Source organism: Bradyrhizobium cytisi, from assembly GCF_008123515.1.
GTDB classification, from domain to species: Bacteria; Pseudomonadota; Alphaproteobacteria; order Rhizobiales; family Xanthobacteraceae; genus Bradyrhizobium; species Bradyrhizobium cytisi.
In genome coordinates this window covers 1-86,995 of sequence record NZ_VSSR01000081.1, presented here as the reverse complement: position 1 = coordinate 86,995, position 86,995 = coordinate 1, and the positions used below count along the sequence as shown (strand labels likewise).

Annotated in this window: 82 protein-coding genes and 1 tRNA gene; 45 read left to right on the top strand and 38 right to left on the bottom strand. The window is 64.0% G+C overall.

What is annotated here, in order from left to right; translation table 11 throughout:
• Positions 1-37: 37 nt before the first annotated feature.
• Together FXB38_RS37980 and FXB38_RS37975 are read right to left on the bottom strand one after the other, a co-directional pair.
• Positions 38-595, bottom strand: coding sequence for a PQQ-dependent catabolism-associated CXXCW motif protein (locus tag FXB38_RS37980; RefSeq protein WP_148756047.1), 558 nt, complete (start codon positions 593-595; stop codon positions 38-40).
• The gene (locus FXB38_RS37975) at positions 592-1,470 is read right to left on the bottom strand and encodes a substrate-binding domain-containing protein (RefSeq protein ID WP_148756046.1); all 879 of its coding nucleotides are present in this window, start codon (positions 1,468-1,470) and stop codon (positions 592-594) included. Before FXB38_RS37975 ends, FXB38_RS37980 begins: the two co-directional genes overlap by 4 nt.
• Before the next feature lie 125 nt (positions 1,471-1,595).
• Between FXB38_RS37975 and FXB38_RS37970 the strand changes: the two genes are divergently transcribed.
• A complete protein-coding gene (locus FXB38_RS37970; protein WP_148756045.1) occupies positions 1,596-2,522 on the top strand; it encodes a quinoprotein relay system zinc metallohydrolase 2 in 927 nt (308 codons plus the stop codon).
• A 97-nt stretch (positions 2,523-2,619) separates the two neighbouring features.
• Positions 2,620-3,435 carry a quinoprotein dehydrogenase-associated SoxYZ-like carrier gene (locus FXB38_RS37965; RefSeq protein WP_148756044.1) on the top strand — a complete coding sequence of 272 codons (816 nt, stop codon included), beginning with the start codon at positions 2,620-2,622 and terminating at the stop codon, positions 3,433-3,435.
• Positions 3,436-3,449: 14 nt separating this feature from the next.
• Here the strand turns inward: FXB38_RS37965 and FXB38_RS37960 are convergent, their stop codons facing one another.
• Positions 3,450-3,809 carry a hypothetical protein gene (locus FXB38_RS37960; protein ID WP_187435430.1) on the bottom strand — a complete coding sequence of 120 codons (360 nt, stop codon included), beginning with the start codon at positions 3,807-3,809 and terminating at the stop codon, positions 3,450-3,452.
• Between the two features lie 120 nt (positions 3,810-3,929).
• Here FXB38_RS37960 and FXB38_RS37955 point away from each other — a divergent pair, with 120 nt between their 5' ends.
• The 5 genes from FXB38_RS37955 to FXB38_RS37935 are packed head-to-tail and all read left to right on the top strand — an operon-like array spanning position 3,930 to position 7,563.
• Positions 3,930-4,877 carry an ABC transporter substrate-binding protein gene (locus tag FXB38_RS37955; RefSeq protein WP_187435431.1) on the top strand — a complete coding sequence of 316 codons (948 nt, stop codon included), beginning with the start codon at positions 3,930-3,932 and terminating at the stop codon, positions 4,875-4,877.
• A gap of 1 nt (position 4,878) precedes the next feature.
• Positions 4,879-5,616, top strand: a complete 738-nt coding sequence (locus FXB38_RS37950; RefSeq protein WP_148756041.1) for an ABC transporter permease — start codon at positions 4,879-4,881, stop codon at positions 5,614-5,616.
• Positions 5,606-6,346 (top strand): ABC transporter ATP-binding protein, encoded by a 741-nt coding sequence (locus FXB38_RS37945; RefSeq protein ID WP_148756040.1) that lies wholly within the window; start codon positions 5,606-5,608, stop codon positions 6,344-6,346. Before FXB38_RS37950 ends, FXB38_RS37945 begins: the two co-directional genes overlap by 11 nt.
• A gap of 48 nt (positions 6,347-6,394) precedes the next feature.
• A complete protein-coding gene (locus FXB38_RS37940) occupies positions 6,395-7,189 on the top strand; it encodes a pentapeptide repeat-containing protein (RefSeq protein ID WP_148756039.1) in 795 nt (264 codons plus the stop codon).
• 26 nt (positions 7,190-7,215) lie between these two features.
• Positions 7,216-7,563, top strand: a complete 348-nt coding sequence (locus FXB38_RS37935; protein WP_148756038.1) for a hypothetical protein — start codon at positions 7,216-7,218, stop codon at positions 7,561-7,563.
• A gap of 9 nt (positions 7,564-7,572) precedes the next feature.
• On the opposite strand, the gene FXB38_RS37930 is transcribed toward FXB38_RS37935, so the two are convergent.
• The 4 genes from FXB38_RS37930 to lanM all read right to left on the bottom strand — a co-directional run bounded on the left by FXB38_RS37930 (position 7,573) and on the right by lanM (position 9,459).
• Positions 7,573-7,782 carry a hypothetical protein gene (locus FXB38_RS37930; protein ID WP_148756037.1) on the bottom strand — a complete coding sequence of 70 codons (210 nt, stop codon included), beginning with the start codon at positions 7,780-7,782 and terminating at the stop codon, positions 7,573-7,575.
• A 103-nt stretch (positions 7,783-7,885) separates the two neighbouring features.
• Positions 7,886-8,791, bottom strand: a complete 906-nt coding sequence (locus FXB38_RS37925) for a DUF6662 family protein (protein WP_148756036.1) — start codon at positions 8,789-8,791, stop codon at positions 7,886-7,888.
• A gap of 24 nt (positions 8,792-8,815) precedes the next feature.
• On the bottom strand, positions 8,816-8,896 hold the full coding sequence (pqqA, locus tag FXB38_RS37920; protein WP_012029362.1) for a pyrroloquinoline quinone precursor peptide PqqA: 81 nt from the start codon (positions 8,894-8,896) through the stop codon (positions 8,816-8,818).
• Between the two features lie 170 nt (positions 8,897-9,066).
• Positions 9,067-9,459: a lanmodulin LanM gene (gene lanM / locus FXB38_RS37915; protein ID WP_148756035.1), complete on the bottom strand. Its 393-nt coding sequence runs from the start codon at positions 9,457-9,459 to the stop codon at positions 9,067-9,069.
• A gap of 334 nt (positions 9,460-9,793) precedes the next feature.
• Between lanM and FXB38_RS37910 the strand changes: the two genes are divergently transcribed.
• The 4 genes from FXB38_RS37910 to FXB38_RS37895 all read left to right on the top strand — a co-directional run bounded on the left by FXB38_RS37910 (position 9,794) and on the right by FXB38_RS37895 (position 13,289).
• Positions 9,794-11,458, top strand: coding sequence for a methanol/ethanol family PQQ-dependent dehydrogenase (locus tag FXB38_RS37910; protein WP_148756034.1), 1,665 nt, complete (start codon positions 9,794-9,796; stop codon positions 11,456-11,458).
• A gap of 38 nt (positions 11,459-11,496) precedes the next feature.
• Complete coding sequence (locus FXB38_RS37905) at positions 11,497-11,841, top strand: c-type cytochrome (protein WP_148756033.1); 345 nt, start codon at positions 11,497-11,499, stop codon at positions 11,839-11,841.
• Positions 11,838-12,761 (top strand): substrate-binding periplasmic protein, encoded by a 924-nt coding sequence (locus FXB38_RS37900; RefSeq protein WP_148756032.1) that lies wholly within the window; start codon positions 11,838-11,840, stop codon positions 12,759-12,761. The genes FXB38_RS37905 and FXB38_RS37900 overlap by 4 nt, the downstream gene beginning before the upstream one ends.
• Before the next feature lie 102 nt (positions 12,762-12,863).
• On the top strand, positions 12,864-13,289 hold the full coding sequence (locus FXB38_RS37895) for a hypothetical protein (RefSeq protein ID WP_148756031.1): 426 nt from the start codon (positions 12,864-12,866) through the stop codon (positions 13,287-13,289).
• A 48-nt stretch (positions 13,290-13,337) separates the two neighbouring features.
• On the opposite strand, the gene FXB38_RS37890 is transcribed toward FXB38_RS37895, so the two are convergent.
• Complete coding sequence (locus FXB38_RS37890) at positions 13,338-14,306, bottom strand: helix-turn-helix domain-containing protein (RefSeq protein ID WP_148756030.1); 969 nt, start codon at positions 14,304-14,306, stop codon at positions 13,338-13,340.
• Between the two features lie 516 nt (positions 14,307-14,822).
• On the opposite strand from FXB38_RS37890, the gene xoxF5 reads away from it, so the two are divergent.
• The 7 genes from xoxF5 (at position 14,823) to FXB38_RS37855 (ending at position 22,684) form a co-directional block, all read left to right on the top strand.
• Positions 14,823-16,628 carry a lanthanide-dependent methanol dehydrogenase XoxF5 gene (xoxF5, locus tag FXB38_RS37885; protein ID WP_148756029.1) on the top strand — a complete coding sequence of 602 codons (1,806 nt, stop codon included), beginning with the start codon at positions 14,823-14,825 and terminating at the stop codon, positions 16,626-16,628.
• Positions 16,629-16,739: 111 nt separating this feature from the next.
• Positions 16,740-17,228, top strand: coding sequence for a c-type cytochrome, methanol metabolism-related (locus FXB38_RS37880; RefSeq protein WP_148756052.1), 489 nt, complete (start codon positions 16,740-16,742; stop codon positions 17,226-17,228).
• Positions 17,229-17,289: 61 nt separating this feature from the next.
• Positions 17,290-18,399, top strand: coding sequence for an S-(hydroxymethyl)glutathione dehydrogenase/class III alcohol dehydrogenase (locus FXB38_RS37875; RefSeq protein ID WP_148756028.1), 1,110 nt, complete (start codon positions 17,290-17,292; stop codon positions 18,397-18,399).
• 33 nt (positions 18,400-18,432) lie between these two features.
• Entirely contained in the window at positions 18,433-18,993 is a 561-nt protein-coding gene (gfa, locus tag FXB38_RS37870) for an S-(hydroxymethyl)glutathione synthase (RefSeq protein ID WP_148756027.1), read from the top strand.
• Between the two features lie 611 nt (positions 18,994-19,604).
• A complete protein-coding gene (locus FXB38_RS37865; RefSeq protein ID WP_148756026.1) occupies positions 19,605-20,057 on the top strand; it encodes a (2Fe-2S)-binding protein in 453 nt (150 codons plus the stop codon).
• A 1-nt stretch (position 20,058) separates the two neighbouring features.
• On the top strand, positions 20,059-22,371 hold the full coding sequence (locus tag FXB38_RS37860) for a xanthine dehydrogenase family protein molybdopterin-binding subunit (RefSeq protein ID WP_148756025.1): 2,313 nt from the start codon (positions 20,059-20,061) through the stop codon (positions 22,369-22,371).
• A gap of 52 nt (positions 22,372-22,423) precedes the next feature.
• Positions 22,424-22,684 (top strand): hypothetical protein, encoded by a 261-nt coding sequence (locus tag FXB38_RS37855; RefSeq protein ID WP_148756024.1) that lies wholly within the window; start codon positions 22,424-22,426, stop codon positions 22,682-22,684.
• 89 nt (positions 22,685-22,773) lie between these two features.
• Here the strand turns inward: FXB38_RS37855 and FXB38_RS37850 are convergent, their stop codons facing one another.
• From FXB38_RS37850 to FXB38_RS37835, 4 genes are all read right to left on the bottom strand, one after another.
• Positions 22,774-24,498 carry a methanol/ethanol family PQQ-dependent dehydrogenase gene (locus tag FXB38_RS37850; protein ID WP_148756023.1) on the bottom strand — a complete coding sequence of 575 codons (1,725 nt, stop codon included), beginning with the start codon at positions 24,496-24,498 and terminating at the stop codon, positions 22,774-22,776.
• Positions 24,499-24,638: 140 nt separating this feature from the next.
• Positions 24,639-25,292, bottom strand: a complete 654-nt coding sequence (locus FXB38_RS37845) for a QcrA and Rieske domain-containing protein (RefSeq protein WP_148756022.1) — start codon at positions 25,290-25,292, stop codon at positions 24,639-24,641.
• 228 nt (positions 25,293-25,520) lie between these two features.
• Positions 25,521-25,985: a group III truncated hemoglobin gene (locus tag FXB38_RS37840; protein WP_148756021.1), complete on the bottom strand. Its 465-nt coding sequence runs from the start codon at positions 25,983-25,985 to the stop codon at positions 25,521-25,523.
• Positions 25,986-26,121: 136 nt separating this feature from the next.
• Positions 26,122-26,973 carry a 3-hydroxybutyryl-CoA dehydrogenase gene (locus FXB38_RS37835; RefSeq protein WP_148756020.1) on the bottom strand — a complete coding sequence of 284 codons (852 nt, stop codon included), beginning with the start codon at positions 26,971-26,973 and terminating at the stop codon, positions 26,122-26,124.
• A gap of 895 nt (positions 26,974-27,868) precedes the next feature.
• On the opposite strand from FXB38_RS37835, the gene FXB38_RS37825 reads away from it, so the two are divergent.
• Positions 27,869-28,567: an ABC transporter permease gene (locus tag FXB38_RS37825; RefSeq protein ID WP_148756019.1), complete on the top strand. Its 699-nt coding sequence runs from the start codon at positions 27,869-27,871 to the stop codon at positions 28,565-28,567.
• Here FXB38_RS37825 and FXB38_RS37820 read toward each other — a convergent pair.
• Positions 28,541-29,350: an ABC transporter substrate-binding protein gene (locus FXB38_RS37820; RefSeq protein WP_148756018.1), complete on the bottom strand. Its 810-nt coding sequence runs from the start codon at positions 29,348-29,350 to the stop codon at positions 28,541-28,543. The genes FXB38_RS37825 and FXB38_RS37820 overlap by 27 nt on opposite strands.
• Positions 29,351-29,578: 228 nt before the next feature.
• On the opposite strand from FXB38_RS37820, the gene FXB38_RS37815 reads away from it, so the two are divergent.
• Together FXB38_RS37815 and FXB38_RS37810 are read left to right on the top strand one after the other, a co-directional pair.
• A complete protein-coding gene (locus FXB38_RS37815) occupies positions 29,579-29,863 on the top strand; it encodes a hypothetical protein (RefSeq protein WP_187435429.1) in 285 nt (94 codons plus the stop codon).
• Between the two features lie 163 nt (positions 29,864-30,026).
• The gene (locus FXB38_RS37810; protein WP_148756016.1) at positions 30,027-30,881 is read left to right on the top strand and encodes a hypothetical protein; all 855 of its coding nucleotides are present in this window, start codon (positions 30,027-30,029) and stop codon (positions 30,879-30,881) included.
• A 15-nt stretch (positions 30,882-30,896) separates the two neighbouring features.
• On the opposite strand, the gene FXB38_RS37805 is transcribed toward FXB38_RS37810, so the two are convergent.
• Positions 30,897-32,213 carry an alpha/beta hydrolase gene (locus FXB38_RS37805; protein WP_148756015.1) on the bottom strand — a complete coding sequence of 439 codons (1,317 nt, stop codon included), beginning with the start codon at positions 32,211-32,213 and terminating at the stop codon, positions 30,897-30,899.
• Between the two features lie 50 nt (positions 32,214-32,263).
• Here FXB38_RS37805 and FXB38_RS43275 point away from each other — a divergent pair, with 50 nt between their 5' ends.
• On the top strand, positions 32,264-32,410 hold the full coding sequence (locus FXB38_RS43275; protein WP_187435428.1) for a hypothetical protein: 147 nt from the start codon (positions 32,264-32,266) through the stop codon (positions 32,408-32,410).
• Between the two features lie 68 nt (positions 32,411-32,478).
• Positions 32,479-33,369: a BJP family subclass B3 metallo-beta-lactamase gene (gene blaBJP / locus FXB38_RS37800; protein ID WP_148756014.1), complete on the top strand. Its 891-nt coding sequence runs from the start codon at positions 32,479-32,481 to the stop codon at positions 33,367-33,369.
• 9 nt (positions 33,370-33,378) lie between these two features.
• Here the strand turns inward: blaBJP and hutU are convergent, their stop codons facing one another.
• From hutU to hutI, 3 genes are read right to left on the bottom strand one after another with little or no spacing between them, the layout of a single operon-like run.
• Positions 33,379-35,049 (bottom strand): urocanate hydratase, encoded by a 1,671-nt coding sequence (gene hutU, locus FXB38_RS37795; RefSeq protein WP_148756013.1) that lies wholly within the window; start codon positions 35,047-35,049, stop codon positions 33,379-33,381.
• Between the two features lie 25 nt (positions 35,050-35,074).
• Entirely contained in the window at positions 35,075-36,634 is a 1,560-nt protein-coding gene (hutH, locus tag FXB38_RS37790; RefSeq protein WP_148756012.1) for a histidine ammonia-lyase, read from the bottom strand.
• Complete coding sequence (hutI, locus tag FXB38_RS37785; protein WP_148756011.1) at positions 36,631-37,845, bottom strand: imidazolonepropionase; 1,215 nt, start codon at positions 37,843-37,845, stop codon at positions 36,631-36,633. Before hutI ends, hutH begins: the two co-directional genes overlap by 4 nt.
• A 98-nt stretch (positions 37,846-37,943) precedes the next feature.
• Between hutI and FXB38_RS37780 the strand changes: the two genes are divergently transcribed.
• The 6 genes from FXB38_RS37780 (at position 37,944) to FXB38_RS37755 (ending at position 43,929) form a co-directional block, all read left to right on the top strand.
• A complete protein-coding gene (locus FXB38_RS37780) occupies positions 37,944-39,302 on the top strand; it encodes a formimidoylglutamate deiminase (RefSeq protein WP_148756010.1) in 1,359 nt (452 codons plus the stop codon).
• Positions 39,299-40,027, top strand: a complete 729-nt coding sequence (gene hutC / locus FXB38_RS37775; RefSeq protein ID WP_148756009.1) for a histidine utilization transcriptional repressor HutC — start codon at positions 39,299-39,301, stop codon at positions 40,025-40,027. Before FXB38_RS37780 ends, hutC begins: the two co-directional genes overlap by 4 nt.
• A gap of 106 nt (positions 40,028-40,133) precedes the next feature.
• Entirely contained in the window at positions 40,134-41,078 is a 945-nt protein-coding gene (locus tag FXB38_RS37770) for an ABC transporter substrate-binding protein (RefSeq protein WP_148756008.1), read from the top strand.
• Between the two features lie 70 nt (positions 41,079-41,148).
• Positions 41,149-41,922 (top strand): ABC transporter permease, encoded by a 774-nt coding sequence (locus FXB38_RS37765; protein WP_148756051.1) that lies wholly within the window; start codon positions 41,149-41,151, stop codon positions 41,920-41,922.
• Positions 41,919-42,704: an ABC transporter ATP-binding protein gene (locus FXB38_RS37760; RefSeq protein ID WP_187435427.1), complete on the top strand. Its 786-nt coding sequence runs from the start codon at positions 41,919-41,921 to the stop codon at positions 42,702-42,704. The genes FXB38_RS37765 and FXB38_RS37760 overlap by 4 nt, the downstream gene beginning before the upstream one ends.
• Entirely contained in the window at positions 42,697-43,929 is a 1,233-nt protein-coding gene (locus tag FXB38_RS37755; protein ID WP_148756006.1) for a Zn-dependent hydrolase, read from the top strand. The genes FXB38_RS37760 and FXB38_RS37755 overlap by 8 nt, the downstream gene beginning before the upstream one ends.
• On the opposite strand, the gene bamA is transcribed toward FXB38_RS37755, so the two are convergent.
• The 6 genes from bamA to FXB38_RS37725 form a co-directional block, all read right to left on the bottom strand.
• A complete protein-coding gene (gene bamA, locus FXB38_RS37750; RefSeq protein ID WP_148756005.1) occupies positions 43,926-46,442 on the bottom strand; it encodes an outer membrane protein assembly factor BamA in 2,517 nt (838 codons plus the stop codon). The two genes, FXB38_RS37755 and bamA, sit on opposite strands and share 4 nt — an antisense overlap.
• Positions 46,443-46,558: 116 nt before the next feature.
• Positions 46,559-48,127, bottom strand: coding sequence for a GMC family oxidoreductase (locus FXB38_RS37745; protein ID WP_148756004.1), 1,569 nt, complete (start codon positions 48,125-48,127; stop codon positions 46,559-46,561).
• Between the two features lie 40 nt (positions 48,128-48,167).
• Positions 48,168-49,025, bottom strand: coding sequence for a carbohydrate ABC transporter permease (locus FXB38_RS37740; protein WP_246230439.1), 858 nt, complete (start codon positions 49,023-49,025; stop codon positions 48,168-48,170).
• Positions 49,022-49,909 (bottom strand): carbohydrate ABC transporter permease, encoded by an 888-nt coding sequence (locus FXB38_RS37735; RefSeq protein WP_148756003.1) that lies wholly within the window; start codon positions 49,907-49,909, stop codon positions 49,022-49,024. The genes FXB38_RS37740 and FXB38_RS37735 overlap by 4 nt, the downstream gene beginning before the upstream one ends.
• 65 nt (positions 49,910-49,974) lie before the next feature.
• The gene (locus tag FXB38_RS37730) at positions 49,975-51,210 is read right to left on the bottom strand and encodes an extracellular solute-binding protein (protein WP_246230437.1); all 1,236 of its coding nucleotides are present in this window, start codon (positions 51,208-51,210) and stop codon (positions 49,975-49,977) included.
• 201 nt (positions 51,211-51,411) lie between these two features.
• A complete protein-coding gene (locus FXB38_RS37725) occupies positions 51,412-52,446 on the bottom strand; it encodes a LacI family DNA-binding transcriptional regulator (RefSeq protein WP_148756001.1) in 1,035 nt (344 codons plus the stop codon).
• 131 nt (positions 52,447-52,577) lie between these two features.
• Between FXB38_RS37725 and FXB38_RS37720 the strand changes: the two genes are divergently transcribed.
• The 4 genes from FXB38_RS37720 (at position 52,578) to FXB38_RS37705 (ending at position 56,564) form a co-directional block, all read left to right on the top strand.
• Positions 52,578-53,360: a glucosamine-6-phosphate deaminase gene (locus tag FXB38_RS37720; protein ID WP_246230435.1), complete on the top strand. Its 783-nt coding sequence runs from the start codon at positions 52,578-52,580 to the stop codon at positions 53,358-53,360.
• A 65-nt stretch (positions 53,361-53,425) separates the two neighbouring features.
• Positions 53,426-54,505, top strand: coding sequence for an N-acetylglucosamine-6-phosphate deacetylase (locus FXB38_RS37715; RefSeq protein ID WP_347340262.1), 1,080 nt, complete (start codon positions 53,426-53,428; stop codon positions 54,503-54,505).
• 9 nt (positions 54,506-54,514) lie between these two features.
• Positions 54,515-55,564: a Gfo/Idh/MocA family protein gene (locus FXB38_RS37710; RefSeq protein WP_148755999.1), complete on the top strand. Its 1,050-nt coding sequence runs from the start codon at positions 54,515-54,517 to the stop codon at positions 55,562-55,564.
• A 10-nt stretch (positions 55,565-55,574) separates the two neighbouring features.
• The gene (locus FXB38_RS37705) at positions 55,575-56,564 is read left to right on the top strand and encodes a Gfo/Idh/MocA family protein (RefSeq protein ID WP_246230433.1); all 990 of its coding nucleotides are present in this window, start codon (positions 55,575-55,577) and stop codon (positions 56,562-56,564) included.
• Between the two features lie 37 nt (positions 56,565-56,601).
• On the opposite strand, the gene FXB38_RS37700 is transcribed toward FXB38_RS37705, so the two are convergent.
• From FXB38_RS37700 to FXB38_RS37675, 6 genes are read right to left on the bottom strand one after another with little or no spacing between them, the layout of a single operon-like run.
• On the bottom strand, positions 56,602-57,651 hold the full coding sequence (locus FXB38_RS37700) for a LacI family DNA-binding transcriptional regulator (RefSeq protein WP_148755997.1): 1,050 nt from the start codon (positions 57,649-57,651) through the stop codon (positions 56,602-56,604).
• Positions 57,648-58,292: a ThuA domain-containing protein gene (locus FXB38_RS37695; RefSeq protein ID WP_148755996.1), complete on the bottom strand. Its 645-nt coding sequence runs from the start codon at positions 58,290-58,292 to the stop codon at positions 57,648-57,650. Before FXB38_RS37695 ends, FXB38_RS37700 begins: the two co-directional genes overlap by 4 nt.
• Before the next feature lie 10 nt (positions 58,293-58,302).
• Positions 58,303-59,400, bottom strand: a complete 1,098-nt coding sequence (locus tag FXB38_RS37690; RefSeq protein ID WP_148755995.1) for a Gfo/Idh/MocA family protein — start codon at positions 59,398-59,400, stop codon at positions 58,303-58,305.
• Between the two features lie 22 nt (positions 59,401-59,422).
• Positions 59,423-60,271, bottom strand: a complete 849-nt coding sequence (locus FXB38_RS37685) for a carbohydrate ABC transporter permease (protein WP_148755994.1) — start codon at positions 60,269-60,271, stop codon at positions 59,423-59,425.
• The gene (locus FXB38_RS37680) at positions 60,264-61,205 is read right to left on the bottom strand and encodes a carbohydrate ABC transporter permease (RefSeq protein ID WP_148755993.1); all 942 of its coding nucleotides are present in this window, start codon (positions 61,203-61,205) and stop codon (positions 60,264-60,266) included. The genes FXB38_RS37685 and FXB38_RS37680 overlap by 8 nt, the downstream gene beginning before the upstream one ends.
• 2 nt (positions 61,206-61,207) lie before the next feature.
• Entirely contained in the window at positions 61,208-62,467 is a 1,260-nt protein-coding gene (locus FXB38_RS37675; protein ID WP_148755992.1) for an ABC transporter substrate-binding protein, read from the bottom strand.
• 165 nt (positions 62,468-62,632) lie between these two features.
• Between FXB38_RS37675 and FXB38_RS37670 the strand changes: the two genes are divergently transcribed.
• Positions 62,633-63,391 (top strand): SDR family NAD(P)-dependent oxidoreductase, encoded by a 759-nt coding sequence (locus FXB38_RS37670; RefSeq protein WP_148755991.1) that lies wholly within the window; start codon positions 62,633-62,635, stop codon positions 63,389-63,391.
• A gap of 207 nt (positions 63,392-63,598) precedes the next feature.
• Here FXB38_RS37670 and FXB38_RS37665 read toward each other — a convergent pair.
• The 5 genes from FXB38_RS37665 to FXB38_RS37645 all read right to left on the bottom strand — a co-directional run bounded on the left by FXB38_RS37665 (position 63,599) and on the right by FXB38_RS37645 (position 68,480).
• A tRNA-Lys gene (locus FXB38_RS37665) sits at positions 63,599-63,674 on the bottom strand.
• A gap of 167 nt (positions 63,675-63,841) precedes the next feature.
• A complete protein-coding gene (locus tag FXB38_RS37660; protein ID WP_148755990.1) occupies positions 63,842-64,438 on the bottom strand; it encodes a Spy/CpxP family protein refolding chaperone in 597 nt (198 codons plus the stop codon).
• 227 nt (positions 64,439-64,665) lie between these two features.
• Positions 64,666-65,667: a TRAP transporter substrate-binding protein gene (locus FXB38_RS37655; RefSeq protein ID WP_148755989.1), complete on the bottom strand. Its 1,002-nt coding sequence runs from the start codon at positions 65,665-65,667 to the stop codon at positions 64,666-64,668.
• Between the two features lie 283 nt (positions 65,668-65,950).
• Entirely contained in the window at positions 65,951-67,513 is a 1,563-nt protein-coding gene (locus FXB38_RS37650) for a 2-isopropylmalate synthase (protein WP_148755988.1), read from the bottom strand.
• A gap of 721 nt (positions 67,514-68,234) precedes the next feature.
• Positions 68,235-68,480, bottom strand: coding sequence for a hypothetical protein (locus FXB38_RS37645; RefSeq protein WP_148756048.1), 246 nt, complete (start codon positions 68,478-68,480; stop codon positions 68,235-68,237).
• Positions 68,481-68,724: 244 nt separating this feature from the next.
• Here FXB38_RS37645 and FXB38_RS37640 point away from each other — a divergent pair, with 244 nt between their 5' ends.
• From FXB38_RS37640 to FXB38_RS37595, 10 genes are all read left to right on the top strand, one after another.
• On the top strand, positions 68,725-69,948 hold the full coding sequence (locus tag FXB38_RS37640) for an SMP-30/gluconolactonase/LRE family protein (protein WP_148755987.1): 1,224 nt from the start codon (positions 68,725-68,727) through the stop codon (positions 69,946-69,948).
• 86 nt (positions 69,949-70,034) lie between these two features.
• Positions 70,035-70,778 carry a 3-deoxy-manno-octulosonate cytidylyltransferase gene (locus FXB38_RS37635; protein WP_148755986.1) on the top strand — a complete coding sequence of 248 codons (744 nt, stop codon included), beginning with the start codon at positions 70,035-70,037 and terminating at the stop codon, positions 70,776-70,778.
• Between the two features lie 50 nt (positions 70,779-70,828).
• On the top strand, positions 70,829-71,947 hold the full coding sequence (locus tag FXB38_RS37630) for a D-alanine--D-alanine ligase family protein (RefSeq protein ID WP_148755985.1): 1,119 nt from the start codon (positions 70,829-70,831) through the stop codon (positions 71,945-71,947).
• A 41-nt stretch (positions 71,948-71,988) separates the two neighbouring features.
• On the top strand, positions 71,989-73,092 hold the full coding sequence (locus FXB38_RS37625) for an NAD(P)/FAD-dependent oxidoreductase (protein ID WP_148755984.1): 1,104 nt from the start codon (positions 71,989-71,991) through the stop codon (positions 73,090-73,092).
• 228 nt (positions 73,093-73,320) lie between these two features.
• Positions 73,321-74,565, top strand: coding sequence for an ABC transporter substrate-binding protein (locus tag FXB38_RS37620; protein WP_148755983.1), 1,245 nt, complete (start codon positions 73,321-73,323; stop codon positions 74,563-74,565).
• A 92-nt stretch (positions 74,566-74,657) separates the two neighbouring features.
• A complete protein-coding gene (locus FXB38_RS37615; RefSeq protein ID WP_148755982.1) occupies positions 74,658-75,533 on the top strand; it encodes a branched-chain amino acid ABC transporter permease in 876 nt (291 codons plus the stop codon).
• Position 75,534: 1 nt separating this feature from the next.
• Positions 75,535-76,461 (top strand): branched-chain amino acid ABC transporter permease, encoded by a 927-nt coding sequence (locus FXB38_RS37610; RefSeq protein ID WP_148755981.1) that lies wholly within the window; start codon positions 75,535-75,537, stop codon positions 76,459-76,461.
• Positions 76,461-77,942, top strand: a complete 1,482-nt coding sequence (locus FXB38_RS37605; RefSeq protein ID WP_148755980.1) for an ATP-binding cassette domain-containing protein — start codon at positions 76,461-76,463, stop codon at positions 77,940-77,942. Before FXB38_RS37610 ends, FXB38_RS37605 begins: the two co-directional genes overlap by 1 nt.
• A 42-nt stretch (positions 77,943-77,984) precedes the next feature.
• Positions 77,985-79,223 carry an ABC transporter substrate-binding protein gene (locus tag FXB38_RS37600; protein ID WP_148755979.1) on the top strand — a complete coding sequence of 413 codons (1,239 nt, stop codon included), beginning with the start codon at positions 77,985-77,987 and terminating at the stop codon, positions 79,221-79,223.
• Between the two features lie 192 nt (positions 79,224-79,415).
• Positions 79,416-80,315, top strand: coding sequence for an SMP-30/gluconolactonase/LRE family protein (locus tag FXB38_RS37595; protein ID WP_148755978.1), 900 nt, complete (start codon positions 79,416-79,418; stop codon positions 80,313-80,315).
• A 33-nt stretch (positions 80,316-80,348) separates the two neighbouring features.
• Here FXB38_RS37595 and FXB38_RS37590 read toward each other — a convergent pair whose 3' ends face one another.
• From FXB38_RS37590 to FXB38_RS37575, 4 genes are all read right to left on the bottom strand, one after another.
• On the bottom strand, positions 80,349-81,308 hold the full coding sequence (locus FXB38_RS37590) for an ABC transporter permease (RefSeq protein ID WP_148755977.1): 960 nt from the start codon (positions 81,306-81,308) through the stop codon (positions 80,349-80,351).
• Entirely contained in the window at positions 81,305-82,417 is a 1,113-nt protein-coding gene (locus tag FXB38_RS37585) for an ABC transporter permease (protein WP_148755976.1), read from the bottom strand. Before FXB38_RS37585 ends, FXB38_RS37590 begins: the two co-directional genes overlap by 4 nt.
• The gene (locus FXB38_RS37580; protein WP_148755975.1) at positions 82,410-83,957 is read right to left on the bottom strand and encodes a sugar ABC transporter ATP-binding protein; all 1,548 of its coding nucleotides are present in this window, start codon (positions 83,955-83,957) and stop codon (positions 82,410-82,412) included. Before FXB38_RS37580 ends, FXB38_RS37585 begins: the two co-directional genes overlap by 8 nt.
• 63 nt (positions 83,958-84,020) lie before the next feature.
• Complete coding sequence (locus FXB38_RS37575) at positions 84,021-85,151, bottom strand: sugar ABC transporter substrate-binding protein (protein WP_148755974.1); 1,131 nt, start codon at positions 85,149-85,151, stop codon at positions 84,021-84,023.
• A 469-nt stretch (positions 85,152-85,620) separates the two neighbouring features.
• Here FXB38_RS37575 and FXB38_RS37570 point away from each other — a divergent pair, with 469 nt between their 5' ends.
• Positions 85,621-86,931, top strand: coding sequence for an ABC transporter substrate-binding protein (locus tag FXB38_RS37570; RefSeq protein WP_148755973.1), 1,311 nt, complete (start codon positions 85,621-85,623; stop codon positions 86,929-86,931).
• Positions 86,932-86,995 lie beyond the last annotated feature (64 nt).

Below are 86,995 nucleotides of genomic sequence, written 5' to 3'. Positions count from 1 at the left end.
CTTCGCTGCGCTCGCAATGATGGAGGAATCGAGCCACTCACTGCTCAGGCCGCGGCTCCGGCTGTGCCTCCTCTGTTGGCAGCTTCGCATGCTCCCAGCCGTCGGTGCCCTCGGGATACCAGGCGACGTTGGAATAGCCGTAAGCGAGCGCGCGCTTGGCGGCGTTCCAGGACATCCAGCAATCGGCGAGGCAATAGATCACGAGCAGCGTGGCCTTGTCGCCATATGACGCTTGCGCGAGACCGCGCTGGAGATAACCGTCTATCGCCGATGGCAACGCGCCGTAGCCGGTATCCGGCAGCCAGATGCTGCCGGGTATGTTTTTCCGGGGTGCGTCGCGCCAGACCGTGCTTGCCGGAAGGTTCTTTGGCTTCGGCGCGCGCGGCAGCACGTCGATGAAGGCGCCGCTCTTTGCGCGCCAGATCGCCTCGGCCTCCGCCGTCGTCAGCACGCGCGCGCCTTCCAGCGTCGCCGGCACCGGCGCGCGGTAATTGTCGGTGCGATACCCTTCGGGCTCAAACGGCTCCTGCTGCTGCGCCAAAGCCGGCACCGCCAGGGCGGCGGCGATGAGCGCGCCGGCAAGAGGCCGCCTCATGGCGCCTTCTTGGCCGTCCCCGCACCGAGCGGCCGGTCGTTTTCATCCAGCAGCGGCACGCCGAAGTCGAGCAGGATCTTGTTGATCTCGCCCTGGTTCTCCTGAATCAGCTTGTTGAGCTGCCGCTTCCAGTTCTGGTCGACGGCGCGCACGCCCATGCCGATACGATACACCAGTTTTGGACCGGTGGTTTCCTTCACCAGCGGCGTCACGTGCAGCGAACCGACCTTCTTGGCGTAGTACCCTGCCATCGGTCCCCACAGCACGCCGGCGTCGATCTTACCGGCAGCGAGGTCGTCGATCATGGCCTGCGCCGAATTGTCGTAGCGTGTGTCGATCATCAACGGATAAGGTTTTGCATCGCCCATCAGGCCTGCGATGGCCATGTTGGTCGCCGGTGGCGTGCCGGCGACGATGCCGACGTGCTTGCCCTTCAACTTCGGGTCTTCGAGCGTGTCGACGTCCTCCAGCCCGCTGCCCGCTTTCGCAACCAGCGCGTACGATGTGCGATAATACGGATTGGTCCCCTGGACGAGATCGTCGCCTTGCGGGAAGCCCATGATGACGTCGCAGCGATGCGCACCCAGCGTCATGCGCACGAAGCCCGTGGCCTGCGGGAAGAAGACATAGTCGAGCTTCTTCTGAAGCTTGTCCGCGAACAGCTCGGCGAGCTTGTTCTCGATTCCCTCGCCCTTCTCGTTGGAGAATGGAAGGTTGCGCGGATCGGCGCAGACGCGCAGCACCTTGGGGTCGACCAGCTCGAACGAGAGGTCACCACTATCGGTCGTCTGCGCGCGGGCGACGTCGCCGATCGCACAAGATGCCGCCATCACACACAGTGAAAACAACCAGCGACGATGTCGTCCGACCTCCATCGCGCTTCCTCCTCATTTCATTCGAATGCTATCCATGCAACGCAGGACGCACCATGTTTGCCAAACCTTGCGTTGGCTTGTTGTGCTGCAGTGCAATGCGGCAAGCCCTGAACTGAGGCGGAAAAGTGTCGCATCTCACGTCAAAGATCGCAGCCCTGTCCCTGCTGGGACTCGCGACGGTAGCACGCGCCGGGGCGGCCGAATTGCCTGTGAGCGAAGTCGCACCGGGAATCTTCGTGCACTCCGGGACCATCGCCCTGATGACCCGCGAGAACGAGGGCGATATTGCCAATATCGGCTTCGTCGTCGGCGAGGATGCGGTGGCCGTGATCGATACCGGTGGCAGCCTTCGTGAAGGCGAGGCGCTGCTGGCCGCGGTGCGAGCCCGCACCAGCAAGCCGATCCGCTACGTCATCAACACCCACGGCCATCCCGACCACGTTTTCGGCAATGCGGCCTTCATCGCGGACGGAACCAGCTTCGTCGGCCACAGCAAGCTGCCGCAGGCGCTGGCGACGCGCGGGCCGTATTATCTTGATAGTTTCCGGCGCATCATGGGCGGCGAACTGATCGATCCCGTGAAGATCGTGCCGCCCACTGTGCTGGTTGAGGACGTCATGGCGCTCGATCTCGGATCGCGCCGGCTGACCTTGCGGGCATGGCCGGCCGCGCACAGCGACAATGACCTGACCGTGTTCGACGAGACGACCAAGACGCTGTTCGCAGGCGATCTGGTCTTTCTCCGCCACATTCCGGTGGTGGATGGCAGCATTCGCGGCTGGCTCGCCCTGCTGAAGGAGCTGGAGAGCGTTCCGGCGGCCCGCGTCGTTCCCGGTCACGGCCCTATGAGCGACTGGCCTGCAGCGCTATCAGATGAACGGCGCTATCTCTCGACACTGCTGTCGGACGTCCGTGCCTCGAACAAGAAGGGCGAGCCGATCCGAACCGCGGCGGAGAAGGCAGCGACCACGGAGCGGCCGGACTGGGAACTGTTCGACGACTACAACGCCCGCAACGCAACCGCAGCATTTTCGGAAATTGAATGGGAGTAGCGGACGCGCTACGTTGTCTCCGGGATCAGCTACGCTGACTCCGAGATCAGCTACGCTGACTCCGAGATAACTGCGTCGTCCGCACAGGACCATCATCATGGGCCATACGCTCCGCATCACCTTGATCGCCGCACTGGCCGGCATCGCCTTCGCGCTGCCGGCGAGCGCCGAAGAGGCCTACGATCCCTGGCCGGGCCTGGTGCAGGATATCTTCAGCAACCGTCCGATGAACGATGGCAACAATGTCATCGCCATCGAGATGCCCTATCGCGCCGAGGATGCCGCCATCGTGCCGGTGACCCTGCGCAGCAAGCTGTCGCCGGGCGATGCGCGCCGCATCCGATCGATCACGCTGGTGATCGACCGCAACCCAGCGCCAATGGCCGCGAAATTCGAGCTTGGCGCGGATGCCAATATCACCGAGATCTCCACGCGCGTGCGTGTCAACAATTACACCGACGTTCATGCGGTAGCGGAGCTCAGCGACGGCCAGCTCTACGTCTCAAAGACCTATGTGAAGGCGTCAGGCGGCTGCTCGGCGCCGGCGGGAAAGAACGCGCAAGAGGCCCAGAACCGCCTCGGCCAGATGCGCTACCGGCAATTCGCCCGCGAGGAAGCGCCGGCGAGCCGCATCCGTGAAGCGCAGATCATGATCGGCCATCCCAACAATTCCGGCCTGCAGATGGATCAAGTCACGCAACTCTATATTCCCGCCTTCTTCGTCAACCAGCTGAAGCTGACGCAGGACGACAGCCTTGTGCTGTCGATGGAAGGCGGCATCTCGATCTCGGAAGATCCCAACCTGCGCTTCACTTACGTGTCCAACGGCGCGAAGCGATTCCGCGCGGAGGCCAAGGACACGGATGGGCACATTTTCCGGAATGAGTGGGACGTGGAGAAGCCGGGGACGTAGGTCTCTATCTTCAGCTAGAAACACCTCACCTCAGCCTCAGCCTGCGCCCGCCGCAAATCATTCACGGCCGAATTCGCCTGCTCTGATGTCCGGAATTGGGTGCCGAGATTGCCCTGGACCTGGGACATGCTGAGCGCGGTCTCGGCGGTGACATAGCGCTCGTAAGAGACAATCGAGGCGACCACGTCGATCGAGCAGGAGCATTGCTCGATCGCCTGCCGCGTCTCGCCATTGGCTTTCATGCAGCCATAGACATATTCCGCGCGCGCCGACGTCGGATAATCATTGGGCTCCTCGGCCCGCGCCGCGTAGACGGTCGCCGCGAGCACGATCATAGCGGCGACAATCGGTCGTACCTGTCCCGCAAAACTCATGAGCGTCCTCCCACTGGTTGCGATGGAAGCTATGCTATGCGTATTGTCCTGAAAAGCACTCCCTTCGAGGAAATGGCTCACAAGGTGATCAGAGTTTTGGCACGAATATTGGCGCTCGCGATGATGCTGGCACTGACGCTGGGCACCTCGGCTCGTGCCGCGGACACCATCCGCCTGGCGGTGCAAAAGACCGGAACATTCTCCTGGGAACTGGCCACCATCCGCGAGGCCGGGCTCGACAAGGAGGCCAACCTGGCGCTGGAAGTCACCGAGCTTGCGAGCCCCGAGGCCGGCAAGATCGCGCTGCGCGCCGGCAATGCCGACATCATGTTGTCGGACTGGCTCTGGGTGTCGCGCGAGCGCGCGCTCGGCGCCAAGCTCACCTTCTATCCTTATTCCAGCGCGCTCGGCGCGGTGATGGTGCCCGCGGCCTCGCCGATCAAGACGCTTGCCGACCTGAAGGGCCGCAAGCTCGGCGTCGGCGGCGGCCCCATCGACAAGAGCTGGCTGCTGCTGCAGGCACGGATGAAGCAGGACGGCATCGACCTCAAATCGGATGCAACCATCGCCTATGGCGCTCCGCCCCTGATCGCCGCCAAGGCGCTCGACGGCGAGATGGATGCGAGCCTGAATTTCTGGAATTTCTGCGCCCAGCTCGAGGCCAAGGGTTTTCGGCGCCTCGCCGGCATCGAGGAGATTTTGCCGAAACTCGGTGCCAAGGGCGCGGTGTCCGCTGTCGGCTATGTCTTCGACGAGAGCTGGGCCGCGAGCCATCGCGACGCCGTGGCACGCTTCATCGCCATGACCCGCAAGGCCAAGCAGCTGCTGGTCACCTCGGATGCGGCCTGGGACAAGATCGCCCCGCTCACCGGCGCGAGCGATCCGGCCATGCTCAAAACCTACCGCGACCGCTATCGTGACGGCATTCCACGCCGGAACATCAACGATGAGGAAGCGGATGCGCGCGTGCTCTATCGCGTGCTGGCCGAGATCGGCGGCCGCGACCTGGTCGGTCCGGCGGCCGGGCTCGATCCCGGCACGTTCTATCACGCAGTGCCCGGAGACTGAGGTGCTGCGCCTTCTCTCCTTCGCCCTGTTTCTCGCGATCTGGTGGACCGCCGCGCTGTTCGTCGGCGGCGCAAAGCTGCCCTCCCCGTCCGCCGTGCTCGATGTCATTATCGCGGAAGCGTCAAGCGGCGCACTGTTCCTGCATCTCGGTGCGACATTGGCACGCGTCGCGCTGGCTTTCGTCCTGGCGATGTCGCTCGGCAGCGCCACCGGCTATCTGATGGGGCGGGTGAAGCTCGCCGACCGGCTCGGCGATCCCTGGCTGATCCTGCTGTTGAACCTGCCGGCGCTGGTGGTGATCGTGCTGGCCTATGTCTGGGCCGGGCTCACCGAGGCCGCGGCGATCGCGGCCATCGCCATCAACAAGCTGCCGACTGCGGTCGTTACCTTACGCGAGGGCACGCGCGCGCTCGACCGTTCGCTCGACGAGATGGCGAGCGTGTTTGCGATGCCGCGCTGGCGCGCATTCCGCCATGTCGTGCTGCCGCAGCTTGCGCCCTATATCGCGGCCTCCGCCCGCTCCGGCCTGTCGCTGGTGTGGAAGATCGTGCTGGTCGCCGAGCTGCTTGGACGGCCGAATGGCGTCGGCTTCGAGATCGGCGTCGCCTTCCAGCTGTTCGACACGCCGCGGCTGCTGGCCTATTCCCTGACCTTTGCCGCGGTCGTGCTCGTGATCGAGACGGCGCTGGTGCAGCCGTTCGAGGCCCGCGCAACGCGGTGGCGCCCCCGTGCGGCTTGAGGTCGAGATCACAGGCAAGACGTTCAAAAGCGCTGCGGGCGGAACGCAGGAGGTGCTGGCGCCGATGAAATTCGCGCTGCAGTCCGGCGAGGTCGGCGTGCTGATCGGCCCGTCCGGCTGCGGTAAAAGCACGATGCTACGCATCATCCTCGGGCTCGACCGTGACTTCGACGGCCATGTCGCGCGCCCACCGGAGGCGCGGATCGGCATGGTGTTCCAGGAACCGCGGCTGTTGCCGTGGCGCTCGGTCGAGCAGAATGTGCGGTTGGCGGCACCCGACGTGAGCGACGCAAAACTCGCCGAGCTTTTCAGGATTTTGGAGCTGGAGGCGCATCGCAGCCACTTCCCCGGCGAATTGTCGCTGGGGCTTGCCCGACGGGTTGCGCTGGCCCGCGCCTTTGCGGTCGAGCCCGACGTTCTGGTGCTCGATGAGCCCCTCGCCTCGCTCGACGACGCGCTGGCCGGCCGATTGCGCGACGAGATCGCGACGCTGGTCGCCAGCCGGCCCGTCACGACGCTGCTCGTGACGCACAGCCTGGACGATGCGGTGCGTCTCGGCGACCGCTTGTTCTTCCTGTCGCCCCGCCCGGCGCGCATTCTGGCCGAGGTCCCCATCGGCATCCCTCGCGAGGCACGCAGCGACGCCGCGATTGCCGCGATCAGGGCCGGGCTTGCGCGGCGAGCCCAGGATGAACAAGGCGGCGAACGCGCCGGGCGGGATGTCTCATAGGCAGCCGCACGGTCCGTATGCTAAACAGGCCGGCAGCGGAGCCTGACGATGAGACGAACCGTTGCTCTGACGACGCTTGGCTTCGCGCTCGTCGCGACCGTGGCGAGCGCCCAGGACATGATGCGTGACGTCGACCTCACCTCACCCGCCATGGTTTCCGCTGAAATGAGCCGGCAGGAGGTCGAGGCCGTGCTGGCCAAAGCGGGCGCCGGCGCGCCCGCGGACTTCACCGGCACGCGCTTGTCGGGGCTCGATCTCTCGGGGCTCGACCTTTCCAGGTCGGTGCTTCGCGCGGCACGGCTCAACAAGACAAAACTCAGCGGCGCCCGTCTTGATCGAGCGATCCTCGATCAGGCGTGGCTTCTCGACGCGGATCTCACGGGCGCGAGCCTGAAGGACGCCAACCTATTCGCCACGCAGATGGCGCGCGCCCACCTAGACGGCGCTGATCTGACCGGCGCGCACATCGCAGCCGACCTCAGCGGCGCAAGCCTGGTCGGCGCCTCGATCGCCGACGCGCATCTCGGCGCCGACATGCGCAACCAGTCGATGGGGCTGATGCGCGCCGTGCTGCGATCGGCCAATCTGGAACGGCTGAACGCGCGCAACGCCGACCTGTCGCGCGTCGATCTCGAGTTTGCCTCCCTCAGGGGAGCCGACCTGACCGGTGCGTCGCTCCGGAACGCCCAACTCGGCGGCGCCGACCTGACCGGGGCGACCGTCATCGATACCGATTTCGAGGGCGCCGATCTCGCCTCCGCCAGGCTGATTGCACCGATCGGCCTTGACCGCGCCAAAAATTTCGACAAGGCAAAGAACAGCGAGCGCCTGATCAGGCAATAGCGGCGGCGCTTTGGGAGGACGATTTGATGCGTTGGGGTCTGGTGTTGATCGCGTTGCTGGCGTTTGCCGACGAAGCCGCCGCGCAAAGCAAGGGCAAGGGCATCCGGCTCTGGAATCTGACCACGGAGACCATTTCCGGCTTCCAGCTCTCGCCGGCCGGCAAGACCGAATGGGGCCCGAACCAGACCTTGAACGACAAGGACAAGGAGGTCGACCACGACGAGCGGCTGCGCATCACCGGCGTCGAGCCCGGCCACTACGACGCCAAGGTCAGCTACCCCAATTCACGGCAATGCATCGTCCGCGACATCGAGATCAAGGCCGACGCGGTGTTCTCGATCGCCGACAAGGATTTGAAGGACTGCACGAAGTAGCGCGGCAACTTACGCCTTGTCGCTCGAGTGCGGATATTCGCAGCGCCAGCGCACCGCCTGCCACTTCGGATGCTCGCCGACCCATTGCGCGATATAGGGCGGCGCGGCCATCGCGCATTGCGTCGGCGACCCCGCATAATTGAACACAATATGCTGCTCCTCGCAGGTCGCAGGCGAGAGCACCGCACACACAGTCACCACCAGGTCGATCGGATTCATGCCGGGATCCTCGCGCGGAAGCAGTTCAGGCTAACACAAAGGGATACGTTCCAAGGAGCCGGAAGTTTCAATCCGGCGTGAGAAGTAGGCGGGAACCGCTTTGCTAGAAGTTAATCCCGAACACCAGCCTTGCCTGATGCCGCTCGAAATTGACGAGGTCGAGATTGGCTCCCGCTCCGGCCGGACAGCCCCAGGCCTGCATGCTCCAGCTTAGGGTGAGCCGCGATTGCTCGGAGAGCTGGAAGTAGGCGGTCGGTCCGACGAACAGCGCCTGGCCCGAGAACCCGCCGAGGCCGATGCCCTCATACTGGCGGAAGTAGCGCAGCTCGCCGCCGAGCAGGACATTGGGGCGCACGCGCACCATGCCGGCAAAGGCCGCGCCGATGGTGGAGCTCTTCTCGGACAGCCCGCTCACCTCGAAGCGCGTCCATTCCGGCTGGTAGATCAAATTGAGCGCGCCGATCGCAAAATTCGGGATCAGCTCGCGATCGAAGGCGAGCGTGAAGGCAGTGCCGTACATCCGTCCCTTGGCGCCGCTGACTTCATCGATGCGATCGCCATGGGTCTCGGTGGCGATCGTCATCCCGAACGGGGCCCTCTCGCGGTCGAGCAGGCGATAACGCAGGTCGAGCGAGAGGCCCTGGAAATTGAACTGGCGGCGGTCGTCGATATCAGGGACGCCGGTGATGTCATGCAGCGTGGCGGTGCCGCCGACCTCGATACGAAAATTCGGCAGCGGCACGATTTCGATCTCGACCTCATGGCCAAGGGCGCGATAGCTGCCACCGCCTTTGCCGAAGCGTCCCGTCGTCTCGGTCTGAAATTCGCGCTCGCCGGGATTGCCGACATCGCTGCCGATCATGAAGCCGAAGATATGCTCGGTGTCGAAGCCCTCTTCGGCCCTGGCGCACATTGGCACGAGCGTGAGCGTACACGCGACCGCCGTCCAGATTGTGTGGGCTCCAATGCGCATCACGAACACTACCACGGCTTCGACGGCATCCGCCATCAAAGCCGCGGCAGGTCGTCAGTCTTACTTGCGCGCAGCGCAGGCGTACATGTTGATTTCCATGCCGACCGGCACTTCCACGATCTTCGGAGCTTTCCAAGCCATTCGGGTCTCCCCAAGTATTGAGCGCGACATCGCGCCGGGCAAAACCTAGGGCTGCCTCAGCAACTGCGCAAGTCTGGAATCGGACCACGAGCACAGCGAACTTTCGCGTCACACGCGTACAGTTCACTCTCGGGCAAACCGCCTTCGCTCCCAGTCAAGCGCTTCTGTTCTCAACGCAATAGCCGCAGCAGTGCGCGACCCGCACGCGAGTTCAGCTCCTTTGCATCCAGCGTCCCATCCTTGTCGGGATTCGCCGCGTTGAAGCGCTGCTCCACCACGGCAAGATATTCGTCGAGCGTCAGCGTCCCGTCGTGATCGGGGTCGGCGGCGGCGAGTTCTTTCGCCGTTAACCGTCCGCGCAACTCACGCACGTCGAGCGTCCCGTCATGGTCGCGATCAAGCTTTGCGAACAGCGCGGCAGCCGCCTTCTTCACCTCGGCCAAGTCGAGCGTGCCGTCATTGTCGGTGTCGAACATTTTGACCGCGCCGCCGGATGCCGACCAGGCCGGACCGGAGACCACAGCGAGCGTGAGCGCAAGCGCAACTGAGCGACGCGATATCATTTGGATCTCCCTGACCATAGGCCCCGATTCGCCGGGGATAGCGACAAGATAAGTCCGCAAGCCAGCCCCGGTTCAAGCCGAATTGCGATGCTTCGCCCGGGATGGAAACGGGTTGGGCCAAAATTCTCGCGCTGCGCCAATCTTCGCGCCGTGGAAATTGGTGCAGCGCATCCGCGCAAGACGCGCAACATTTCTCGAGGATTGGCGCATCAAGCCTAGCATCTGGCGTCTAACATATCGGCAGCGTGCTTTCGACTTTCGTATTGACGGGTTTTGCTTTCGGGCGGAGTGTTGCAATCGCAGCGTCAAAAGGCGCGCATATTGGGAGGAACGGATGAAACGCTTTGCGATGGCCGCGAGCCTCGTCATATCCGCATGCTCGGTTGCGAGCGCACAGACGACCGATCAACTGGTCAAAGGCGCAACCGATACGTCGAACGTTCTCAATTACGGGATGGGCTACAATCTCCAGCGCTTTTCGACGCTGAACCAGATCAACAAGGATACCGTCAAGAACCTCGTCCCGGTTTGGAATTATTCCTTTAATGATGATCGCAGCGAGGAATCGCAGCCGCTGGTGTACCAGGGCGTGATCTACGTGACCTCTCACAACGCGACCATGGCGGTCGACGCCAAGACCGGCAAGCAGATCTGGAAATCCAAGATCGAATATCCGGCCGAGACACCGCGCATCGTCTGCTGCGGCATCATCAACCGCGGTGCCGCGCTGTTCGACGGCAAGCTGTTCCGCACCACGCTCGACGCCAACGTGATCGCTATCGACGCCAAGGACGGCAAGGAGCTGTGGCGGCAGAAGGCGGCCGACATCAAGGAAGGCTATTCGATGACGGTGGCCCCGCTGGTCGCCGACGGCGTCGTCATCACCGGCATCTCCGGGGCCGAATTCGGCACCCGCGGCTTCATCGATGGCTGGGATCCGGCAACGGGCAAGCATCTCTGGCGCACCCATTCGGTCCCCTCGCCGGACGAGCCCGGCGGCGACACCTGGAAGGGCGACACCTGGAAGCTCGGCGGCGGCTCGACCTGGATCACGGGCTCCTATGATCCCGAGCTGAACACGGTCTATTGGGGCATCGGCAATCCCGGCCCGTTCAACGCGGCTGTGCGCCCCGGCGACAATCTCTACACCTGCTCCGTGCTGGCGATGGATCCAAAGACCGGCAAGATCAAGTGGCACTACCAGTTCTCGCCGAACAATCCGTTCGACTATGACTCGGTGGCCGAGATGGTCCTCGCCGACATGAACGTCGAGGGCAAGCCGACCAAGGTGCTGATGGATGCCAACCGCAACGGCTTCTTCTACGTGCTCGACCGCACCAACGGAAAGGTGCTCGCGGCCAATCCTTACGTGAAGGTGAATTGGGCAACCGGCGTCGACCTGAAGACCGGCCGTCCGATCGAGACCGACGTCGTCAAGGATGCGCGCGAGGGCAAGAAGGTCGTCGTCTATCCGTCGATCCTCGGCGGCAAGAACTGGGAGCCGATGTCGTTCAACCCGCAGACCGGATTGGCCTACGCCAACACGCTCGCCTTCGGCGGCAGGTACAAGTCGGAGCCGGCCACCTTCAAGCAGGGTGAATGGTATCTCGGCATGGACCTGACCGATCCCTGGGAATGGGGTGACGGCGCGCGCGGCCATCTGAAGGCGATCGATCCGATGACCGGCAAGGCGAAGTGGGAGGCGGCAAGTGACATCCCGCGCTTCTCCGGCGTGCTGTCGACCGCGGGCGGCGTCGTGTTCACGGGCGCGCTGACCGGCGAGTTCGAGGCCTTCGACGCCGACACCGGCAAGAAGCTCTGGCAGTTCCAGACCGGCTCCGGCATCGAGGGACAGCCGGTGACCTGGCAGCAGGACGGCGTGCAGTACATCGCCGTCACGAGCGGCTATGGCGGCGTCTACTCGCTGTTCTCCGGCGACGAGCGGCTGGCCAAGGTGCCGCCCGGCGGCTCGCTGTGGGTCTTTGCGGTGAAGCAGTAACGGCAAGAGACGTTGAGAGACAAGAGACGTTGAGAGACATGGCTCACAAGGCGGTGGCGATCCTTGCCACCGTCGCAGTGCTGACGGTCGCGCTTGCGGCGACCGTTCGTGCCGCGGACGATTCGAACGGCAATCCGCTGCAAGCGCAGATCGACCACGGCAAGTCGACCTATGCCGAAAAATGCTCGCACTGCCACGGCCCCAACATGATGAACTCCGGCACCATCACGCCGGACCTGCGCGCCTTTCCCGACGACAGGACGCGCTTCGTCACCACCGTGAAGAACGGCAAGAACAACAAGATGCCGCCATGGGGCGACATTTTGAACGACGACGAGATCGGAAATCTCTGGGCCTTCATCTCCAGCCGGAGGAAGCCATGACAGGCCGGCTGGCAGCGCTCGGTCTCGCCATCATGCTTGCGGCTCCGGCAATGGCGTGGGCGGCAGATCCCCTCGGCATCTGTCTCGACGAGGACCGCCCGCCGCTCTCCGCGCATCACCGCGGCAAGCCGGACTCGGGCTTCGACGTGCTGCTGGCGCAGGCGCTCGCGGAGGGGCTGGGACGCCCGCTCAGGATCCAGTGGTTCGAGAGCAAGCTGGATGAGGATTCGAGTCCGCAGCTCGAGGCCAATGCGCTGCTGTCCGACGGCCGCTGCTCGCTGGTTGGCGGCTACGCGCTGACGACGGATTCCCTCGTCAAACCCGGCCTGAAGACAGCGCGCTTGCCGGATTTCGCCGGCGCCACGCGCGATGACCGGCGCCGCCGCGTTGCGCTCGGCGTGCTCGCCCCGAGCCGGCCTTACGTCTATTCGCCGATGACGGTGGTGCTCGGGCCGAAGGCGCGCGACCGCAAGATCAGCGATATCGGCGACCTCGCCGGCCTGCGCCTCGCGATCGAAAGCGGATCCCTGGGCGACGCCATCCTCATGACCTTCGACAGGGGGCGGTTAGTCGACAACATCACCCATCTCGTGCCCGCCCGCGACGACCTCCTGGGCGCGCTCGATCGCGGCGATTATGATGCGACCCTGATCGATCTCGCGCGCTACGACGCCCATCGCGACGCGCATCCCGACACCGCGATATCAGCCTCCGGCTATTATTATCCGATCGGGGCCAATCGCGGCTATGTCGGGCTTGGCAGCGATCCGGCCTTGATCGAGGCCGTCAACAAAGCGCTGACGGATCTTGCGGCCGAGGGCAAGATCGCCGAATTCGGCAAGCAAGCCGGCCTGACCTATCTGCCGCCGCGCGAGCCGGCGATCCTCGGCGACGTCTGGACGAAGATCATGCAGCGGTGAGCCGAGAACGCCCGCCGCAACCCGTCCGCTGGCCTAGCGGCACCGGCCGCCCTATGATGCCGCCGGAAGCCCTTGCCGTCCCGAACGAGAAAGGCAGCCCTCATGAGACCTGATGCCGTCGCCGTTGCCGCCCTGGTCATCCTGCTTTTCCCGATGGGCTATTTCCTGCTTGCGTCGCCCGCTTTCCTGCTGGTGAAGCTCGACATCCCGCCCGTCACGCAGCTATTGCGCGGGATGTTCAACATCCAGTTCAGGATGGTGAGCGTCGCCGGCGTGATCGGGACAGTAGCTTTCATCTTCGCCGGACGACCGCTGTTCGCGGCAGGCGTCGGCCTGATAGCGGTCGTCGCGATCTGGGGCCGCCCGTGGTTCATGCAACAGATAGACGACCAGCTTAGTGCCAGAGATGCGGGCGATGCGGACGCGGTGCGCCAGCTGCGTCATTTGCATTGGAAAGCAATGCTGTGCAACGCGGCGCTGGTCGCCGCTCTCGTGGCCAGCATTCCCTACGTCGCCATATCGGCGTGAGCTATCGCGTGTCCAGCAAGCCGCTACGAGCAGCAGCGTGAGGCGCGCTTAATTCTGATCCACGGCAACAGCGCCCTGTTGCCCCTTGTGGATCGAGGACGGCACCACACCGAAATATTTCCGGAACACGCGGCTGAAATGCGATGAGCTGGAGAAGCCCCACGAGAACGCGACGTCGGTGATGGTCTTGCCGCCGTGAGCTTCGAGCTCCTGGCGGCAGTTCTGGAGGCGCGCCTGCCAGATGTAATCGCTCACCGTGGTGCCACGCTCTGAGAACAGCATGTGCAGATAGCGCTTGGAGCAGCCGAGCTCGGCGGAGATCTGGTCGATGCACAGATCGGGATCGCGCAGGTGCTCGCGGATGAAAAATTGGGCACGCACATACATCGCCTCGGGCCCGACCCGATCGAACATCGTGTCGGCTTCGCGCAGCGGCAGCAGCAGCAGGTCGATCAGCGAATCGGCAACACCGACCGCGCTGTTGGCCGACAGCTTCGCCGCCTCGTCGAACGTGGCATGGACGAAATCATGGGCGATCCGTCCTGTCCCCGTCTTCGCCGACAGCTTGCAGGCCGGCATGCGCTGCGACGGGAAGCCGCGATCGCGCAGCAGCGCCTTCGGCACGATCACCACGTCGTGGCGCGTGAAGGCGGGACTGACGATCAGATGCGGACATGAGACGTCATAGGCGATGATGTCGCCCGGGTTCAGCTCGATGTGGCGGCCTTCCTGCTCGAAATAGGACACACCATATGTCTGGAAGTGAATTTTGATGTAGGGGTGCTCATTGGCCTTGGCGCGCGCCAGCGTGTGCGCGATGCGATGCTGGCTGACCTCGATCTGACAGAGCTTCAGGCGCGAGACGCTGGTGTAGTCGATGCGTCCCTCGAGCGAGGTTGCTTCCAGCGGATCGACATCGAAGTGCCCGCACAGACTCGTCAGCCCGTCGATCCAGCTCTGGATCTGTCGCTTCGGCGTCAGTCCGGTCGTCGAGAGCGTGTGAATTGTGTCGGACATTAATCCAGTCACTGGTGATACCCGGAGATCCGACGCGAATCGCGGCCAGCGCCTGCTGGAGCCCTCAGCCTTGATTGCGTGACGTTTACCTCAACTTTGGGCGGTCTTTGAAACGAGCGCCATCGTTCCTTTGCCGCCCTTGAAAGTTAATCCTCCGCCTTAGTTGCAACGCCGTCAAGCGGAACCTGAGCGTTGGCGCGCGGCGCCAAGCCGCGCGGAAGCCGCTGAATTCGCTACTGCAAAATCAAAAACTTTGCCTCCGTGCGCTGTCGAGCAAAGCGGCTTCTCTCTTGGGCAAGTTTCCCGATAGCGAAGTCGTTAGGAATTACGGCAGGAACAAAAAAAACGGGCCGCTCCTGCACGCGGACCTGTAGCTCTCATCCTGAGGAGGAAACAGCCCAGCATCGTTTCTGGTCCCCAACGTGACCGCCCCTGCACGAGCAGACGCCGGACGAAAAGCCCGGTGATTAAGCAATGCTTCGGAAACAATAAAACGCGACCAACGGAGGAATGACTATGCGCAAGGTGCTACTGGCGACCTTTCTTGGCTCCGCAGCGGCTCTCGCCGTCGGCGGCGCCTCTGCCAATGACGAGCTGAACAAGATGTCGCAGAACCCGAAAGATTGGGTGATGCCGACGGGCGACTATGCCAATACCCGCTACTCCAAGCTCAACCAGATCAACGCACAAAATGTCGGCAAGCTCCAGGTCGCCTGGACCTTCTCGACCGGCGTGCTGCGCGGCCACGAAGGTGGCCCGCTGGTCATCGGCAACATGATGTACGTCCATACGCCGTTCCCGAACAAGGTCTACGCCATTGACCTTTCGCAGGAGAACAAGATCGTCTGGAAGTACGAGCCAAAGCAGGATCCGAACGTCATCCCGGTGATGTGCTGCGATACGGTTAACCGCGGCCTGTCTTACGGTGACGGCAAGATCTTCCTGCATCAGGCCGACACAACCTTGGTTGCGCTCGACGCCAAGTCCGGTCAAGTTGCATGGACCGCCAAGAACGGCGATCCCAGCAAGGGCGAGACCGGCACCTCCGCGCCGATGGTCATCAAGGACAAGGTGCTGGTCGGCATCTCCGGCGGTGAGTTCGGCGTTCAGGCCCACATGACCGCCTACGACATCAAGACCGGCAAGGTCGCCTGGCGCGGCTATTCGGAAGGGCCGGACGACCAGATCCTGGTTGACGACAAAACCACCGCACTCGGCAAGCCGGTCGGCAAGGACTCCAGCCTGAAGACGTGGCAAGGCGATCAGTGGAAGATCGGCGGCGGCGCGACCTGGGGCTGGATCTCCTACGATCCCGAGCTGAACCTCGTCTATTACGGATCGGGCAACCCCTCGACTTGGAATCCGAAGCAGCGTCCCGGCGACAACAAATGGTCGATGACGATCTGGGCACGTAACCCGGACACCGGTGTGGCCAAGTGGGTCTACCAGATGACGCCCCATGACGAATGGGACTATGACGGCGTCAACGAGATGATCCTCTCGGATCAGTCGATCAACGGCCAGCCGCGCAAGCTGCTGACGCATTTCGATCGCAACGGTCTCGGCTACACGCTCGATCGCACCAACGGCGAACTGCTGGTCGCCGAGAAGTACGACCCGAAGGTGAACTGGACCTCCGGCGTCGACATGGACAAGAACTCCGCCACCTATGGCCGTCCGAAGGTGCTCGACGCAGCTTCGACCGACAAGGCCGGCGAAGATCACAACGTGAAGGGCATCTGCCCGGCGGCGCTCGGCACCAAGGACGAGCAGCCGGCGGCCTACTCGCCCGACACGCAGCTGTTCTATGTTCCGACCAACCACGTCTGCATGGACTACGAGCCGTTCAAGGTCAGCTACACCGCGGGCCAGCCCTATGTGGGCGCGACGCTCTCGATGTATCCGCCGCCAGGTGAAACCAATATGGGTAACTTCATCGCCTGGGACGGCAAGACTGGCAAGATCGTCTGGTCGAACAAGGAGCAGTTCTCGGTCTGGTCGGGTGCGCTCGCAACCGCCGGCGGGGTGGTGTTCTACGGCACGCTCGAAGGCTACCTGAAGGCAGTCGACGCCAAGACCGGCAAGGAGCTCTACAAGTTCAAGACTCCCTCCGGCATCATCGGCAACGTCACCACCTACGAGAACGGCGGCAAGCAGTATGTCGCAGTGCTCTCCGGCGTGGGCGGCTGGGCCGGCATCGGTCTGGCAGCTGGCCTGACCGATCCGACCGCAGGTCTCGGCGCGGTCGGTGGCTACGCGGCGCTCAGCAACTACACGGCACTCGGCGGCACGCTGACGGTGTTCTCGCTGCCGGCGAACTAGCCTCACCTCCGTATCGCTCCGGCGCGTGGATCAACTCCACGCGCCGGCTCGTCTCCACCGAACGCCTTCGAGGAACACCTTTTGCGTAAAATCTGCTCTGTCATTGCTGCGATGATCTTCGTTGCGTCCGGAGGAATTGCTGTCGCGGACGGCTCGGGCGACCCGACCGCCGTCAAGCAGAACGAAACTGGCGAATGGCTCGATAAGGAGGGTAACCCGACCTACAAGATCAACGGCGACTCCGTCGACTGGTACACCTATTCCGGATACCGCCGCTATCACTCGGACTGCCATGTGTGTCATGGCCCGGACGGCATGGGCTCGACCTATGCGCCCGCACTGAAGGATTCGCTCAAGACGATGAACTATGCCGATTTTCTCGGCGTCGTCGCCTCGGGCCGCAAGAACATCTCCACCGCCGCAGAGAACGTGATGCCGGCCTTCGGAGATAACCCGAACGTCGCCTGCTACATGGACGATCTCTACGTCTATCTGCGCGCCCGCTCCGACGAGGCCTGGGGCCGCGCCCGTCCCGGCAAGCATGAGGACAAGAACGACGCCTATACCAAGACTGAAGACTCATGCATGGGCAAGAAGTGAACGTTTGCAGCCCGGCCGAGGCTTAAGTCTTGGCATCCTGCGAGAATTTGAGGAGTTACCGATGAAGACACGTGCCGCTGTCGCTTTTGAAGCCAAAAAACCGCTCGAGATCGTCGAAGTCGATCTGGAAGGGCCGAAGGCCGGCGAGGTCCTGGTCGAGATCAAGGCGACGGGCATCTGCCATACCGACGCCTACACGCTCGACGGTCTCGACAGCGAAGGAATCTTCCCGTCGATCCTCGGCCACGAGGGCGCCGGCATCATCCGCGAGATCGGCGTGGGCGTGACCTCGGTGAAGGCCGGCGATCACGTCATTCCGCTCTACACGCCGGAATGCCGTCAGTGCAAAAGCTGTCTGAGCCAGAAGACCAATCTCTGCACCGCGATCCGCGCGACGCAGGGCAAGGGCGTGATGCCTGACGGCACCAGCCGCTTCTCCTACAAGGGCAAGCCGATCTACCACTATATGGGCTGCTCGACCTTTTCCAACTTCACCGTACTGCCCGAGATCGCGGTGGCGAAGATCCGCGAGGACGCCCCCTTCGACAAGAGCTGCTATATCGGCTGCGGCGTCACCACCGGCGTCGGCGCCGTCGTCAACACCGCGAAGGTCGAGCCGGGCTCCAACGTCGTCGTGTTCGGCCTCGGCGGAATCGGGTTGAACGTGATCCAGGGCGCCAAGATGGCCGGCGCCGACAAGATCATCGGCGTCGACGTCAACGACTCCAAGGAGGAATGGGGCCGCCGGTTTGGCATGACCCACTTCGTCAACCCCAAGAAGATCACCGGCGACATCGTCCCGCATCTGGTGACCCTGACCGACGGCGGTGCCGACTACACCTTCGACTGCACCGGCAACACCACGGTGATGCGCCAGGCGCTGGAAGCCTGCCATCGCGGCTGGGGTACATCGATCATCATCGGCGTGGCCGAAGCCGGCAAGGAGATCGCAACCCGCCCATTCCAGCTCGTCACCGGCCGCAACTGGCGCGGCACCGCCTTCGGCGGCGCCCGCGGCCGCACCGACGTGCCGAAGATCGTCGACTGGTACATGAACGGAAAGATCCAGATCGATCCAATGATCACCCACACGCTCAAGCTCGAAGACATCAACAAGGGCTTCGACCTGATGCACGAGGGTAAATCAATTCGTTCAGTCGTCGTGTTCTAGCTCGCAAGCGTCACCCCCAAGGAGGATCGACCCATGACTGCACTCCATCCCTCGATCGACAACGGTATCAAGCAAGGCACAGGCCACTTCGCCGGCGGCACGCTCGCCTGCAAATGCAAAGACCACCAGGTCAAGGTCGGCGTGAAGGGCGACGTCGCCCACAACCACGCCTGCGGCTGCACCAAGTGCTGGAAGCCGGCGGGTGCGACCTTCTCGGTCGTGGCCGTGGTACCGCGTCAGAACGTCACCGTGCTCGAGAACGGCGACAAGCTCCAGATCGTCGATCCCTCGGCGGCGATTCAGCGTCACGCCTGCAAAGCGTGCGGCACGCATATGTTCGGCCGCATCGAGAATAAGAACCATCCGTTCTACGGGCTCGACTTTATCCATCCGGAGCTGTTCCAGGAGCAGGGCTCGCAGGCGCCGCAATTCGCCGCCTTCGTCTCCTCGGTGATCGAGTCCGGCGTCAAGCCGGAGCAGATGGCCGGCATCCGTTCGCGGCTGAAGGAAATTGGGCTCGAGCCCTATGACTGCCTGTCGCCAGCGCTGATGGATGCGATCGCGACCCACACGGCGAAGGCCAAGGCCGCCTGACAAGGCTGCCAGAACCTTGTCCGTCCCCTCGCTGGTCCCCAGAGAGGGGACGGACAGCTCTCGAATGGTTTGCGGCGAGCTTGCCGCCAGTGCACTTTGCGTATGCGAGCGCGTTCCGCTCCCTCAGTCCTGGTCTCTGAATGACTGCGCAGTGCCGCCCTCTTCCTGCTTGAAGTCAGCGTCCCTGCGATTCTCCCTCCCTCGACTGAGGCATACTGCTTCGTCCGCGCAGTCCCTCTGGCGGACGAAGCTTTTTTCACCGCGCCTCAGATTCCGTGATTGTGCGACGCGCGACCTGTTGCCGCGCCCTGCTTTTGACAAACCCCGGATGCAATCTGTTCACGTCGAGAACACCCGGCTGTGAATGCCGGTCCGGCGCGATCTCTGCTACGGTCGCGCCGTCACGATGCCGCGCGAGCTCAATCAATCAAGAACAAAACGGGAGGTATCGAGCACATCCGGACATTGCGATTCGTATTCCAGCTTCATGCCGGGATTTGCCCGCGCAAGACAACCGGCTGGAGTGCGGTTGCGACAGCGCACGGACCATTGTGCCGACAGACATCGGCCAGTCCAACATCGGCAAAGCTTATGAAGAGCGAGGGACGATCATGATCAAGGTGAAGATCAACGGCCAGGAACAGAGCTGGGACGGCGACCCGGATCTCCCGCTACTCTGGTTCCTGCGCGACGAAGCCGGGCTGACCGGCACCAAATTCGGATGTGGCCAGGCCCTGTGCGGCGCCTGCACCGTCATCATCGACAAGGAGGCGGTCCGCTCCTGCATCACCTCGATCAACGACGTGGCGGGGCGCGAAGTCACCACGATCGAGGGGCTGCATCCGGATGGCGATCATCCCGTCCAGAAGGCCTGGCGCGAGGTCAATGTTCCCCAATGCGGCTTCTGCCAGGCCGGCCAGATCATGCAGGCGGCTGCGCTGCTGATGGAGAACCCCAAGCCGTCGCATGACCAGATCCGCGAGGCGATGTCCGGCAACATCTGCCGCTGCGGCTGCTACCAGCGCATCGAGAACGCCGTCCACCTCGCATCAACGGGAGTGTGACATGAATTTCATCGACAATCCGCGGAAGCTTCGTGGCTTCGAAAAGAATCTGAAGGTCGAGAAGATTTCGCGCCGCAGCATCCTGAAGGGGCTCGGCGTCACCGGCGGCTTCGTGCTCGCCGCACCCGTGATGACGCGCCGGGCCTTCGCCTATGAAACCGGCGCCGGCAAGATGCCGCATGGCGTCGTGGTCGATCCGCGCGTGTTCGTCGCGGTCGCGCCTGATGGCACCGTCACCATCCTCGCCCACCGCGCCGAGATGGGCACCGGCGTGCGTACCAGCCTGCCGCTGATCGTGGCCGAGGAGATGGAGGCCGACTGGTCCAAGGTCAAGGTGCAGCAGGCCCATGGTGACGAGGGCAAGTTCGGCAACCAGGACACCGACGGCTCGCGCAGCACGCGGCATTATCTCATCCCGATGCGCCAGATCGGCGCCTCCGCCCGTACCATGCTGGAGCAGGCCGCGGCAAAGCGCTGGGGCGTGCCGGCGACGGAAGTGAAGGCAGTCAATCACGAGGTCGTCCACAGCGCCAGCGGCCGCAAGCTCGGCTTCGGCGAGCTCGCAGCCGACGCCGCCAAGGAATCGGTGCCGAGCATCGAAGGCCTCAAGCTGAAAGACCCCAAGGACTTCCGCTATCTCGGCAAAGGCCAGGTCAGCATCGTCGATCTCCACGACATCACCACCGGCAAGGCGGGTTACGGCGCGGACGTGCGCCTGCCGGGCATGAAGTATGCTGTGATCGCGCGGCCGCCAGTGACCGGCGGCAAGCTGGTCTCGTTCGACCCGGCTGAAGCGATGAAAATCTCCGGCGTCGAGAAGGTGATGCAGGTTCGCGGCTGGCCGTGGCCGTCGAAATTCCAGCCGCTCGGCGGCGTCGCGGTGATCGCGCGCAACACCGGCGCTGCGATCAAGGGCCGCGACGCGCTGAAGCTCGTCTGGGACGACGGCGCCAACGGCAAATACGACTCGGTTGCCTATCGCAAGGAGCTCGAGGAGGCCTCGCGCAAGCCGGGCCTCGTCGTGCGCCAGGAGGGCGACGCGGACGCCGCGCTGAAGGCGGCGGACAAGGTCGTGATCGGCGAATATTACCTGCCGCATCTCGCCCATGTCAGCATGGAGCCGCCGGTCGCGGTCGCCGACGTCAAGGGCGACAAGGCGGAGATCTGGGCGCCGGTGCAGAGCCCCGGCGGCACGCGCGAGGACGTCGCCAAGACGCTCGGCATCCCCGAGGGCAATGTCACCGTTAATGTCACGCTGCTCGGCGGCGGTTTCGGCCGCAAGTCGAAATGCGACTTTGCGCTCGAGGCGGCGCTGCTGTCGAAGGAGCTCGGCACGCCGGTCAAGGTGCAGTGGACGCGCGAGGACGACCTCCACCACGACTTCCTGCACACCGTCTCGGTGGAGCGGATCGAGGCGGGGCTGGACAAGGACGGCAAGGTGATCGCCTGGCGCCACCGCAGCGTGGCGCCGACCATCGCCTCGACCTTCGCTGCCGGTGCCAAGCATGCGGCGTCCTTCGAGCTCGGCATGGGCCTCGTCGACATGCCGTTCGAGATCGCCAATATCAGTTGCGAGAACCCGGAGGCAGCCGCATTCACCCGCATCGGCTGGTTCCGCTCGGTCTCGAACATCCCGCGCGCCTTCGCGGTGCAGTCGATGGTCGGCGAGATCGCAAATGCGACCGGACGCGACCAGAAGGAGACGCTGCTCGCACTGATCGGCACACCACGCATCGTCAAGCCCGCCGTCAAGGACATGTGGAACTACGGCGAGCCCTATGACAGCTACCCGATCGACACCGCGCGCCTGCGCAAGGTGGTCGAGCTGGTCGCCGAGAAGGGTGAATGGGGCCGACAGGTCCCGAAGGGCCACGGCCTCGGCATCGCCGTGCACCGCAGCTTCGTCAGCTACATTGCGACCATTGTCGAAGTCGCTGTCGACGACAAGGGCAAGCTGACGGTGCCGCGGGTCGATACCGCGATCGACTGCGGCACCTATGTCAACCCGGAGCGCATCGCCTCGCAGATCGAAGGCGCCGCGATCATGGGCCTGAGTCTCGCCAAATATGGCGCGGTCACTTTCAAGGACGGCAAGGTGGAGCAGAAGAACTTTGACGACTTCCAGGTCATCAGGATGGACGAATCTCCCGTGGTGACCAATGTCTACATCGTCCCGCCCGGACCCGACACGCCGCCGAGCGGCGTCGGCGAGCCCGGCGTGCCGCCGTTCGCCCCTGCACTGATGAACGCGATCTTCGCCGCGACCGGAAAGCGCATCCGCGCATTGCCGATCGGCAAGCAATTGGAGGCTTGACGGAACAGACGCGGCCTCACGCCGTTTCCATCGATCTGACTGGAGCAGATCGATGACAGACATTCCAAGGGCGCTCGCAGTCTCGCTGCTGTCGAGCGCCTTTCTTTTGACGAATGCAGCCGCGTTCGCCCAGAGCACCGCCACGCCGCCGAGCACGGCGACGCGCCCCACCGCGCCGGAGCAAAACTCGCTTCCCAACGCCAGCGCGCCGCCCGCCTCGACCACCCAGACAACGGGGCAAAGCAGCGCCGATCCGAAGGTTCAGGAGATGAACCAGAAGGAGAAGGACAAGGTGGATCGCCAGGGGAAGTAGCGACGTTCACACACGCAAAATGCGGCGGACGTTGCCGTCCGCCGCATTTGCCCCCACTCGCTCCGCCGTCTTCGATCCGCCTGCGGAGCTTATTTCTTCAGTGCGAACACCCAGATCACGCCGCCTTGCGGCACGTTGGACTCGATGCCGATATTGTTGGTCGCGAGCGCGTCCTGGATGCGCTGCGCGTCCACGCCCCAGCCCGACTGGATCGCGATGTATTGCGTGCCGTCGATCTCATAGGACATCGGCATGCCCATGATGCCGGAGTTGGTCTTCTGCTCCCACAACTGCTCGCCGGTCTTGGCGTTGAAGGCGCGGAAGTTGCGGTCGTTGGTGCCGCCGGCGAAGACGAGATCGCCCGCGGTTGCCGTGACCGAACCGAACATCTGCGATTTCGGGAAGTTGTGCTGCCACACCTTCTTGCCGGTCGCGGGATCCCAGGCCTGGATCTCGCCGAAATGATCGGCGCCCGGCTTGGTCTTCAGGCCGATATCCTCCGGCTTGGTGCCGAGCCAGAGCTCCCCTGGCTTGAGCGCGATCTTCTCGCCGGTGAAGCCGCCGCAGAAATTCTCGTTGGCGGGAACATAGACGAGGCCGGTCTTCTGGCTGTAGGCCGCCGACGGCCAGTCCTTGCCGCCCCACAGTGACGGACAGAACTCGACGCGCTTGCCGACCACCGGCTTGTGCGCGGGATCGAGGATCGGCTTGCCGTTCTCGTCGATGCCCTTCCAGACGTCGGTCGAGACGAACGGCCAGCCGGCAACGTAGTTGATCTTGGTCGGTGTGCGCTCGAGCACCCAGAAGATTGCGTCGCGGCCCGGATGAACCAGGCTCTTGATGCTGCGGCCGTCACGCTGCAGGTCGATCAGCATCGGCGCATCGACCTCGTCCCAGTCCCAGGAATCGTTCTGGTGGTACTGGTGATAGGTCTTGATCTTGCCGTTGCCGGGATCGAGCGCAAGCACCGACGAGGTGTAGAGATTGTCGCCGGGATGCATCTCGCCGGGCCACGGCGCGGCGTTGCCGACGCCCCAATAGACCGTCTTGGTCTCCTTGTCGTAGGTCCCGGTCATCCAGGCCGAGCCGCCGCCATTCTTCCAGTCGTCGCCCTGCCATGTGTCGTGGCCGGGCTCGCCTTCGCCGGGAATGGTGAAGGTCCGCCACAGCTCCTTGCCGTCCTTGGCGTCGAAGGCGGCGACATAGCCGCGCACGCCGAACTCGCCGCCGGAGCCGCCGACGATGACCTTGCCATCGACGACCAGCGGCATCAGGGTCATGTATTGACCCTTCTTGTAATCCTGCACCTTGGTGTCCCACACCACCTTGCCGGTCTTGGCATCGAGCGCGACGACGTGGTCGTCGGTGGTGGCGAGATAGAGCTTGTCCTCCCACAGGCCAACGCCGCGGCTGGTCGGATGCAGCTGGAACAGATCGTCCGGGAGCTGCCGCTTGTAGCGCCAGTATTCATCGCCGGTTTTCGCGTTCAGCGCGATCACCTGCCCCATCGGCGTTGCCACGAACATCACGCCATTGTTGACGATCGGCGGCGCCTCATGGCCTTCGACCACGCCGGTGGCAAACGTCCAGACCGGCGTGAGATCCCTAACGTTGGAGGTGTTGATCTGGTCGAGCGGGCTATAGCCCTGCCCGTCATAGGTGCGCCGATAGAGCATCCAGTTGCCTGGCTCCGGATTCTCCAGGCGTTGCTGGGTGACGGGCGCGTAACTCTCGATCGGTCCGGCGATTGCAGCGGTCGAGACAAGGCACGTGAAGGCGACGAAGCCGGACAGCAGTATTTGCTTCCTGGTCATGGACGTTTTCTTCGACGTTTTCATGGACGTTCCCCTTTTTCATCCGTTTGAATTCTTGTTTTGAATTCTTGTCGTTCGTCCCGACGTCCGCCCCTCGGCGGATGCGGCCTCTTGTGACGCGGGCACGACCCGCACGTCCATCATCCCGGCTGCGCGCCACCTACCTTTCCGATGAATCCACCCGCGACGCTGAGCGAACCGTCAGCGAGCGCAAGCGGCAGCGCGGCGAGCCGCCGCGGCGCCGGCCCGAACACCACCTGCGCGCTGGCGCGGGGATCGTATTCGGAGTTGTGGCACATGCATTTGAACACCTCCTTGTCGCCGACATCGCTCTTGACCCAGGCGGTGACGGGACAGCCGGCGTGGGAGCAGATCGCCGAATAGGCGATGATGCCGTCGACGGCACGCGCGCGCGTTTGCTCGTCGAGCTCGGCAGCATCGAGCCGGATGATCAGGATCTCGTTGAGCCGCGAGGCATTGCGCACCACCGATGTCTTGGGATCCTGCGGCCAGGCATGCACCGGCGGGCCGCCAGCCGTCAGATCAGCCGGTTTGATGAGCTTTCCTTCGTGATCGCCTTCGGAGAACACGAGCATGTCGCCCTTCTGCGGACGTTCGTCCGATCCGGGCGGATCTTCGCCCGCACGCGCTGGCGCGGAACAGCCGAGACAGGCGGTGGTGGCGAGTGCACCGAGCAGCAATGTTCGCCGCGTTTGCTCCGCGCTCACATCGGCTTCGGGTTCCGCAGTGCTGCCGGGGGATGATAAAGTGATATTGAATGATGCGCGCGACATGCACGGTAGCAGGCGCTGGAACTCTGCCGAAATGAAGGCGAAGAATTGGCGCCGCAATGCATCAATATGGCTTTGCTCGCTTTGATTGAACGCGATTGAACGCATTCAAACGGGTTTTTGCCATTTCAACGTCATGCCGCGCGATCGGCATGATCATTTTGCAGATCAGACTGATCATGTTGGAATTGGTGCAACGCGCTTTTAACAGCGCAACGCAACCAGTCGTGTTCAGGACCTGAGCACGTGACGCGGCGACGCGATGCGGCCGGCGATGGTGGCCGACGCCATTTCAAAACTGTCGGCGATGCGACGCGCCTTGTCGATGAACAGCGCAGCCGCCGGCGGCGGGCAGACTTCGCGCGCGGTTTGTTCGAACAAATCGAGCCAGCGGTCGAAATGATCGCCGACCAGGCTCAGCGGCATATGCGCCCGCATCGGCGAGCCATGGTAGCGGCCGCTCATCAGCACCACCGACGACCAGAACCCCTTGAGCTTCTCGAGATGCTCGTCCCAATTCTGCACGATTGCGAACACCGGTCCGAGCAGCGTGTCCTCGCGGACGCGGCCGTAGAAACGGGTGACGAGTTCCCCGATCATCTCCTCGGTGATCCCGGTGCGCTCGATCGCATTCAGGGTCAGCAGGTTCCGCCATTCGGCCGCAGCTTCCCGCTCGGCCTTCAGTCGATCCGACATGTCCTTTGTTTTCCGTTTTTTGTTGTTCCCGCGAGCCGCCCGTTCGACATTGTCGGGCCAATTGCACGCGGCGTCTTTGTCGCAGCGCAAATTGCGGGAGTGAGCGACGGGCGCTAAGCCCGCCGCCCGCGCCAAATCAGGCGCCGTAAGTGTAAAAGCCCTGCCCGGTCTTGCGGCCGAGATGGCCGGCATCGACCATTTCCTTGAGTAAGGGGGCCGGACGGTATTTAGGGTCGTTGAAGCCCTTATAAAAGACCTCCATCACTGACAGCATGGTGTCGAGCCCGACCAGATCGGCCAGTGCCAGCGGCCCGATCGGGTGGTTGCAGCCGAGCTTCATGCCGGCGTCGATTTCCTCCGCCGTTGCGATGCCCTCCTGGAGCGCGAAGATTGCCTCGTTGATCATCGGGCACAGGATGCGGTTGACCGCGAAGCCAGGGCTGTTCTTGGCCGTGATCGCCACCTTGCCGACGCGCTGGGCGAAATCAAGCGCCTGAGCGTGGGTGTCGTCCGAGGTCTGCAAGCCGCGGATCAGCTCCAGCAGCGCCATCACCGGAACCGGGTTGAAGAAGTGCATGCCAATGAAGCGGTCGGGGCGATCGGTGGCGGCGGCAAGCTTGGTGATCGAGATCGACGAGGTGTTGGTCGCAAGCAGCGTGCGCGGCGACAGCGCGGCGCAGAGGTCCTTCAGGATCTTGACCTTGAGCTCCTCGTTCTCGGTCGCGGCCTCGATGACGAGATCGCAATCGGAGAGTTTTGCGCGATCGGTCGTGCCGGTGATACGCTTGAGCGTCGCCTCGCGATCGGCCGCCGACATTTTCTCCTTCTTGACCAGGCGCTCGAGGCTGCCGCCGACGGTCGAAATGCCGCGGTTCACTGCCGCATCGGAGATGTCGACCATCACGACCGAAAGCCCGGCCGCGGCGCAGATCTGGGCGATGCCGTTGCCCATGGTGCCTGCTCCGATGATGCCAACGGTATTGATCATAGCCTGACGTCCTTCTCGTTGAGCGAGCCCGCAATCGACTACGGCGTGCCCGGTTTGACCCGAATTTCGATCCGCGGCCGCCAAAGTGCTGCGCCGCATCCAGGCTCTTCCTTAAAGCATCCGTGGCGAGAATAAAGTCGCCTTTCCGCTCGCGAAGGGCATGATTTCGCGGTCTCGCGACCGTTTTGGCCCGAGTTTTGCGGCTCGTTTTCGCCCCCGGGATTGCCGAGGGCGCAGGGAAGGCCGGGCGCCGGCTGGCACCCGCGGTCCGCTGTGCGCGGGTAGCGCAGTGGAGAACTGCACAGCGGCGTACAGGGCAGCCGAGACATCCCGACCTTCCCTGCGCGAGTGGTTTGACGGCTTATGCCGTGCCCTCCCCGGAGCCGAATTCCTTTGGCCTCCGTCGCCTTGCGAAAAGATGGCGACGAGGAGCCGGTTGGCCCGCTGCCGCCTTCCGCAAGGCTTGACTGTAGCGACGACAGTCAGGACCACACGGTTTTGCCGTACGCAGCACGCGCCGTTCGTCACACGCGGCCGGAGCTCACGAGGTTCGGCTCAATCCTCCGCTCGCCCTGCTCCCGACCCCTGCGTGCCGACGCGCGCCCGCGTCCACCGCAACTCACCCACGTACCGGACGACTCGCGATCCGTCCCTCGTGCCGGGTAAGCTGGAACGATACATACGCCAATTCCGAATTTCGGTAAAGCGGTATATTTTCGTGATACTGGCTTGACAATCGGGAGCTCGCTGTTGGCAGAGTGTTTTGCCCGTCGGAGGAGACCTTGTATTCTCTAACTTGTCGGCACGAACGGCAGGGACCAAGTGTGAAGCAACTTCGCAGCCACGACATCGACCATTCCAGGACATTCGGCCCTGCACCGGGGCATCAGGCCGGATGAACGACTTCGCACGATCCGTCGTTGCTGCCTTCACGCTGATTGGCGAAGCCGATCCCGAGCTGGTCGGCATTGTCGCCCTCTCGGTGCGCGTCAGCCTGACGGCCAGCATCGTCGCACTGCTGATCGGCGCGCCGTTCGGGGCCTTTCTTGCGATCACCCGCTTCCGCGGGCGGCAGGTCGTCATCGTGCTGACCAATGCGCTGCTTGGCCTGCCGCCGGTCGTGGTCGGACTGGCGCTCTATCTTCTGCTGTCGCGATCCGGTCCGCTCGGCGCCGCCGGCCTGCTGTTCACGCCGGCGGCCATGGTGATCGCACAGACGCTGCTGGCGACCCCGATCGTGGTCGCGCTGGTGCACCGGCCGGCGAGCCTGCTGTGGGCGGAATATGGCGACCTTGCGCGGATCGACGGACTATCGACGCTGCGCAGCATCGGCCTGCTGTTCGCACTCGGCCGGACCTCGCTGCTGACAGCCTTTCTCGCGGCGTTCGGACGCGCCATCGCCGAAGTGGGCGCCATCATCATTGTTGGCGGCAACATTCGTGGCTTTACCCGCACGATGACCACCGCGATCGCGCTGGAGACCAGCAAGGGCGACCTGCCGCTGGCACTCGGGCTCGGGCTGATCCTGCTCGCGCTCAGCGTGGCGGTCTCGACACTCGCCTTCCTGCTAGTGGGACGCATTGGGGAAAAATAGCTGCTCGCCGCCGACCTTGTAGCCGGCGATCGCGTCCTGCCCCTTGGGCGAGATTAGCCAGTCGATGAAGGCTTGCCCGTCCATCGCCTTCACGTTCGGATGCTTTTCCGGATTGACCAGCATGACGCCGTACTGATTGAACAGCCGCTTGTCGCCCTCGGTCAGGATCGCAAGCTCGCCGCGGTTCTTGAACGACAGCCAGGTGCCGCGGTCCGACAGAAGGTAGGCGCTCGACGACGACGCCATGTTGAGTGCCGGGCCCATGCCCTGGCCGATCTCGCGGTACCAGCTGTCCTTGCCGATCGCGACATCGACGCCGGCCTCCTTCCACAATCTCAGCTCGGCCGCATGCGTGCCGGACTTGTCGCCGCGCGAAATGAACGGCGCCTTTGACGCCGCGATTTTACGCAGGGCCTCAGCGACGTCCTTTCCACCAGCAATTCTTGCGGGATCGCTCTTCGGGCCGACGATGATGAAATCGTTGTACATGACGTCAAAACGCTTCACGCCCTGCCCCTCGGACATGAACTTGTCTTCGGCCGGCCTGTCATGGACGAACACCACATCGGCATCGCCGCGCCGGCCGATGTCCAGCGCCTGGCCGGTGCCGACGGCCACGACCTTGACCTCGATGCCTTCGGCCGTCGAGAACAGCGGCAGCAAATAGCCGAACAGCCCCGACTGCTCCGTCGATGTCGTCGAGGCCACGGTAATGCTGCGGTCTTGCGCCAGTGCACATGTCGACCAGACCAGAACCGCTGCGATGGCGGCAAGCTTTTTCATTGCGTCGTCCTTACGCCCATGGACTTTCAAATTAGTCGGGAAGGATGACGTAGGAAAGCTCGACGTTCGGCGTCGTCGGCAGATCGAGCAGATCGCGCGCCGGACCGGTTCGCGAAGGGAACGCCCTCACGCCTGCCTCACGGCCGCTAAACCTCGCGTGAGTTGCCGCACGATCATGTGGCAACGCGGAATATTGTCCGTTTCGCCCGATCCATTCGATAGAACGGTTTGGAGCGTCCCATGACAAAGACAAGCATCATCGCCGCCTTGCGGATCATTTTGTCGCTTGCGATCGCCGGCCCGGCGCAGGCCTGGCCGGAACAGTCATCAAGCATCGACTGCGCATGGCGCGGCGAACAGGCGGAATGCGAAGCGCTCACCATGGCGCTGGTGCACAAGCACGCCCTCGCACATCCACACATCCGCAAGACCGAGCGCGCGGCCATCCCGCTTGCGCCAACGCACCAGCCCGATCGCAACCAAGATCCACTCGCATCGATGCATTTCGAATGAACGCCGCGGCGCGCGAGACTGTGCAGATGTTCTGCAATTGGTCCCGCCTAGATTGACAGGGGTGTGACGGCCGGGGCAGTTTTTCACATTGCTGGCGAATCAGCGATTGCCTACGGCCTGAGTATCTCTTGGACAACTCCCAGTGCTTTCGAGACTGATATCGTTGCTGAGCCGCATTCCTGCGGTGAAATGGGCGTTCAACCGGCTACGGCCTCTGCCGCACAGCGGCAGTCTCGAGGTGGCGCGTAGCGCTGCGGATGAAGAGTCGGTCATCGAGGAAGAAGCTTCGATCTCTTCGGTTGGTGTTGCGAGCGGGACGGTCGACGCGCCCGAAGTCATCAGCAGTGATCCGCCTGCGGAACACTCGACGGATGTTGAACCCGACGTCGTCGAAGAGGTCCCGGTCTCGACTGTCGAAGTCGAAGCCATCGGGGCGCCTGAGCCCCTTATCATCAGCGAGGCATCTGCGGAACTTCCGGCCAATGTCGAGCCGGGCCTTGAGGAGCTGGTCTTCATCGCGCCTGTCGCGACGGAGACGGTTTCGGTCGAGCCCTCCGAGCTCGTCACGGAAGACGAACCCGCATCCGTAGCTTCCGTGGAGCCCGAACCGGTTGCCGTCGATGAGACGCCCGTCGCAGCCGTTGTCGCAGAGGAGACGATCGCCGCTGCGCCGAAGACTCGTGCAAAGGTCGTGGAACCCCCCGATCGCGCCGCGCTGATCCGGCAACGCTGGGCCGAGACCGGGGTCAGGATGTGGAATCCGCGGCTTCACGGCACCGGCGATGCCACGCTGAACATCCAGGGCCGCATCGGACTGCTGCCGCCCGAGCCCGGCGAGACGATGCCGCGCTACGACAAGCTCGAATTCAGGATGCTCGGCGGCCAGATCGTCTGCGAAGGCGTGATCGTCGAGGCACCCGTGCATGCCGGCCAGCGCAGCTTCACCCGGCTCGCCGAGCCGCGTGGCGCCGATCGCACCCGCGAGGCGGTGCGGGAACGTCAGGCCGCCCTCGCCTGATCCTTCTGCGATGACTCAAGGGATCGGATAGCCCTTCCAGACCCACTCCAGCGCCGAAGGCAGCGTTTGCGCGATCGTCGGACGATCGACGTGCTTGGCATTGCGCACGAACAGGAACTGGTAGTGGTAACCCTTCGCCGCCAGCACCTTCGCCATCACGGCGTTCGACAAGGTCCAGTCGTGCATGCCGTCGGGAATGGTTGGGTTGGGATAGAACAGGTCCTGGTCGCCGCCGAAATACCAGAAGCGGATCGGCTTGGTCGGCGCGGCGACGATCAGCGGCACGCCAGGCGGTTCGGCCGGCGTCAGCACGCCCGCCTTCGAGATCAGGTTCGGGCCCGCCGGTCCCGCCCACGTGCTGTGATATTCCCAGGCGCCGCCACGCAGTGACGGATCATGCGGCCATTGTTGGTTGACCATGGTCGGTGAGAACGCCAGCACGCGATGATAGAGATCGGGATAGAACCAGGCCATGGTGAAGGCTGCCACGCCGCTCGAGCTCAGCCCCATGGTGGCGCGTCCTTCGGGGTTCCTGGTGAGCTCGACGCCGGCGTTCTGCTCGACGAGCGGCAGCACCTCGCGCTCGACGAACTGCGCGTAGGCCCCCGACACCGCGTCATATTCACGGCCGCGCTGACTGCCCTGCGCATCCTGCCCGCCATTGCCGATCTGGATCGCGATCATCGGCGGCACGCGGCGCTGCGCGATCAGATTGTCGAGTGTGGCCGGGAGATCCTTGTAGGCGGCAGAGCCGCCGTCGCCGATCACAATGAAGGGCGCCTCGGTACCGGGTACGTATTGCGCCGGCACATAGACGTCGATCGTGCGCGACCAGATGCCGGGATGGCTGGTGTTGACGATCATGTTCGACTTGTCGTCCGGCGCGGTCACGGTCGTCATGATCGAGGAATTGGTGCAGCCGGCAACGTCGTCGCGGATCAGGCCGGGATTGTAGATCGTGCTGTCCTTCGACGAGAGCGTGAATGATTTTGTCGTGCCGCGCGGCACGCCCTCCTTCGCGATGGTCTCGGGCGCGGGATTGTGGGTGGGGCCAATGATGAAATTGCCTTCCGCACCCGGTGGCGGCAGCGTGCCGTCGGGCAGCTCGGTCGCACGCGGATAGTTGGGATTGGAGGGATCGCGCGTCGGCGGCGTGGTCTTGAAATCGAGGCCGGTGGTGTCGATGAAGAACGGCGCCGCCTTGTCGGTGGTGTTGGCGCCCGGCGGCACGGCCATGTTCTGGGTCACGCAGGCCGGCTGCGCGAAGGCTGTCGAAGCCAAGCAGACGAGGGACATCAGCGCCCCCGTGACGACGGACAATGATTTGGTCATTTCAGCTCCCGGTGCTGACGAGTCCTTGCTGGCCCGTCTTGACGCAAAGTATGGCGGTCGGCCCGCATGCGGTCAAACGCGATCGGCGCAGTGCAGCAATCGCCGCCATGCTCAAACAGGACAGCGACCGTTATTCCGCGCATGACGCGGAATTTTTCGAGCATCAGGCCGTTGCTGCCCCATCGCGCAGCATTTAGCGTGGGCCTGGTCGATCCGCGGGCGTCACCTGCGGTCGCAACGACAACAACAATCGGGAGGACAATCCATGAGAAAGCTCGCGGCCGCGCTGTGCGCGCTGGCATTCTTCGCACCTGCTGCGCAGGCCCAGACCATCAAGGACTTCCTGGCGGTGGTCATGGTGAAGTGGACGGCGCCGTTCGAGCCATTCCAGCTCATCGACAACATCTATTATGTCGGCACCGACGGCATCGCCGTCTATGTCATCAAGACGTCGCAGGGCCTGATCCTGATTGACACCGCGATGCCGCAGTCGACCGGCATGATCAAGGACCACATCGCCAAGCTCGGCTTCAAGGTCGCCGACATCAAATACATCCTCAACAGCCACGCCCATCTCGATCACACCGGCGGCTTTGCCGAGATCAAGACGGACAGCGGCGCGCAGCTTGTCGCGGGCGAACGCGACAAGCCGCTGCTCGAAGGCGGCTACTATCCGGGCGACGAGAAGAACGCGGACCTCGGCTTTGCCCCGGTGAAGGTCGATCGCACGGTGAAGGAAGGCGACAAGGTTACGCTCGGCGACACCACGCTGACGGCGCATGAGACACCCGGCCATTCGCCGGGCTGCACCAGCTGGGAGATGACGGTGAAGGACGGCGACCAGGACCGCCAGGTGCTGTTCTTCTGCAGCGGCACCGTGGCGCTGAACCGGCTGGTCGGCCAGCCGACCTATCCCGGCATCGTCGACGACTACCGCGCGACCTTCGCCAAGGCCAAGGCGATGAAGGTCGACGTGCTGCTCGGGCCGCATCCCGAGGTCTACGGCATGCAGGACAAGCGCGCGCAGCAGATCAAGAGCGCCACGCCAAATCCGTTCGTGAAGCCCGGCGAGCTCGCGACCTACGCCACAGGCCTGTCGGAGGATTTCGACAAGCAGCTCGCCAAGCAGACGGCCGCGCTTCAACTGGCGAAGTGAAGGCCGCCGCTACTTCGTCAGGCTCGGCAGCTCTAGCCCCTTGTCACGGGCGCAGTCGATCGCGATGTCGTACCCCGCATCCGCATGGCGCATGACGCCGCTGGCCGGATCGTTCCAGAGCACGCGTTCGATGCGCGTGGCGGCCTCCGGCGTGCCGTCGGCGACGATCACCATCCCGGCGTGCTGCGAATAGCCGATGCCGACGCCGCCGCCGTGATGCAGCGAGACCCAGGTCGCACCGCTGGCGCAATTCAATAATGCGTTGAGCAAGGGCCAGTCGGACACGGCATCCGACCCGTCCTTCATGGCCTCGGTCTCGCGGTTCGGGCTTGCCACCGAGCCGCTGTCGAGATGATCGCGGCCGATCACGATCGGCGCCTTCAACTCGCCGCGCGCGACCATCTCGTTGAAGGCAAGGCCGAGGCGATGGCGATCACCAAGACCGACCCAGCAGATCCGCGCCGGCAGGCCCTGGAACTTGATGCGCTCCCTGGCCATATCGAGCCAATTGTGCAGATGCTGGTCGTCGGGCATCAGCTCCTTGACCTTGGCATCGGTCCTGAAGATGTCCTCGGGATCACCCGAGAGCGCGGCCCAGCGGAATGGCCCTACGCCGCGGCAGAACAGAGGCCGGATGTAGGCGGGCACGAAGCCGGGGAAATCAAAGGCGTTCTTCAGGCCCATATCCTGCGCCATCTGGCGGATATTGTTGCCATAGTCGAGCGTCGGGATTCCCTGCGCGTGGAAATCCAGCATGGCCTGGACGTGCTCGACCATCGATGTCTTCGACGCACGCTCCACCGACTTCGGATCAGACGCCCGCTTGGCTTCCCAATCGGCCAGCGTCCAGCCCTTCGGCAAATAGCCGTTGATCGGATCATGCGCACTGGTCTGGTCGGTGACGATGTCGGGCTTGACGCCGCGGCGCACCAGCTCGGGGAAAATCTCCGCGGCATTGCCGAGCAGACCGACCGAGACCACCTTCTTGGTCTTGGCAGACTCCGCCATGATCGCCAACGCCTCGTCGAGCGTCGCGGCCTGTCGATCGAGATAGCCGGTGCGCAGGCGCATCTCGATGCGGCTCGGCTGGCATTCGACCGCAAGCATCGAAGCGCCGGCCATGGTCGCCGCCAGCGGCTGCGCGCCGCCCATGCCGCCGAGACCGGCGGTGAGAATCCATTTGCCGGCAAGACTGCCGCCATAATGGCGGCGGCCGACCTCGACGAAGGTCTCGTAGGTGCCCTGCACGATGCCCTGGCTGCCGATATAGATCCAGGAACCCGCCGTCATCTGGCCGTACATCATCAGACCCTTGCGATCGAGCTCGTTGAAATGATCCAGCGTCGCCCAGTGCGGCACGAGGTTCGAATTCGCGATCAGCACGCGCGGCGCATCCGGGTGCGTGCGGAAAACACCGACCGGCTTACCGGACTGGATCAGCAGGGTCTGGTCGCCTTCGAGCTCGCGCAGCGACGCGACGATCCGGTCAAAGCTCTCCCAGTCGCGCGCGGCGCGGCCGATGCCGCCATAGACGACGAGCTCGCTCGGGCGCTCCGCGACATCAGGATCGAGATTGTTCATCAGCATACGGAGCGGTGCTTCCGTCTGCCAGCTCTTGGCGCTGATGTCGCTGCCGCGGGGGGCGCGGATGATGCGGTCATTGTCCAGTCGGCGGTTCATGAAGACCTCTTCAGACGAGTCTTGTTCAGTCAAGTTGTGGGAACGGATCGATTGGAAGCGCCGTGAGCGCCGCGGCCGGCAGTGCGTCGGCTTCGATCAGCGCAGCGGCTTCGGCGAGATCGCCGGCCATGTAGCGGTCGGCGCCGAGCGCGGGCACTTGCTCACGCAATGCCGCGATGACGGCGACGAGCGGCGCACTGGTCGCATGCGGCGCGCGCAGCGTGATGCCTTGCGCTGCGACCAGAAGCTCGATGCCTAAAATCGCGGCGAGATTGTCGGCCATGTCGGAGAGCCGCCGCGCGGCATGGGCGGCCATCGAGACGTGGTCTTCCTGGTTGGCGCTGGTCGGCGTCGAGTCGATCGAGCAGGCCGCCGCACGCTGCTTGTTCTCGGCGTAGAGTGCGGCGGCCGTCACCTCGGCGATCATGAAGCCGGAATTGATTCCGGGATCGGGGGTGAGGAACGGCGGCAGGCCAAAATTGAGCGCGGGGTCAACCAGCGTCGCGATGCGCCGCTCGCTGATCGCGCCGATTTCCGACAGCGCCAGCGCGATCGTATCGGCGGCAAAGGCCACCGGCTCCGCGTGGAAATTGCCGCCGGAGACGATCTCGCCGGTCTCGACCAGCACCAGCGGATTGTCGGTGACAGCGTTGGCCTCGGTGATCAGCGTGCGCGCGGCCTGCGTGATCAGGTCGAGCGCGGCGCCCGCGACCTGCGGCTGGCAGCGCAGGCAATAGGGATCCTGCACGCGCTCGTCGCCCTCGAGATGGGACAGGCGGATATCGCTGCCGTCGAGCAGCGCAGTCAGGGTCGCAGCCGCGGCGATCTGCCCGGGATGACCGCGGAGCGCCTGGATCTCAGGACGGAACGGCGCCGTCGAGGCCATCGCCGCATCGACCGACAGCGCGCCGGTGACAAGGGCGGCGCGCAGCAGGCCAAATGCGCGCAGCACGCCGGCAATGGCATAGGCAGTCGAGAACTGCGTGCCGTTAATCAGCGCGAGACCCTCCTTGGGGCCGAGCGTCAACGGCGCAAGGCCGGCCGCGGCGAGCGCCTCACTGCCCGGCACCGCCTTGCCGTCGACGATCGCCTGCCCGTCGCCGATCATCACCGCCGTCATGTGGGCAAGCGGCGCGAGATCGCCGGAGGCGCCGACCGAGCCCTGCTGTGGCACCAGCGGATACACGCCCCGCGCCAGCATGGCCTGGAGCTGCTCGATGACCTCGCGGCGTACGCCGGAGGCACCGCGCCCGAGCGAGACGATTTTCAGCGCTATCATCAACCGCACGATCGGCTCCGGCGTCGCCGGGCCGACACCGCAGCAATGCGAGACGATGAGGTTGCGCTGAAGCAGCGCGGTCTGGTCCGGCGGAATCCGCTTCGACGCCAGCTTCCCGAAGCCGGTGTTGATCCCATAGACGGGAGCAGCGGCCTGCGCGGCCTTCGCAACGATCTCCGCGGCCGCCTCGACGCGCGGCCAGAACGCGGCATCGAGTATCACGGGCGCACCTGCCAGCACGCGCGCGAGGTCGTGGAGGCTCACCGTTCCCGGCTTGACGACGATCGCTGCGCGCGGCTCCATCATTGGCCCCTCCACACCCGGCGGTGCAACGGATTGAAGCCGATGCGGTAGACGAGCTCGGCGGGACGCTCGATGTCCCAGATCGCGAGGTCGCACCATTTGCCGGCCTCAAGCGTGCCGGTCTCATCGAGCACGCCGAGTGCCCGCGCGCCTTCACGGGTAACACCGACGAGACATTCGGCCACCGTCATCCGGAACAGCGTCGCACCCATGTTCATGGCGAGCAGCAGCGAGGTCAGCGGCGAGCTGCCGGGATTGCAGTCGGTCGCGAGCGCCATGGGGACGCCGTACCTGCGAAAGGCCTCGACCGGCGGCTTTTGCGTCTCGCGGATGAAGTAGAAGGCGCCGGGCAGCAGCACGGCCACCGTTCCGGCCTTCGCCATCGCCGCAGCGCCGGCCTCGTCGGTATGCTCCAGATGATCGGCGGAGAGCGCGGAGAATTTTGCAGCGAGCGCAGCGCCGCCGAGGTTCGAGAGCTGATCGGCATGGAGCTTGACCGGCAGCCCAAGCGCCCTCGCCGCCTCGAACACACGTGCCGTGTGCTCCGCCGAGAACGCGATGCCTTCCATGAAGGCATCAACGGCATCGGCAAGGCCCGCCTTTGCGACAGCCGGCAGCATCTCGTTGCAGACGAAATCGATATAGCGATCCTTGTCGCCGTCGGCCTCCACCGGCAGCGCGTGCGCGCCGAGGAAGGAGGTGCGGATCGAGACTCTCCGTTGACGGCCGAGGCTGCGGGCGGCCGCGAGCTGGCGCATCTCGGTCTCGGTGTCGAGCCCATAGCCGGACTTGATCTCGACCGTGGTGGCACCCTCGCCGATCAGCGCATCGAGACGCGGCAGCGCGCTCGCGACCAGCTCGGCTTCGCTCGCCTTGCGCGTCGCGGCCACCGTCGCGACGATGCCGCCGCCGGCACGCGCAATCTCCTCGTAGCTCGCGCCCTTCAGGCGCAGCTCGAACTCGTGCGCGCGGTTGCCGCCATAGACGAGATGGGTGTGGCAGTCGACGAGGCCCGGCGTGATCCAGCGCCCTTCGCAATCGATCCGCTGGACGGCGTCCGCATCCGCTGGGAAATCCGCAGCTGCACCGGCATAGGCGACGTGGCCGTCGCGTATGGCGATCAGGCCATGCTCGATCTCGCCGAGATCGGGACGGTCGGCCCGCATCGTAGCGAGCCGGGCGTTGTGCCAGATCCGGTCGAAGCGCTCTGCCATGCCACTGTCCCTTCGCGAAGTCCCTGCGCCCTGGGATGCTTGACTTATATGTCTAGACATATAATCGTAAGCCGGTTCTGTCCAGCCGGCGTGTCATCATGTCCCGACTGCATTTCGCCTCCGCGCTCCTGCCCTCGGGCTGGGCCAATGACGTGCAGGTGGTCATCACCGCCGGCGCGATCGCGGAGGTGACGCCGGGCGTCGCGCCGGCCGCGGGCGACGAGGGCCACGCCATCGCGCTTCCGGGACTTGCGAGCCTGCACAGCCACGCTTTCCAGCGAGGCATGGCGGGACTTGCCGAGCTGCGCGGCGATAGCACCGATACATTCTGGACCTGGCGCGAGACGATGTATCGCTTTGCGCTAGCGATGACGCCGGACGATGTTGCCGCTGTCGCGACACTGCTTTATGTCGAGATGCTGGAGCAGGGTTTTACCCGCGTCGGCGAGTTCCATTATTTGCATCACGATCGCGACGGCTCGCCCTACGCCGATCCCGCCGAGATGGCCGCGCGCATTGCAGGGGCTGCTGAAGCCTCAAGCATCGGCCTGACGCTGCTGCCGAGTTTTTATGCGCACGGCTCCTTCGGCGGCGCCGCGCCTCACGATGGTCAACGCCGCTTCATCTGCTCGGTCGATCAGTTCGCCACACTGATGGCTGCCTCGCGCAAGGCCATTGCGGCATTGCCGGGCGCCAATATCGGGATCGCGCCGCACAGTCTGCGCGCGGTGACGCCGGACGAGCTCGCGGCGATCATTCCACTCGCCGAAGGCGGGCCGGTACACATTCATGCCGCTGAGCAGGTGAAGGAAGTCGAGGACTGCTTGGCCTGGTCGGGACGACGCCCGGTGCAATGGCTCCTTGAGCATGCCCCGGTCGATCAACGCTGGTGCCTCATTCATGCGACCCACATGACGGATGTAGAAGTCAGCGCATTCGCGAAGACCGGCGCGGTGGCAGGTCTCTGCCCTGTCACCGAGGCGAGCCTCGGCGACGGCATTTTTCCGGCACGCGAATTTCTTGACGCTGGCGGCGCGTTTGGTGTCGGCACCGATTCCAACGTGCTCGTCGGCGTCGCCGACGAGCTGCGCCAGCTTGAATATGGCCAGCGGCTCAAGCATCGCGCGCGCAACGTGCTGTCCGGTGGCGTCGGCCGTTCGACGGGGCGCACGCTGTTCGACGATGCCCTTGCGGGCGGGGCCCGGGCGCTGGCGCAGCCGGCTGCGGGCCTCGCGCCGGGCGCGCGTGCCGATATCGTCACGCTCGATGCCGCGCATCCGTCGCTGGGGGGACGCGCGCGCGACGCCGTGATCGACGGCTGGATCTTTGCGGCAGGCCACGGCGCGATCGATTGCGTCTGGGCCGGCGGCAACAAGATCGTTGAAAGCGGGCAGCACAAATTGCGCCGGTCCGCGCGCGAACGCTTCAATGCATCAATGCGGAGGCTCGTCGCATGAGCCTCGCGACTGATGCTGCCGACAAGCCGACGCTCTACAAGCGGATCCGCGCCGATATCGAAAAGCGTATCCTGACCGGCGAATGGCCGCCGGGCCATCGCATTCCCTTCGAGCACGAGCTGGTCGCACGTTACGGCTGCTCGCGCATGACGGTGAACAAGGCGCTGTCGGAGCTGGCGCAGGCCGACCTGATCGAGCGGCGCCGCCGTGCCGGCTCTTTCGTGCGGCGGCCGCAGCACCAGTCGGCGGTGCTCAAGATTGCCGACATCCGCGCCGAGATCACCGCACTCGGGCGCGGTTACGGCTACGAGTTGATCAGCCGCAAGCTGCGCGCCGCGACCGCTGCCGACCGCGAGCGTCTTGGCGTCAAGAAAGCCGGCAAGGTGGTCTCGATCGCCTGCCGTCACAGCGCCGACAATGTGCCCTTTGCGGTCGAGGACCGGCTGATCGATCTCGCCTCTGTGCCGAATGCTGCAACGGCGGATTTCTCGCGCGAGCCGCCGGGCTCGTGGCTGCTTCATCATGTCCCGTGGACAGAGGCCGAGCATACGATCAGCGCCATTGTCGCGGATGATCGCACCGCGGAGGCGCTCGACATCGCCGTCGGCGCGCCCTGCCTGGTGATCGACCGCTATACCTGGCGTAGCGCGCGCACCATCACCGCGGTGCGCCTGCTCTATCCCGGTGACTCTCACCGCCTTGTCGCCCGATTCAAGGGAGGTTGAGAGAACGATGTCGGCACAAATCGTGCAACGCTTCGGGCAACGGTCCCCACAGACCGACAGAGATCAACAGGACGTCAATCCATCGATCGGCAAGAGGACGACAATCATGCGTAGTTCGAAAGTATTTGCGACAATCATTGCGCTTACGGCCGCCACTCCCGTGCTCGCCGACGACGTCAAGGTCGGTGTCGGCATCTCCGGATGGACCGGCTTCGCGCCGCTGACGCTGGCGAAGGAAGCCGGCATCTTCAAGAAGAACGGCCTCGACGTCACCATCAAGAAGATCCCGCAGAAGGACCGCCACCTCGCGATTGCCTCCGGCGACGTGCAGTGCGCGGCGACCACGGTCGAGACCTGGATCTCCTGGAACGCCAACGGCGTCGCGACCAAGCAGATCTTCCAGCTCGACAAGAGCTTTGGCGCCGACGGCATGGCCGTGCGCAACGACGTCACGTCGATCAAGGAGCTGAAGGGCAAGACGGTTGCGGCTTCAGCGCCCGGCACCTCGCCCTATTTCGCGCTGGCCTGGATGCTGAAGAAGAACGGCCTCACGGTGAAGGACGTCACCGTCGTGAACCTCGAGCCGGCCGCGGCCGCGCAGGCCTTCGTCTCCGGCCAGAACGACGCCGCGATGACCTACGAGCCGTATCTGTCGACCGTGCGCGCCGCACCCGACAAGGGCAAGATCATCGCGACCACGCTGGACTACCCGATCGTGATGGACACGTTCGGCTGCACGCCGAAATTCCTTACCGAGAACCCGAAGGCAGCGCAGGCGCTGGCCGACAGTTATTTCGAATCGCTCGAGATGATCGCCAAGGACCAGGCCAAGGCCTATGAGATCATGGGCGCCGACGTGAAGCAGACCGGCGAGGCGTTCGGCAACTCGGCAAAGTACCTGCGTTGGCAGGACAAGGCCGCGAACCAGAAGTTCTTCGCGGGCGACTTCCTCGCCTTCAACAAGGATGCCGCCGAGCTTCTGCTCGAGATCGGCATCATCAAGGCCGCACCGAAGGTCGAAGACCTCTACGACGCGAGCTTCATCAAGTAAGCTTCAACGAGCTGCCGGTCCCGCCGCGAGGCGGGACCGGAGCCTGATCGACCATTCGGATAGATAGTTGATGCGTCCCCTGGATTCCGTGACATCGAAGCAGCGCGTGGCCTACGGCCTCGCGTTCTTCGTGCTGTTCGTCGCCCTCTGGTCCTGGGCGACCTTCGGCGGCCATGTATCGAAGACCTTCCTCGCCAATCCGCTGACCATGGTGCAGGAAGGTTATGACCTCCTGGCCAAGCAAGGCTTCCTTTACGACATCGGCATGACGATCTGGCGCGTTGTCGGCGGCTTTGCGCTGGCCGCGATTATCGCGGTGCCGCTCGGGGTGCTCATGGGCGCCTACAAGCCGGTCGAAGCCTTCCTAGAACCATTCGTCTCCTTTGCGCGCTATCTGCCTGCCTCCGCTTTCATCCCGCTCCTCATCCTGTGGGCCGGGATCGGCGAGTTGCAGAAGCTGCTGGTCATCTTCATCGGCTCGGTGTTCCAAATCATCCTGATGATTGCAGTCACCGTCGGCGCGACGCGGCGCGATCTGGTGGAAGCCGCCTACACGCTCGGCGCCAGCGACCGCGGCATGATCCGCCGCGTGCTGCTGCCCTCCTCCGCCCCTGAGATTGCGGAAATCCTGCGGCTGGTGCTGGGCTGGGCCTGGACCTACGTCATCGTCGCCGAGCTGATCGGCTCGTCCTCCGGCATTGGCCACATGATCACCGACAGCCAGGCGCTTCTCAATACCGGCCAGATCATCTTCGGCATCATCGTGATCGGGCTGATCGGCCTCCTCTCGGACTTCATGTTCAAGGCGTTCAACGCCTGGCTGTTTCCATGGAGGCTCGCATGACCACGCTGAAGATCGAGCAGGTCTCGCGAATCTTCCCGGCACGCCACGGCAACGCGCCGACCAGAGCGCTGGAGCCGACCGACCTCATCATCGGCAACAACGACTTCGTCACGATCCTCGGTCCCTCGGGCTGCGGCAAGTCCACGCTGCTTCGCATCGTCGCCGGCCTCGACCGTCCGACCAGCGGGCGCGTCACGCTCGACGGGCGCGAGGTCACCGGCCCCGGCGCCGATCGCGGCATGGTGTTCCAGTCCTACACGCTGTTTCCCTGGCTCACCGTGCGCGCGAACATCGCCTTCGGCCTGCGCGAGCGTGGCGTGTCCGAGGCGGAGCGCAACAAGATCGCCGACGCCTTCATCCGCCAGGTCGGACTGTCCGGCTTCGAGAACCATTGGCCGAAGCAGCTTTCGGGCGGCATGCAGCAGCGCACAGCGATCGCACGCGCACTTGCCAACGACCCAAAAATTCTGCTGCTCGACGAGCCCTTCGGCGCACTGGACAACCAGACCCGCGCCCTGATGCAGGAAATGCTGCTGGGCATCTGGGAGCGCGACCAGAAGACGGTGCTGTTCGTCACCCACGACATCGAGGAGGCGATCTTCCTCGGCAGCCGCGTCATCGTCATGAGTGCGCGTCCCGGCCGGATCAAGGCCGAGATCAATGTGGACCTGCCGCATCCACGCTCCTACAAGATCAAGACCACGCCGGAATTCGTCCAGCTCAAGGAACGTCTGGTCGAGGAGATCCGCACCGAGGCGCTGAAGGTTGCCGAACATGCCTGACACCAAGCCACGCGCCAATGGCGAGCGCGTCCTCGCCGATCTCAATGCGCTGCGTAGCCTGGGCGCCTACAAGACCGGCGTGCACAAGCCGACCTTCTCCGAGCCGCACAAGCAATCGCTGGACTGGCTGGTGCAGAAGCTGCCCGAAGCCGGCCTCACTGGTGCGATCGACGGCATCGGCAATATCCTCGGCACCAGCGCGAAGGCTGGACCGAAGCTGCTGGCGGGCTCGCATCTGGAAAGCCAGAACTATGCCGGCTGGCTGGATGGCCCGCTCGGCGTCGTCTATGCGCTCGAGGCGGCGCGCGTGCTCAATACGGATCCCTCCGTGAAAGGCGCGGTCGAAGTCGCTGCGTGGTGCGACGAGGAAGGTCATTTCGGCAGCTTCCTCGGCTCGCGTTCCTATGTCGGGCAGGTGACCGAGGCGGAGATCGACGCCGCACGCGACCGCACCAATGGCCGCACCATGCGCGACGCGCTGACCGACATGGGGCTTACCGGACGCGCGCGCATCGCCGCCGAGCCAGGACGGCACGTCGGCTATCTTGAGGCGCATATCGAACAGGGCGACACGCTCGAGAGCGGCAAGCTCGCGATCGGCGTCGTGACCTCCATCGTCGGCATCTGGCAGTACCGCATCAATTTTGCGGGTGAGCAGAACCACGCCGGCACCACGCGCATGGCCGTGCGCAAGGATGCCGGCCTCGCGCTGGCTAAATTCTGCGTGGCGGTCGACCAGCGTTTCCCGGCTGCGTGCGGACCGCGTACGGTCTGGACTACCGGCCGCATCACGCTCGATCCGGGCGCGCCGAGCATCATTCCCGGCGGTGCCGAAATGCTGTTTCAGATCCGCGATGACAACCCGGCCGTGATCGCGCGGCTGGAAGAACTGCTGCGAACGACGGCGGACGAGGCCAATGCCAAAGGCCCCTGCACCGTGAACGTGGAGCGGATTCGCGTGGGCGCACCCGCCATGATGGACTCCCGCTTCCAGGATGCGATCGAGGCGGCGAGCAAGGCCGTGGCGGACGGACGATCGGTGCGCATGCCGAGCGGCGCCGGCCACGACGCCCAGATGCTCGCGGCCATCATGCCCGCAGGCATGCTGTTCGTGCCCTCGATCGGCGGCATCAGCCACCACTGGACCGAGAACACCGCCGACACCGACGTCGTCACCGGCGCGCAGGTGTTTGTTGATGCATGCCGGCGGATTTTGGCCGGCTAGAACGACGTTCCGCCGCCGAACCTGAACTCCTGCACCACGTCGTATTTGCCCTTGGTGAGCGGCACGGCGTAGTCGAAGCGCAGCGGTCCGAACGGCGAGGCCCAGATCAGGCCGACGCCGACTGACGAGCGCACCACGCTGCTGTCGTCGTATTGCAGTCCACAGGTCGGGCAGGCCTTGGTATTGACCTCGCCGGTGGCCGTCCACGAGGTCGGTCCCTGATAACCCCAGAGCGAGCCGGCATCGGCATAAACCGCGCCCTTCAGGCCGACCTCCTTGGGCAGGAACCAGAACGGCATCTGCAGCTCCATGGACGCGCCCCAGTACTTGGTGCCGCCCAGCGCATCGCCCGTGGCGCCGTAGCTGGCATAGGTGATGTCGCGCGGACCGATGCCGTTGGCGGCGAAGCCGCGCACGAGGTTCGGGCCCATCTGGAAGTGATCCAGCATGCGCAGATCGTTGTCGCCGATCTTGCTGAGGACGCCACCCTGAAGATGGATCACACTGACGATCTCGGAGACCAGCGGCGTGTAATACTTGGTGTCCAGCGCTGTCTTCAGATAGGTGACGTCGCCACCAACGCCGGCAAAATCCTGCTTGAAGTCGACGAGCACGCCGTCGGTCGGGTTCTTGGTGTTGTCGAGCGTGTTGTAGGTCAGCGTGTAGCCCAGCGCCGAGGTCCAGGTCGGGCCGCTCGCCAGTTCTTTTCGGACCGGCAGGCTGGTTTCGCCATCGCCATAGCAACCGTAACCGTAGAGGCCCGAGCTCGTGGAATTCGTCGGATCAACCCCGCCCACGACATTCTGGATGTAGGCCGGCGTCGGGTTGAAGGCCAGCGACGTGTTGGCTGCGTTGTTATTGCAATTGTTGTAGGCGCTAGCGAGCGTGATGCTCTGCTGATAGAGCGAGTAGCGGAGCTGGAGCGACAGGTCCTCGCGCAACGCGAAGCCCAGGCGCGGCGAGAAGCCCAGCGTCGTCACCCCGTAGCTCGTATAGCTGTTCGACAATTGCTGACGCCAGTAGGTGTCGAATCCGAGCGCGATCCGGTAGTCGAGCAAATAAGGCTCGACAAAGGACAGCGATACCCCGCGGGCATATTGGCCGTAAGTCACCGACGCCTTGCCGAAAAGCCCCTTGCCGAACAGGTTGCGTTCGGAGACCGAGACTTCGGCAAGCGCGCCGTCGGTCGTGGAGTAGCCGCCCGAGACCGAGAAGTCGCCGGTCGACTTCTCCTCCATGTCGACGATCAGGATCAAACGGTCGCTGGACGAGCCGGGCTCCGTGGTGATCTTGACGCTCTTGAAATAGTCAAGGTTCTTCAACCGGCGCTCGGCGCGGTCGACCAGGGCGCGGTTGTAGGCGTCGCCCTCGGAGAGGTCGAACTCGCGACGGATCACGTAGTCGCGCGTGCGGGTATTGCCCCGCAGACTGATGCGCTCGATATAGGTGCGCGGCCCTTCGTCGATGTTGAACACCACCGAGACGGTGTGGGATTCGAAATTGCGGTCGCCGCTCGGCCGCACCACGGCAAACGCGTAGCCGCGGCGCGAGGCCTCGATCTGGATCTCCTCGGTAGACTTCTCGACCGATTCGACATTGTAGAGCGAGCCGACATTGACGCGCGAGAAGTTGCGCAGCGTGGTCGCGTCGAAACTGGCGATGCTGGAGCGGAACTCGACCGTGCCGACGCGATATTGCTGACCTTCCTCGATCTTGAAGCTGACGAGGAAGCCCTTCTTGTCCGGATCATATTCGGTCAGCGCCGCCACGACCTGCGCGTCCGCAAAGCCGTTCTTGAGATAGAAGCGGCGGATCAGGTCGCGGTCGGCCTCGACCCGGTCCGGATCGTAGATGTCTCCGCTGCTGAGGAAGCTCAGCAGATTCGATTCGTGCGTCTTGATCACGTCCCTGAGGCGGTAGGACGAGAACGCGCTGTTGCCGATGAACTCGATCGATTTGACGCCGGTCTTGGCGCCCTCCTCGACCGTGAAGACGAGATCGACGCGGTTGCTCGGCTGCTCGATGATTTCAGGCGTGACGCGGACGTCGTAGCGGCCCGAACGGCGATAGATCTCGGCGATCCGCAGCGTGTCGGACTGCACCATCGCGCGCGAGAAAGTCCCGCGCGGCTTGGACTGGATTTCGGCCGAGAGCTGCTCGTCCTTGATCTTCTTGTTGCCCTCGAACGCAATGCGGCCGATCACGGCGTTTTCCACCACCGACACCACGATATGGCCGCCGGCCCTGACAACCTTCACATCCTGAAACAGGCCGGTCTCGATCAACGCCTTGAGGCCGTCGTCGAGAGCCACCTGGTCGAACTGCCCGTTGGGGCCGGCCTTGAAGTAGGAGCGAACCGTCTCGGCCTCGACGCGGCGATTGCCTTCGACCACGATCGTATCCGTGGCCTGCGCCGCCGCGGCCGGCTGCGGCAACAGCACCAGCGGAAGTGAGGCTGCAATCGACACGCCACCCACGACCACCGCGACAAGCCAGGCCCGCAAAAACGACATTCCACACCTCAAGAGCACCTGACTGCTCTGAAACGGGAAAGCTATGGCCGCGGTGTGGCTTTCAGATTGCTGTACTGTTTCTGCGGATTAAGTTTGATTGAGCCGCAACGTGCGTCTTATATTACGCCCTTCAACCGATCTGCCATGCGCTCAGCGATGGCGACCGTGGTCAAATGAGTGTTGGCGCGCGGCACTTCCGGCATGATCGAGGCATCGATCACGCGCAATCCCGTGCATCCGATCACCCGGCATTCGTGATCGACGACTGAACGTGCATCGTCCGGTGCGCCCATTCTGCAGGTGCCGCTGGCGTGCTGCGCGTCGCTGCACTCGGCGAACAGCCAATCATCCAACTCGGCGTCGCTGAACGGCTCGTCCATGGAGCGTCCGCTGGCGCCATAGTCGACGCGGCCAGCGATATCGGTTACCGCAGGCTGCAGGCAGATATCACGCAGGCGTCGGACGCCGTCGCGCAGGCGTTGGAGATCGCGAGGGTCGGACAGCATGCGCTCCTCGACCGCCGGATCGACCTCGGGGTCCGTCGTGACGATGCGAACGTAACCTTGGCTGAAAGCCTGATAGACGGAAACGGCGATCCGTCCCAGCGTGACATCGGCCATCGATTGCGACGAGCGCGCAAGATTGCCGGCGATCATGATCATGTCGTTGTCGCCGGCGCCTGCGAGGCCGGACGAGTAGCGCAGGCAGCAATTGGTGTGCCGGTGCATCAGCGTGCTGACCTGGCTGCCTTCGCGCAAATGCAGCAGCGCGTTCACGATCGGATGGTCCAGCAAATTCTCGCCCACCGGCAAGTCCGCGCGGATGGGGATGCCGAGCCTCTCCAACAGGGCGGCGGGCCCAATGCCGGAGCGCTGCAGGATGGCCGGCGAATGGATGGCGCCGGCGCAGAGGATAACGTCACGCGTCGCGCGGGGCGCGTAGGATCGATCGTTTACGCGAACCTGGACGCCGTTGGCGTGCAGCCGGTTGCCTTCGAAGGTAATGGTGTCGACCAGCGCGTAACCGACGATGTCGAGATTGGCGCGATCACGCGCCGGCTCCAGATAGCCGTCATTGGTGGAGATTCGTAAGCCGCCCTCGCTGTTGATGGCGTAGGGCGAGACGCCGGTGCCGGTTGGCGCGTTGTGATCCTCGCACCAGCCATAGCCAAGGCCGAGCGCCGACGCGCGCAGTGCGCGGTCGACGTTACCCCAATCCGGGATCGGAGCGCGATACACCGGGATCGGACCGCGATCGCCGTGATAGGGTGCGTCGGGGAAATTCCTGTCCGTTTCGAGCTTGCAAAAATAGGGCAGAAGGTGGTCCCACGACCAGCCAGTGCAGCCTGCAGCCGCCCAGCGGTCGATGTCGTCGGGAACGGCTCGGATTGCGATCTGGCCATTGATCGTCGAGCTGCCGCCCATGGCGCGGCCACGCCAGAGCAACAGCGGCTGCTGCCGCTCGGTGCGTCGCGCCAACAGCTTCGGCCAGCGGAAGTCGTCGTCGCCGATGGCGCGCATGGGGTTCGGGATGCGAATGTGTTCCGGTGTGGTCGCGGTGCGGAGATCCTGCCCCGCCTCGAGCAGCAGCACACGATGCGAGGGATCTTCGCTGAGGCGCGCAGCCAGCGTCGCTCCAGCAGAACCTCCGCCGATGATGATCGTATCGTATTCCTGTTCAATCACGTCCTGTGCGCTCCTATCACGGCCCAATCGGACGTGGCGATCATTCCTTCAGACCCGTTCCAGCCACGCCACGCACGAAATTTCGGCGCATCAGCGAGAAGAATAGCGCGCTGGGAACGAGAGCGAGCGCCGCGGCCGCACTGAGATGACCGATATCCACCGTGAAGCCGGTCTGAAACAGCGCCAGCCCAACTTCGAGCGTATAGGTATCCTTGTTGGTCGTCACGACGAGCGGCCAAGCAAACGCAGTCCAGGCCTGAAAGAACGCCAGCACAGCGAGAGCACCCAGTGGGCCCCGCATCAGCGGGAGCACAATCCGCAGGAAGATCCATCCCTCGCCTGCCCCATCCACCCGCGCGGCCTCCAGCAGCTCGTCGGGAATCGACGTCGTCACATATTGCCGCACCAGGAAGATGCCGAAGCTCATCACGAGATAACCGACCAGGAGTCCCGGCAGCGTGTTCAGCATGCCTGCAGCCTGAACGTTCAGGTAGAGCGGGATCATGTACACTTCAAAGGGAACGACCGATGTCGCGATGATGATGCCGAAGACGGCAGGGAACCAAGGCAGATCGAACTTGCCGAGCACGTAGCCGGCAATGGCGGAGGTGGTGACGACGCTGGCCGTCGAAATCCCTGCAAAGATGAGCGTATTGCCGATCCAATGAAGCAGTGGCGTTTCGTGCAGCACGCCGAGGATGTTCTCCAGCGTCGGCCGGTCCGGAATGATGGTTGGCGGCCAGGCCAGCAGCTCCGGCGGCGTCTTGAACGCGTTGCTGATCAGGAAGACGAGCGGCAGCAGCATCATCAGGCCGACAGCGAAAAGAACGACGTCGATCGCGAGGCCAGCAGGCGCGTTCCGGTCAACATCGCTGGACGGATGGTCTGGATCGCTCACGCGCGGCTCCGATCCCGAAACAGCCTGAACTGCGCGCCGGTCAGGACGAGCACGATCACGAGAAGGACCACGGCTTCGGCAGCGGCATAGCCGACCCGGTAATTTCGAAAGCTGTTTTCGAGCATGTCGAGGACGAGGACGCGAACGAGATGCCCCGGCGCGCCCTGGACGTCCGAGGCCAGGACGAAGGCCTGCGCATAAATGTTATACGACGAGATCAGCGTGATCACCGACACGTACAGCATCACCGGTCTCAACAGAGGTATTGCGACATAACGGAATGCCTGGAGAGCGGATGCGCCATCCAAGCGCGCCGCCTCGTACAGCGCCTCCGGAACGTTCTTCAATCCGACCAGAAAAATCAGGACGGCGTAGCCGATCGACTGCCAGGAGCACAGAACGATCAGACACACCAGCGATAAGGCAGGGTCGAACAACCAGGCCTGGGCCGGGATTCCGAACCATCCGATCAGGGCGTTGAGGGGCCCGAGCCGCGCATCGAAAATCCATTTCCAGGCCATCGCCGCTGGCACAAGCGAGACGACGTGAGGCAGGAAGATCGAGGTTTCGTAGAAGCCACTGCGCCGCAGGCCTTGCCGGCCGTTGATCAGCGCGGCGAGTGCCAACCCGACAGGAATGGTGATCACCAGCACGCCGAACGCAACGATAGTGGTGTTGAAGATCGCTTCGAGAAACAGCGGGTCACTCATCAGCTCGACAAAGTTGTCGAGTCCGACGAACGGTTTGCGCCGCGAGATGATGTTCCACTTGAAGAGGCTGAGACGCAGTGTCTCGGCGATCGGATAGATTCGCAAGCAAGCATAGAGGCCGAGAACCGGGAGCAGCGCCAGAACCGGAAATAGCCATTTCGGCTTGGAACGCATGGAGTCTCCCGGAGCGGCCGCCGGCTAGCGCTGCAACTGTGTGGTCGCGACCATCGGATGCGATCTCACGGTTTGGCCAGCAGATCTTCCCGGGCAAGGATCTTGTCGCTCTCCTCAGCCGCAGATTTCAGGAAAGCGTCGATGCCGGCATCGTTTCCTGCCAGCGATTTGTCGGTGAATGCCTTCTCGAGCCGGGCCGCGAGCCGGGTGAGGATTTCGCTCGCCGGACTGATCGCCGGAACGGTGAAGAAGACGTGGTCGGCGGGCGTGTTCACAAACGCGCCGAGCTGGGGGATCTTGCCGAGGACCGCAGAGTAGTCGAGCCCCTTGCGATTGGGCACCCACGCCGTGTTCTCGAGCAGCCAAAGCAGATTCTCCGGCTCATTGGCCTTCTGAACGAAATCCCAGGCGATCTGGCTCTTCGGCCCCTTGTTGGGAACGTAGAGGTCCACCGGCACCATCAACGTTCCCTTCGGCAACGGCGCCGTCGCGTATTTGAGGTTAGGCGCCTTCTTGGCGATGTCGCCGATCACCCAGGACTCCCGGATGAACATCGCCGTCTGGCCGAGCTCGAAGGCTTCAGCGTCCGCCTTCATCTCAGGCGATACCGTCCGATAGGTCACGACGTTGTCGAGATATTGCTTGAGCGCGTTGCGGCCGGCCTCGTTCGCATAGGCCGCGCGCCACTTCCCGCCCTTCTCCTCCAGCAACGTCCCGCCGAAATTATAGAGGATCGTCCAGTACTTTTCAGCAATGCCTGAACCACCACCGCTGAGACGCAGGCTCCAGCCGCTCACCGTCGGCGCACCGGACGTGTCACGCTGGACAAGCTTCTGCGCATAGGCCGTATAGTCCGCCATCGTCTTGGGCGGCGAATTAAGGCCGGCCTTGGCAAACGTGTCGGTGTTGTAGAACAGCGCGCCCTGCCCCTGGAACAACGGGACGCCGTAGATCTTGCCCTCATAAGTGGCGGTCTTCACGCGCGTCATGTCGTAATTGGCTTTGACGAACTCCACGATCGAGGCCGGCGGCTCCGGAATCAGGCCGGCCTCCAGATATCGCGCCGCCTCGACCTCCATCTCGATGACGTCTCCGGCCGCGCCGGATGGAAGCGACAGCGCCAGCCGCTTCTCATGCTCACGCAAGGCGATTGCCTCGACGCTGATGTCGAGATCGGGATACTTCGCCTTCAGCTGGTCGCCGACGCGCTTATAGAATGGGACGAGGTCGGGCCAGCCGCTCCAGATGGTCAGCTTCTCCGCTGACGCCGGCGACGCCAGCATTGGCAGGGCAACAGCCACTGCCAGCAATCCAGCAGCCGACAGCCATGCATGACGCTTCTTCCCGGGAGAGGTTGGATATCCGAACGTGCCAACCGATGTCGCGATGAAGTCCATGTCCCCGCTCCCAGAACTACATAAATCCCGACCAAAGGCTGTCATGCAACCGGTTGCGTGTCAATTGCGATCCGTTGCCGCTTTCGAAGGCTATTGACCAAATCGTCAGCGGCTTTTTCGTTTCGCCGGCGCCGGGCCGGTGCTCGCGCGAACGACGAGATGAGAGTTCAGCTTGTGGCGGATTTCGCCCGACGCGCCACCGCTCATCTGGCTGAGCAGGAGGCCGACCGCGACGTCGCCGGCATCGGCGCAGCGCGCCGACACTGTCGTGAGCTGCGGGTAAGTGGTCTCACCGAGGACATCATCGCAGCCGACGACGCTGAACGATCTGGGCACGTCGACGTCGAGGGCAGCAAGCCCCGCCAGCAGACCCTGGGCAACGAGATCGTCAAACGCGATGGCCGCGGTCACCCCGCTGGCGACGATCGGGGCGGCGGCAAGCCGGCCGGTGTCGTAGGAGGGCGGGCGGGCCGGAATGGCGATCACCTTGAGCCCGCGTTTCGCCGCCTCCTTGCGGACCGCGTTGCGCCGCTGCTGGTTGGACCATGACGTCGTGGGGCCGCTGACATAGGCGATGTGCCGATGCCCGAGCTCGGCAAGATGTGCGATCGCGGCTGCAACGCCTGGTGCCGTGTCGATCAAGACCCGCGTAATTCCTTCGATATCGCGATTGATCAGCACCAGCGGACGGCGCGCCGCATAGATCCGGATTTGCGCTTCGTCCAGGCGGGACGAGGCGAGGACAAGTCCTTCCACCTGGCCGATAAAGCGGCCGAGCAGCAACTCCTCACGGGCGGGATCCTCGTCCGAATTGCCCAGAAAGACGCACAGTCCCGCCCTGTCGGCATGAAGCTGGGCCGCTCTGATCAAAGGTGGAAAGAACGGATTCGCAACGTCGGAGACAATGAGCGCGACATTGCCATGCCGCCCGGTCGAAAGTGCGCGCGCGACCTGGTTGGGCACATATCCCAGCTTGTCGGCGACAGCCTTGACGCGCCGGACGGTCTCCTCGCTCAGCATTCCGGGTCTTGTGAAGGCGCGCGATACGGTTGCACGCGAGACCCCGGAGATCTTTGCGACCTGACTGATGGTCGGCGCGATCTTGGCACGCTGCTCCCTGCCGTCGGAATCGCGTTTCACCGGGGGCGTCTCCTATGCGGGATCTCGACACTACACATGCCTTGATCGTCGCCGGGGCGCAAGCTTGACATGCAACCGATTGCATTACATCCTCGATCGCGCGGAGTGACGGGCCCCGGCAAGAACCACGGATGAGCATGATGGCTTCGGTCGCTCCAGGGATCGCGATATCAGAGACGCGGGATGCGATGGGCCGGGCTGCGGCTTTGGACATCGCAGCCGCGCTGCGCGATCGCCTCGCGCGGCAAGACAGGGTGAGGATGGTGTTCGCCGCCGCTCCGAGCCAGGCAGAGATGCTGGACGCGTTGGCAGCAGAGCGCGATGTCGATTGGCGACGCGTGATCGCGTTCCACATGGACGAATACCTCGGGCTTCCGGCGCACGCACCCGAGCGCTTCGGAGTGTGGCTGACCCGCCATTTTTTCTCGCGCGTCCCTCTGGGTGCCGCCCATTTGATCGGACAAGAATTAGATCCGGACCGCGAGGCGGCGCGCTACACCGCCCTTCTGGCCGAGGCCCCGATCGACATCGTGTGCCTCGGCATCGGCGTCAACGGGCATCTGGCGTTCAACGATCCGCCCGTCGCGGATTTGCACGACACCAGGCAGGTCAAGATCGTCGAGCTCGACGCGATCTGCCGTCAGCAGCAGGTTGACGACAAATGCTTTGCGACTCTGGGCGACGTTCCGACACACGCGATCACCCTGACGATCCCTCGATTGCTGGACGCTCATCAGCTTTTTTGCGTAGTGCCCGGCGCGGCCAAGCGCGCCGCCGTCGAGCAGTCCCTGTACGGCCCGATAGGTGCTGCCTGTCCGGCGAGCGCATTGCGTACGCATCCGCGATGCACGCTGTATCTCGACCGTGATTCCGCACCACTACGGCTTTCACTGCAAGCACCGGCACGCGCATGAGCGAGGTTACGACACAGGTCTGGGGTCGCGATCCGGAGACCGGGCAACCTCGCACGATCACATTTATGGATGGCCATATTTCAGGCATCGCCCCCGGCGGCCCTGATGACGGGCATTGGTTGTCGCTCGGACTGTTCGATCTGCAATTGAACGGCTTCGGCGGCCATGACCTCAATGGCGGCACCGATCCGCAGACGGTTCGCGATCTCGCCCTGGCCGTCCATGGCAGCGGCGTTTCGCGTTTTGCTCCGACGTTGATCACGGCATCACGCGCTGCGCTCATCGATGCGTTGAAGGCGATCGCACAGGCGCGCGACAGCGATCCGCTGGTCAGGCACGCGATCCCCTTCGTCCATGTTGAAGGGCCCCATATCGCACCGGAGGACGGTCCTCGCGGCGCGCACCCGGCCGAACACGTCAGACCACCGGATCTCGCTGAGTTCGACGCCTGGCAAGCCGCCAGCGGAAACCTCGTCGGCCTGGTGACCTTGTCACCGCACTGGCCGGAGACGGCCGACTATGTGCGAGGGCTTCGCTCGCGCGGAGTTCATGTCGCGCTCGGCCATACCGATGCTACGACAGCTCAGATCTCCGCCGCGGTCGAGGCTGGAGCGATGTTGTCGACGCACCTTGGCAACGGCATCGCGGCCCAGCTGCCGCGGCACCCCAATCCGATCTGGACGCAGTTGGCGGAAGACAGGCTCTGGGCGAGCTTCATCGCCGATGGCCACCACCTTCCGCCCGAGACCTTCAAGGCCATGCTGCGCGCAAAGGGCCTCGAACGATCGATGCTGGTTTCAGACGCCGTCGCGCTCGCGGGTTGTCCGCCGGCGATCTATGACGTGCCGGTGGGCGGACGCGTCGAGCTGAAGGCGAACGGCCGGCTGGAGGTCGCCGGCACGCCGTTTCTGGCGGGCGCAGCAGCCAGCCTTCCGTTCGGGGTCGCGACGGCCAGGCGAGTGGCCGGCTTGACGCTGGCCGAGGCACTCAGGCTGGCAACGATCAATCCACGCACACCATTCCAGCTGCCAGCTCTGACAGTCGGCGCGCCGGCGGATCTGCTTCGATTTCGTCTCGGAGACGACGGGTCCATCATTCCCGAGACCGTCTATGTCGCTGGTCAACCCTTTCCAGCCAAGCATTGAGGAATTGAGATGAGCCAACTTCGCATCGGGTTGGTCGGTCCAGGGGCGATCGGTGAAACACACGCGCGGGCGATCAGGGCGCTCGACGAGACAGTTTTGGCCGCTGTCGCCGGCGGGACCCCCGAGCAGATTGCCGCATGCATCGACGGCGCGCCTGTTCCGGCATTTGCAACCACCGACGCCATGCTGGCCGGTGCAGACATCGACGCCGTCGTTGTCTGCACTCCGAGCGGCGCTCATCATGACGCAGCACTTGCCGCCATCAGGTCCGGACGACATGTGCTGGTCGAGAAACCCCTCTGCGTCGATCCCGCCGAGGCCGCATCGCTGGTCCGTGCGGCCGAGAGCTCGCAGCTGACCTGCGGCGTGGTCTCGCAGCGCCGGCTCGAACCGCAACATTTGGCGATCAAGAAGCAGCTCGACGCAGGCAGCCTCGGACAACCGCGCCTGATCGAGGCGGCGATCCATTGGTATCGCTCCGACGCCTACTATGCGGAGAAGCCGTGGCGCGCCGAAGCCGGTCACGGCGGCGGCTCGCTCTTCAACCAGGGCGTCCACAATCTGGACCTGATGCTTTGGCTGTTCGGACCAGTGGCGAGCGTTCAAGGCAAGACTGCGACGCTCGGACATTCTCACGCGATCGAGGACACGACGGCGGCGCTGCTGTCCTTCGCATCCGGCACTTTGGGCGTGATCGTGACGAGCACGGCACTGCCGCCGGGGCGGCCGGCCATGCTGCGCCTGTTCACCGATCGGGGCAGCTGCGAGCTTGCACACGACCGCATCGTCCGCTGGGATTTTCCCGATATCCCGCAGCCTGCGAGCGCGACGGGACCAGGAAGTGCCGCCAACGATCCCAAGGCGATCGGAATCGAGGGACATATCGCGCAATGGCGCGACTTCGTCCAGGCGGTCCGGGAGCGACGGGCACCCGCCACTCCGTTCAGGGATGGATTCGAGGCTACGCGCGTCGTCACCGCGATCTATCGCTCGGCCGCGGAAGGCCGGGTCGTCACCCCCAACGACGTCTTGCCGGAGATGGCCCTCGATGCCAGGTGATGCCTCTTCCATGCTCGACATTGCCATCATTGGTGCGGCTCATCCGCATGTCGAATACGTGCTCTCGGAGATCGCTGTCAGGACCGACGTCAGGATCGCTGCGGTCGCCGATCACGATGCCGCCCGCCTCACCGAGCTCGAGCGACGCACGCAGTCTCCCGGCTATGCTGACCCGATCGCATTGCTGGAGGCGCACAAGGTCCAGGCCGTGGCTGTTTTCACTGAGTTCGGTCTTCGAGCGCCGATCGTCGCTGAACTGCTGCGCCGGAATATTTTTGCGATCGTCGACAAGCCGATGGCGGTGACGCTTCCCCAGCTCGCCCTGATTGAGAACGCCCTTGCCGGGCGCAACCTGCTGACGCTTCTGCTCGAGAAGCGCTTTTATCCGGTCACACTCGCGCTCCGCTCGGTCCTTGAAGGTGGCGAGTTAGGAGACATCGTATCGATCAACTCGACCGGGCCGCACAAGCTCGCGCCAAGCCGTCGTCCGGCATGGATGTTCGAGCCATCGACCTATGGCGGCATCCTCGCCGACCTGACGGTCCACGACATCGATCTTGCACTTTGGCTGACAGGGCACACCAGCGGCACGATCAGCGGCTGGGTCTCGCCCACCCCGGCGGCCGGCACGACGAGCTTTCCCGCTTTGGGACGCGCCATCCTCGCATGCGACAACGGCCCGCAATTTTCGATCGAAGTGGACTGGATTCAGCCGGAAGCTTCTCCCCGCCATGGCGATTATGCCATGCGGATCTCAGGGACACGCGGGCGCGCGGACGTTCTCTTCGCGGAAAACAGGCTCCTCGTTGAAACGGCGACACGCCCTCGACGCGACGTCGACCTTCCCCCGGGCGCCCCGCCTGCCGCCTTCGCCTTCGATCACCTCGCGCGCGGCGAAGCCCTGCAGATTTCGGCGAAGGATGCCCTGCGCGCCACGCGCATCGCGATCCTCGCCGAGGAAAGTGCGAAGCAAGGCGGCAAACCCATACGGTGGAGTTGAGGCGCAAGACCAGGAGTTGCCGCGACAATGCCCGACGTTACGGCAGATTGTCCCGCAGAAAAATGTCGATGCGGATGCGCTCCTGATCGGGGCTGATCGGCTCGCCGGAACAATGCGCGAGCAGGACGCGCGCCGCAGACCGTGCCTCATGGCCCGGGTCCTGGTTGATGATGGCATCGAGGGTGCCGCGGACCAGGAAACGCCGCGTGTACTGCGTCAGTTCATGGGTGATCCAGACCACCTCGCGCGCGCGGCCGGAGGCCTCGAGCGCATCGGCGATGCCACGGTTTCCGGCACCGCAGCAATAGATGCCGCGGAGATCGGCATGACGCGCGAGCAACGCCGCGGTGAGCTGGCGCGTTCGCTCGCTGTCGTCGCGGCCCTCGATGACCGGTAGCGCGCGCAGGTTCGGATATTCGCTGGACAGGATCTGGTGGAAGCCGAACTGCCGCTCGGTGTGATCGCGCAGCGACAACGATCCCGCGATCACTGCGACCGTCCCCTCGCGCCCGGCCAGGAAACGCCCCATCAGCGTCGAGGCAGTCCGCCCGGCGGCCGGGTTGTCGATACCGACATAATGCAGGCGGCGCGAGCTCGGCGCGTCCGACACAAGGGTCACCACGGCGACCTCGCGCGCGGTGAGCTCGTCGATCGCGGCACGCACCCTGGGATGGTCGAGCGCTATGACGGCGACGCCCTGATAGGCCGGCGACAGGTTTTCCAGCGCGCCGGCCAGCACATCCGGATCGAACACGTCGACATGAAGGATATCGATGAAGCCGCGCTGGCCGGCGAGCCAGTCCGCGGTGCGCTGGACCTGCTCAGTCAGGTTGGTCATGAAGCTGTTGCTGCCGGATGGCAGCACGAAGGCGAAGCGAAAACTCTGCCCGCGTGCGAGCCGTGCGGCCGCCACGTCCGCGCGGTAGCCGAGCTTGGCGACGGCGGCCTCGACACGCGCGACGGTCTTGGCGCGCACGCCCTCGCGCCGGTTGACAACGCGATCGACGGTGGCAAGCGAAACACCCGCCGCACGTGCGACGTCCTCCAGCGTGGCGCGAACCGCCGGCTGCGTCGCGCCAGCTGTCATTCGCGCGCCGCCCACAGCATGCCGCGGGTCATCAACGTCCGGATCTCCGGTACGTCGAGCTCGTAGGCGCGGTGGCCGAGCGAGGAATAGAACACCCTGCCCGCGCCGTATCGCTTCTTCCAGACCACCGGCATCACCACGCCGTCGATCCAGGATGCGTGCTCGCCGGTAAAGGTCGTCGTTGCCAATACCTCGATGGCGGGGTCGACATGCATGTAGTACTGCTCGGAACGATGCTCGAAGCTCTTCAGGCCCTTCATGACGGGATCATCAGGCTTCGTCACGTCGACCTTGTAGTCGATGATATTGCCGGGATGCGCGACCCATTGCCCGCCGCACAAGAACTGATAGTCGACGGACTCGCGGAACGCATCGCACATGCCGCCATGATGGCCGGCGAGCCCGACGCCGCCACGCACCGCCGCGCAGAGATTGAGCGCGTCCGCCTTCTCGATCTTCGACATGGTGTAGATCGGGATGATCAACGAGAGATCATGGATCGCAGGATCGCCGAATGCCTCCGTCGTCGTTTCAATCCGGACCTCGAAGCCTTCCGCCTTCAGCCAGCCGCGGATCATCGAGGCACAGAGATCGGGATCGTGTCCCGGCCAGCCGCCCCATACAATCAATGCCTTGCGCATGGTCATTCCCTCAGTCGATCTGTCCGGTTTCACGCCCGGCCGGCAGCATCGCCGGCCGCTCGACGCGGTTCTCGATCTTGATGCGCCGCCCTTCGTCGGCGGAGGTCTGGAACGCCTCCATCACCTCCAGCACGTGGAAGGCAAGCGCACCGCTGGCACGATGCGGCCGGTTGTTCAGGATCGCGGAGGCCATGTCGGCGACGCCGATGGAACGGAATTCGCCCTCGACATGACCGTGTGTCAACGGCACCGTCTCCCATTCGCCGCCGGTCTTCGCGACCTGCACCTCGCCGCCGAAGCGGTTCGGGTCCGGCACCACCATGCTGCCCTTGTCGCCGAATATCTCGATCGGCGCGTGCCGGTGCTTCGGCACATCGAAGCTCATCGCGATCGAGACGACCGCGCCGCTCTCGAATTCGAGCGTGCCCGCGACATGGGTCGAAACCTCGACCGGGATCAAGGTGCCGTTCATCGGCTGGCTGGTGACCAGACGTTCGGATTTCGGGCGCGCGGTCGAGCCCATCACACTCGCCACCGGGCCAAGCAGCTGCACGAGATCGGTGATGTAATACGGCCCCATGTCGAGCATCGGTCCGCCGCCGCGCAAGTAATAAAATCCCGGCGCCGGATGCCAGCGCTCGTGGCCGGGACAGCCGAAGAAGGCGCTGCCCGCCACCGGCGTGCCGATAGCGCCGTCGTCGATCAGCTTGCGCGCGGTCTGGTGCCCACCGCCGAGGAACGTGTCGGGCGCGCAGCCGACGCGAAGGCCCTTCTGCGCGGCGAGGTCCATCACCTTGCGGGCCTCCGCGACGTTGATGCCGAGCGGCTTCTCGGAATGGACATGCTTGCCGGCATTCAGCACCGCGAGACTGACGTCGGTGTGGGCAAGCGGCACGGTGAGATTGATGACGATCTCGACGTCGTCGCGCTTGAGCAGCTGGTCGACCCGCATCGCCGGCAGCCCGAAGGCGGCACCCTGACGCTCGGCCGCGTCGCTGCGCATGTCGGCGAGCGCCTTGATCTCCATGACCGGAAAGCGCTGGGCCGCTTTCAGATAGGCGGTGCTGATATTGCCGCAGCCGATGATTCCGACGCCGACTTTTCTCATTGTGATCTCCGTGAGGTACCGTTCATCCCTTGACCGCGCCTGCAGTGAGGCCGGCGACGATGTGCTTCTGTGCCAGCAGGAACAGAATGATCGTCGGCAGGATGGTGAGGGTGATGAAGGCCAGGATCAGGTGCCACTCGGACGAATACTCGCCCTGGTAAACCATGATGCCGAGCGGCCAGGGATAGAGCGCATCGGTGTTGAGCATCACCAGCGGCAGCAGATAGGCGTTCCAGCTGTTGACGAAGGTGATGGTGCCGACGGTCGCCAGGATCGGCCGCGACAGCGGCAGCGTCACGTAGCGGAAGAATTTGACATAGCTGCAGCCATCGACCAGCGCTGCTTCGAGCAGCTCATGGGGAATATCCCTAAAGAAGCGCCGCAGCAGCAGCACGCTCATGGCAAGGCTGAAGGCCACCTGCGGCAGCGCGACGCCGAAGTAAGTATCGAGCAGTCCGAGATCGCGCACCTTGATGAACAACGGCAGTACGGCGGTCGCCGCCGGAAACAGCAGGCCGAGCGTCAGGTAGCTCAGCAGCATCGACGAGCCGTAGAACTTGACATGGGCGAAGGTGAACGCCGCCATCGAGGCTGTGATCAGGGTCAATGTCACCGTGAGCGTCGAGATGATCAGCGAGTTGCGCAAGAGCTGCCAGTAACGGCCGGAGAACAGGATGTCGGCATAATTCTGCCATTCCCAGTGCGTGGGCCAGCCGAATGGATTGACGCGCAATTCGCCGAGCGATTTGAAGCCGCCGAGCAAGGTCGCAAGCAGCGGCACCAGCACGAAGATGGCGACGACGGCGAGGAACGCCGCCTTGAACAGCACGGCGGGATCGAACGGCGCGCGGGTGGTCTCGGCACTACTCATCGCGCATGAACCATCGCTTGTAGGTGAAGGCAAAGGTCACGCAGATCACGAACAGGATGACGCCGATGGCGCTGCCATAGCCGACCCGCATGCGCGAGATGCCGTTGTTGTAGAGGAAGCTCACCATCGTGTTGGAGGAATCCGCAGGCCCCCCGCGCGTCAGCGGCATGACGAGATCGAACAGCTGCAGCGAGCCGACGACGGCGAAGAACACAGAGAGCCGGATCGTCGGATAGAGCAAGGGGATGACCACATGGCGCAGGGCTTGCGAGCGCGTCGCGCCGTCGATCCGCGCCGCCTCGATCAGGCTCTTGTCGAGGCTCTGGAGCGCCGCGATGAACAGCATCATGTGGAAGCCAAAGTACTTCCAGACGATCACGATCAGCACCGCCAGCATCGCGGTGTCGGTCGAGGCCAGCAGATGCGGCGCCTCGGCGCCGAATGTGCGCCAGATCGAGGCAACCAGTCCGTAGTCTCCGTCGTAAACAAAAGAGAAGATCAACCCGGTCGCGATCTCGGCCAGGATGTAGGGCATGAAGAACAGCATGCGCAGCGCCACCGCGCCACGAAAGCGTTCGGCGAGCATCAGGGCCAGCGTGAGCGCCAGCGGCAGCTGGACCGCGAGCGAGACTGCGATGATCAGTCCGTTGTTGCGCAGCGCGAGCCAGAAAGCGCGTGTCTCCAGCACGAAGCGGTAATTGTCGAAGCCGATCCAGTTGGTCGGCCGGCCGAATCCATTCCAGTTGAAGCCCGAATACCAGGCCGCCTCGCCGATCGGCAGAACCACGAATAGCGTGAACAGCAGCAATGCCGGCGGCAGGAACAGGATCAGGACGGTGAAGCGTCCGTCCCAGCTCGGGCCGCGTGTCGTGGCCTGCGGGACCGTCTCGCCGGTAACGCCCACCGCCGACACGATCGCGATCCGCCGCGTCATCGTCAGTTGCCCTGCTTCCGCGCCGCTTCGATCGCTTTGGCTGCGTCCTGCGGGCTCATGCTGCCACCGGCGATCTCCGCTGTGACATCGTTGACGACGCGACCGACCGAGGGGCCGAGGCTCTGGTCATAGAAGTTCTGGTGGTAGTTCGACTTCGCGAGATTGGCCGCGATCAGCTTCATGAAGGCGTTGTTGAGGCCGGCGTCCGCGCCCTGGACCACGGGGATAATGTAGTTGCCCGCCGCAAGCCGCGTCTGCACGTCCTTCGAGACGAAGTACTTCAGGAAATCGACCGCTTCCTTGGGGGAGTCCTTGGTGATCAGCCAGCCGGTGATGCCGCCCAGCGTATCGGTCGGCGCGCCCTTGCCGCCCGCGACGACCGGAAAATCGAACCAGCAGATCTTGTCTTCGCTCAATCCGACCTTGTCGGCGGCAAGCGCGCGCTGCAAATTATAGACGGTCGAGATCGCGAGCGTCATCGCGGCCTTGCCGTCGCCGAAATAGCCGACGGCCTGCGGGTTCTTGAAGCCGAGAAAACCGTTCTGGAACGGCTGGAGATCAACGAGCTGCTTGAACAGCTCGCCGGATTTCTGGAAGGTTTCGCCGGCAAAGCCACCGTTCTCGCCGCGCAGCGCCGCATCGAAGGCCGCCTTGCCGCCGACGCGCACTGCAAGATGCGTCCAGTAGAAGTGCAGCGGCCATTTGTCGGCGCCACCGACCACGATCGGCGTGACACCGGCTGCCTTCAGCGTCTTCACGGCGGCAAGCAGATCGTCCCAGGTCTTGATCCCGGCGGGATCGACCTTCGCCTTTGCCATCAGGTCCTTGTTGCAGAGGAAGCCGACCTGCGACAGCGCGACGGGCAGTCCATAGACGCGGCCATTGCTGGTGAATGCAGCGAGCGCTGCCGGCGTGAGACTGTCGCTGTAGCCCTTCACCTGATCGGTGATGTCGTCGAGGACCCCGGCCTCGATCTGTGTCTTCAGGACGCCACCGGCCCAGCTGTAGATGATGTTCGGCCGGTCCTTGGATTGCAGGATGGTGGGCAGCTTGGCCTTATAGGCCTCGTTCTCGAGGAACTGCATCTCGACCTTGACGCCCGGATGCGACGCCTCATAGCTGCGTGCGACCTCCTCCCAGATCTTCACCTGGGCTGGATTAACCTCGATGTGGAGCCATTTCACCGTGGTGTCGGCTGCGGCGACGTTGGCGCCAAGCAAGCATGCAGTCGCGGCGAGTCCCAGCTTCCCGAGCAGTCTCATCACATCCTCCCAACCGGCTTTTATTCGTTGGCTGCAATCCTGCCCTCAGTTTCTGAGGTACGCAACTAAAATTCTGACCTATGCACCTCACGCGGGGAATGGCTAAGGTCTGGAAAAGAATCGGGGCGGCCCGTCGCGTCACCCGAAACAAGCTGAGAGGTGCCCATGGCTGCCATCTATTCCGACCTCGCCGGCAAGGTTGTGCTCGTCACCGGAGGTGCGGCGGGGATTGGCGCTGCGATCGTGCGGCGCTTCGCGGAGCAGAAATCCAAGGTCGTGTTCTTCGACATCAAGGTCGAGGAGGGTCAACGCCTGGCGCGCGAGCTATCCGATCAGGGACTGGCTGCGCATTTCCAGCACGTCGACCTGACCGACATCCCCGCACTGCGCGCCGGCGTGGAGAAGGCACGCAAGACGCATGGCGCGATCAATATCCTGATCAACAACGCCGCCCATGACGAACGGCACAACACCGAGGAGATGACGCCGGAATATTGGGACGACCGCGTCGCGGTAAATCTGAAACACCAGTTCTTTGCGTCGCAAGCCGTGCTGCCGGACATGAAGGCTGCGAATGCCGGGGCCATCATCAATTTCGGCTCGGTGTCGTGGATCGCCGGACAAGGTGGCATGGCCGCCTACACCGCCAGCAAATCAGGCGTGATCGGCCTGACGCGCTCGCTGGCGCGCGACTACGGTCCCTACAATATCCGCGTGAACGCGATCGCGCCGGGCTGGATCATGACCGAGCGCCAGCTCGAGAAATGGATGACGCCGGCGGGCGAGATCGAACTTCAGCAGCGACAGTGCCTGAAGCGCAGGCTGGTGCCGGACGAGGTCGCGAAATTCACCGTGTTCCTCGCCTCCGACGAGGCCTCCGCCTGCACCTCCCAGCACTATATCGTCGATGGTGGCTGGGTGTGATGCCTTGAGTATGCGCCGTTGTTCGGGCTACTCCGCGCGATAGTGCTGCTGCCAACGCAGCACGTAAGCCTGCAATCGCGCGGCGGGCTAGCGCAACACCGACCACTGAGGGTGTAATTCTCAAACGTTTGGCCGATTGACCCTCAACGCGTGGTCGAACGTTCTCTCACCGTTCTACGCGACCCCGTCGTAAGTCTTTGGAATGCTTGGTGGGCGCACCAGGGCTCGAACCTGGGACCCGCTGATTAAGAGTCAGCTGCTCTACCAACTGAGCTATGCGCCCGAAAGGCGGTCAATGCCTTGCGAGGCCGGTCGTTTAGCAAAGCGATCCGGGTCTGGCAAGCGATGTGGCGCATGTTTTCCAAGGTTCTTCCACAGCCCCGGAAATACGAAAAGCCGCCGGATTCCAGCGGCTTCTCAGAGGTTAATACCCGGGGAATCCCGGTGCGCTCAAAGGCGCCCTTCCCGATCCGGGCCGTCGTCGCGGTCGCCGCCGCGGAAGTGGTCCATGCCACGCTCCATCATGCGGTCCATGCCGCGTTCCATGAAGCGGTGGGGCGGGCCGTCCTCGCCGCCGCCGAACGGGCCGCGGTGGCGGGTCAGCAGGGCGAGGCGCCGCTTCTGGCCGTCATCCAGGGTCTTGTAGAGCGGATCGGCGGCATCGGCGATCTTCTTCAGGGCCGCGGAGGTGGCGCTCATGTCCTCGGCGCGCTGGCGCAGGCGGGCGACCGGATCCTCCGGCTTGTCGGCATCCTTCGAAGCATCGCCGGGGCCGGCATTCATCCGCGCATTGGCGCGGTCGATGCGCAGCTTGGCGAAGTCGCGCACGGCGGCCTCGACCGGCGGCCACAGCTTCTCCTGGTCGGCGTTGAGCTTCAGCCCGGCATGGACGGCGGCGATCCGCGCGTCGACGAAGGCGGCGCGGTCTTCGGGGTTCATGCGGATGTGGCGGAAGTGCTCCATCCACGGGCGATGAAATTGGGCATAGACCGCGCCCGACCCGGCGATGCTGAGCACGGCGATGGCGGCGATGGTGAACTTCCTCATGACGTACCTCCTCTGGAAGGATGTCCTGAAGATGAGGGTCGCGAGGCCAAGGTGCAACTTACAACTTGGACAGGGAGGGCGTTCTTTCAGAGGTATAATTCACTTGAACGTCCGTTCAGCCACCGCCCGGACATCATTCGCAACAAAAAGGGCCTCCGTGCAGCCCGCACGGAAGCCCACCTTCATATTTCGTTTGGATTCGCTCGACGTGCGCTCGGTTCGTCGTGCTAGTTCGTCGTGCTCTTCGATTCCTTCAGGAATTCGTCGATCAGCGGCTGGCCGACGCGGCTCGCCGCATCCTTGTAGACCGGCTCCATCGCCTTGCGCATCGCCTCGTCCTGCTCCGGCGTGAGCTTGATGATCTCGCTCTTGCCGCTCTTCTTGATCTCGGCGAACGCGTCATCGTTCTCCTTCTGCGACTGCGCGTTGTTGAAGTCGGTCGCTTCCTTCATCGCCTTCGACAGCTGGTCGCGGATGTCGGCCGGCAGATCGTCCCAGAACTTCTTGTTCACGATCACGACGTAGCCGATGTAGCCGTGATTGGTCTCGGTGATGTACTTCTGCACCTCGTGCATCTTCTGGGTATAGATGTTCGACCAGGTGTTCTCCTGGCCGTCGACCACGCCGGTCTGCAGCGCCTGGTAGACTTCCGAGAACGCCATCACCTGCGGCAGCGAGCCGAGCGCCTTGAACTGCGCCTGCAGCACGCGCGAGGACTGGATGCGGAACTTGACGCCCTGATAATCGGCCGGCGTCACCAGCTTCTTGTTGGCGCTCATCTGCTTGAAGCCGTTGTCCCAATAGGCAAGGCCGGTGATGCCCTTGGAGTCCAGCAGCTTGAGCAGCCGCGCGCCAAGCGGGCCTTCCGTCACCTTCCGCAGCGTCTTCAGGTCGGGAAGGATGTACGGGAGATCGAACACCTCGAACTCACGGATGCCGAGCGGGCCGAACTTGGAGTTGGACGGCGCCAGCATCTGCACGCTGCCGAGCTGAAGCGCCTCGAGCTCTTCCTTGTCCTTGTAGAGCGACGAGTTCGGATAGACCTCGATCTTGACCTTGCCGCCGGTGTACTTCTCGGCGAGCTCCTTGAATTTCTCGGACGCCTTGCCCTTCGGGGTGTCGGTCGCGACGACATGGCTGAACTTGATGATGATCGGGTCGGCGCTGGCGGGGCCGGCAAGGCTCAAGGCCCATGCCGCAACGGACGCCGCGATCACGAAGGTGCGCATAATCTCTCCCTGTTGTTTTTGGGCCGCCCGGCGCGCGGGCGGCCTGTCCTCGTGCCGGGAGCATCAATACAGGCTGGCGCCCATGCGTGCTATTGGCCGTTAGCAGGGCAGCTATTCATAGAGAACGCCGTAAGCGCCGCTGTGCTCCCTCTCCCGCTTGCGGGAGAGGGGCGGGTCTCCGCGAGCGAGAAACCCCGAGAGGAGAGAACCCCCACCCGCCACGCTTCGCGTGTCGGCCTCTCCCGCAAGCGGGAGAGGCGAAGCCAACGCGCAGCTTCGCTTCTCAGCTTGCCGCGGCCGTCGTCACGGTGTCGCGCTGGCGCTTCATGACGATCTTGTTGAGCGCGCCGAGATAGGCTTTTGCGGACGCCACCAGTGTGTCCGGATCCGCCGCACGCGCCGTCATCGCACGTCCCTCATGCGACAGCCGCACCGACACTTCCGCCTGCGCGTCGGTGCCTTCGGTCACCGCGTGGACCTGGTACAGCTCGAGCTTGGCTTCGTGCGGCACCAGGCGCTTGATGCAGTTGAACACCGCATCGACAGGACCGTTGCCCTCGGCCTCCTCGATCTTGATCTGGCCGTCGACGTCGAGCTTCATGGTCGCGCGCTGCGGGCCATGGGTGCCGGCGATCACGGTCAGCGAGGTCAGCTTGATGCGGTCGTGCGACGCCGCCATCTCCTCGTCGACCAGCGCCTCGATGTCCTCGTCGTAGATGTCCTTCTTGCGGTCGGCGAGCGCCTTCATCCGCGTGAACGCATCTTCCAGCTGGTTCGGACCGAGCTTGTAGCCCATCTCCTCCAGCTTGTGCACGAAGGCATGGCGTCCGGAATGCTTGCCGAGCACCAGCGAGGATTGCTTCAGGCCGACCATTTCGGGCCGCATGATCTCGTAGGTCGAGGCGTCCTTCAGCACGCCGTCCTGGTGAATGCCGCTCTCATGCGCAAACGCGTTCCGGCCGACGATGGCCTTGTTGTACTGCACCGGGAACGAGGTCGCCGCCGACACCACCTTCGAGGCGCGGGTCAGCTGCGTAGTGTCGATCTTGTTCCAGAACGGGAATTTGTCGTTGCGGACGTTGATCGCCATCACAATCTCTTCGAGCGCGGCGTTGCCGGCGCGCTCGCCGATGCCGTTGATGGTGCACTCGACCTGGCGCGCGCCGCCGACCACGCCGGCCAGCGAGTTCGCCACGGCCATGCCGAGGTCGTTATGGCAGTGCACGGAGAACACCGCCTTGTCGGAGTTCGGCACGCGCTCGATCAGCGTCTTCATGAAGTGAGTGTATTCGTCGGGCGTGGTGTAACCGACGGTATCGGGGATGTTCACCGTGGTGGCGCCGGCCTTGATCACGGCTTCGACGATGCGGCACAGATAATCCATCTCGCTGCGGGTGCCGTCCTCGGCCGACCATTCGACGTCGTCGATCTGGTTGCGGGCGCGCGCGACCATCGCGACCGAGGTCTCGAGCACCTGCTCCGGGGTCTTGTTCAACTTCACCCGCATATGCAAAGGCGAGGTCGCGATCACGGTGTGAACGCGGCCGCGTTTCGCAAATTTCACCGCTTCAGCGCAGCGGTCGATGTCGGCCGGGTGCGCACGCGACAGGCCGGCGATCACGGCGTTCTTGGAACGGCGGGCGATCTCGCTCACCGCCTGGAAGTCGCCTTCGGAGGTGATGGGGAAGCCGGCTTCGATGACGTCGACGCCCATATCATCCAGCAGCTCCGCGACCTCGAGCTTCTCCTCGAAAGTCATGGTGGCGCCGGGGCACTGCTCGCCGTCGCGCAGCGTGGTATCGAAAATGATGACGCGGTCCTTATCGGACTTGTTCGCGGGGGCCATTATCAAATTTCCTTTTGAGCTTTCGCGCCGACAGTCTGCTGGGCGCTTGAGGTGTCCGGTGATCTCGACCAACCCCTGAGCGCCCAGGCGCGTGGCGCCCAGCCGGCCCTCAGGGGCAAGTAAGAAGAAGCCCGCCGATCAGGAGGGTGGGCAGCAGCGCGGCCGGGATCGTGGCGGCGGCCAGAGCCACCTCCCCCGAAATCCCATCGATTTGGCCGCGAATCAGCATTGCCAGACCCTTTTGAGCCCCAAATCCTCGGGCAAAACCGTTGACGGTTGGTTGCCGGGAGGCTCAGTGCGTCGTTTCTAGACGAGAAATGACCGCAACTGCAACGCCAAAAGATGGTCAGCATGGGTGACCCACCGCTTCACGGTGTCATCCCGGCGAAAGCCAAGAACATGCCGCGAAGGTCTATCGATGGCTGACGGTCTGAACGACCGGTCTTCACCAAACTTCTGCCTTGGATAGTCAGTCCTGCTTGCGGGAGGACGACGATAGGAGGTGTTGCGCGCAACTTCCTCAACGTCATTGCGAGCGAAGCGAAGCAATCCAGAGTCTTTCCGCGACGGGCAGTCTGGATTGCCTCGCTTCGCTCGCAATGCCGGAATTGCTTTTGTGAGTGCGGGCCATGCTCACCATCATCGTTAGGGCGCATACCTCCAGCGACAACCGCGTCGCGGTCACGCAAGGATGACGGTCGAGCTTGTTGTCTCTGGAAAGCTACCCCGTACGACGCGAGCGGGCCCTGCTTTCCCAGCGATCCAGCATCTGGCCGAGTTCACCGAGGGCGGGGGACGGAGTTTCGTTGGTGTTGGCGGGAACGGTGGGGCTAAGCCAGTCCGGTTGCCTATAGCCGCCCGAGCGGCGAGCCGATGCACGCCGTTTGCGGGACTGGAAATCGCGCGTGAAATAGCCGGCCGCATACGCGATCCCGAGCAACACGATCAATGTAATGATACCCTGCACCATTTGCTGCGGCCTTTCTCCCAAGGTTTTCTGCGCAGCAATAGAGGCGACGTCAAGGCTTGACGGGGCCCAAACTGGGGCTCGGTTAATTCCCCGAAGGCACGCGAATTGTCGCGTCACACCGGGCCGAACAGCGGTTCACACATATTCCTGGCCGCCCTCGCAACCGGGGATGAATGGGACTAACCTTGCACTTGCTCGGCCGGATCAACCGGCTAGCTGAACATGACCCGGGAGGACGCGAATGACACGCCAACAGCAGCGTGAGCAGGATGTTGCGCTTTCACGACGAACGCTGGTGCAGGGACTTGCGCTCGGCGCCGCGGCCACGATCGCCGGAACGGGCACTGCGCTGGCCCAGACCGGACCCGCCGCCCCGCCGACGACGATCACCACACCGCCGCGCGACTTCGGCCCCCGCGGCGCACCGACCACCTATTTCTGGGACCCCGATATCATCGCGGTCGATCCGTCCTTCAACGATCTCGCGCAACCCAACACCGCGATCAAGCGGCTCTACACCGGCGTGCTCTGGGCTGAAGGTCCGGCATGGAGCGCTCAAGGCCGCTATCTGCTCTGGAGCGACATTCCCAACAACAGGCAGATGCGCTGGAGCGAGGACGACGGCCGCGTCAGCGTATTCCGCGCGCCCTCCAACAATTCCAACGGCAACTCGTTCGACTTCCAGGGCCGTCAGCTCTCCTGCGAGCATCTGACCCGGCGGGTGACGCGCTACGAGCATGACGGCACCGCCACCGTGCTGTGCGACAATTACAACGGCAAGAAGCTGAACTCGCCGAACGATGTCGTCGCGCATCCCGACGGCAGCTACTGGTTCACCGATCCGCCCTATGGCGGCCAGCTCTATGAAGGTGAGCCCGATGCGGCGGGCGGACCGAGCAATGCGCCCGGCAAGCTCAATCCGCGGATCGGACAGCCGGCCGGATTCGCACCTGGCAAGCGCGAGCTGCCGACCAATTGCTATCGCATCGATTCCTCAGGCCGCGTCGATCTCGTCGTCACCGAGGAGCAGGTGCCCGATCCGAACGGGCTGTGCTTCTCGCCCGACTTCAAGAAGCTCTACGTCGTCTCGACCGGCAAGGGACCGGGCGACACCGGCCCCGGCGGCAAGGGCGAGATTTTCGTGTTCGATGTCGGCAGCGACAACAAGCTGTCCAACCTGAAGAGCTTCTCCGATTGCGTGATCGACGGCGTGAAGTGCGGACCCGACGGCGTGCGGTGCGACGTCAACGGCAATGTCTGGGCTTCCAGCAATGCCGGTCGCGCCGTCGGCTATAACGGCGTGACGGTGTGGTCGCCGGAGGGCAAGCTGCTCGGCCGCATTCGACTGCCGGAAGTCTGCGGCAACATCTGCTTCGGCGGACCGAAGCGCAACCGCCTGTTCATGGCCGCGAGCCAGTCGCTCTACGCGGTGTTCACCGCGACGCAAGGTGCGGGGCCGGGCTGAGCAGGCGTGAGCTGAATTGTAACGAGGCGCCGGCGTGCCCCGCTGGCGCCTCAGACATTTGCCCATTCAGGGAGCGGAAGGTTTCGATGCGTCCGATCGTGATCATACCCGCCCGGCTTGGTTCGACCAGGCTCCCAGGCAAGGCGCTGACGGATATCAACGGTCAGCCAATGATCGTCCACGTCTGGCGAAGAGGTCTCGAGGCCGATATCGGCCCCGTCGTCGTTGCCTGCGGCGATCAAGCCATCGTGGAGGTCATCGACGATTTGGGCGGACGGGCCGTCCTGACCGACCCAACCCTCCCGACGGGGTCGGATCGTGCGCACGCGGCACTGCAGTTGATCGACGCGGAAGCGGCATACGATGTCGTCGTTGTCCTTCAGGGTGACCTGCCGACCATTGATCCGGCGACGATACGTGCGACGATGGAGCCGTTGTCCCGGCATGCCGATTGTTCAATTGCTACGCTCGCCACCGAGATCGAGGATCCCATCGAGCTTCAGGCACCGAGCGTTGTGAAGATCGCCCTTGCGATCCACCCGGAAGAAACCATCGGTCGCGCGGTTTACTTCAGCCGGGCCGTGATCCCCTCAGGAGCGGGGAAGCACTATCATCACGTCGGCATGTACACCTATCGACGCGAGGCGTTGACGAAATATGTCAGCCTCGCACGCGGCGTCCTCGAGCAGCGCGAGAGCCTTGAACAGCTCAGAGCGATCGAGCACGGCATGCGGATGGATGCGAAGGTGATCCAGACGGAGCCGTTAGGCGTGGACACGCTGGCCGATCTCGAGCGCGCCCGAGAACTTTTGACGGTCAGGTCGATCTAGTCTCCGCAGGCAACACGTGACTTCCAGACAGGGCGCGTGATAATTGAGCCATGGCAGACAAAATTCGCGTCGTTGTTCTCTATGGCGGCAGGTCCGGTGAGCATGAGGTCTCGCTGAAATCGGCGGCCTCCGTGCTCAGGCATCTCGACCGCGCGCGCTTCGAGGTGATCCCGGTCTCCATCGACAAGACCGGCCGGTGGCAGTGGAACGATCTTGCCAGGATCGATCCGGCGCAGGCGGCCTTGCCGATCTTGCCCGATGCACCCGAGATGCGGCTCGCCCGAGGGGCTGACGGACGTGGCGTTCTCGTGCCGATCTCCGAAAGCGCGACAGGCCCGATCGAGATCGACGTCGTGTTTCCGGTCATGCACGGCCCCCTTTGCGAGGACGGCACCGTGCAGGGTCTTTTGGAGCTGGCCGAGGTCGCCTATGTCGGCTCGGGCGTTCTCGCCTCCGCCGTCAGCATGGACAAGGATGTCGCCAAGCGGCTCGCGGAATTCGCCGGCGTTCCGGTCGCGCCCTATCGCGTGCTCACCCGCAAGGCCTTCGCCGCGGACCGCGCCGCGTCTCTCGCCAAGGCGGTCGAGGGGCTGAGCCTCCCGGTGTTCGTCAAGCCGTGCAACATGGGCTCCAGTGTCGGCATTCACAAGGTCAAGACCTGGGATGAACTCGGCACGGCGCTCGATGATGCGTTTCGCTATGACGTCAAGGTGCTGGTCGAACAGGGCATCGACGCGCGCGAAATCGAGGTCGCGGTGCTCGATGGCGAGACGCTGTTTGCGAGCGTCGCCAGCGAGCTCAATCCGAACGCCCATCACGAATTCTATTCGTACGAGGCCAAATATCTCGACCCCGACGGCGCCCGCGTCGATCTTCCGGCCAGGCTCGACCCGGCGCAGATGGAGCGCGTCCGCGCGCTCGCGGTGCAAGTGTTCGCGGCCCTCGAATGCAGCGACCTCGCGCGGGTCGATTTCTTTCTCGACCGGCAAACCGGCGAATTCTGCTTCAACGAAATCAACACCCTGCCCGGCTTCACGTCGATCAGCATGTATCCGAAGATGATGGAGGCCTCGGGCGTTCCGTATGGAGAGCTGCTGACGCGCCTCGTCCATCTGGCGCTGGAGCGATACCAGCAGCGTCATGCCTTGGAACGCGGCTATTCGAGCTAGGTTGTCTCCTCAACGGTAGGCCCCAGGTCAGGGATAAAGCCATGCGCGTTGTGATCTGCGGCGGCGGCGTAATCGGGGTCTGCACAGCTTATTTCCTCCGCCGCCTCGGCGTCGATGTCATCGTCGTCGAACGGACGGAATTGGCGGCCGCGGCCTCCGGCAAGGCCGGCGGTTTTCTGGCATGTGACTGGTGTGCGGGCACGCCGCTCGATGCGCTGGCGCGGCGCAGCTTTGCGCTTCACGCGCAGCTGCCGGAAGAGATCGCGGGCGATTGGGGCTACCGCCCGATGAGCGCATATGGCGGCTACGTGGCGCCCGATGGCGATCCGCGGCGGACTGCGCCATCCGCACTTGGCTGGCTCAGCGATGGCATCGTGATCGCGCAGCCCATCGGCACGACCGAGACGACCGCGATCGTTCATCCGCGAAAGTTCACGTCGGCCGTGATGAAGGCGGCGCTCGCGCAAGGCGCCGAGCTTCGCCCCGGCCGCGTCACCGGCATCGTTCGCGATCCGCATGGGACGCGCGCGAAAGGTGTCGAGGTCGAAGGCAGCACCATCGAAGCGGATGCCATCGTGATTGCGATGGGACCATGGTCGCTGCTCGCGGCGCAATGGATGAGCCTGCCCGCTGTCTATGGCCAGCGCAGCCCGAGCATCGTCTACGACCTCGGCTCCAACGTGCCGGCCGATGCGTTGTTCCTGGAATGCGAGACGGATGGCGGCGGCGTGTCGATCGAGGTCTTTCCACGCGCCGACGGCAGCACGCATATCACGGCGCTGTCCGACATCGCGCCGCTGCCGCTCGATCCGGCGGCCGTGACGCCGGACCGCGATGCGGTTGCGCGCCTGCAAGCCATGTCGGAGCGGCTGTCGCCGCTGTTTCGCCCTGACAAGATCATCGCGCAGCAGGCCTGCTTCCGTCCCGTGACCGAGGACGGCCTGCCGCTGATCGGCCGGGTGCCGCAGAGCGACCGTCTCTACGTCGCGACCGGACATAATGTGTGGGGCATCCTGAATGCGCCCGCGACCGGCGAGGCCATGGCGCAGCTCATCGCCGAAGGCGGAACGCCTCAGGTGGATCTCGCGCCGTTCGATCCCGCCCGGCTCGTGCCGCTCGATCCATCGCTGCTGCAAGCGCGCTAAGCAGCTCAGCGATCCTTTCTTGTGGCCCCGAATGCTCATGCATGCCCGCCGCCGAAATCTGCATGCCTGCGCGCGGAATATCGATCCGCTCTGCCCGATATTTGCGCAAGCGCTAGACTTTAGTCCCCAACGTACAATCCTGAATACAGTTTCACTTGCCGGGGATTCTCTCGTCGTTATAGTCCCGCCCAATAGCTCAAAGAAGCTTGGTTCAAGGGAGAGAACAACATGAATAAAGTACTCTCTGGTGCATTGCGAAGTGCACTTGGTGCGGTCGCCATCGGCGCATTATTGGCAGCGTCAGGCCCGGCTTTTGCGGCTGATCCGATCAGGATCGGCGTGATCGCGGAAGCGCAGGCGATCGCCGGCGCATCGATCCCGCAGGCGGCGCAGCTCGCCGCCGACGAGATCAACGCCAATGGCGGCGTCGACGGCCGCAAGATCGAGATCATCGGCTACGACAATCACTCCTCCTCGGCAGATTCGGTGCGCGCGTTCCAGCGCGCGGTGAACGAGGACAAGGTCAACGCGGTCATCGCCAGCTATATCAGCGAAGTGGTGCTTGCGCTGGAGCCCTGGGCTTCGCGGCTGAAGACGCCGTTCGTCACGCCGGGTGCCGCCTCCAACGAGATCAGCAAGAGCGTCCACGCCGACTACGAGAAGAACAAGTACACCTTCCACGGCTATCTGACCTCGGCGGCATTGGCGCTCTCGGTCTGCGACGGCGCCAAGGACCTGCTCGTCGACAAGATGCACATGAAGACGGCGGTCATCATGAGCGAGGACGCCGCCTGGACCAAGCCGCTCGATGTCGGCTACGAGGAATGCCTGCCCAAGATCGGGCTGAAGGTGCTCGACCACATCCGCTTCTCGCCCGACACCACCGACTTCACGCCGATCTTCAACAAGATCGAGGGCGCCAAGCCCGACGTGATCATCACCGGCATTTCGCATGTCGGGGTGCAGCCGACGGTGCAGTGGAAGAATCAGCAGGTGCCGATCCCGATGTTCGGCATCTCCTCGCAGGCGACCAACGAAACCTTCGGCAAGGACACCAACCAGGCCGCCGAAGGCGTGCTCTATCAGGGCGTCTCCGGGCCCGGCGTCGCGGTGACGCCGAAGTCGGTGCCGTTCGCGGAGAACTTCAAGAAGAAGTTCGGCAACTATCCCTCCTATGCCGGCTACACCGCCTATGACGAGGTCTATTACATCGCCGACGCCGTGAAGCGCGCCGGCTCGACCGATGCCGACAAGCTGGTCGAGGCGCTGGAGAAGACCGACTGGGAAGGTACGATCGGCCGCGTCCAGTTCTACGGCAAGGACGATCCGTTCACGCATTCGATCAAATACGGCAAGGGCCTGATCACCGGGCTGATGCTGCAATGGCAGGACGGCAAGCAGAGCGCGGTCTGGCCCAAGGACGTCGCCAAGGTCGACATCAAGTTCCCGAGCTTCATCAAGCTCAGCAACTGATCCGACATGCTCCCGGGATCACTTCCCGGGAGCTTCCAATTGCGGCGCCCCGCAGCACCTTTTCCTCTAGTGAGACTCTTGGCCAATCATAGATGCGAGCTTTCCAGATTCTGATCGATGGCTTTGCCATCAGCGCTCTCTACGCTCTCGGCGCCACCGGCTTCACACTGATCTTCGGCGTCTCCGGCGTGCTCAACCTCTCCCACGGTGCCATCATGGTGGCGGCAGCGGTGGCGGCTTGGGCCGCCGCCAGCGTGCTCAATGTCGGCACCTATGCCGGCGCGCTGATCGGGGTCGGCGTCGCCCTCCTCGCGGCGTTCGCCACCTACTTTGCGGTGGTGAAGCCGATCCAGGATTCCCGGCGCATCCCGAACGAGGAGAAGGAGATCTTCGTCCTCACGGGAACACTGCTCTGGGGCATCATGATCCAGGAGCTGATCGCCTATTTCTTCACCAACAACGCCAAGACGGTGCTGCCGATCGTCGAGGGCGTCGTCGAGATCCTCGGCGTCCGCACGCCGAAGAACGAGATTTTCACCGCGATCGTGTGCTGCCTCGTCATCGCGCTGCTGTGGCTGCTGGTGAACCGCACTCGCACCGGCAAGGCGGTGCTGGCGGCCTCGATGAACCCGCGCGGCGTCACCCTGCTCGGACTCGAGCTCACCAACATCTACATCGTGGTGTGGGCGATCTACGGCATCCTCGCCGGCGTCGCCGGCGTGCTGCTCGGCATGTTCTTAGGGGTGAGCTCCTACAGCGTGGGTCCGCTGACCGCGAGCGCATTCTCGATCGTCGTGCTCGGCGGCCTCGGCAGCGTCTCCGGCTCGCTGATCGCGGCCTTTGTGGTCGGCTATCTCGAGACGCTGACGGCCTATCTGGTCTCGCCGGCCTACCGCACCATTCCGGCGCTGCTGCTGCTCGTGTTCGTGATGTATATCCGGCCCCAGGGCCTGCTGGGGAGGCGCTGAGATGGCGGGCTTCTTTACCTCGCGCCTGTTCTTCGTCTCGCTGGCGCTCGTGATCATCGCAGCTACGCTGCCGCTCTATGTCTCCGGCTATGTGCTCGGGCTCCTCACCGTCGCATTTTATTTCGGCGTGTTCGCGATGGCCTGGGACCTGCTGTTCGGCTTCGCGGGCGAGGTCAATTTCGGACCGACCTTCCTGATCGGCGTCGGCGCCTACACTGCCGGCATCCTCAATGCCCAGTTCGGCTGGTCGGTCTATCTCTGCATCGTGCTGGGCGCGCTCGCCTCTGTCATCGCCGGCCTCGTGCTGGCGCTGCCGGCGCTGCGCGTGCGCGGGCCGTATTTCGGCCTGACCACGCTGGTCGCCGTCTTGATGCTGCAGAACTTCATCGTGGTGTTCGCCGACCTCACCGGCGGCGAGATCGGGCTGACCATCCCCGACGTCATCACCATCAGCGCCGGCGCCAATTACTGGATCGCGCTCGGCTTTATGACGATCTCGGCGGCGATCCTCTACGGCCTGTCGCAATCGCCGGTTGGCCTCGTGCTGCAAGCCAGCGGTCAGGATCCGGTGCAGGCCGGCGCGCTCGGTTTCAACATCGTCAAGCACAAGCTCGCCGCCTTCATCGTCAGCGCGTTCTTCTCAGGCCTGTCAGGCGCGTTGCTGGTGTTCTACTTCGGCACCGCCTCGGTCGGCACCGTCGTCGACGTCGCGGTCGGCGTCAACGTGATCGTGTCGGCTGTGCTCGGCGGCCGCCGCACCGTGCTCGGCGCCGCACTCGGCGCGATCTTCCTGATCGTCGCCGGCGAATTCCTGCGCCCCACCGGCGAGCTCGCGACCTTCATCGTCTCGGCGGTGGCGCTGCTCGTCGTGCTGTTCTTCCCCGGCGGCTTTCTCGGAGCGGCCCTCTCGCGCGAGGCTCGCTCGTAATGGACCAGAGGCTTTCAAACCGTCCCGTGCTCGAAGTCCGCGGCCTGACCAAACGCTTCGGCGGATTGACGGCGGTGAAGAACCTCGGCTTCGAGGTCAACAGCGGCGAGATCTTTGGCCTGATCGGGCCGAACGGCTCGGGCAAATCCACCGCGATGAAGAGCGTGATGGGCATCGAGCGCCCGACCGCGGGCGAAGTCGTGTTCGAGGGGGAGAACGTCGCCGGCCTGCCCGCGCACAGGATCGCGCGCAAAGGCTTCGGCATGGTGTTCCAGCATTCGCGGCCGCTGAACCGGCAGACGGTGCTGGAGAACATCATGGTGGCGCTGTTGCCGGACAGCCTGTTCATGCTGTTTCCGGACAAGGCGCTGCTCGATCGCGCCAAATGGATCGCCGATCGCGTCGGGCTCGGCAACGTCATGAACCGCCGGCCGCCGACGCTGCCCTTCGCCGATTTGCGCCGGCTCGAGCTCGCCAAGGCAATCGCGCGGGACCCAAAAGTGGTGCTGGTCGACGAGCCCTTCGCCGGCCTCACTCGCGCCGAGGTCGATGTCTTCTCCGACCTGATCCGCAGCTTTCGCGACGAGGGCCGCGCGGTGATGCTGGTCGACCACAACGTCAAGAGCGTCGCGGCGCTGGTCGACCGCGTGCTCGCGATGTATCTCGGCGAGGAGATCGTCACCGGCAAGGCCGACGACGTCATGAAGAATGAGACCGTGCGCCGGGTCTATCTCGGCGGCGCCATCGCGACCCATGCACGGCCCGAGACCGGCTTCAAGGACAAGGTGCCGCTGCTCCAGGTCGAGAATGTCAGCGTCCATTACGGCAAGGCGCAGGCGCTGGAGAATGTCTCGATTCACATCCATGAAGGCGAGTTCGTCTCGGTTGTCGGCCTCAACGGCGCCGGCAAGACCACGCTGTTCAACACCATCTCAGGCTTCTTGCCCTATAGCGGCGAGATCATCCGCGGCGGCGAAAAGCTCCGCGGCACCAGCCCGGCCAAGATCGCCCGCAGCGGCCTCGTGCAATGTCCGGAATCACGCGAACTGTTCGGCGAGATGAGTGTGCGCGAAAACCTCGATCTCGGCGGGCAACATCTCACCGATGACAAGCGCGCCGCGCAGCTCGCCTGGCTGTTCGAGCTATTCCCGATCCTGAAGGAGCGCCAGGGCCAGCTGGCGCAGACGCTGTCCGGCGGCGAGCAGCAGATGCTCGCGATCGGACGCGCGCTGATGATGCAGCCGCAGATCCTGATCCTGGACGAGCCGACGCTGGGCCTCGCACCCGTCATCCTCGAGCTGTTGTCCAAGGCGCTGGAAAAGCTGCGGCAGACCACGTCGATCACGGTGCTGCTCGGTGAGCAGAATGTGACCTTCGCGCTGCCTCATGCCGACCGCGTCTATGTGCTGGAGCACGCAAGGATCGTCTGGGAGGGCGATCCCGGCCGCTTCGCCGCCGAGGCCGGCGCCGATTTTCTGTAGTTCGCACCTATCAATAACAAAACAAGCGAAAGGGAAACGACCATGCGATCATCGAGCATTTTGAGCTCTCACCTCCTCACCTCCACGCTGGCGCTCTGCCTCGCCGTCCCCGCCTATGCGCAATCGGGCGACCCGATCAAGATTGGCGTCATCGCCGAGGTGCAGTCGATCGCGGGTGCTGCGACACCGGGCGGCGCGCAGATCGCCGCCGACGAGATCAACGCCAAGGGTGGCATCCTCGGTCGCAAGGTCGAGATCGTCACCTATGACAACAAGAGCTCCTCGGCCGACTCGGTACGAGCCTTCCAGCGCGCGGTGAGCGAGGACAAGGTCTCCGCGGTGATCGCGAGCTATATCAGCGAGGTCGTGCTGGCGCTCGAGCCCTGGGCGGCGCGCCTGAAGATGCCGCTGATCACGCCCGGCGCCGCCTCGAACGAGATCACCAAGGCGATCCACAACGACTATGAGAAGAACAAGTACACATTCCACGGTTATCTGACCTCGGCCGCGCAAGCGCAGATCGTCTGCGACGCGGCCAAGGATCTCCTCGTCGACAAGCTCAAGTTCAAGACGGTCGCGATCATGAGCGAGGACGCCGCCTGGACCAAGCCGCTCGATGTCGGCTACGAGGCCTGCTTGCCCAAGGCCGGGCTGAAGGTGGTCGAGCATGTGCGCTTCTCGCCCGATACCACCGACTTCACGCCGATCTTCAACAACATCGAAGGCAAGAAGCCTGATGTGATCGTCACCGGCATCTCGCATGTCGGCGTGCAGCCGACGGTGCAGTGGAAGAACCAGCAGGTGCCGATCCCGATGTTCGGCATCAGCGCGCAGGCGCTGAGCCCGACCTTCTGGAAGGATACCAATGGTGCTGCCGACGGCGTACCGTCACTGGCCGTCGCAACGCCCGATGTTGCCGTCACATCCAAGACGAAGCCGTTCGCGGCGGCCTTCGCCGCCAAGTTCGGCACGCCGCCGGCCTATACCGGCTACACCGCCTATGACGAGGTCTACATCATCACCGACGCCATCAAGCGCGCCGGCTCGACCGATCCCGACAAGATGGTCACCGAGATGGAGAAGACCGACTTCGAGGGCACGATCGGCCAGATCAAGTTCTACGGCAAGGACGACGAGTTCACCCACGGCATCAAGTCCGGCGCGGGCGCGGTCACCGGCCTCGTCTTCCAATGGCAGGACCAGAAGCAGGTCGTGGTCTGGCCGGAGAAGATCGCGGAAGGCAAGCTGAAATTTCCGAATTTTGTGAAGCTGTCGCAGTAAAAAAGTGGAACAAGGCCACCGCAACGATGTGATGCCCGGGCAGAAGCGCGTCTTCGCGCTAGATGTCCCGGGCATTTCATATCTCGCTCGATGCGCCCCTGAAGTGAAGCCCGCTTGCAAATTCGGCAGGGTCGCTCACAGTAAGGGTGCACGCAGGCAACTCCAAGAATCTGCGGCCATCAAGGAGGACCCATGCTCCCTTATGTCGCGCACGACCTTCGCTTCGAGCGGCTCGTCATCGGCCATGTCAATCTCGAGAAACTCACCAGCGGTTGCCGCTGGGCCGAAGGCCCCGCCTATTTTCCGGCCGGGCGCTACCTGATCTGGTCCGACATTCCGAACAACCGGATGATGCGTTTCGACGAGACCGACGGATCGGTGTCGGTGTTCCGCGCGCCGAGCTTCAATTCAAACGGCAACACCACCGATCGCCAGGGGCGGCTGGTCAGTTGCGAGCATTTCATGCGGCGCGTCACCCGCACCGAGCACGATGGCTCGATCACCGTGCTGGCGGATGCGTTCGAGGGCCGCCGGCTGAATTCGCCCAACGACGTCGTGGTCAAGTCGGACAATTCGATCTGGTTCTCCGATCCGACTTACGGCATCGACAGTGACTATGAAGGGCAACAAAGTCCGTCCGAGATCGGCGCCTCCAACGTCTACCGGATCGACGGCAGCTCCGGCGTCATCACGCGCGTCGTCTCCGACCGGGTGCAGCCCAACGGGCTAGCCTTCTCGCCGGACGAAACCCGACTCTATGTCGCCGACACCGGCGCGACTCATGTCCGCGGGCTGCCGCCGACGATCTGGTCTTATCAGGTCAAGGGGCAAACAGTCGGGGAAGCCTCGCTGTTTGCAACCTGCCCGGACGGGCTCTATGACGGCTTCCGCTGCGACATCCATGGCAACATCTGGACGTCGGCGGGGCGCAGTGTGTTCTGCTATGCGCCGGATGGCACGCATCTCGGTACGGTCCCGATCGGCGAGATCGTTGCCAATGTCTGCTTCGGCGGCCCGCGCCGCAACCGCCTCTACATCTGCGGACAGACCTCGCTGTATTCGATCTACCTCAACACGCGGGCGGCGGTGTAGGGAGCGATCGCAACCAGAAAGAGACGTGTCGCGTCAACTCGTAACGCGTTCGCCGCGCCCGTAGACCAGCAGCATGAAGATGATGACGAGGCCATAGATCACCTGGCGGCCGGCCTCGGGCATGTCCATAATCGACAGCACGCTGTTGAGAAGCACGATCAGCACGACGCCGATCAGTGTCCCGAGATAACGGCCGCGGCCGCCAAGGATGTTGGTGCCGCCGATCACGACCGCCGCGATCGACGGCAGCAAATAGGCATCCCCCATGCCCTGATACGCCTTGGTGGAGTAGCCGGCGAGCAGAACGCCGGCGAGCGCGGCTGCGACACCGCACAGGACGAAGCAGATCACGGTGATGCGGCGGGTATCGACGCCGGCCAGATACGCGGCCGCCTCCTTGTTGCCGATGGCATAGACGTAGCGGCCAAGCGTCGTGCGCTGCAGAACAATCGTGACAAGTACCGACACGGCGATCCAGACGAACAAGGCGTTGGGAATGCCGAGCGTGCGGTCGCCGGCGAGCATCCGCATCAGGTCGGTGGCGCCGGTTTGCGGCGCGTAGCCGCCGGTATGGGCGACCATCAGGCCGCGCATCACCGCGTTGACGCCAAGCGTGAAGATCATCGAGGGCACGCGCAGATACGCAACCCCGATGCCGTTGATGAGACCGACCAGAAGCCCGACCCCGAGCCCGACCGGAATTGCAAGCGGCCCGCCGATCGTTGTCGCCATCATCGCGGCCCCGGCAAGCGTCCACGGCACCGACAGGTCGATCTGGGCGATCAGGATCACCATCATCATCCCCGCGGACACGATGCCGAGGAAGGCGCCGATCTGGAGCTGCTGCAGCAGATAGGCCGGTGACAGCAGCGGCGCACTGCCGAAGCGCGCAAATGTATAGATCGTTCCCGCCACCAGGATGACGAGGATGAACAGGGCCGCGATCAGGATCGGGCGGTCATCGCGAGAGAGACTGAGGGAGGCCGAACTCATCGGAACAGCTCCAGCGTATTCTTGACGCGCAGCACGCCGAGCGCGCCGATACTGACCGCCGCCAGCAGGATCAGGCCCTCGAACAGCGGTTGCAACAGCGGGGCGATGTCGAAGATGCGGAAGAAGAACGAGATGACGCGCAGCACCATCGCACCGAAGATCGAGCCGATCGCGCTGCCGGTCCCGCCGAGTAGCGAGGTCCCTCCGATGACGACGGAGGCGATCGAGTTGAGCGTGTAGGCGCCGGCCTGCGGGATGTCGGCATTGCCTGAGGATGTCTGGATGGCGAGGAACAGGCCGCCACAGCCAGCGAAGAAGCCGGCGAGCGTGAAGGCCGCGATCTTGGCACGCTCGATCGGAAGGCCGGACATGTAGGCTGCGCCTTCGGCCGAGCCGACCGCATAGACGGCCCGGCCAAGCACGGAGCGGCGGAACGGCACCCAGACCAGGAGCGCGATCAGGACGAGCAGCACGAACGGCACCGGGATCCAGGCCACCGGCGCAAACCAGCCGGCTCCGCCATCATCGAAGATATGGACGGTCGCGGCGAAATCCCCGAGCGAGTTGGTCAGCGCCCAGTTGAGATCCTCGTCGATCTTGCCGCCCGGCGTCGGCCGCAGGAACAGCGCGATGCCGATATAGACCGCCCCGGTCGCAAGCGTCGCAATGATCGGCTGGATGCGCCCATAAACGACGACGCAGCCGTTGACGAAGCCGGCCAGTGCGCCGGTCGCAAGACATATGACGATCCCGAGCAGGATGCCGCTCACGCCGCCGGGAAAGATACCAAGGCCGAGATGCAGGCCGAAGATCTCGAGATGCAACGGGCTGCCCCCCGCCGCTCCCGTGAGCAGGTAGCTCGCGAAACACCCCACCATGGTCATGACGGCGCCCACGGAGAGATCCAGCCCCGACGCCAGCACCGGCACGGTCTGCGCCATCGCCAGCATGGCGAGTGCAAAGATCTCGTCGCCGTTCTGCACCAGAACCGCCGACGAGAAGCCCTTGGGGTGGGCGAGGTTGTAGAGCAGATAAAGGATGGAGAACAACAGGACGGCGGTGACGATGCCGATGTTCTGGCGAATCCTGATAGCGACATCGTCAAGCATGGACGGCTCCGGATGTGTCCGGCGTCGCGGCGTCGATGTTGAGCGCGCTGGCGATGATGTTGGTCTCGGTGAGCTCATCACCTTCAAGCTCGCGCACGATGCGCCCGTCATACATGATCGCCACCCGGTCGCAGCAGCCGATGAGCTCGTCATAGTCGGTCGAGTAGAACAGGATGGCAGCGCCCTGGTCGGCGAGCTCGCGCATCAGCCGGTAAAGCTCCTGCTTGGTGCCGACGTCGATGCCGCGCGTGGGATCATTGAGCAGGATGAGCTTGGGATCGGTCATCAGCCATTTGGCGAGAACGACCTTCTGCTGGTTGCCGCCGGAGAGCGTGGCGACGGCGTCGCCGGGCGCGCCGATCTTGATCTGCAGCCGCGCGATGGCACGCTTGATTGCATCGGTCTCGCGCGCGCGGTCGACCAGAGGTCCGGTCGAGATCGCGTCGAGCGAGGCGATCACCAGATTGTCCGATATCGACATCGGCAGCATCAGGCCTTCGGTCTTGCGGTCCTCCGGCACGAGCGCGATGCCGACCGACTTCGCCGCCGCCGGCGAGCCCGGACGCACCCCGCGGCCTTCGACGGTGATTTGCCCGGAGACGCCACGCAGCACGCCGAACAGCGCGAGCAGCAAGGATTTTTGCCCTTGGCCATCCAGCCCGCCGAGGCCGATGATCTCGCCGGCGCCGACGCGGAGCGAGATGCGATCCAGGCGCTTGTCCCAACTCAGGTTCTCGATGGTCAGCACCGGCTTCGTCGATCCGCGCGCGGGCTTGGGCGGATACTGGGTGGCGATGTCGCGCCCGATCATGAGCTGAACGATATCGGCGGTCGACCTCCTGCCCTGGTCGAAGGTCTCGATATGACGCCCGTTGCGGAACACGGAAGCACGGTCGGCCAGCGCCTCGACCTCGTGCATCCGGTGCGAGATGTAGAGAATGGCAACGCCCTCGGCCTTGAGCCGTGCCAGCATGGCATACACCTTCTCGACGTCGGCACTGGTGAGGGCCGATGTGGCTTCGTCGAGGATCAAGAGCTGCGGCTTCTTGCCGAGCGCCTTGGCGATCTCCACCACCTGGCGGCGCGACAGCGGCAGGTCGCGCACGCGCATCAGGGGATTGACGTCCTCGCATCCGATCTCGGCCAGCAGCTCCTCGGCGCGGCGGCGCTGCGCCCGCGCGTCGATGAGGCCGAAGCGGCGCGGCGGCGACGCGATCGAGATGTTGTCCGCGACCGAGAGGTCGGGCATCAACGACAATTCCTGGAAGATGCAGACGACGCCGGCTGCATTGGCGGCGGACGGTGTCGCGAAGGTCACATCGTGTCCGCCGAGCCGCATGGTGCCGGTATCGGGCTGGACGACGCCGGCGATGATCTTGATCAGCGTCGACTTGCCGGCGCCGTTCTCGCCCAGCACCGCGTGGATCTTGCCGCGCTCGCATGCGAAGTCGACGCCTTCGAGCGCCCGCACTCCGGCGTAACGCTTGGAGATTCCGGACAGGGTGAGGAAGGCGGATTGGCTTAGAGTAGCGTCCGGCATGGCGGGCTCACGCAGCAGCGGCCCGGCCAAGGCCGGGCCGCAACCGGAACATCTCCGGTGCGCTCACTGGGTGTTCTTCTCGCTCTGCGACATGATCTCCGGCGCCGTGAAATTGACGCCGCAGGGCGCGAACTGGTTCGGTGCGAAGAAGTTTGCGTTGAGGTCCGGCCAGTAGTTGGTGCCGGGCTTCAGATCCTTGTAGGTCGCGACCGGGATCGGGATCGAGATGAGCTGCGGCATCACATTGCCCTGCAGCGCTGAGATCGCCGCCTTGGTGGCAATGGCGACCAGCGCCGGAGACTGGCCATAGGACATGCCTTTGAGCCCGTCCTTGGCGTGATCGGCGATCTGCTTGCGGTACTCGTTTTCGCCCTCGCCCGACATCGGGACGAAGGGATGCTTTGCCGACATCATCGCCTGCACGGTGCCGTCGGAGCCGCCTTGCGTGAACACGCCGTCGAAATGGCCGTGCACCGCGAGCGCGTCCGCCGTCACCTTCTGCGAGGTGCCGGTATCCCAATTGCCGACCACTTCGGTGATCTTGAAGCTGTTGCCCGGCGCTTCCATGACCTCGCGGAAGCCGAGATGGCGGTCCCGGTCGACCGAATTGCCCGGCAGGCCGCGGACCTCGAGGATGTCGCCCGCCTTCTTGCCGCTCTCATCGATGAGCCACTTCGCCGACATGCGGCCCATTTCCTTCTGGTCCTCGTTGACCATCATCACCTTGTCGGTGTCGAGGACGTTGTCGAAGGGCACCACGACCACATTGTTCTTGTCGGCGAGGCGGATAATACGGTCGAAGCCATCGGGGGCCACCGCGATGGTGACGATGGCGTCAAAACCCTGATTGATGAAGTCCTCCATCGCGCCGAGTTGCGCTGCAACATCGGTTCCGGTCGAGACGACCTTGAACTCCTTGATGTTCTCCTTGATGCCCGGCTGCGAGGCGAAGGCCTTTGCAGTCTTCACCATCTGGATGCGCCAGGTGTTGCCGACGAAGCCGTTGACGAGCGCGATCTTGTAGGGACCAGGCTTCTTGTCCCACTGGAAGAACTTGGTTTGGGCGGACCAGGGCTTGAAGCAACCCGGATCGGCGCCCGGACCGGACACGACCTTCGGCCCTGCCAAGGCACTGACCGGGGACAGCAACAGGCCAACGCAAGCGAGCCCCGCAAAACGAAGCGTCCACACCATGTCTCTTCTCCCTGAGCTTTTGTTTCGACCCTTAACGCGGCACGATGGCCAAGCCGGGAATTGGGCTTCCCGTGCAATTTACCCCGCTAGGATGGCACGCAATCTCCGATGCGCACAAGCCGAATGCCGGTCGTAAGCCTGGCCTGCGGCGAGCGCGCGGGAGCGAGACCATCACGATTGCGGGAGACGACGTCGCGTCGGGCCGAAGCTGAAAGCACACGCGCGACAAGCGGATGTTCGCGTCCGCGCATGATGCAGGCAACGGAACGATCCGTGGTGAGGGACAGCGGAGCGGTCTCTTCCTGAGCGCTCCACAAAAAGAATGATACTCAGGGAAAAATGCCGATCTGATCCACGCACGGCCGCGATCTGCCTGGTGCGGTGCATGTTGACTTTCACGAGCGCCCTCCAAATACTCGCCAAAAAACATAAAACCAGTCGCAAACGACGGTTCGGAGGGAGGGATAGGATGCCGACTTCACGCAGGCAGCTGCTGAAGGGTACGGCGGCTGCCGCCGCCACACTCAGCCTCGATTGGACCCGGGCCCAGGCGCAAGCCGAGAATTTGCGCATCGGCCTGATCTACGACCTCACCGGCCCATTTGCCGCCGGCGGCTCGGTCGCCTCCTCGGTCGGCGCCCAGATCGCCATCGATCTCGTCAACGAGACGGGCGGCATCGGCGGCAAGACCAAGATCGTGCCGGTTGCGGCCGACTCCCAGAGCAAGGCTGATGTCGCCATCAACGAAGCCGAACGGCTGATCAGCCAGGAGAAGATCGACATCATCAACGGCGTCTATTCCAGCGCGCATGCGGTGCCAATGGCCGCGAAGGTCGAGCAGCAGAAGAAAATCCTCTGGATCACAACCGCGGTCTCGACGGCCGTGTTCAAGGACAAGAACCTGCAATATGTGTTTCGCGCGCAAATCCACTCGGACCAGTACGGCCAGGCCTTTGCCGGCTTCATGAGCGAGCACGCCAAGGCGAAGCTCGGCATGGAGCCGAAGGACGTCCGGATCGCACTGATCCACGAGGATGGCCCTTACGGCGTCGGAGTCGCCGCCGCGGACGAGGCCTATGCCAGGGAGGCCGGGCTCCAGATCGTGTTGAAGGAAGGCTATTCGGCCTCGGCGCCCGATCTCTCGGTGCTCGTGACCAAGATCAAGCGCGCCAAAGCCGACGTGATCTCGCATGCCGGCTACAACCCTGACATCACCCTGTTCCTGCGCCAGGCGCGCGAGAGCGGCCTGCGCTTCAAGATGCTGTTCGGCGCCGGCGCCGGCTACAGCCAGCTGGACAAGCTGCGCGCGACCTTCGGCGCCGACATCGACAATTTCTGCAACATCGATCCGGTGCCGGCACAACTGCTCGATCCGTCGAAGCTCGCGCCCGGCATAGGCGATCTCATCAAGACCATGGTTACGCGCTACCAGGCCAAGACCGGCGCGACCGACGTGCCGCCGCACTGCTCGATGGGTTTCAACCAGACCTGGGTGCTGCTCAACAACGTGCTGCCGGTGGCGAAAGAGAAGTACGGCAGCTTCGAGCCCGAAGCGATCCGCAAGGCCGCGCTCGACGTCGACATCCCCGCCGGCGGCACTATCCAGGGATACGGCGTAAAATTCTTCCCGCCGGGCACGCCACTCTCCGGCCAGAACGAACGCTCGACGCCGGTGGTGATGCAGAACGCGGGCGAGCACATCTCGGTGGTGTGGCCGACCAACATCCGCACCCAGGATCCGGTGTTTCCGCTGCCGAAGGGCTCGACTTACGGGACGTAGCAATGAATGTGCTGAAACAGCTCGCGGCACCTCGGCGCCGTCTTCCCCTCTCCCCTTGTGGGCT

What these genes read in the sequence shown, in the direction of transcription:
- FXB38_RS37610 (WP_148755981.1), top strand. Translation starts at nt 75,535, where the DNA reads ATGGCGGGCTTCTTTACCTCGCGCCTGTTCTTCGTCTCGCTGGCGCTC.
- FXB38_RS37685 (WP_148755994.1), bottom strand. Translation starts at nt 60,271, where the DNA reads ATGAGTAGTGCCGAGACCACCCGCGCGCCGTTCGATCCCGCCGTGCTG.
- FXB38_RS37625 (WP_148755984.1), top strand. Translation starts at nt 71,989, where the DNA reads ATGCGCGTTGTGATCTGCGGCGGCGGCGTAATCGGGGTCTGCACAGCT.
- FXB38_RS37680 (WP_148755993.1), bottom strand. Translation starts at nt 61,205, where the DNA reads ATGACGCGGCGGATCGCGATCGTGTCGGCGGTGGGCGTTACCGGCGAG.
- FXB38_RS37965 (WP_148756044.1), top strand. Translation starts at nt 2,620, where the DNA reads ATGGGCCATACGCTCCGCATCACCTTGATCGCCGCACTGGCCGGCATC.
- FXB38_RS37690 (WP_148755995.1), bottom strand. Translation starts at nt 59,400, where the DNA reads ATGAGAAAAGTCGGCGTCGGAATCATCGGCTGCGGCAATATCAGCACC.
- FXB38_RS37570 (WP_148755973.1), top strand. Translation starts at nt 85,621, where the DNA reads ATGCCGACTTCACGCAGGCAGCTGCTGAAGGGTACGGCGGCTGCCGCC.
- hutC (WP_148756009.1), top strand. Translation starts at nt 39,299, where the DNA reads ATGAGCCTCGCGACTGATGCTGCCGACAAGCCGACGCTCTACAAGCGG.
- FXB38_RS37955 (WP_187435431.1), top strand. Translation starts at nt 3,930, where the DNA reads ATGATGCTGGCACTGACGCTGGGCACCTCGGCTCGTGCCGCGGACACC.
- FXB38_RS37620 (WP_148755983.1), top strand. Translation starts at nt 73,321, where the DNA reads ATGAATAAAGTACTCTCTGGTGCATTGCGAAGTGCACTTGGTGCGGTC.
- FXB38_RS37765 (WP_148756051.1), top strand. Translation starts at nt 41,149, where the DNA reads ATGCGTCCCCTGGATTCCGTGACATCGAAGCAGCGCGTGGCCTACGGC.
- FXB38_RS37935 (WP_148756038.1), top strand. Translation starts at nt 7,216, where the DNA reads ATGCGTTGGGGTCTGGTGTTGATCGCGTTGCTGGCGTTTGCCGACGAA.
- FXB38_RS37635 (WP_148755986.1), top strand. Translation starts at nt 70,035, where the DNA reads ATGCGTCCGATCGTGATCATACCCGCCCGGCTTGGTTCGACCAGGCTC.
- FXB38_RS37655 (WP_148755989.1), bottom strand. Translation starts at nt 65,667, where the DNA reads ATGCGCACCTTCGTGATCGCGGCGTCCGTTGCGGCATGGGCCTTGAGC.
- FXB38_RS37590 (WP_148755977.1), bottom strand. Translation starts at nt 81,308, where the DNA reads ATGAGTTCGGCCTCCCTCAGTCTCTCTCGCGATGACCGCCCGATCCTG.
- FXB38_RS37630 (WP_148755985.1), top strand. Translation starts at nt 70,829, where the DNA reads ATGGCAGACAAAATTCGCGTCGTTGTTCTCTATGGCGGCAGGTCCGGT.
- FXB38_RS37600 (WP_148755979.1), top strand. Translation starts at nt 77,985, where the DNA reads ATGCGATCATCGAGCATTTTGAGCTCTCACCTCCTCACCTCCACGCTG.
- FXB38_RS37615 (WP_148755982.1), top strand. Translation starts at nt 74,658, where the DNA reads ATGCGAGCTTTCCAGATTCTGATCGATGGCTTTGCCATCAGCGCTCTC.
- FXB38_RS37580 (WP_148755975.1), bottom strand. Translation starts at nt 83,957, where the DNA reads ATGCCGGACGCTACTCTAAGCCAATCCGCCTTCCTCACCCTGTCCGGA.
- FXB38_RS37980 (WP_148756047.1), bottom strand. Translation starts at nt 595, where the DNA reads ATGAGGCGGCCTCTTGCCGGCGCGCTCATCGCCGCCGCCCTGGCGGTG.
- FXB38_RS37760 (WP_187435427.1), top strand. Translation starts at nt 41,919, where the DNA reads ATGACCACGCTGAAGATCGAGCAGGTCTCGCGAATCTTCCCGGCACGC.
- lanM (WP_148756035.1), bottom strand. Translation starts at nt 9,459, where the DNA reads ATGATATCGCGTCGCTCAGTTGCGCTTGCGCTCACGCTCGCTGTGGTC.
- hutH (WP_148756012.1), bottom strand. Translation starts at nt 36,634, where the DNA reads ATGATGGAGCCGCGCGCAGCGATCGTCGTCAAGCCGGGAACGGTGAGC.
- FXB38_RS37705 (WP_246230433.1), top strand. Translation starts at nt 55,575, where the DNA reads ATGCTCGACATTGCCATCATTGGTGCGGCTCATCCGCATGTCGAATAC.
- FXB38_RS37710 (WP_148755999.1), top strand. Translation starts at nt 54,515, where the DNA reads ATGAGCCAACTTCGCATCGGGTTGGTCGGTCCAGGGGCGATCGGTGAA.
- FXB38_RS37700 (WP_148755997.1), bottom strand. Translation starts at nt 57,651, where the DNA reads ATGACAGCTGGCGCGACGCAGCCGGCGGTTCGCGCCACGCTGGAGGAC.
- xoxF5 (WP_148756029.1), top strand. Translation starts at nt 14,823, where the DNA reads ATGCGCAAGGTGCTACTGGCGACCTTTCTTGGCTCCGCAGCGGCTCTC.
- FXB38_RS37850 (WP_148756023.1), bottom strand. Translation starts at nt 24,498, where the DNA reads ATGACCAGGAAGCAAATACTGCTGTCCGGCTTCGTCGCCTTCACGTGC.
- FXB38_RS37605 (WP_148755980.1), top strand. Translation starts at nt 76,461, where the DNA reads ATGGACCAGAGGCTTTCAAACCGTCCCGTGCTCGAAGTCCGCGGCCTG.
- bamA (WP_148756005.1), bottom strand. Translation starts at nt 46,442, where the DNA reads ATGTCGTTTTTGCGGGCCTGGCTTGTCGCGGTGGTCGTGGGTGGCGTG.
- FXB38_RS37835 (WP_148756020.1), bottom strand. Translation starts at nt 26,973, where the DNA reads ATGATCAATACCGTTGGCATCATCGGAGCAGGCACCATGGGCAACGGC.
- FXB38_RS37735 (WP_148756003.1), bottom strand. Translation starts at nt 49,909, where the DNA reads ATGCGTTCCAAGCCGAAATGGCTATTTCCGGTTCTGGCGCTGCTCCCG.
- FXB38_RS37660 (WP_148755990.1), bottom strand. Translation starts at nt 64,438, where the DNA reads ATGAGGAAGTTCACCATCGCCGCCATCGCCGTGCTCAGCATCGCCGGG.
- FXB38_RS37585 (WP_148755976.1), bottom strand. Translation starts at nt 82,417, where the DNA reads ATGCTTGACGATGTCGCTATCAGGATTCGCCAGAACATCGGCATCGTC.
- FXB38_RS37695 (WP_148755996.1), bottom strand. Translation starts at nt 58,292, where the DNA reads ATGCGCAAGGCATTGATTGTATGGGGCGGCTGGCCGGGACACGATCCC.
- FXB38_RS37755 (WP_148756006.1), top strand. Translation starts at nt 42,697, where the DNA reads ATGCCTGACACCAAGCCACGCGCCAATGGCGAGCGCGTCCTCGCCGAT.
- FXB38_RS37675 (WP_148755992.1), bottom strand. Translation starts at nt 62,467, where the DNA reads ATGAGACTGCTCGGGAAGCTGGGACTCGCCGCGACTGCATGCTTGCTT.
- FXB38_RS37720 (WP_246230435.1), top strand. Translation starts at nt 52,578, where the DNA reads ATGAGCATGATGGCTTCGGTCGCTCCAGGGATCGCGATATCAGAGACG.
- FXB38_RS37715 (WP_347340262.1), top strand. Translation starts at nt 53,426, where the DNA reads ATGGATGGCCATATTTCAGGCATCGCCCCCGGCGGCCCTGATGACGGG.
- FXB38_RS37930 (WP_148756037.1), bottom strand. Translation starts at nt 7,782, where the DNA reads ATGAATCCGATCGACCTGGTGGTGACTGTGTGTGCGGTGCTCTCGCCT.
- FXB38_RS37865 (WP_148756026.1), top strand. Translation starts at nt 19,605, where the DNA reads ATGATCAAGGTGAAGATCAACGGCCAGGAACAGAGCTGGGACGGCGAC.
- FXB38_RS37875 (WP_148756028.1), top strand. Translation starts at nt 17,290, where the DNA reads ATGAAGACACGTGCCGCTGTCGCTTTTGAAGCCAAAAAACCGCTCGAG.
- FXB38_RS37780 (WP_148756010.1), top strand. Translation starts at nt 37,944, where the DNA reads ATGTCCCGACTGCATTTCGCCTCCGCGCTCCTGCCCTCGGGCTGGGCC.
- FXB38_RS37905 (WP_148756033.1), top strand. Translation starts at nt 11,497, where the DNA reads ATGGCTCACAAGGCGGTGGCGATCCTTGCCACCGTCGCAGTGCTGACG.
- FXB38_RS37820 (WP_148756018.1), bottom strand. Translation starts at nt 29,350, where the DNA reads ATGAAAAAGCTTGCCGCCATCGCAGCGGTTCTGGTCTGGTCGACATGT.
- FXB38_RS37960 (WP_187435430.1), bottom strand. Translation starts at nt 3,809, where the DNA reads ATGAGTTTTGCGGGACAGGTACGACCGATTGTCGCCGCTATGATCGTG.
- FXB38_RS37900 (WP_148756032.1), top strand. Translation starts at nt 11,838, where the DNA reads ATGACAGGCCGGCTGGCAGCGCTCGGTCTCGCCATCATGCTTGCGGCT.
- FXB38_RS37895 (WP_148756031.1), top strand. Translation starts at nt 12,864, where the DNA reads ATGAGACCTGATGCCGTCGCCGTTGCCGCCCTGGTCATCCTGCTTTTC.
- FXB38_RS43275 (WP_187435428.1), top strand. Translation starts at nt 32,264, where the DNA reads ATGGCGGTCGGCCCGCATGCGGTCAAACGCGATCGGCGCAGTGCAGCA.
- gfa (WP_148756027.1), top strand. Translation starts at nt 18,433, where the DNA reads ATGACTGCACTCCATCCCTCGATCGACAACGGTATCAAGCAAGGCACA.
- FXB38_RS37855 (WP_148756024.1), top strand. Translation starts at nt 22,424, where the DNA reads ATGACAGACATTCCAAGGGCGCTCGCAGTCTCGCTGCTGTCGAGCGCC.
- FXB38_RS37805 (WP_148756015.1), bottom strand. Translation starts at nt 32,213, where the DNA reads ATGACCAAATCATTGTCCGTCGTCACGGGGGCGCTGATGTCCCTCGTC.
- FXB38_RS37940 (WP_148756039.1), top strand. Translation starts at nt 6,395, where the DNA reads ATGAGACGAACCGTTGCTCTGACGACGCTTGGCTTCGCGCTCGTCGCG.
- FXB38_RS37880 (WP_148756052.1), top strand. Translation starts at nt 16,740, where the DNA reads ATGATCTTCGTTGCGTCCGGAGGAATTGCTGTCGCGGACGGCTCGGGC.
- hutI (WP_148756011.1), bottom strand. Translation starts at nt 37,845, where the DNA reads ATGGCAGAGCGCTTCGACCGGATCTGGCACAACGCCCGGCTCGCTACG.
- FXB38_RS37840 (WP_148756021.1), bottom strand. Translation starts at nt 25,985, where the DNA reads ATGTCGGATCGACTGAAGGCCGAGCGGGAAGCTGCGGCCGAATGGCGG.
- pqqA (WP_012029362.1), bottom strand. Translation starts at nt 8,896, where the DNA reads ATGGCTTGGAAAGCTCCGAAGATCGTGGAAGTGCCGGTCGGCATGGAA.
- FXB38_RS37670 (WP_148755991.1), top strand. Translation starts at nt 62,633, where the DNA reads ATGGCTGCCATCTATTCCGACCTCGCCGGCAAGGTTGTGCTCGTCACC.
- FXB38_RS37825 (WP_148756019.1), top strand. Translation starts at nt 27,869, where the DNA reads ATGAACGACTTCGCACGATCCGTCGTTGCTGCCTTCACGCTGATTGGC.
- FXB38_RS37640 (WP_148755987.1), top strand. Translation starts at nt 68,725, where the DNA reads ATGACACGCCAACAGCAGCGTGAGCAGGATGTTGCGCTTTCACGACGA.
- FXB38_RS37770 (WP_148756008.1), top strand. Translation starts at nt 40,134, where the DNA reads ATGCGTAGTTCGAAAGTATTTGCGACAATCATTGCGCTTACGGCCGCC.
- FXB38_RS37650 (WP_148755988.1), bottom strand. Translation starts at nt 67,513, where the DNA reads ATGGCCCCCGCGAACAAGTCCGATAAGGACCGCGTCATCATTTTCGAT.
- FXB38_RS37860 (WP_148756025.1), top strand. Translation starts at nt 20,059, where the DNA reads ATGAATTTCATCGACAATCCGCGGAAGCTTCGTGGCTTCGAAAAGAAT.
- FXB38_RS37575 (WP_148755974.1), bottom strand. Translation starts at nt 85,151, where the DNA reads ATGGTGTGGACGCTTCGTTTTGCGGGGCTCGCTTGCGTTGGCCTGTTG.
- FXB38_RS37910 (WP_148756034.1), top strand. Translation starts at nt 9,794, where the DNA reads ATGAAACGCTTTGCGATGGCCGCGAGCCTCGTCATATCCGCATGCTCG.
- FXB38_RS37975 (WP_148756046.1), bottom strand. Translation starts at nt 1,470, where the DNA reads ATGGAGGTCGGACGACATCGTCGCTGGTTGTTTTCACTGTGTGTGATG.
- FXB38_RS37845 (WP_148756022.1), bottom strand. Translation starts at nt 25,292, where the DNA reads ATGTCGCGCGCATCATTCAATATCACTTTATCATCCCCCGGCAGCACT.
- FXB38_RS37595 (WP_148755978.1), top strand. Translation starts at nt 79,416, where the DNA reads ATGCTCCCTTATGTCGCGCACGACCTTCGCTTCGAGCGGCTCGTCATC.
- blaBJP (WP_148756014.1), top strand. Translation starts at nt 32,479, where the DNA reads ATGAGAAAGCTCGCGGCCGCGCTGTGCGCGCTGGCATTCTTCGCACCT.
- FXB38_RS37925 (WP_148756036.1), bottom strand. Translation starts at nt 8,791, where the DNA reads ATGGCGGATGCCGTCGAAGCCGTGGTAGTGTTCGTGATGCGCATTGGA.
- hutU (WP_148756013.1), bottom strand. Translation starts at nt 35,049, where the DNA reads ATGAACCGCCGACTGGACAATGACCGCATCATCCGCGCCCCCCGCGGC.
- FXB38_RS37890 (WP_148756030.1), bottom strand. Translation starts at nt 14,306, where the DNA reads ATGTCCGACACAATTCACACGCTCTCGACGACCGGACTGACGCCGAAG.